Source organism: Bacillus sp. FSL R9-9530, from assembly GCF_038008145.1.
In the GTDB taxonomy this organism is placed as follows: Bacteria; Bacillota; Bacilli; order Bacillales; family Bacillaceae_G; genus Bacillus_A; species Bacillus_A mycoides.
Genome location: NZ_JBBOYO010000001.1, coordinates 5,242,139 through 5,357,481, shown reverse-complemented (window position 1 = coordinate 5,357,481; position 115,343 = coordinate 5,242,139). Strand labels below are relative to the sequence as shown.

Sequence of the window (115,343 nt, the reverse complement as noted above, 5' to 3'; positions counted from 1 at the left end):
AATTTCTAACTTTGCTTCTTCTAGCTTTTCTTTTGTACGCCCTGTAATAACAACACGTGCCCCTTCTTTCGCAAAACGTATCGCCATCCCTTTTCCCATTCCACTTGATCCACCTGTTATAATAACTACCTTCTCTTTCACATACATCCCCTCCAAAAAATGAATACACATTCATTTTATCACTTTATTTGATAGAAATCTTTATATTTTTCAATTTTTCTGATATTTTAACGTAAAGAGGTTTCTTTTCGTTCATTTTTTTCGTAATCTATACTACTTTTTTAGTATTTAAAATATATTTTTAAAAAACTGAAGGGAGGTTCGAGTAACCTGTATATGAAGAAAATTACAAGAAGAAATTTTTTAAAATCTGGAATGCGCACTTGTCTATGTTCATTTATAACCGCAAGCATCGGCTATTATTATGCTAAATATATAGAGCCCTATTTGCTTTCTTTTACGCAACACACACTTAAATCACCACTCATACCAAAAGGTTTTCATGGTATGAAGATCCTTCAATTTAGCGATTTACATCTAGGATACTATTTCTCTCTCCAACATTTATCTCAAATCGTTTCCAAGATTAATGCTGAAAAGCCAGATATTGTCCTTTTTACTGGTGATCTCATTGATGATTACCAAACATATACCGAGGCTTCTTTTGTTGCATCCATTTTAAAGAATATACAGGCACCCTTCGGTAAATTTTCTATTTATGGTAACCACGACCATGGCGGATATGGAACTGAATACTATGATCACATCATGCGCGAATCTGGATTTGAACTTTTGCAAAATAGCGAAAAGCGAATTCGTTTACTGGATAATAGTGAAATTTCTATTTTCGGACTCGATGATATGCTACTGGGTAAACCAAAAATAGCGGAAACTTTACAACATGCAAAACAAAATATTTATACAATTGTTCTCGTTCACGAACCAGATATCGCGCCACAAATCGCTACATATCCAATCAATCTTCAACTTTCTGGTCATAGCCATGGCGGACAAGTACAAATTCCTTTTTTAGGTGCTATTATTACCCCGTCGCTTGCAAAAGAATATATTGAAGGTTTCTATAACATTCAAGGTTTGACTCTCTATGTCAATCGAGGTATTGGAAGAACACGTGTCCCATTCCGCTTTATGTCAAAACCTGAAATTACACTCTTCATCCTACAACATTCGTAACAATTCGCCTATTTCCTTACATATCCTTCCTTGTACTCGCTCATCCACGCTTGGTCCACCATATGATAAAAATGAGTCCAGTAAAGGAGGTTTGTTCATGTATCCATATTATCAACCGATCCCAGTTCGTTCAGCACCTTTTGGCCCAGCAGGCGACTCACGCTTCTTTCCATTTTTCGGTGTTCCATTTCTAGCTGGAATTGCTGGCGGACTGCTAGGCGGAGCATTAGCTTTCGGGCCTAGACCGTTTTATCCGCCTTATCCACCGCCTTTCCCACCACCAGCACCTTTTCCTTGTTACGGAGGGCCTTGTCAACAACCATACTATTATTAATTTAAACCAACCATTCTTCTAATGTTTTTCTCTCAACGAACCGACTCATCACACGCCTATAATAAAAACTATTCTCTCTACTCATCCTTCCATTTTGAGAATATATGAGTAGAGAAAAAAAGTAAAAACCTCTTAAATTCAATAAGAGGTTTTTACTTTTTTCACACTATTCAGCGTCTGTATTTTGATACGCCATCTTAAATAAATTCACTTGGCTATCAATTTCTTCTATACTACTATTAATTATATAATAATAGTCACCATCTTTATTTTGTTCACGTGTTTTCACATTATCAGCTAAAACCAGCTGTAAAATTGCCTTTATTCTCGCTTTCATTTCAATATCTAAAATTGGGAAGGATATTTCTACTCGTTTTTCCATATTTCGCGTCATCAAATCAGCTGAAGATAAATATATTTTTTCATCTCCATTATGATGGAAATAATAAATACGACTATGTTCTAAATATCTTCCAACAACACTAACTACACGAATATTTTCACTTACATTTGGAATCCCAGGTCTTAAACAACATGTCCCTCTAACGATGAGCTCTACCCTTACCCCAGCTTGTGATGCTTCATACATTTTTTTTATTAACGGTTTATCTGTTAACGAATTCATTTTAGCGATAATATATCCATTTCCATATTGTCTATGATAACGGATTTCCTCATCTATTAACTCCATAAACTGCTCTCTTATATCAAACGGGGCAACAGATAAATGATGAAAATGCGGTTTTTTTGTATAACCACTCAAATAATTAAAGAAATTTGTTGCATCTACACCAAAGTCTTTTCGCGATGTAATATATCCAAAATCGGTATACAACTTCGCTGTTGCATCATTATAATTTCCGGTTCCAAGATGTACAAACCTTTCAATTTTTCCGTTTCTTCTTCTTACAACTAACGTAATTTTACTATGCGTTTTCAAGTGACTTACTCCGTAAATAACGTGACATCCGGCCTGTTCCAATTCTTTAGCCCAATGAACATTATTCTCTTCATCAAACCTTGCCTTTAACTCAACCAATACCGTCACTTGTTTTCCTTTTTCAGCTGCTACCTTCAGCGCCTGAATTATTGGAGAATCTCCACTTACACGATATAATGTTTGTTTAATCGCAAGTACATTCGAGTCATCTGCCGCATCACGGACAAAATCAACGACTGGCTGAAACGACTCAAAGGGATGGTGTAATAAAATATCATGTTCTATCGCTTTTTCAAATACATCTTCCTCATCACCTAAATCTTGAGGAGGTTGAGGAATAAGAGCTGGGTATACTAGATGTTCATATAAAGGCGCTAATTTTTTATATAAGGAGAATAAACATGTTAAATCTAACGGTCCATCCATCATGTACACATCTTCATCTTTTACTTCTAACACATCATACAATAACGCTAACACTCTTTCATCAATGTGTTCTTTACCAACTTCTAAACGAACGGCAGCTCCCCACTTACGCTTTTTCAATTCTTTTTCAATTACTTTTAATAAATCGCGTGCACCTTCTTCATGGATCGTTAAATCCGCATTACGTGTAATACGGAAACGAGTAACAGGCGATACGTTATATCCTGTGAATAGTTTATGAGTAAAACCACTAATTACATCTTCTAATAAAATAAATTTATGTTTTTGCCCTTCACTCGGTAAAAATATGAAACGCTCCAGTAATGAAGGCACTTGTACAATTCCTAACTTCGTACGATTTTCTTCCTCAGCCTGTTGCTCATCATATAAAATAGTAGCTAAATTCAAACTTTTATTTAATAACATTGGAAATGGACGATACGCATCAATAGATACAGGGGTTAAAACCGGAAATATTTGTTCATCAAAATACTCCTCGATAAATTCCCTTTGCTCTTTCGTCAAATCATGGAATGTTAAACGCTCAATCCCCTCTAGTTCAAGCGCTGGCAATACATAATTTTTAAACGTTTCATACTGCACAGTCATTAACTCATGCGATTTTATCGCAATCTTATTTAACTGTTTCTTTGGTGTTAAACCTGCTTTATTTTCTGGCTGATTAAATCCCGCACTTACTTGATCTTTCAAACCTGCTACGCGCACCATAAAAAATTCATCTAAATTCGAACTAAAAATACTAATAAACTTTAGTCTTTCTAATAGTGGATTATTTTCATCTTGCGCTTCTTGTAGTACACGTTCATTAAATGCTAGCCAGCTTAATTCACGATTATTATAATACGCTGTATCATTTAAATTTACTAAATTCCCCTTTAGCAATTCCATTCTCTTCACACTTCCCTTTGAAACTTTTTCACTATAATTTAGTTACTTTCATTTTATCAAATTACAATATTCCAAAGTGTTAATTTTCTGTAAAGACATCCGTACAACTTAACGTTTTGATTCAAATGATAAGTGAATATTTGTTTTCAATACTCTTTCTAGCTGCTTTTTTTGTTTTTCAGCTTGTACTTTTTCCGCTAATGCCGATTGCTCACATAAAATTCTAAACGTTAATCCTTCTTTATTTTCTGTTATGGATATCGTATCAACAAGCGATCTTTGTCTTACATTTAAAGCAGCTGAAAATTGTAAAACAGCGCCTAATAGGCGGATTTTTTTTTGTTCGCTTTTATCAAACCAACCTTCAAATGGAGATAAATGTTGTTTAAATAGCATTTTTGATTTATAAGATGCAATAAGCGCTAACCTCACTCGATCTTTATGCATCATGCCGTCAATTGTTTTATTTGCCAATAAATAAAACGTGTGTAAACGACTCGCTTCTTCGTCTATATATTTTCCAATATTAAATACTTTCGCTGCTTGATGGAATGCTTCCCAGTCTTTTATTGAAACAGAAATCAGTCCCATTTCTTCGAGTTGTTTACAAATCAATCTTCCATGTTTAATAAGTTGAATGACAAATTCCATATCCATTTCATATTCGTGTGATAACAAATGTAAGCTTTCTTCAACTACATTCGGATAATATGAAATCCCTAAATCTTTCGTCAACTCTTCATAGAAAACACCTTCTCTTAATCCTTTTTTGCTTAATACAAATGCCGTTGCTTCTATAATATTTACAAGCTTATGAAATACTTCAACCGCTGGAATAATTGTATCAGCTCGATCTTTTGCCAATCCTTCCATTTTCTGAAGTTCGATAAACGATTGTTTTTCCAATGCACCTTTTACATTTTCAATATCTTCTTCTTTCATTTTGTATAAATGTACTCCCGCTATAGGATATTTTGTTAAATTTTGGTGGATTTTCGCTAAGTTTCTCGCACTACCACCAATTGCAATAAGAGGCAATTTCTTATCAATTAACCATGGTAACGTTCGAAATTGACACTCTAAATACTCTCGAATTTCCTCTAATTCATCTTTAGTAGGAATATCACCTTTAATAAATAGATGTTTTAAAGAAAGCGCACCAAAAGGAAAACTATGGTACTCTAAAATCTCTCTATTTTTAATATATGTAACTTCCGTACTTCCGCCACCAATATCTACTGTTATTCCTTCCGAAAACGAAGTAGAATTCATAACTGCTAAATAGCCGTAACGTGCTTCCTCATATTCTGATAATACTCTAAGAGTAAAGTCTGTTTGTCCTTCAACAAGTTTTTTAATCTCCTCTTGATTCTCAGCCTGTCTAATTGTTGCCGTTGCAACACAAAGTACATGATGCAACTGATGAAATTTTGTACTTTCTTGAAATTGAAATAATGTTTGTAACAATACTTCTTTACCTTCTTCATTCAAAACACCATCGATTAAATAATTTCTTAACCGAGCAACCACTTTCGTATTTTCAATTTCTTTATAAAAACCTCCATTTTGCTTTTCATAAATAACTAAACGCATTGTATTAGATCCAATATCTATAATGGCATATTGTAATTTTAATATTTCTTTCAAACTTCTCACTCTTTCATTATCAAATTTCTGAAACATATTCTATCACTATTATACAAAATAGTTGTTTTTTGTAACAATATTGCTTTAATATTGAAAATATATACAATTACTTTTTGCATATAATAAAAACCCATTTTATTTATGCTATAATAAGGAAAAATTGAAAGGAGAGTCAATATGAAACCTTCACAACCACAATCTCCATTGCATAATCAACATTCTATTAATAGACTAGCTCAATCTATTTTCGTTGTGAATCGTCATGCTAAAGCTGCAACTAACCCTAAGTACTTATATTGGTTAAAAAAGGCTGCTTTAGAACGCTTAATTACTGAAAAAAAGGCTATCAAAGAAGGATTACATTTTTCTAGAAATCCACGTTTTAGTCAACAACAATCCGATGTTCTTATACGTTTAGGTGATTATTTTTTCCATATCCCTCCTACGAAAGATGATTTTCGCACCCTACCGCATCTTGGTCACCTTGAATCCTCCTATCGAAATCCGAAAACAACCTTATCTTTAACAATAGCAAAAAAAACACTTCAAGATTATATTGGTCCTGAAGCATTAAAACAGGAAAAAAAATTAAGCGAACCAGTTCCATGGTATAGCCGTACCTATACAAAAAAATAAAACAGTTTGGCCTAATATTAGGCCAAACTGTTTTATTTTTTATCTTCCTTAATTTTAATATTAGCTTGTTTATAGAATGCAACTTTTTCTGTATTATATGATTTCGTATATTCATTAAACTTATCTTTTTCTGTCTCAATATCTTTATATGCTTGGTTTACTACCTTTACTTTCTCGCTAATATCTTTTAATTTTGTACCTTTATCTTGTAGCATTGTATATAATTCTTTTTCTTGCTTTAAAGATTTATTATAGCTATCGTACATCTTTTGGAATGAATCATGTCGTTTCTCATAAGTACTCTTTACTTTATCAGCCTGTTCTTTTAATTTATTATCTTCAATTTTCTTCACATGCTTATCAGCTGACTTCACTTCTTCTTGCGCTTTATTTAACGCCTCTTTTTCTTTAATAAGAACTTTTTCTCGTTCAGCTGTATTTTTCACCGCTTGATCAAGCTTATCCTTAACAGCCTGATTATTATCTTTTCCTTCTTGGACAATTTGATTATATAATACTTGACCCTCTTTCTCTAATGACTCTAATTTTTTCGCATCTTCAAACATTGTTTTTTCTTGCTTGGCAGCATTTTCAAATGCAACATATAGCTCCTCTTCTGGTTTTGGGCCAAAACAACCAGCTAGTAAAGTCATTGATAATGCAGTTACAATTGCTAATTTATTATATTTCAACATCTTTTCCCCCTATTAATAAACGACCATCGTGCCAAAAATCCCATGAAAAACATGTAACTTCGTTAGCTATTTCACGCTCGCATCTTTTTACGAAGATCATCAATAATTATTTATACTGCTTGTACAATTTTCGTACTTAAAATTATGTAATGTCTTAAAACATAAAGGTATTTTCCTTAATCTTACCTACTGCAAGAAACACTATAATGTTTCACCTGATAAAAGATGATCGTTGACCTCTCACGTCTATCATTCCCTTTCTCACTTTCTATCAAATAACCTCTTTGTCCATTTTACATAGTGCAAAGGGGACCTCGCAACTCTTACAAAGATTCTTTTAATTTCTTAAAAAGGAAAAGTGTAGAGCATGTTTTCCTCTACACTTTTAAACTGAAAACATTGTGCAAAATGCATTGACACATCCACACACAATTATATGCTGATTTCATATATTTTTAAAGACTTTTGTTACAAAAAAAAGTTTTCTTGTAACAAAAGACAAAAAAATGTTACAAAAAATCTTTATATCATACTTCTTTAAATCAAAGTTTCATTCATGACTTTGCAAGTTTCTATAATTATACAATTGATTTTGTGCCTTTCTAAACAAATCTTCAAAAGTTTTCCCTTCTATAGGATAACTTGCAGCCCCAAATAATAGTGTGACACTTAATAAATCATTCGCTATTTCATTTTGAATATTTTTGATTAATCTACTTGTTATTGTTGACTTTTCATAGCCATTATCAACAGCTACGATAACATATTTATTTTCATCCCACCTCGTAACTACATCGCCTTTTCGAACTGTCTTTACAATTGTACGTTCTACTCTTCGGACTAGCTCATCTAACTTTTTTTCTTGCACTGTGTCTTTTAATACATCCCATTCTTTTACGGAAAGAATATACACTGTAATATTACGAGAATCTCTTTCTGATAAAGCAGCTACTTTTCCAAAAAAATCAACGACAAAATCGTTATTCGTCATTCCTCCTACTTCAATATTTACACGCGTATTCGTTCTTTTATCGTACCAATGTCCAAAATAATAGCTTAGTATCATTTGCAATATATAAATAATAAAGACGGTTAAAAATGATCTCGAATCTAGCTTAGCAATTACATCCTGAAGTGCAATCCATTCTGTAACCGCAACTGTGTTCCCAAGTAATAATCCACTAATTTTCCCTTTATGTTTCATACTCTCCCCCTTTTATACCAATATATGTTTCTATAACAATAATGTTTTTCTATAAAATAAAAAATGTACATATTTAATGTACATTTCTACTTAAGCTTGTATACCTTTTCTATTTTATTTCATATATATACTATATATCGTTTTTAGGAAGGAGTGACCTATATGCCTCAAAAAGAAAATCTATTAGATATTATGCGCTTACTAGCTGGCTTTTTGTTATCATTAAAATTACTATTTAACTCTTTCGGAATAAACTTCATTACAAACGATCAAATTGACGCTATAGTAAATGTTATTTCATTTCTATTCATTCTATATTTTGGATACAAAAATAACTATATTGGAAAAAAGGGAGTGGAACAAAAGAAATTACTCAAGAAGCACAATCTTCATTAAAGAAGGAACCTTTCACACAGGTTCCTTCTTATCATTTTCTGACAACCACTTCATTTGTTTGTAGCGGTCCATATGATACACCTTTATATTGAAATGTATATGTAGCCTGAAATAATGAATTGGGAGGAGCTTTATCTTTATTTGCTTTTATTTGACAAATTAATTCTACCTTTTCATTCGGTGATAAATTATCGATTCGCCACCTTACAAGCTGAAATAAAAACTCACTTATTCCCTTATCTGCTTTTAAAGAGTTTGGGATATACGCGAAATAATCACGAATCATATGACTTACAACTACTCGCGAAATCATTTCAACGCCTTTATTTTCAACTTCAAGTCGAATAATTAGTATGTCATTAACATCATAGATCATCTCATACGAAAATTTTTCTTTATACATACTACGGATTTGCAATGTGACTGCTACATCGGATGCTTCCGTGTCCTTTTTAGAACCATCAATCCACAAAACCGGCTGTAACGGTATAGAATACCTTCCTTGATCCGAAATTCGTTTCCATATTTTCATAATATATTCACCTCATTCCAGATATATCATCTATACAACTGTATTCTGCCTCTCGATGCAATGAACTACACTTAGAAAAAATATTTAGCTTGTTACAAATCATATTAAATTTTTCTTTTCCTTTTATCCTATTCGACAATATAAAGAAAAAACCATTTTTAATAGGTTGACACAGGTTATACTTTATTAAATATTTTTTTACAATTTCCTTCCTTGACTACATAACAAAATAAATTCTTACTCTCTTTTGGTCAATATAATAAAGTGAAACTTTAATCAGTGGGGGGTTTGTCCATCACCCACTGATTATTAGCTTTTACCAATCGGGCTTTAACGGGCAGTTAAAGCGGCATAAAATAATTTGGCGGTAGAAAACATTTGCCTTTTAGTCAAATTTGACTATAATATAATTTATGATTTCCATCCTTTATATCATGTCAGTGCAATTTTTTATTAAATGAAGAGGAACGATACAAACTGTACATAAAGTTTTTTTATGCATTACACTAAAAAACTTAAGTTAGTTTAATTTTTATTAAAGGAGGGCTACTTTTGGAAGCACAACTATCAAAAAACGATTCAAGTAAAACAAAATTTGTTGTTGCTGGTTTACTACTTGGTATTCTAATGGCAGCAATGGATAACACAATCGTCGCAACTGCGATGGCAACGATTGTCGGAGACTTAGGAGGGTTCGACAAATTCGTTTGGGTCACATCCGCCTACATGGTAGCAACAATGGCCGGAATGCCTATTTTCGGTAAGCTGTCTGATATGTACGGACGGAAACGCTTTTTTATTGGCGGATTAATTCTCTTCTTATTTGGTTCTGCACTTTGCGGGACAGCATCAAGTATTGAACAACTAAGTATTTATAGAGCCATTCAAGGAATTGGTGGCGGCGCTCTTATGCCTATCGCATTTACAATTATGTATGATATATTCCCGCCTGAAAAACGAGGAAAAATGACCGGACTATTTGGTGCTGTTTTCGGGACATCTAGTGTTTTCGGACCTTTATTAGGTGCTTACATTACGGATTATATAAGTTGGCACTGGGTCTTCTATATTAATATTCCGTTAGGACTTATTTCCTTCTTCTTCATTACTAAATACTATAGCGAGTCTCTAGAATATCGAAAACAAAAAATTGACTGGGCTGGTGCTATTACGCTTGTCATTAGTATCGTTTGCTTAATGTTTGCTTTAGAACTTGGTGGTAAAGAATATGCATGGGACTCTAATGTGATTATTGGTTTATTTTCAACTGTTGTTATTCTGCTTATTATTTTCTTCTTCGTAGAAAGAAACGCAACCGAGCCTATTATTTCTTTCCATTTATTTAAAAAACCTTTATTTGCAGCTAGCCAAGGTGTTGCCTTTTTCTATGGCGCAGCTTTTATCATCTGTACAGTTTATATTCCAATCTTCGTTCAAGGTGTTCTCGGTGGTTCAGCCTCAAATGCTGGATTAATTTTGACACCTATGATGGTAGGATCTGTAATCGGAAGTCAAACTGGTGGACAATTAGCTTCACGAACAAGTTATCGTAACATCATGACAGTATCTGGAGTTTTCTTCGTTCTTGGTATTTATTTACTAAGTACTTTAACTATGGAAACACCTCGTACACTCGTAACAATGTTTATGGTGCTTGCTGGACTTGGAGTTGGATTCTCCTTCTCAGTTTTAAGTATGGCATCTATCCACAAACTAGAAATGAGAGATCGCGGTTCTGCTACATCCACGAACTCATTCTTCCGTTCACTTGGAATGACCCTTGGCGTCACGATTTTCGGTACGATTCAAAATCATGTTTTCACTGATAAATTAAAAGCAGTCTTCCCTCCTGAACTAGAAAAAATGGCTCCTAAAGGTGGAGACACAAGCTTTTTATTATCACCAAACGCTACTGAAAAGCTACCTCCTGAAGTACTGAGCGGAATTAAAGAGGCTCTTGCAACATCTATTGCTAATACATTTTTCTGGGCACTTATCCCAGCTACGCTAAGTATAATTTGTATTTTACTTATGGGAAATGAACGTCTTTTAACAGGACCAAAAACAAAGCAAAAACAAAAACAAGTAAGCTAATATAGAAAAACGAAACGGTATATCCCTTTATGAAAGAGGATATACCGTTTATAATATATATAAAGTTTCTATATACAGGAGTTGAGACAGCATGAGCATGAAGTTAGTCATTCTCGGCTTGTTACTCGAAGGAGATAAACATCCCTATGAAGTGCAGCACATAATGAAAGAAAGACAAATGGATTGTTATATTAAATATGCCAAGGGATCGCTATACTACGCCTTCGAGCAATTAGAAAAACAAGGTGCGATTAGCATTACCAATATTGTTAGAGATACGAATAGACCAGATAAAACAATCTTCCATATAACAGAGGAAGGAAAAGCGCTTTTCCACACCTTATTATTAAAACAATTTGAAGCGAAAAACCAAATATATAAACCTATTTATTCAGCGCTCTCTTTCGCTCACTTTAGCGACGAACAAGCTCTAGTTCCTATTTTGAAAAAAAAGAGAGATGATACAATGCTATATTTACATACAATGCAAACGATATACGATCATAATAAACGACTAGTTCCTCGTGCTCAACTATATATTCTACAAAGCGTCATTGAGCATATTAATGTTGAATTACGTTGGCTAAACACGCTCTTACAAGATGCAACTGCAGGTCATCTTTCAGAAATAGGTGTAGATAATGATTAAGTTTTTCTAAAAGAGGTGCCTCCTCTTCTAGAAAAACTTAACACTATAATTATTCCTCGCAACTCAAAACACCCTCATTTTAATAATAAATAAACATTAAAAAAACTTAATTTTCCGAATAAAAAGAAATAAAAAACTTTAGAATTTTCTTATTTTAAAACAGTGGACAAAATTCCGAAAATTGTGTTAGAATTTGTTTCAATATCATATCGCTTGTTAAATTCCTTTCAAAAGGAAAATAGGTACACGAATATTTCACTTCGTGTTTAAAAGGGAAGTTTGGTGAAACTCCAACACGGTCCCGCCACTGTAAATGCTGAGATTTCTTTTTTGTGCCACTGTGAAAACGGGAAGGTGAAAGAAATTATATGAAGCATAAGTCAGGATACCTGCCTATTTTAACAACACTGATAGACTCACGGATGATGATGAGGTGTTAAGAACAAAAAGGAAGGCTTATTTTTCTATGCCTTTATGCTTTTTGTTATAGGTATTTCCGAGTAAACGGAAATGCTTACTTTCAATTAGGGAGGAATTTAAAATGGCAATTCAAACAAGTAACTTAGGTTATCCACGTATCGGACTACAACGAGAGTGGAAAAAAACATTGGAAGCTTTTTGGTCCAATAAAATTGATGAAGAACAATTTTTAACGACAATGAAAGAAATTCGCCTTCAACACGTCAAAGTACAGCAAGAAAAGGGAATTGAATTAATTCCAGTTGGCGATTTTACATATTATGACCACGTTCTGGATACGGCCTACATGTTAGGATTCATCCCGTCACGTTTTTCAGAGTTTACCTCTTACCTTGATGTATATTTTGCAATGGCACGCGGCTCTAAAGATCACGTTGCTTCTGAAATGACAAAATGGTTTAACACAAACTATCATTACATTGTTCCTGAATATGAAGAAGGATTACAAATCTCTTTAAAAGACAATCGCCCTCTTCGTTTATATGAAGAAGCGAAAAAAGAGTTAGGCGTTGATGGAAAACCAGTTATTTTAGGCCCTTATACATTCCTAAAACTAGCAAAAGGTTATAACGAAGAGCAATTTGCCACTATTTTAAAAGAGCTAGTTGCACCTTATGTACAATTATTCTCTGAATTACACGCAGCTGGAGCACAAATTATTCAAGTTGACGAACCAATCTTCGCATCTTTAACAAAAGATGAAATTAATCAAGCGAAAGAACTTTACGAAGCTATTCATAAAGAGGTTCCAAATGCGAATCTTCTTCTACAAACATATTTTGATAGTGTAGAAGAGAACTATGAAGAAATTATTGCATTCCCTGTTTCTGGTATTGGATTAGACTTTGTTCATGGCAAAGAAGGTAATGTAAATGCTATTTCAAAATACGGATTCCCAGCTGATAAAATTTTAGCTATCGGTTGTATAGATGGCCGTAACATTTGGAGAGCTGATCTTGATGATGTACTTTCTTTATTTACAACATTACAAAATCAAATCACAGCAAAAGGTTTAATTGTTCAACCTTCTTGTAGCTTATTGCATACTCCAATTGATAAAACGGAAGAAACGCACTTAACAAGTGAATTATTTGATGCACTTGCATTTGCTAATCAAAAATTAGAAGAACTAGTCCTTATCCATTCTGCTCTTACTAAAGGTGTAGAAAGCATCAGTAGCGATTTAACAACATATCGTAATGCACATCATGCAATCCGCTCATCAGCTGCACGTAATCGTGAAGATGTAAAAGTGGCACGTACATCACTTAAAGAAGATGATTTCTCACGTCCTCTTCCATTTGAAAAACGATATGAACTACAGCAAGTAGCTTTACAATTACCATTGTTACCAACAACAACTATTGGTAGCTTCCCGCAAACATCTGAAGTTCGTCAAACACGTAAACAGTGGCGTAACGGCGATATTACAAATGAACAATATAATCAATTCATTGAAAAAGAAACTGCAAAGTGGATTCGTTACCAAGAAGATATTGGTCTTGATGTACTAGTACATGGTGAATTCGAAAGAACTGACATGGTGGAATATTTTGGAGAAAGACTTGCTGGTTTCTCCTTTACTAAAAACGGATGGGTACAATCATACGGTTCTCGTTGCGTAAAACCACCTGTTATTTATGGTGATGTTGCCTTTATAAGTGGAATGACTATTAAAGAAACTGTATATGCACAAAGCTTAACGGAGAAAGTAGTAAAAGGTATGCTAACTGGACCTGTCACTATTTTAAATTGGTCATTCGTTCGAAATGATATTTCAAGAAAAGAAGTATCATATCAAATTGCATTAGCACTTCGTCATGAAATTGAATTACTTGAATCTTCCGGAATTAGAGTAATCCAAGTCGATGAACCTGCACTTCGTGAAGGTATGCCGTTAAAAGAAAAAGATTGGGATGCATACATTACATGGGCAGTTCAATCATTCCTTTTAGCAACATCTTCTGTAGAAAATGAAACACAAATTCATACTCATATGTGTTATAGTAACTTCGAAGATATTGTAGATGCAATTCGAGCGTTAGACGCAGATGTTATTTCTATCGAAACATCAAGAAGTCATGGAGAATTTATTAATACATTAAAGCATACAACATATGAAAAAGGAATTGGTCTAGGGGTATATGATATTCATAGCCCACGTGTCCCAAGTAAAGATGAAATGTTCACAATCGTAGAACAATCTTTACAAGTATGTGACCCTAAATATTTCTGGATTAATCCAGACTGTGGTTTAAAAACACGAAGAACTGAGGAAGTTATACCTGCTTTAGAGCACATGGTTCAGGCAGCAAAAGACGCTCGTTCTCTCCTAAAAACAAACGCATAATAAAAAAACGTGTTATCCTTTTGAAGGATAACACGTTTTTTTATTCTACACTCTCAAAATAGAAGTCGTATTGTACTTTATACAATTCATCGTCTGATGGCTCTTCAAGAGGAGTCGCCTGCAAGACTATCATATATTCCCCGTTCGGAATAGGAATATGATATTTATTAGAAAGAATACTTGTTATATATACTTCTTCATTCTTCACTGTGAAAGGAACTGATATCGTTCTAACCACTTCTTCTTTCTCAATATGATTTCCACAAGTAACTTCCACTTCACAAGTATAGTCAGAGATTGCTTCAAAAATAATAGCTCCATCCACCTCAGCATAGCCTCTTTCAAAATCTTCAGGAGTCCAATCTACATAAGGCTGCTGACCATCATAGTTCATTATCATTAATTGCGAATATGAAATTGTTAATTCCATAACTATCCCTCTCCTCCACTATGAAATGCATGCCAATTACTATTTCACTTCAAATTTCACACGCGTACCATCTGGATATTTGTCTAGCTTATTCCCTACCCAAGAACCTGCACCGCGGTTATCTGCTGGACTTATATATTCAATATGAGCTCCTTTTCCGCCTTCCTTACACATCGCCATCGGCCATTCATCACGATCATAACCTTTCTTCGTCGGATATGGCGCTAACGATAATTTCCTTCTATCCGCTGCACCATTACGATCAATTGTACACATTTCCGAATGTCCTTCTTTTATAGCATCCGTTATATGTTTCCCGGTCTCTGGATATCGTTCTTTCGGGAACTCTAGAATTTGATCATACGTAGTTGTTTTTTTAGTACTTGTCTCCTCTGGCACAAGTACTTCATATACCGCTACCAAAAGAGAAAGAATTGCAATAATTGAAATGATAATACCTTTAAATTGCTTCATGTGTACCTCCGTGTTCCTACCAATTTCTTTTCCTCAGTTATTATAACAAACTTCTTCTATGTATGTTTTCAGACATTATTTTAGCTCTTCCTCTCCATTCCGCCAAAAACATTCATTTTTCTTCATCTTTTCACTAATGCTGTAGAAAACTAATAACCTTCCGACATTCTTTTTCAAAGGAAGTCCACATAAAAGGTTGAAATGATATATACGATACTTTTTGGGGAGGAACTATCATGGAAGCTATTTATAAAACGAAAGATGTTACAAATAAAACAGGTATCCCAAAACATATAGTCCGAAAATATAGCCAACTCTTAGAGGAACACGGTTATATCATTTCAAAAACAGCTGATGCTCGTATTTATAAATTGGATGATTTAAAACTATTGAAATCTATACATGAAAGAGCTGCTACATTACAAGAAGACATTTCAGAAACAATACCTATTATTTTAAAAGAAAAAGATGCCCCACCTGTACCTGTTATTCAAGATAAACAAGAAGTGCAACCAAAAGAAGATGGGCGTAACTTTGAGGAGTTCATGCTAAAACTTGAAATGCTTGCTCAATTAAATGAAGCAATTATTCATCAAAACTCTACTCTCATTACACAAAATCGTTTAAAAGACGAGAAATTAGATGAACTAATGCAACAAGTTTATGTAAAAGAAGGCTCACAAGAAAAAATGTTACAAGATCTAGTTGTTCACGCCGCTCAAACAGATGCACTCCAAAAAGAAAAAATGGACTTATTAATGAATCATATGTATAAGCGAGAATCCAAACAAGAAGAAAAAATGAATAAACTTGTCAATCAAATTTACAATAAAGATAGCAACCGTGATACACAACTTATGCAAGTTATTCGCGAAATTCAAGAAACAAAAAGATTAGTCGCCGCCTCAAAAGAGCAAAGCTTCTTTCAATCATTTAAAAGTTTATTCGTTCGAACAAAACAAGAAAAAATAAATGAATGAAATTTTGTATCTTTTTCTAATGCACGATAAAATAAAAAGTTACCTTCTATCGGTAACTTTTATTCCTTATATCGTACAGCTGGCAATATAATAATAGCTTCAGTTCCTTTTCCGCTTTCACTTTTATATTCCAATGTGCCATTATGCGCTTGTAAAATACTAAATGTTACCATAAGGCCTAATCCTGTTCCTTTTTCTTTTAAAGAATAATACGGTTGTCCAAGCCTTACTAACTGTTCTTTTGTCATTCCAACACCACTATCTTTAACTCTTATTATTATCAATTCATCTTTTTGAATAGCTGTTACTTTTAAATACCCTTTGTTTCCTTGAATTGCTTCAATACCGTTTTTAACAACATTCATAATAGCTTGCTTCAATTTCGTCTTATCGCCGATAGTATAAAGGCTCTCAGAAATCTCAACTTGCAAATAAACGCCCTGCATCGCTGCAAATGATGACATAAGAGTTGTCATTTCAATTAATTGTGCTGATAAACAAATATGTTCTTTTTTTTCAATTTGGGGCCTTGCTAAATTTAAATAATCTGAAATAATCTGTTCAGCACGATCCAGTTCAGCTAATACGAGACGCATATAATCTTTGTTTTTTACGTCTTCTGTACTCTCTAGCAATTGAATAAACCCTCGTACAACAGTGAGAGGGTTTCGAACTTCATGTGCAACACTTGCAGCTAACTCACTTACAATATTAAGTTTTTCTGATTTTTGCATTTCTGTACGCAATAATGCATTTTCGTTTAAATACTCAGTCAAATACACTTGAAATACCATTGTCATAACCATAATAAGTGATGCAAATATATACCCACTATATAGATTAGATATGTACGGTGTAAAACCTGTTTCTAAAAGGACATTCAACATCCCGACTACTAATGAAACAAGAACATAAAATGATGCAATCATAAAAGCTAATATTAGCTTCTTATCTCTTGAAAAAAGAGACCATTTCTTTGACAAAAATAATGGAATTATCGAAAGAAATATAACTTCTACCATAGGCAACCAACTAAGCCCCTTAAAAATCCATTCATATGCAACATAAATAATCGCAGGGATGAGCCCAACAATCCCACCATATAAAAAACCACTAACAATTGGGACTGGATGAAAATTGTATCCGCAAACGGTACCAAAACAAATAGAGTATGTCATGGAGAGAACGAGTGTAACGCTAGATAAAAACATAATAAAGTAGCGATTAGGCTTCGGAAGCATTCCTTGATAACGATTTAAACGAATCGCTTCATATAAAAATAGTGGTAAAATAATGATGGCAATTTGGATCATTAAATCACGAATCAGCTCCATAGCCTCTCATCCCCTATATGTATTTTGATATGATTATATCATTTTATAAGTCTATTTGTTTCAAAATTTTGATTTTTCTTAACATCTTTGTTAATTATTTGTTAACAACTAATAATAAATGTTACAAATTTCCGAAATGATTGTAAACCCTGTACCAAATTTCCTTCGTGCAGTATACAATGAATACGGATTACAAAGAAAATAAAAAACACTTCACTAGACGGACAACTATCGCAAAATACAGCATATAATCCATACTATCTATGTTTACAAATAAGTGATCATTACTTTAGTAGGAGGAAGATAAATATGGCGGGTACTACGCTTGTTTTAAAAGAAGAAAATTTGGTTGTGCTAGAAAACGTTGAAAAATCAGTATACGAAGAATTGCAACATAAAGCAGGGGACGAAGACTGTACATGTGCTGTAAATGAATCCGTTGTCCATCTTGGCAAAGTATCTTCCGTACTTTGGAACGAAGATGAAATAGATTGGGAATACGGTTATTAAAAAGTCGCTTGCAGCGGCTTTTTTTGTGTTTATGCTTAAGTGAAACTTTAATTAACTCACACAGCTTATACTCTTATAGACATTTGAATCCTCACATAATTTCTTACTTCCACTGAATTTTAAGATACGATTCTTATCTTTCACAAATAGCGGGGGAAATTTTATAAACAAAGCGTAATAGTTGAAAATATGATAAAATGAACTTAATTTTCAAACGGAAGAAAGGGAGATACAATGGAACAATTCATTAATCCTAGAGTGAAGGACATCCAAATTTCTGGAATCCGTCAGTTCTCTAATATGATTCAAAACTATGATAATCTTATCTCTTTAACAATTGGGCAACCCGATTTCCCTACACCTTCTCTAGTAAAAGAAGCAGCTAAACGGGCCATTACAGAAAATTATACAAGCTATACACATAACGCTGGTTTACTAGAATTACGCAAGGCAGCTTGTAACTTTGTAAAGGACAACTACAATTTACATTATTCACCTGAAAACGAAACCATTGTTACAATCGGTGCTAGTGAAGCGATCGATGTTGCATTCCGAACTATTTTAGAACCAGGAACGGAAGTAATTTTACCTGCTCCTATTTACCCTGGTTACGAGCCGATTATTCGACTATGTGGTGCAACTCCTATTTTTATAGATGTTCGTGAAACTGGATTTCGTTTAACAGCTGAAGCTCTGCGAAATGCAATTACAGAACGAACAAGATGCGTCGTTTTACCGTATCCTTCTAATCCAACTGGTGTTACCTTATCAAAAGAAGAATTAGAAGATATTGTATCTATCTTAAAAGATAAAAATATTTTCGTTCTTTCCGATGAAATTTATAGCGAACTTGTATATGAAGACAAACACACATCTATCGCTCATTTCCCAGAAATGCGTGATAAGACTATTGTCATTAACGGCTTATCAAAATCACATTCTATGACTGGTTGGCGTATCGGACTTTTATTTGCTCCAGAATATTTAGCAAAACACATATTAAAAGTTCATCAATACAATGTTACATGTGCTACTTCAATCGCTCAGTATGCTGCAATCGAAGCTTTAACAGCTGCTAAAGATGCACCGAAGATGATGCGCTATCAATACAAAAAACGCCGTGATTACGTGTATAATAGACTCATTCAAATGGGTTTAACGGTTGAGAAGCCAACAGGTGCATTTTATTTATTCCCATATGTTGGACATTTAACATCTTCATCATTTGATTTTGCACTTGATCTTGTAAAAGAAGCTGGGCTAGCCGTTGTTCCTGGAACCGCATTTTCCGAATACGGTGAAGGCTACCTTCGCCTTTCCTATGCTTACAGTATCGAAACTTTAAAAGAAGGCTGTGACCGTTTAGAAGCCTTTCTAAAGAAAAAAGCTAAGAGTTAAACTCTTAGCTTTTTGTTGCATAATGATCACAAGTTTGACGCTTCAATAATTTATGCGGAATAATAATGCATTTTGAAGTAGATTCAGAATGCTCCACCTTATCAACTAAAGCTTTTGCCGCTTCATACCCTAATTGATAAATATTCACATCAACTGTCGAAAGTGGTGGACTAGCAATTTCTGATAATAAAGCATTGTTAAAGCTTACAATCGAAACATCTTTCGGTACAACAAATCCTTTTTTAGAAAGCGCACTTAACACGCCAAGTCCAATTAAATCATCCGTTGCCATAATTGCCGTCGGTGGTTGCTTTAGTCCCATTAATTCCTCAACAGCCTGTTGACCACTCTCTCTTGAAAAATCAAAGTGTAAAATATACTCTTTCGGCAATAGAATATCTGCTAGTTTCAAAGCATCACTCATCCCCGCCAAACGATCTCTCGTTACAAGTAAATCTGATCCACCGCCGATGAATGCGATTTGTTTATGGCCTAATGAAATCAAATATTCCGCTACTTCTCTTGCAGCTGTATAATTGTCATTATCTACATATGTAATTTCATCTTTTCGATCATATGGTTTTCCAATTAAAACAAACGGGAAGTTTTGGTCATGCAAGTATTGAATAATCCGATCGTTCTCTCTTGAATATAAAAGAATAATACCACCGATTTGACGCCCTTGTACCATTTTTACAACACCATTAAAAATTTCATCTTCCGTTTCACCAGTCGACATATAAAGCGCATACCCTTCCACATGTGCAAATGAACTAATTCCTCTTATAACTTCTGGGAAAAATGGATTTTGAAAAGCTTTACTTGCAGAACTCGGCATAACAAGACCAAGTGTCTTCGTCGTTTGGTTCGCAAGATTTCTTGCATTTAAATTTGGATGATATCCTAATTCACTCATTACTTTTCGAACACGGCGCTTTGTCTTTTCACTTATACTTGGATTATCAGCAATTACACGAGAAACAGTTGATGGTGCTACGTTCGCCTTCTTCGCCACATCTTTAATTGTAACTGTCATAAAAATCCCCTCCTTTCACTTCTCTGCCATTTTCATATATTTTATCTTGCACCCGTTGCAAGTCATAGGAGAAGTCATAAACTGTCATTTATTTATTCTATCTTGCAAAACTTATCATATTCTCCCTCTCCATGTATTGTAAGGGATATAGCTCTTTTTTCCTATACTATAATATACTATTTATTTCACTTCTTTTCATATGCGATGTCAAATCTCTTTTCATCTCTCTATAATTTTTTTATAGAGAGATGAAAAGAAAAATGGGACATAATGTCCCATTTCTCATCCTTTCGTACCTCCAGCTGTTAAACCAGAAATAAAGTATTTTTGTAGTGATAAGAATAAAATCGAAATCGGGATTGCAATTAATACGGAACCAGCCGCAAACGTCGTAAATTCATTACCAAATTTCTTCGCTACCATTTCATAGAGTCCAACTGCTAAAGTGTAATTTTCCGGCGTGCGTAAAATAATACTTGCTAAAATGAAATCTGTAAATGGACCGATGAAAGTGAATAATGCTACAACCGCTACGATTGGCTTTGCAAGCGGCATAATGATTTGCCAAAAAATACGGAAGTGTCCTGCTCCATCCATGCGGGCTGACTCATCCAACTCTTTCGGAATCGTATCAAAATACCCTTTCATAAGCCAAGTATTCATTGGAATTGCTCCACCTACATAAATTAAAATTAATGCAAGATGTGTATCAATTAATCCTGTTAACTGTGCTAATACATATAGTGCGATTAACGCTGCAAAGTTCGGAATCATTTGTAGAATTAAAAATGTTAATAAACCATTTTTTCTTCCGACAAAACGATATCTCGAAAATGCATAAGCAGTAAAGCTAATTGCTAACACCGAAAAAATCATCGTCATAACACTAACTTTTAACGTATTTTTATACCAAAGTAAGTAATTACTTGAATCAAGATCAAGTAGCTTACGATAATGATCTAACGTAGCATTTTTTGGAATAATGCTAGAACCAGACAAACTATCTCCTGGATTAAACGATGAACCAATAATCCATAGTAATGGATAGAAAATAATCGCACACATTATGAAGATAACCAAATAACTTAATGAAAGACGTAACATCTTTTGTCGTTTAATATTCATTTACATCATATCCTCTTCTTGGAATGATTTTGTTCTCTTAAATTGCCATAACGCAACTGTAATAACGATTAACGATAAAATCATTGTAAGAGCTGCTGCTTTTCCGTACTGCGCTGAAGTCATCGTTAACTTATAAATCCATGAAATTAAAATATCCGTTCCACCTGCATCTTGCCCCGCTACAGCAGGACCTCCGCCATTAAATAGATAAATGATACTAAAGTTATTAAAGTTAAACGTATATTGTGTAATTAAAATTGGTGCTGTTGCGTATAAAACAAGTGGCAATGTAATTTTACGGAACTGTTGCCAAGCAGTTGCTCCATCTACTGTAGCAGCTTCATATAATTCTCCTGGAATCGATTGCAATATACCTGTTGTCATTGCAAAGACGAATGGGAAACCGAGCCACGTTTGGATCATAATTAAAGCAATCTTCGCCCAAAACGGATCTGTCATCCAAGCAATCTTTTCAATCCCGAATAAAGCTAATACTTGATTATTAATTGCTCCAAATGTTTCATTAAACATACCCGAGAAGACAAGAATAGATACGAATGCTGGAACAGCCCACGGTAAAATGAAAATTGTTCGAATAATTGCCTTACCTTTAATACCAGGCTGATTTACGATAATCGCTAAGAAAATACCAAGTGCAACTTGTAATGTTGTTGCAACAAATGTCCAAATGACAGTCCAAGAAAATACACTTAAAAATGTCTCTCTCCACATTGGTAATGTGAAAATATCAATAAAGTTTTTAAAGCCCACCCAATCTACTAATTTAGCTGGAGGAGAGTGATATAAGTCATAGTTCGTAAATCCAATTAAAATTACAAAAATGATTGGAAATACAACTACAAAGATTAGTAATAGAAATCCTGGTGAAACCATTAAATATGGAAAACCTTGATCTAATAAGTTACGGTATTGCTCTTTTACAGAGTTTAATGGGGTTCCTATATCACGTTTCTTCCCGTTTTGATATGCATCATATAAATTAAATCCATATATTCCGAGTCCAAACACGATGACGATAAGTGCCAAGATCCCTTCCACTAATAGAAAGACAGAATGGTCACGTGGAACTTCTGTACCGAGTGTTACAATTCCCCATAATCCCATATTTAATAAATCAGTAAATGCTACAATAAATGAACCTGTTAATACTAGAAAAATAAGGCCTTTTACAAATTGTTTATTATACATTTGGCCTATGCCTGGAATGATTGATAACATGGTTGCCATTTTCCTATGTTTTGAACCTTTTAAGCCGTTTGCTGGTTCCATAGATGTTTGCATGTTCCTTCCCCCTTTTTTCTGGGAGAGAATTCGTGCCTCTTATAGTAGAGGCACGAATTTCACCTTATTTTTTATTGCTGTGGTTTGCCTCAATATTCCCTTTAATTTGCTTCACTGCATTATCAAGTGCTGCTTTTGGTGCTTCTTTATCTGTAACTACTAACTGAAGCGCGTCTCCAGCTGGTTTCCATACTTCTTGCATTTCTGGAATATTCGGCATTGGAATTCCATTTTCTGATTGAGTTGCAACTGCTTTTGCAGCTTCATTATCTTTAATAATTGGATCTTCCATTACTGATTTTACTGGAGGAATCTCTTTTGTCTTCTCAAATCTAATTTTTGCGTTTTCTTCATTTGTTACCCACTCAGTGAATTTTGTAGCTAAATCATTTTGTTTAGAGAAGCTTGTTACATGCCATCCTTTTACCCCAACAAATGTTTTCATCGGTTGACCATTTGGTAATTTTGGCATTGGAGCAACACCATAATCAATTCCGTTCTTTTCCATCGCTTGGAACGCCCACGGTCCGTTCATAATAGATGCTGCTTTTCCTTCATTGAATAATCCATCAGCAGCAGGTCCACCAGATTCACCGATAATACCTTTCGGGAATAACTTTTCTTTGTACCATTTTTGAAGATATTCAGCACCTTGTACTGCTCCGCTATTATTTAATCCAACATCATTTGCATTTGGCTTTCCGTCTTTCTCACCAAATACATATCCGCCCATACCTGCCATAAACGCGTTAGCAAAGTAGAAGTTATCTCCTAATGTTAAAAATCCGTACTTGCCATCCTTCGTAAAGTCTTTTGAGAAGTTAAATAGCTCGTCCATCGTTTCTGGAGCTTTTTGCATTAATTTTTTATTGTAAATAAAAATTGGTGTTTCAATTGCTTTTGGTAAACCATATAATTTCCCGTTGTATGTTTGTGCCTTTATTGATAAGTCAGTAAATTTACTCTTCACAGCATCATCTGCTTTTACTTCAGAAAGTAAGCCTTCTGTTACTGCATTTCCGATTTGATCGTGTGGCAATGTTACAACATCTGGTCCCGTCCCCGCTGGTCCATCAAGGCGTAACTTCTTCACTTGATCTGTCATTTGCATTTCAACAACTTTTACTTTTACTTTATATTTTTCCTCAAAGCTTTTCACTGCTGGTTCTAAACCAACACCTTTTTTATCATCTTCCCAAACGAGAAGATCATAGTCTTTCTTCGCTTTACTTTCCTCTTTTTTTCCTGAATCTTTCGGTCCACATGCAGATAACATGCCAATTGACAATGCTGAAATCGTTAATAGTGATAATGCTTTCTTCATCCCAAAAACCTCCCTAAATTGTCTATGTACCTCTTTAATTGAAAACGTTTGCATTTAATTGTTTAATAGAAGCGCAAACAATATCTAAATCTATGAAAACGTTTGCGCTATTTGTCTATCATTATACATCCTTTTATTCATTTTGCAAATATTAATTTTCAAAATAATCTTATCACACTCTTTATTCATTGACTTTACATAAAATGAATACTACTCTTATAAGCAATATTAAAGTTATGTGGAAGGCAATCGTTTGCAACATAATCTTTATTATTTCATTTACGGGAACTATATGTATAGAGATATTAAAGGGGGATTTTCTATATGCTCAAAGAAGCGATCTATCATAGGCCAAAAGATAATTATGCATACGCTTACGACGAAAAAACAATTCACATCCGAATACACACAAAAAGAGATGATGTGCACAACGCCGCTCTCATCTACGGGGACCCGTACGAATGGCAGGACGGGAAATGGATTACAGCAAGTACACCGATGAAAAAAACTGGATCTACTGAGTTATTTGATTATTGGTCCGTTTCAATCAAACCAAAATTTAAACGCTTACGTTATGGATTCGAATTAAAAAACGACGTAGAAACTTTTATTTATACAGAACGAGGATTTTTTTCTAATATTCCAAATGACGATGTCGGTAACTTTTTCTGCTTTCCATTTGTTCATGCAAAAGACGTTTTCAGGGCACCATCCTGGATTAAAGACACAGTATGGTATCAAATTTTCCCAGAACGATTCGCTAACGGGGATAACACATTAAATCCAGCAAACACCCTCCCTTGGGGAAGTACCGAACCAACTCCAACTAATTTTTTCGGCGGAGATTTTGCTGGTATTATTCAAAACCTTGATTACCTTGTGAAGCTTGGAATTTCCGGAATATATTTCACTCCTATTTTCAAAGCTCATTCGAATCATAAATATGACACAATTGATTACATGGAAATCGATCCACAATTTGGGACGAAAGAAAATTTCAAAGAACTCGTTCAGGCGTGTCATAAACATGGTATAAAAGTAATGCTCGACGCTGTTTTTAATCATAGCGGGTACTTCTTTGATAAATTTCAAGACGTGCTGGAACAAGGTGAAAATTCCGCCTATAAAGATTGGTTCCATATTCATGAATTTCCAATCATAACCGAGCCACTTCCTAATTATGATACTTTCGCATTTACACCGTATATGCCTAAATTAAATACAGCACACCCAGATGTAAAAGAATATTTACTTGAAGTAGGGCGTTATTGGGTAAGAGAATTCAATATAGACGGTTGGCGCCTTGATGTAGCAAATGAAGTCGATCACAGTTTTTGGAGAGAATTCCGAAGTGAAATAAAAGCATTAAATCCTGAAGTATATATTTTAGGTGAAATTTGGCACGATGCACTCCCATGGCTACAAGGTGACCAATTTGATGCTGTAATGAGCTATCCTGTTACAAACGCTCTACTTTCTTACTTTGCTAACGAATCCATTCATGCAAGTGAATTTATGAAACAAATTACCGATTCTCTACATTCCTACTCTATGAATGTAAATGAAGCGGCATTTCATTTATTAGACAGTCATGACACACCTAGAATTTTAGCAACATGTAACGGGGATAAAAACAAGTTAAAGTTACTCTATGTATTTCACCTTTCTTTCATCGGTTCTCCTTGTATTTATTACGGCGATGAAATCGGTATGGATGGTGGAATGGACCCTGACTGCCGCAAATGTATGATATGGGATGAAAAAGAACAAGATACTCTTTTATTTACACATATACAAACATTAATTTCATTACGGAAACAACATAAAGCATTTGGAGGAAATGGTACTTTTCAATTCATTGAGGCAAATGATGAACATAATTATATTTCTTATACAAAAACATATGAAGATGAAACTATCTTTTTCGTTTTAAATCCTACTAACAGTGAAGTTACAACTTCACTCCCTCTTCATATTACCAGGAAGAAAATAATTAACATTTATACAAACGAAGAATTTTCAGCGGAAGCAAGTGTATTACAAGTTACACTTCCACCGTATGGATTCTCTATTTTAAAATGGTAATAGTAAAAGCCTTATGCCAGGGTGGCATAAGGCTTTTCTTATTTCAATTTAAATACCATTGCTTCATATGGTCGTAATGTAATGTTTTCTATCAATACATTTTCTACATCATAATTGTGTATTAATAACTCTGCTTCACTATAAATAATGTCCTCAGGCAATTCAAATATACATTCATCTGCAGTAAAGTTTGCAATCACCAGAAGCTTTTCTTCTCCATATGTTCTTACATAAGCAAAAATAGAAGGGTTATTTTCTAATATTAAATCATATGTTCCATACACAACTATTTCATTATTTTTACGTAATTCAATCAATTTTTTATAGTAATAAAAAATTGATTCTTCATCTTGGATTGCCTGTTTCACATTAATCTCTTTGTAGTTAGGATTTACCGCAATCCAAGGCTCACCCGTTGTGAATCCAGCATGTTCTCTATCATCCCACTGCATCGGAGTTCTAGCATTATCTCGGCCCTTTATATATATAGACTGCATCACTTTATCTATATCTTCGCCGCGCTCTATAACTTTCTCTTTATACATATTTAGTGTTTCAATATCTCGGTATTCATCAATTGATTCAAATCGAACATTTGTCATTCCGATTTCTTCTCCTTGATAAATATATGGTGTCCCTTTCATCATATGAAGTACTGTCGCTAACATTTTCGCTGATTCAGTATGATAAGCTCCATCATTACCAAAACGAGATACAACGCGAGGCTGGTCATGGTTATTCCAATAAAGGCTATTCCATCCTGTTTGTTCTAATGCTTTTTGCCACTTTGTTAAATTTTGTTTCAAAGTAAGAAGTGAGCATGGTTTTACATCCCATTTCCCACCTTCTCCGGAATCTAAATCCATATGTTCAAATTGGAATACCATTTGTAGTTCTTTTCTAGCTTCCCCTGTATACAATTTAGCCTCTTCTGTCGTTACACCAGGCATTTCCCCAACCGTCATAATGTCATACTGAGACAATACGTCTTCATTCATTTCATGCAAATACTTATGAATGTTCGGACCGTTCATAAAATGTTTATGCCCTGAAACATATCCTTCTTCATCCGTTTCAACAGCTGGTAAGCCATCTTCTTTAGAAATAAAATTAATAACATCCATACGGAACCCATCAATTCCTTTTTCTAACCAAAACTTCATCATGTCATAAACATCTTGTCTTACCTTTTCATTATCCCAGTTTAAATCTGGCTGTTTTTTAGAAAACAGATGTAAATAATATTCATCTGTCATCTCATCATATTGCCATGCAGATCCACTAAATGCTGCTCCCCAGTTATTCGGCTCTTTCCCTTCTTTTCCAGGGCGCCATATATAATAGTCTCTATATTTATTATCTTTCGATTTACATGATTCAATAAACCAATTATGTTCATCTGAAGTATGATTAACAACTAAGTCCATCATAAGTTTCATATTACGTTTATGCATTTCATGTAATAGTTCATCCCAATCTTCCATTGTTCCGAACTCGTTCATAATTTTACAATAATCACTTATATCGTAACCATTATCATCGTTTGGAGATTCATAGACTGGTGATAACCAAATTACATCAATACCTAATTCTTTTAAGTAGTCTAGCTTCGCAAGAATACCACGAAGGTCACCTATACCATCACCATTACTATCCATAAAACTACGAGGATAAATTTGATATACTACACTTTCTTTCCACCATTGTTTTCCCATTATGCTACCCCATTTCATCTATACTATTGATTCTTTTTTCTTTTTTTAAGGCGCAAACGTTTTCATTACTGAATGATAACAGATTCTATCCAAATTTAAAATAGCGCTTACAATATTTATTTTCTTTTTCTAATAAAACATGTGAAACTTATTATATATTCATAGGAATAATGAAAACGTTTTATTTTTTTATAGTGTTTTTATTTCTTTTTTGAATCTATTCGTTTATAATAAATTCAAAGAAAACGTTTGCATAAACTTTCTAGGGGGAAATATCATGGCAGAACTTAAATTAGAAAATATTTATAAAATATATGATAATAACGTAACAGCCGTAACAGATTTTAACTTACACATTCAAGATAAAGAATTTATCGTATTCGTTGGTCCTTCTGGATGCGGAAAATCTACAACACTACGAATGGTAGCTGGGCTTGAAGATATTTCAAAAGGAGAATTTTCAATTGATGGTAAGCTAATGAACGATGTTCCTCCAAAAGATCGAGATATCGCAATGGTCTTCCAAAACTACGCTCTTTATCCACATATGAGTGTGTATGATAATATGGCATTTGGATTAAAACTTCGAAAAATACCGAAAGATGAAATCGACCGTCGAGTGAAACATGCAGCTCAAATTTTAGGACTTGAACAATATTTAGATAGAAAACCGAAAGCTTTATCAGGTGGACAACGTCAACGTGTTGCATTAGGTAGAGCAATTGTTCGAGACGCAAAAGTCTTCTTAATGGATGAACCATTATCAAACTTAGACGCTAAACTACGTGTTGCAATGCGATCAGAAATTTCTAAATTACACCACCGCCTTGGCACAACGACAATTTATGTAACACATGATCAAACTGAGGCAATGACAATGGCTTCACGCCTTGTTGTTATGAAAGACGGCAAAATCCAACAAATTGGAACTCCAAAAGAAGTATATGAAACACCTGAAAATATTTTCGTTGGTGGTTTTATCGGTTCACCCGCAATGAATTTCTTCCGTGGAAAATTAACTGAAACCGATTTCGTTATAGACGGTTCACTAAAGTTTAAAGTATCTGAAGGAAAAATGAAGTTATTACGCGAACAAGGCTATGTAAATAAAGAAATTGTTTTAGGTATTCGTCCAGAAGATATTCATGATGAACTATTATTTTTAGAAGCTTCACAAGCTACTACTTTCACAACGAAAATTGAAGTTGCAGAGTTGTTAGGGGCTGAATCCATTTTATATATGAAACTTGGAAATCAAGATTTTGCAGCACGTGTTGATGCAAGACATACTTTTTCACCTGGTGACCAAATTAAACTTGCTTTTGATATGAATAAAGCACATTTCTTTGATAGCCAAACCGAACAACGTATTCGTTAAAAAATAAAGTTCTATAATAGAACATACAAAAAAACCGTCCACATATATACTGGGGGCGGTTTTCCATTATTATACTAGGGCTTCTATTGTATGAAATGATTGTCCTCTCGTGCTAATAATACCAAAAACAGGTAAATCACTAAGCACCACTTCTTCTTGCTGTTTCATAAAAGATGACGTTAATTGTTTTATCTCTATCCAAACGTCATTAATACAAAGTACATTGGAATCGTTCTCTTGTTGGCGAGAAAAAATAGAATCTATTTTATATAGACCAGCATTTTGAAAAAGCATATCAATACGACTGTATGCCTCCATAGCAAAACTAATAACACGTTGCCAATCTCCTTGTTTCCCCATATCGTAGGATACAAAAAGTGCTTCTCCGCCTAAATCCGTAATTTCCTCGGCTGTTGCTTGTCCACTTTCTTGATCAATGTCCGTCACAATTACTTTTGCGCCTTGCTTAGCCAACAAAAGAGCTGTACTACGTCCAATACCGATGCCACCACCAGTTACAATGGCAACTTTTCCTGCAAGCTTCATTTTCATTACCCCTTCTATATGTCTTACCGTCATTCAGTATACTCCTTTATTAGATTAGTCCGCAAGCAGGAAAAGTTTACTCCACAATTTGTAAGCGATTACTTTTCTGTTTCTTTTTTTTTCTTACTATTATATTGATCGAAGGTTAAACCAATAAAAATAAGAATTCCCCAAAATATTAAGCTACCTCCAGTCATTCCAAATCCCCCTTTGTTATATAACGATATTATTTATATCCATTATATCATTATCTTAATTTTCAATCTATTCAAAACGAAAATAGGATGTTTGAATTAGCTACAGCTTCTTTAAACATCCTTCCGTAATATGGAAGGTACTATATAGGAGATATCCACCCTATATCAATTCCATTTATCTAATTTTATGAAAAAATAAGAGAATGATGAAATTTTTCCCGAAATTAAAAATAAGACTTTTTATATACAAACGATAAAAAGTCTTATTTCATTAGTAGCACGTATAATCTAAATATTAATTATACAAGACTCATCACTTTCGTCTTTGCAATTAAATCATGGAAGCCACAATTATCTTTGCGGAATAACATCATATATACATTGCATATTAATGGAACTCCAAGTAATAATATGCTTGGTAATAATAATACCAAAAATCGTATTATTAATGTTTGTAACGTTAGTTTTTCACTTGTTAACGAGATTATTTTTGTTCTTGTTACCTTTTTACCAAGTGTAGAACCGTTCCAAAGAAAAGGTAACAGAATAAAATTTATAGCCATTAATACGAAAACAAGTGTAAGGTCATATCTATAGTCACCTAAACTTATATTAAAACGATCAAAAATAGCACTATAGTTTCCTGTAATAATAGCTACTACTGCACCGTACGTAACCGAGATTAAAAACATGTCAATAAGGGAAGCACCTATGCGATTCATTACAAGCGCTGGACGATGCATCTTTAACTTCATTTTGTGTCGACTCCTTCATATCCTTCTTTACCCGTTTCATCGTACCACTTCTAAAAAACATTGTAAACTGGCGTTTCGCTTACTTTTCTTGTACAATGTGTTACAACAGCATTATAAAGGAGGTTCCCATATTGAAAAGATGGATAATCCTATTTGCCGCACTCTTATTAACAGGTTGTACAGGCAATACAAACCATTTAACTTATACAATTAACGATGAATATGAACTCATCCATACTTCTGGAGATGCATTTGAACTTTTCCCCTCTCAGGATGCTGTATATGCTACACAATACATCCCTGCAAAAATTACAGAAATTGCTTGGGACGATAAATACATTCTCACAAAGCAAATTGAGGAAAAATCAGATCCAAACAATCCTGACGCAGCAATTACAAATAAAAAAATTGAACATTATTGGATTATCGATGTAAAGCATAATAAACGATTTGGTCCTTATAATGAAAAACAATTTAACGAGCAAAAAGATGCTTTTAAAATTACAGTGCCTTTTCAAAGTGTAGATTCATATGTGAAAGAGCTAAAAAAACAGTCAGCATAACTTTTTATGCTGACTGTTTTTGCTTAAATTATTATAAAGACACTTTATTTAGAGAGTGAAATATTAAAAGTTTGCGGTTCTTTAACAGCTTCATTTGTGTCTCCTGCTGCTAAATCATCTGTCGTAAACTTAATATCCTTTACTTTTTCTTTTCCATCATCAAGTATTAAACCGATAATTCCTTCTCGTGTCTCACCAGGCCTATAATCTTCCCTTGAAACACTCTTTGTACCAACGAGCGTATCTTCATCATATAAAAAGTTTTGAGTCGCTACATTAAAATGTTGTTTGTCATTTATAGCAACATCATTCATAGAGAAAAATTGCATGTTCTTATCTCCACTATTCTCTACCTTATATGTAATTTCAACATACCGAATCGTATCGCTAATCTCTGTTCCACTTAACGATGCATATAATTCAGCATCTTCTTGACTCACTTTATCTCCCAATCTACGCTTTACTTCTTCAGGAGTTAATGCAGTATACACTTTCAATGTATTTTTTGCCTCTTTGCTCATTTGTGATAATGAGATAACTTTAACATCTTGTACGTGAATTTTCATTGGGGCTACTTCAAATGTCTGATTCACAGAATGAATCTGTTTTAATTCAAATGTCCCCCACCCTTTTTCTTTCACTTTTTGTCCTACTTTTTTAAGCTCACGCCCACCATACTCTTTTGTTTCTGGAATAGATTCTTTCTTTTTAGGTTCTGCCTTCTTTTCTTCTTGATGGAAGCAACCACTTAACATAAGAAGAAAACTACATAAAACAAAAATACTTTTCCATGCTTTCATGATTTAATTTCTCCTAACACTATCATTCATTAAAATATATTAGTCCCTTGATTTGTAAACTATAGAAACAATAAGAAGTCCACAAAACGAACTTGTCAGTCCAGATACTATTATACCTCCTATTTGGAAAATATGAAAATAGGGGTCTAATAACGCGTGAACGATAAATATAATGGCCGCCACAACGATAGATGAAGCCCAATATTTCTTTTTTTCCGAAGTTAAACTAGTATCTTGATCAGTTTCCCTCCTATATTTCCATAGTACATATATTAGTAATAGTAGACCAAAACATGTACTCCCATGCTGTAAAAACTTATAAATTGGAATACTATATACTTCTTGCTGTAACAGCGGTATTTTCATAACAAAATAGCCTGTCTTATGAGTAAAAGCATCCCAAACGACATGCGTCACCATACCGAATAAAGCAGAATAGCAAAATACAAAAAAGTCCTTCCAAGTATATAGCCCCCACTTCGCATCTACTACATATTTATAGTAACTAGCAAAAGGCTTAGGTAAATGTGTTATAAACGGTCCTTTTAAAATACGATGATATGCATATGCTAATAAAAAAACGAGTGGTAAATTCAAATAGAAGAAACCAACCCATGTATGGCCAATAACACCGTATGGCCTAAAATATAAAAAATATTCAAAATCAGGTGCCATACTACCCAATATAAGAGCCGTCACCGAAATATAACTAGAATGTTTCTTAGCAAAAGGGAGAACAGCTGCTGGATGTGCGAATGTAAACGGCATATTAATACTCCTCTTCATATTTCCAATAGAATACATACTATCATAACGACATGAATAATCTCTATGCAATATTTATTTTCACATTGGAATATGATAGTTTAAATGTTATAATTCACATAAAATATTCAGAAAATAAGGGGGATCACGTGTCGTTAACACTTGTATTTTCTCTTGTTCTGTCTACCTTGTTTTTAAGTACATACATTGGCTTCTTTATATGGAAGCACTTGAAAATTATAAAATATATGCCTGCCCTCTTTGGTTTTATGAGCGTTCTTTTCATTTTCATATGGAAGAGAATGACTTTCGGCTGGGAAGGTCTCGGTTTTGGCGCACTTCAATATACAGTACTATTAGCAAGTTGTATTACATTAGTATTTGCCGCTTTTTTAGAATCAAAATCCGTTATGAATTGAGGTTTATATATTGATTGACGTACCCTTTTTAAAAAATGTCACATTAAAAAAAGAAAATATCCCTAGCTTTTCCGCATATCCTTACTGTCTACCCGCTATTCGAACTTTGCAATCACTAGCTTTCCACCCAAATGTAACATTCATTATTGGAGAGAATGGGACAGGTAAATCAACATTACTGGAAGCAATTGCAATTGCTTTAGGTTTTAATGCAGAAGGTGGAACGAAGAATTTCCGTTTTAGCACAAACGATTCTCATTCATCTTTACATGAATATCTTCGAATTTCAAAAAGTTTCAATACACCAAACGACGGTTTCTTTCTTCGCGCTGAATCATTTTATAACGTTGCTTCTTATATCGATGAAATAGATGCTATAAAATCTTATGGCGGCGTTTCACTTCACGAACAATCACACGGCGAATCCTTCTTCTCATTATTTATGAATCGTTTTTCAGGACAAGGTTTATACATTTTAGATGAGCCTGAGGCAGCTTTATCCCCAATGAGACAACTTTCAATGCTCATTCGCATGCACGAACTAGCTGAACAAGGTTCACAATTTGTTATCGCAACGCATTCTCCCATTTTAATGGCTTATCCTGAATCTACTATATACTCTTTAACTCAAGAAGGGATTCACGAATCGACATTAGAAGAAACGGAGCATTACCAAACGACGAAACTTTTCTTTGAAAATCGCGATCGATTATTTCATCACTTATTTGAGTCATAAAAAAAGAGGCAGCAATCGCTGCCTCTTTTTTATAATGCTTCTATAAATAAAGCTACTCCAATACCGCCTCCAACGCATAGAGAGGCAATACCTTTCTCTAATCCACGTCTTTTTAATTCGTGAATTAAACTTACCGTAATACGAGCTCCTGTACAACCAATTGGATGTCCAAGTCCTACACCACTACCGTTTACATTCACTTTCTCACGGTCTAACCCTAACTCTTTCTCTACAGCTAAATATTGTGCAGCGAAAGCTTCATTAATTTCAAGTAAATCTGCATCTTCTAATGACCAATCTACTTTTTCTAATCCTTTACGAATTGCTGGTGCTGGTCCAATACCCATAATTTTCGGATCTACTCCCGCTACTGAATATCCAACAATTCGAGCTAACGGTTGTAAGCCTTTTTCTTTTGCTTTTTCTTCGCTCATTAATACTAGAACTGCACTTCCGTCATTAAGACCAGATGAATTTCCTGCAGTTACTGATCCGTCTTTACGGAAAGCTGGTTTTAATCCTGCTAATTTTTCCGCTGTAATATCTGCACGTGGATGTTCATCCTTCGCAAATACAACTTCTTTTCTACGTTCTTTTATTGTAATAGGAACAATTTGATCTTCAAAGTATCCAGACTCCATCGCTTGCAACGCTAATGTATGACTACGAAGCGCAACTTCATCTTGTTCCTCTCTTGTAATTTCATATTGTTCAACTAAATTTTCCGCTGTTTCACCCATCATAATATGGTGAATCGGATCTTCTAAAACTTCCCACACCGTATCACGAATTTCTCCGTGCTGTAGACGTTGTCCCCAGCGGTGTTGTTTTAATGCATAAGGGCTCGAGCTCATTGCTTCTACTCCACCTGCAACAACAATATCACTTACACCTAATTGGATTTGCATTGCAGCAGACATAATTGCTTGCATACCTGAAGAACATTGACGTTGAATTGTATAACCAGTAACTGTGTCAGGAAATCCTGCCGCTAATGCAGCTGTTCTTGCCGTATTTGCTTCATCAGTTCTTTGAATACAATGACCTAAAATTACTTCATCAACTTCATGTGGCTCTACTCCGCCTCTTTTTACAGCTTCCTGAAGTACAGGAACAGCTAATTCTACTGGTGTTATATTTTTTAGTGCTCCTCCGAAAGTTCCAATTGGTGAACGAACTGCAGCTGTAATGACAACATTATGCATTTTGTACTTGCCCCTCTCTTATGTACCCTAGTAAGTTTGTAGGTGAAATTCCATAAGTTGTATGTCTAAAATTATCATACTATAAACATACCAAAAAATCAAAATATTTAATATAATAAAAATAGAAGGAATTAACCTTCTATTCTGTCAATGCGTATAAGAATTTTTGTAATATCTTCTCTGTCGTTTCATTCAATTTTGGTAACTTATCTACTGGAAAATATTGAAGTTCTAACCCTTCATGATCGAGCTTTAATTCTCCGCTTACATGATGTGCCTGATACAGATGAATCACATTAAAAATTTCATCTCCATTTGGATAACGGAAATAAACTTCCTTTCCTGAAAGAACGCCAAGAAATTGCATAATTTTCGCGTTTAGTCCCGTCTCCTCGAATAATTCTCTACGAGCAGTTTCTTCTGTCGTTTCTCCCAGTTCCATTGCCCCACCAGGTACGCCCCAATCATATGTATCTGAACGATATTGAAGCAATACTTCTTGATTATCATTTAATATAATAATTGCTGATCCTACTAAAATAAGTGGTCTCGTACCAACTACTTTGCGTAACTCTTCAATATACCCCAATATGTAAACTCCCCTTTCCTCACCCTTCCTTATCATAACAAAATTCTCTTTCTTTTGTTGCTGTAATTTTCAATAAAAAAGGAAGCTTCCACTTCCTTTTTTTACCGTTATCCTGCTATTTGCGGGCGGTAAGACCCCTACCTCAAAATTCAGCGAAAGTAAAGAAGTTAGGTGGGGATTGGGCTGCCCATAAAAGCCCTATTGGTGAGGGCTGATAATCAGTGGGCGATGAACAAAACCCCCACTGATTAAAGTTTCACTTTATTTCTTAAAGCTTTCGTATTTTACAACTTCAAAAGCTTCTTCAATTTCCTCATTATGATAATGGACATATGTAAAACGCCCTAATTCTACTAACCTAGCTATTTCTTGCAATGCTTTATGCTGATCATATGTTTCTTCAATTGTAATATGTACATAAAACTTCATTAATGGATGTTCATATAAAGGTTCTCCCACCTCTACATATACATCTTCAACCCCTTGCACAACTCTTACATAGCTCGCAAATTGATACAGAGCTTCTCTGTCTGAAACGATTTTTAATGTATACATATATTCTCCCCCTTTTCTTTACTATATCAAAAAGCAGACCATACTACGTTATAGAACTATGAAATTTTTTCGACTTATAGTCTATATATTCGTGTAATAAACAAGGCGTTTATCCATACATAGGACCTTTCCCCCACATATATTATAGAAAGAATTTTTTCATTTGAGGTGTTCCTTATGAATTCATACGTTAATATATGTGTTTGCATTACTCCAGGCGCCGATATTTCTGACGACCGTATTGCAAAAGATTTAGCAGTTGCAGAATCAATTTGGCATCCCATTACATTTAACATTAAAGAAGTAATTGTACTAAACGAGCTTTTCCGTTTTTCTAATCGGGAAATTAGTTATAAAAACTCCATTCAAAGTCAGGAAAAATTATCATCTTTTTTTCAAACTTGTGTTAACGAAGCTCCTGAATGCGACCTTTATATTTGTTATATTGGTAGTGATTATTTCAAAGAAACCGCAGTAATCGCTTGCGCTTACTCTCTAGCGAAACAACAACAACTTACTGGTTACATCGTTTTAACAAACTCAGCTGCTCCAATGAAAAATATATACACCCTCGCTCACGAAATTGGTCATATTTTATTTACAAGACGAATTCATGGAAAACTTACGCACGCAGATCCCCACTCTCCAACCGGTTCTGAACATCACCATTCACCATCGAACCTTATGTACCCTATAGTCCCTAGCCCTAATAACGTTCACATCAATTCATTATTAACAAATGAACAAAAAGCGCTCTCTTTACAAAGTCTCTTATTACAAAGAAAAAAACAGTAACGATCTTGTTACTGTTTAAAGCAATTTATTCCAATTAATAAACGATATACCGGCTGCAAAGGATACAACTATACACCTAAACCGAATCCCTCTAAAAATCAAAATATAGTATTTCTTTGGAAATAATTTTTTGTATATCCAGAGCAGCCACTTTTTTTGAACTACTCGTTTACACTTTTTCTCTCTTCAATTTTTAAAGACCATCTCATTAATCCATATATACTTCCATACATAAGTAATATCTTTGCAATTCCCCAAAACACATTTTTTTCTTCTAATTCTTTAAATATAAACATAATCGCTAAAGGAACAATTAGCACCAAAACACCCATCCAACCAAGGACATACACTTCTCCAACAAAAAGTAATAAAAAGATACTTGCTGCTAATATATATGTTTGCATTGTCGACAATTGCAAAATAGGTGTACCGTACCATTTATCAACAAACATCAATAATACTAATAATAAAATGGGAACCATTACTATTATGTAAATAATCCCGAACTCTACAAATTTATTTTTAAAAGAAGACATTCTAAACGCAACAATGGTTCCAATAATCGTAATGATTAAAACGATAGGATAGCCAATTAACTGTATATTCGTTAGTGTAAATTGCTGATTCGGATTATTAAATAAAATATGAGTTAATATCCAATACCCGCCAATACCAATTATCATGGCAAGAATACTCTTTATACTCCCGCCTTTATCCTTCTCCATTTCTTTCGCTAATTCTTCCGCATATTCTTTTGGTGAATCACCGAATATATCGCTTACCGTCTTTCCCTCTTTCTCACCTTCTATTAAATGAAGTTCTGCATCCTCTATAAAAGCGTCCACATCTTCTTCTTTAATTCCTTTTGTTATTAAATACACTTTCGTATCGATTAAAAACTTTTCTCCTTCTTTAGAAATCTGCATGATAACCCCTCCCTTATTTAACCGTTACTCTTCTATTCGCCTTCATCATAATTTCAAGGAAGATTAAAATAAACAAACTTCCGTATAAACATATAATTTGAAATAACATTGGCACGAGATCTTCTGATGTAAATGTTTTAAACACTAACATAATAGAAAGTGGAATAATTAAATATAAGTTTTTAAACCATCCTTCAAAATACATATTTATCGCTACTGTGATAATAAAAATCCCACCACCTAATATATAACTTTGCACTTGAGTGAATGTAACCATCTTTGTAGGATATAACACATCCAATATCGTAACCGCTCCTAATAAAAACATTGGCGCTATCATGACTAAAAACCACATTGAAAACCATGTTTTTGTAAAGCTTGTTACAAAGGTCATTTTACGAAGTAGAAAATTAGGACCCATTACAGCTACAATCAATGTAAAACTATAGCCAATACATTGAATAAGCGAAATCTGTAAAATCCCATTATTAACTATTAAAATAGAAGCAATAATCCAAAACGAAACGATATTCATAACCGTAAATCCAATTTGCTTCCACGTTTCCTGTCTATCTCTTTCCATCACTTTTACAAGTTCATTGGCATATTCTTTCGGTGAACTTCCGAAAATTTCTTCTACACTTTTTCCGTCACTCTCACCTTCTATTAAATGCAACTCTGCATCTTCTATAAAATTTTCAATATCGCTTTCTTTCACACTCTTTGCCGCTAAAAATAATCTCATTTCTAATAAAAAATTTCGTGCTTCACTTGATAACATTATTTTTTTCTCCCCTTCCCTTCAAGTAGACGCTCTACACTACTTTGCATCGCTTCCCAGCGATCCATAAATTCATCCAGTGCTTCCTCGCCTTTTTCTGTTAATGTATAATATTTTCGCTTTGGACCAGATGGAGATTCCTTCATTACACTTGTTATTAATCCTTCCTTTTGCATTCGTATTAATAACGGATAAATACTTCCCTCACTCGCCATTGTGAAACCATACTTCGCTAATCTTTCACTCATTTCATAACCGTATATTTCACCTTCAGAAATAATAGCAAGTAAGCATCCTTCTAAAATCCCTTTCAGCATTTGACTTGTCGACATATTTCAAATCCTCCCACTATCTTGTTTTACAAGATAGATAAGCGTAAGTATCTTGCTTTACAAAATAGTATAGCAAACGCTACTTTGCAAAACAAGATAGCTAGCAATATTTTTCCAAATGTTTGCAGGAATTTTATTATCACCTCTCTAAATAGAGCAATAAGAGAACTTTTATTATGAAGGAGTGTTTTTCATCATGGTTACAAATCGAGTTGTCTTTTTAACAGGTGCTGCGAGCGGTATTGGTTATGAAATGGGAAGTGCTTTCGCAAAAGAAGGTGCTAAAGTTGTGATTAGTGATCGTCTTGAAGAACGTGCGAAAGACGCTGCTGAACAATTGCAAAAAGAAGGCTATCAAGCCATTGGTTTAAAATGTGACGTTACATCTGAAGAAGAAATTACAGTAGCAATTTCTCAAACAGTTACTCACTTCGGCTCATTAGATGTATTAATTAACAACGCAGGAATGCAACATGTTTCACCGATTGAAGATTTTCCAACTGATAAATTCGAGCTTCTTATTAAAATTATGCAAATCGCTCCATTTATCGCCATCAAACATGCCTTTCCGATTATGAAAAAGCAAAAATATGGTCGTATTATTAATGTTGCTTCGATTAACGGACTTGTTGGATTCGCTGGAAAAGCTGCCTATAATAGTGCGAAACATGGTGTAATTGGATTAACAAAAGTTGCTGCTTTAGAGGGAGCAACTCATGGAATTACTGTAAATGCTCTTTGTCCCGGATATGTTGATACCCCTCTTGTACGAAATCAACTACAAGACTTAGCAACTACGCGAAATGTACCACTTGAAAATGTTTTAGAAGATGTCATTTATCCTCTTGTACCACAGAAACGTTTGCTACAAGTACAAGAAATTGCTGATTATGCTATGTTTTTAGCGAGTGAAAAAGCAAAAGGTATAACTGGTCAAGCTGTCGTTATCGATGGTGGTTATACTGCTCAATAAAGTGAAACTTTAATCAGTGGGGGTTTTGTTCATCCCCACTAATTATTAGCCTTCACCAATCGGGCTTTTACTGCCCATTAATGCGGGATAAAAAATAAAGTTTGCTCTTCGCGAGCAAACTTTATTTTACTTTCTATCGCGAGGATCTTCCTACTTTAGTAATTGTTTAGGCAGCTTCTCAATTGCTACAATCACTCCGTCTAATTTACTTTCAATGCGATGTAGTAAATATAGCGTTACAACAATTGGAAAGCCCACATTACCTATCATCCCGATCCACTCTTCCATCTTTCTCTCCTCCCTTCATTACATAAATAAGAGGAAACGAAGACTTAAGGCATAAAAAACAAGCTATTTTTTATTAGCTTGTTTTTAACTACTCAGCCATACATTTCATTTTTCAGCATATAGATTGCTACCATGAAGATACAAATGGTCCTCCACCTTGCTACCTTTCTTTGTTTTAAAACGTTGCGCGTGGTAGGAACAGGCACTTACCGCTCCTATACATAGCCAGTCCCTCTCGACCATTTAAAAACATGCTTTTCTACCGTTTTTTTATATAGCGACTGAGCAGTTAGCTTATTTTTTCAAATAATGATGTAATTTCTTGCTTATAATCTCCACGTAAAATACCTTTCTCAGTAATAATCCCCGTAATTAATTCATGCGGTGTTACATCAAATGCAGGGTTAAATACAGGCGTTCCAAGTGGCGCCACTTGTTTCCCAAAAATTTTCGTAACTTCTGTTTCATCTCTTTCTTCAATGACAATTTCAGCACCTGTTTGTTTCGTAGTATCAAATGTAGATAACGGTGCTGCAACGTAAAATGGGATACCGAAATACTTTGCTAATATAGCTAAATTTAATGTTCCTATTTTATTAGCAGTATCACCGTTTTCAACGATTCGATCTGCCCCTACGATAATCGCATTAATTTCTTTCGTTCGAATTGCATGTGCTGCAGTATTATCCGTAATAAGCGTTACATCAATGTCTGCTTGTTTCAATTCCCATGTCGTTAAACGACCACCTTGTAAAACCGGCCTCGTTTCACACGCATACGCATGTAAACGCACACCCTTCTCTTTCCCAATATAAAATGGGGCTAATGCTGTTCCATATCTAGCAGTTGCAATACTTCCAGCGTTACAAATTGTTAAAATTTTATCACCGTCTTTAAAACATGTTAAAGCATGTTCTCCAATACTTCGGCACACCATTTCATCCTCTTGCTGAATATGAAGCGCTTCTTCTTCTAATATTTTTTGAGCTTCTTTTATTGCAGTAATCTCTCGAATAGATTCTCTCATACGATCGATTGCCCAAAATAAATTGACTGCTGTCGGGCGTGATGTTCCTAAATAGTTACAATCTCTATTAAACTTCTTCTGAAACTCATAGATATTTATAGCATCGTATTTCTTTGCCGCAAGCGCCAAACCAAACGCAGCTACAATTCCAATTGCAGGCGCTCCTCGTACTTCTAACATAATGATACTTTTCCATACCTCTTCAATATTCGTTAATGTTTTGTATTCAGTGACATGCGGCAACTTTGTTTGATTCAATACTGCAATTGCATCGCCTTTCCAACTTACAGATCTCGGAATAGTAATAATTGTACTCATGCTTTTACGCCTCCAACTGTCTGTTGAAATAATGTTCGAAACAGTTGAATATCAGCACACTTGGCTTCATATTTTATTAGTTCTCTACCTAAGGATAACGCTTGTTTTTTAGCTTGAATTCTATTTTCTTTATTTGCTATCCCATCTAAATCCGCTACATGAGCTAAGCCAATTGTTCTACGAATCAGTTCACATCCGGCAAATCCGACGGCATCAGTAAAGATATTTTGCAAAATAATTGGTAACCATTGTTTTTCTTTCGTATATGCTTCTACACCTTCTCCAATCCATAACTTCGTAAAGTTTTCTACAAAATAACTCCATGTCTTTTCTATATGGAAAAATAGTACACTTCTCTTTTCTTCTTCTCTAGATAAAGCATTTAATAATAGATTTGCAATAAATTGACCGATATCAAATCCAAATGGACCGTACGTTGCAAATTCTGGATCGATCACTTTCGTTTCAGAAGGTGATGAAAAAATACTACCAGTATGTAAATCACCATGAATAAGCGCTTCTTTTCTCGTTAAAAACTTATATTTATATTGTGCTACTTTTAGTTTTAAAGTTTTGTCACTCCAAAGTTCATCAATCACTGACTGTAAATCTGACTCATAATCATTCGTATCATAATGTCCAAATGGATCCGTAAAAACTAAATCTTCTGTAATTTTACTAAGGTCTGGATTTACAAATGTACCTTCTAGTACCCTTTTCTCTTCTGACTGTAAACCGAAATCTGAAGTATAAAACAAAACATGTGCTAGAAAACGACCGATATGCTGGGATAAAAGTGGATATCCTTCTCCATCTATTAATCCTTTTCTTGTAATTGTTAGTCTTGATAAGTCTTCTATTACTGTAACTGCTAACTCTTCATCATGACTGTACACTACCGGAACATACTCTGGCACATACTTCGCAAAAATTTGTAATGCTTTACTTTCAATCGTCGCTCTTTTTATAGACAGTGGCCAGCTCTCACCAACTACTTTCGCATATGGCAGTGCTTGTTTTATTATAATAGACTTCTCTCCATCATCTAATTTGAACACGTAATTTAAATTTCCATCTCCAATTTCATGACAAACTACATTTGCGTTCTTTTCAAAATAACCGTGTTCTTTCGCATATTGTATAGCTGTTGTTTCAGTTAATGAATAATATCCCATCGTCTTCTCCTCCTTTTCATTCAGAGGTTTTTCTAAAATAGAAAAACCCCTTTCCACAAAGAAAGAGGTTTGAAGTTTATCTTCTCCCCTCTTATCTGCCAGAAAGTTTACTTTCTGCTGGAATTAGCACCGTGCCTTTTGGCGTCATAAACGCCCCATTTCACAATGGTATTACGGTCGGTTGCTGGGCTTCATCGGGCCAAATCCCTCCACCTGCTCTTGATAAGAGTTTTATAATTTTTAGAATTTTTAACTTTATGATGAAGACTATACCAAGAATAAAAATCACTTGTCAACATTTTATTTGTATAATTCTGGACGACGATCTGCAAAAACCGGAATTCCTTTACGTACCTCTTTAATTTTCTCGAATTTAAGTTCTCCAAATAAAATTGATTCCTCTTCATTTGCCTCTACCACAACTTCACCCCAAGGATCCACAATTAGAGAATGACCTGCAAACTCATTATTCGGATCCTTTCCTGCTCTATTGCACGCAACAACATAACACTGATTTTCAACTGCTCTCGCCTGTAAAAGCAAACGCCAATGTGCTAAACGTACTAATGGCCATTCTGCTACAACAAATAAAACTTTTGCACCTTTAGCAGTATGAACGCGCATCCACTCTGGAAAACGAATATCATAACAAATTGTACCAGCACACTCTACATCATCTAACTTAAATTCACCTGTTTCATTACCAGCAACTAAATATTTATGTTCATCCATCAGCTGAAATAAATGTACTTTACTATATTCATTGACTAGATTCCCTTCATTGTTTACAACATACATTGTATTTGTAACCCCTTGCTCTGTTTGCTTTGCTATGGAACCACCAACAATATGTACACCATATTGCTTCGACCATTCTTTCAACTTTTCTTTCGTTTCTAATCCATCCGTATCTGCAATTTCAGAAAGTCTCGTTAAATCATATCCTGTTGTCCATAGTTCTGGTAAGACGATAACATCTGGTCTTTCTTTCATCGCTTCACTTATTTTTTTTTTAGCGTTCTCAATATTTTTTTCTACATCTCCAAAGACAATATCCATTTGAATACATGCGACTTTCATTTTTTCAGCCCCATTCTCATTTTTTTCTTTACAAAATACTGGAAAGATTATATCATTTGTCACTAGAATTGTAACAACTTTCAAAAGAGGTGGAAAGTATGAAATTATTTCAACCTTCTGAGATAGTAACATCATTGCCAACACAATTTTTCGCTTCACTTGTTGCAAAAGTTAACAAAGTCGTTGCAGCTGGTCACGATGTTATTAATCTAGGTCAAGGTAATCCAGATCAACCAACACCGCAGCATATCGTTAAAGCTTTACAAGATGCTGCTGAAAAGACCATTCATCATAAATATCCGCCATTTCGCGGACACGAAAGCTTAAAAGAAGCCGTGGCAACATTCTATCAACGTGAATATGATGTAGTAGTAAATCCAAAAACTGAAGTTGCTATTTTGTTTGGCGGAAAGGCTGGATTAGTAGAATTACCAGTTTGTTTTACAAACCCTGGTGATACTATTCTCGTTCCAGATCCAGGCTATCCAGATTATTTATCAGGAGTTGCTTTAGCAAAAGCACAATTTGAAACAATGCCGCTTATTGCAGAAAATAATTTTTTACCGGATTATACAAAAATTGATGACTCTGTTGCGGAGCGAGCAAAGTTAATGTTTTTAAACTATCCAAATAACCCTACCGGTGCTACTGCATCAAAAGATTTTTTTGATGCAACCATTCATTTTGCTAATAAACATAATATATTAGTTGTTCACGATTTTGCTTACGGTGCTATCGGATTCGATGGTCAAAAGCCTGTTAGTTTCTTGCAAGCAGACGGAGCTAAAGATACAGGTATTGAGATTTACACTTTATCGAAAACTTTCAATATGGCTGGATGGCGTATTGCTTTTGCAGTAGGAAATGAAAGTGTCATCGAAACTATTAACCTATTGCAAGATCATATGTATGTTAGTATTTTTGGTGCAGTTCAAGATGCTGCCCGCGAAGCACTATTAGGCTCGCAGTCTTGTGTGGTAGATCTTGTTAATAGTTATGAATCTCGGAGAAATGCTCTTATTTCAGCTTGTCACTCAATTGGTTGGAAAGTAAACATTCCAACAGGATCATTCTTTGCATGGCTTCCTGTTCCAAAAGGATATACATCTGAGCAATTTTCTGACATTTTACTAGAAAAAGCACACGTTGCAGTTGCTCCTGGTGTTGGATTTGGTGAGCACGGCGAAGGGTATGTCCGTGTTGGTCTCTTGCATACGGAAGATAGATTACGAGAAGCAATTAATCGAATTGATAAATTAAATTTTTTCAAAAAGTCATTGACAACATAAAAAATATCTGACAAAATTCAGTTATCTTAAAAATTTAAACATTTCTAAATACTTCTTATCAAGAGCAGGTGGAGGGACGAGCCCGACGAAACCCGGCAACCGATCTACAATTGTAGACACGGTGCTAATTCTCGCAGCATTATGCTGACAGATAAGGAGCTGGTTGTAAAAAAACCTCTCCTTAGCTGAGAGGTTTTTTTATTTAACTAGGAGGGTATAACAATGAGCGGAATTATAGCGACATATTTAATCCACGATGATTCTCACAACTTAGAAAAGAAAGCAGAACAAATTGCAATCGGTTTAACAATTGGTTCATGGACTCATTTACCACACTTATTACAAGAACAATTAAAACAACATAAAGGCAATGTCATTCATATTGAAGCGTTAGACGAACAAGAACATATTAACTCTTACCTTGGCAAAAAAGTATCACGTGGACTCATTAAAATTCATTATCCATCGCTGAACTTTAGCCCTGACTTACCAGCCATTTTGACAACAACATTTGGAAAACTTTCGTTAGATGGAGAAATTAAACTAATTGATTTAACATTCTCAGACGAATTAAAGAAACAGTTCCCTGGACCAAAATTTGGAATTGAAGGCATCCGAAACCTTTTACAAGTTCAAGATCGACCTCTTCTAATGAGTATTTTCAAAGGGATGATAGGACGGAATATTGGATATTTAAAAACTCAACTACGCGATCAGGCAATTGGAGGCGTAGATATTGTAAAAGATGATGAAATTTTATTCGAAAACTCATTAACACCACTTATAAAAAGAATTGAATCTGGTAAAGAAGTTTTACAATCTGTATACGAAACTTACGGGCATAAAACTTTATACGCAGTAAATTTAACAGGTCGAACTTATGATTTAAAAGAAAACGCGAAACGTGCGGTGGTAGCTGGAGCAGACATTCTTTTATTTAATGTATTTTCTTATGGATTAGATGTACTGCAAGCACTTGTAGAAGACGATGAAATTCCAATTCCTATTATGGCACACCCTGCTGTAAGTGGCGCATATTCATCATCGAAACTATACGGTTTCTCTTCTCCATTACTACTTGGAAAATTACTACGTTACGCTGGTGCTGATTTCTCTTTATTCCCATCACCATACGGCAACGTTGCATTAGAAAAAGAGGAAGCTCTTCTCATTACAGCAGCATTAACTGAGGAAGACCACTATTTCAAGAAAAGTTTTTCTGTTCCATCTGCTGGAATTCATCCTGGTTTCGTTCCCTTTATTTTACGAGATTTTGGTAAGGATGTTGTTATTAATGCCGGCGGCGGGATTCATGGGCATCCAAATGGAGCTCAAGGTGGTGGCAAAGCTTTCCGTGCTGCAATTGAAGCTACTTTACAAGGTAAACCACTCCATGAAGTGGATGAAATAAATTTGCATAGCGCACTACAAATATGGGGAAATCCTTCTCATGAGGTGAAATTATGAGTATTCAAGTATTTTGTGATTTCGATGGTACGATTACAAATAACGATAATATCATGTCCATTATGGAAAAATTCGCACCACCAGAAGCAGAGGAAATAAAGCAAAAAATTTTATCGCAAGAACTTTCTATTCAAGAAGGTGTTTCTCAATTATTTCGATTAATACCTATTAATCTACACGATGATATTATTCAGTTTTTACAAGAAACTGCTGAAATCCGTACAGGTTTTCATGAATTCATACAATTCATTAATGAAAATAACATTTCCTTTTACGTTATATCAGGTGGAATGGATTTCTTCGTCTATCCACTCTTACAAGAAATAATCCCTAAAGAACAAATTTATTGTAATGCAACTGACTTTTCAGGAGAATTTGTTGAAGTGAAATGGCCGCACCCTTGTGACGAGCAATGTCAGCATAGTTGTGGTCTCTGTAAATCATCATTAATTCGTAAACTAAGCTCTAAAGATGATTTTCATATTGTGATTGGAGATTCTATTACTGATTTACAAGCAACAAAACAAGCAGATAAAGTATTCGCCCGTGACTTCCTTATTACAAAGTGTGAAGAAAATCGTATTGCTTATACACCGTTTGAAACATTTCACGATGTTCTAGCTGAACTAAAACATTTGTTGGAGGTGAAATTATGAAACAACTTTTTCGTCAATGGTATGACTTAAGTGAAATTAAAAAAGAATTAACAACTCGGAATTGGTTTCCAGCAACTAGTGGAAATATTTCTATAAAAGTCAGTCATGATCCCCTTACTTTTCTTATTACAGCAAGTGGCAAAGATAAAACAAAAACCACTCCAGATGATTTTTTATTAGTAAATCATCAAGGAATTCCCGTTTTAGAAACTGAGTTACGCCCTTCGGCAGAAACAATATTGCATACACATATTTATAACAATACGAACGCCGGGTGCGTACTTCATGTTCATACAACTGATAACAATGTCATCACAAATTTGTATAGTGATGCAGTCACCCTTCAAAATCAAGAGATTATTAAAGCTCTTGATATTTGGGAAGAAGGTGCAACGATTAACATTCCTATTATCGAAAATGATGCTCATATCCCGACGCTTGGAGAGAAATTCCGAAAGCATATACAAGGAGATTCAGGAGCAGTATTAATTCGAAACCATGGCATTACCGTATGGGGCCGTGATAGCTTTGATGCAAAAAAAAGATTAGAAGCTTATGAGTTTTTATTCCAATTTCATATAAAATTATTATCAATTCAAGGAGGCGTTTCTAATGGCGCAAATTCGTATTCATGAGGAAAATACTCGTATTGAAAATGAAGTAGAAGTATCAAACTTTCTACAAGGAGAAGATGTTTTATATGAGAAATGGAATATTTCTAAACTTCCTACTCATTTAAAAGAAAATTACTCCTTAACAGATGAAAACAAAGCTGAAATATTAACGTTGTTTTCAAAAGAAATTGCTGATGTTTCAGAGCGCAGAGGTTATAAAGCATATGATGTGATTTCACTTTCAAATAGCACACCTAACCTTGACGAGTTATTAATTAATTTCCAAAAAGAACACCATCATACTGACGATGAAGTTCGCTTTATTGTCAGCGGTCATGGCATCTTCGCTATTGAAGGAAAAGATGGTCGATTCTTTGACGTTGAACTCGAGCCTGGTGATCTTATATCTGTGCCTGAAAATGCAAGACACTATTTCACCTTACAAGATGATCGCCAAGTTGTAGCTATTCGTATTTTTGTTACAACAGAAGGTTGGGTTCCAATTTATTAAGGTAGCTAGTTGAATAAAAGAACTTGGAACCCCTTTTCCAACCTTTTATTCACTCTACATATATACATCCTCCTATGGAACAGGCTTATTTCATAACATTGAAGTAAGCCTGATTTTTTATTTACTAAAATGATTTGTCCCTTTCGCTTGTTCAAATCAAATATCTCGAATCATAATTCCACTTTATCAAGTACATTCCGGAATATTTTTTGAACATTTATTGAACTTTTTTTGAATTTTTTCTGAAAATTCTGTTTTATGTATGATATACTACAACTAATAAGAAGGAAATGAATATTGCAAACAGAGGGGGATAATCATGAGTTTACTTATCGCACTTATACTAGGAGTTACATGCGGAGCTATTCCTGTCATTTTAGGAGCTATTATGGAAGAATTAGAAGTTGGTGTTTTAGGTTTTGCTGCATCATGTGTAAGCGCTTTATTTTTCGGTTTATATGGTGCTATTCCTGTTTCTATTCTGTGCGCATTTTATATACTACGCCATGCTCGCGCAAAACAGCTCGGCCCTAATCACATTGCCCAAGTTATTCCATTCCCAATTGAACGATGCCGCCGCGCTTCCAGCCTATAAAGTGAAACTTTAATCAGTGGGAGTTTTACTGCACACAAATAGCCGGATAAATTATCCAACTTAAATATTATGCCTGCCTAAATAAATAAAAAGTCCTCAAATGAGGACTTTTTATTTATTTTCTTCTAGAAATTGAAACAATTCTTGCAAATGAAGTGCATCTTCACTGTAGCTAACGGATACATGACATGTCCCTTCAATCTCAGCATGCATATAAAGGACAATTCCATCCCGATCATATTTCAATGCCAAATAAAACTCCATTTCCTCTAACATCTTTTTCGAGCTTCGGATAACATAATGTCCTTTCTCATCTCTTCCATATTCAAAATCTGGTCCAAAATCGTATTTTTGTTTAAAAGCTTCTTTTTGCTTATCATTAATCTGTACACAAGTTGCTCGCTGCACAGCATCAATCATCTCGTCAAACTTTTGGAGATCCATTCCATTTACCCCCTTATATACTTTTTGTATAATACTTGTGTTCCGCTATTCTCTTTTCCATCTGCGATTAGCTCTTCATACAATTCCTTCGCTAGGGTTAAACCCGGTACTGGTAATTGTAATTTTTCAGCTTCATCTAAAGCAATCTTCATATCTTTCATAAAATGCTTTACATAAAAGCCAGGTTCAAAATCTCCTTTTAACATTCGAGGAGCTAAATTACTTAATGACCAGCTACCTGCTGCTCCTGTCGAAATACTCTCTAATACTTTATCTGCATTAAGTCCAGCCTTTTTCGCATATGCTACCGCTTCACATACTCCTATCATGTTAGAAGCAATTGCTATTTGATTGCACATTTTTGTATGTTGTCCACTCCCAGCAGGGCCTTGCAACTGAATATTTGTTCCTAGTTTTTCAAATAGAGGTAAGCAAATATCATATATTCTGTTCTCTCCACCGACCATAATTGCTAGTCTTGCTTCTTTAGCCCCAATGTCCCCGCCAGATACTGGTGCATCTAATGTATATATATTCTTGCTTTTCGCAACTTCATTAATACGTTTTGCCAATGTTGGTGTAGATGTTGTAAAGTCAATTGCTATCGTACCTTCATTTGCATGTTCTAAAATTCCATCAATCCCAAAGTACACTTCTTCTACATCATGAGGATAACCAACCATCGTCATAACAACATCAACTTGCTTTACTAACGCTTTCGGTGTATCACACCAAGTCGCACCCTCTTGCACTAAAGAATCCGCTTTTTCCTTCGTTCTATTATATACATATACTTTATAACCACTTTGCATTAAATGGTTGACCATACTTTTTCCCATTACACCAATACCAATGAAACCTATTGATAAATTTTTATTTTCCATCTTCTCATCCCCTTTGTTCTAATAAATCATTTACCATCTTTCGGAACTCTTTATTAAAATCATCATCCATACTATTTTTCACATTTGAAAATAAAATAACAAAAGTTCCTTTTTCTTTATTAAAATTATTGAAAGTGTTCCAACCAGATAGTACACCATGGTTATGGAAATAATCTGGATATATGTAAAAGCTAAATGCATATTTTCTTTCTTGTGAAGGTGTAAACATCGCTTGTATACTTTGTTCAGAAAGAAGCTTTCCATTTATAATCGCTTCATCTAATTTTTTCATATCCCCTACTGTCGTATACATCTCACCCGATCCATATAACCAGTCCACCCCTAATTTTTGTGCTAGTACAAGCTCTTGATCTTTCTTCACATACCCCTTCGTGAAGTTTTTATCTCCAGGCACCATATTTCCCATACCTGATTCATGCATCTCGGCCTTTGTAAATATATTTTCTTTTACATAGTCTCCTAAAGGCTTTTTCGTTATATTTTCTATAATATAAGCGAGCACCATATAATTATAATCCGTATACTTCCAACCTGTTCCTGGTGGAAACTCTAATTTTTGACTTCCAATCCAAGTTACTAAATTTATACGTGAAGCTACATTAACCTTCCCTTTCCCACTTTCCGGTAAACCAGATGTATGCGTTAATAAGTGATATAACGTGATGTGTTTATCTGCTGGAAATGAAGGAATGTATTTATTTACATTATCTTGGATATTTAACTTCCCTTGTTCTTGTAACTGTAGAATGGATGTAGCAACAACTGTTTTCGTAATAGAACCGATACGATATTTTGTTTGAGGCGTATTTTCTATTTTATTTTGAACATCAGCATATCCATATCCTTTATTCAATATAACATGCTCTTTATCTGTCACCAAAACTGTCCCATTAAATTGCTTTCCTACTAAATACTGATCTAACTTTTGAGATATACTAGCATAATCAATTTTTTGTACTTCTTCTATATTATCCTGTACATCTGACTCAATAGCAGGAGTTACCTTTGTTGTTAATACTGCTTGTTCCTTTGGATCGGGATAGAGAAAATAGTATACTCCGCCGCAAACTACAGCAGACAGTGAAGCCATAACCATTATTTTTTTTATCATATTGTTCCTCCGTAATTACTTCATGTGAACTACCCACCACTTAGTCTCTCTTGCGAGCTTACTTGAAGTGGGAGCTTCTCGGTTAAAATGGTCCCCCATATTCTATTATCAAGTAATAAAAAAAAATCGCAACAATTTGTTGCGAAAAATCACATTTTTTCTTTTCTATATATACATACTTGATTTTTCCCATTTTTTTTCGCTTCATATAACGCAATATCCGCTCTTTGCATTAACTCTTCTCTTGTAATCCCTTGCTCATATAACGCAACTCCAAAACTCGCTGTTAATTTCGAAATTCCAGAGAAATGCTTTGTTTCAATGAAAAATCGCAATGATTCCGCAACTTGAAACGCTTCTTTTTCTACCGTATTTGTCACTAATATTATAAATTCCTCTCCTCCCCATCTTGCAAATACATGTTGATCTTCAACTTTAGATTTCATAAGATCTGCAAGTTGTACTAATGCTAAATCGCCAAAATCATGACCATATGTGTCATTTACTGATTTAAAATTATCTATATCAAACAAAATAAGTGCAACTTTTTCATCATTACGTAATACATTCTCCCACTCTGTCTCCAATATTTGTTGGAATTTCAAGCGATTATATATTTCTGTCAATGAATCTATCATAGCCAATCTTTCTTGCTCTTGATAGATTTCATCTAATTCTGTAATCTCTGTGCATTTTACTATAAATCGCGATAAGTCTTCTGGTAATGGTGTCGCACGTAATAGAAAAGTAAATGCTTCTCCTTCATAATTGTACATTTTAATTCTTCTTCCATTTGATAAAGTATCATCCAGCCATGTTATATCGTGAGTCGTCGAATAATATCCGTTCTCTCTAATAAGATGTTCTGCAAACACTAAATGTTGTTCACGATACGTAAATAAATTATCATGTCCGAAGAATTGTAAAAAATTCGTATTACAATCAACAATCTCATCATCTTCTACTATAAATAATAAATCATTTTGAAAATCAAACATCGTTTGAAGCAATTCTTGTTGTAAACTTACTTGTCGCACTAAAGAAAGCTGATATAAACTCTTATTCACTTCCTCTAGTACTACTTGTGGGGTTACTGGTGCTATAACAATATTACGTATTCCTAACAGTAGTAAATCTGCAAACTGATTGTCTATCTGTTGATCCCAAATGATAATGAATGTGCTCTGTGAATTATATATATTCTTTATATATTTTATTTGAGCAAAATCTGTTACATACATAATTACAATATGTGGTCTAGTTCTATGAAACAATATTTCTCCTTCTTCAAAACTATTTGCTATAAACATACATTTTGGATGGACGTTTTCTATCGTTTGTTGATGTGTACATCCATCTTCTATATAAAGGACATTCAACTGAAGATCTTGTAATACATTTTGGAAAACAGTATTCTCTAATAAAAAATGTAGTATGTTCATCACTAGTCTTCACTCACTTCATATATCTTGTTTTACTGAATTCCTCACAATCATTTTATAAAGAATTGTGAGGAACTCATATTAACAAGCTAATTGAGAATGTTATCTTCGCTTATCTGCTCTGGAAATTCCTTTTTTAGTTTATGATTATATGAATTGTATCGTTTGTATGAATGCCCTGCCTTACTATTTAAAACTTGACAATTAAAATAAAGGTATTATATTCTTAAATTCAATAACTTACAAAATGTAAGTAGAGTATATTACATTTATTTTATATTAAGTTGATATGTAATTTGGAGGATATATAATGACAAACAACGACTTTTTTAACGTTTTATATGAACGCACATCTACACGTGCATTCAACCCTGAAAAAGAAATTTCATCTACAGAGTTACATGAAATTTTAAAAGCAGCTGCGCAAGCACCTTCTGCTTGGAACTTGCAACACTGGAAATTCCTTGTTTTCCAAGGCGAAGATGTACAAAAACGATTACACCCAATTGCTTATAACCAACAACAAATTCTTGATGCTTCTGCCGTAGTCGCTATTTTAGGTGATTTAGAGGCATATAAAAATGTTGAACCTGTTTACGGTCCAATTGTAGAACAAGGATTTATGAAAACAGACGCAAAAGAGCGCTTAGCTAAAAATATTGAATCTGCATATACTCGTGAGCAATACCCACGAGATGCTGCCTTTTCAAATGCTGCTTTAGCAGCAATGCAACTTATGCTTGCTGCTAAAGCAACTGGCTGGGATACTTGCGCTATTGGTGGCTTCAATCCACAGGCATTAATGGAAGAATTCAATGTTTCATCTCGTTACGTACCAATTATGCTTATTACAATTGGTGAATCAACTTTAAAAGGTCACCCTGCACCGCGCATGAGCGTAGAACAAGTAAGTGAATGGGCGAAATAATAAAAGCGAAGGTAATTTCATTACCTTCGCTTTTTTATATTCTGTCACACATCCGTAATATTACAATGTATTATTCGACATCTATACATAGAGAAATTGTAATTTTCACGCTATCACCATAAACAAATATGGCGTTTTGTGTCGAAATTTGTTAAAGCATTGAAATATAACCGTGTATTTTTGTTACAATTGTGATACAATGATAACAAATAGATAACAAGAGAGGGATTTTCATTGAGTTCATACGGAAGCTTTATCGCACTTTTGAGTTACATAGTAACTGTACTACTGCTATATTTTATTGGCGATGCTGCAAACATATCAGTGTTACAATTCCCTAAAGAAGAAGCGTTACAATTAGAAGCAGAAAAACATACTGCACGATCCATTGCACCACTACTCTTAGCTCTTCCTGTATATATCATCGTTTTATATAAAAGTAAAAAAGTGTAAAGGCTACCTAATTCATTCATTTCGGTGGTCTTTACATTTTTTTGTGACATTTCCCCTATTTTAAACATCATTCCATACTAAATACCCATCTAGTCATTTAAAATGAGAAAATCCCCTAGAAAAATTTCCATTATCTGTCCAGTCACTAACTACCGAACTTACATAGATTATAAGTGTGAAGGGGGTGATGAGGATTATGTTTGGATCATTTGGATGCTGTGATAACTTTAGAGACTGTCATCATCGTGAAAGAGAGTGTGACCATCGCGACCATCGCGATCATCGCGAGAAAGAGAAAGAGGTAAAACCACAACAAACAGCTGTATGTAACGTACTTGCTAGCATTTCAGTTGGAACAGAGCTTTCTCTTTTAAGCATTAGAGGTAACGGAACATTCAACAATGTAATTTTTGAAGGTTTCGCTAACGGCGTTGCTCTTTTCTCTGCTTTAGCTCGTAATGACAAAGACAACAAAGATAACAATAACAATAAAGACGATAAGAACAATCAAAATCGTAATACTTTTACTGGTATTTTACGTGTATGCCCAACTGATATCGTTGCAATCGCTATCTAATTCTGTTCCTTATCCTCTATAGTAAGAAAACAAGATTTACTTTTCTCATAGAAAAAACCTGAGACCGATTTCAAATCGACTCAGGTTTTTTTACTATTATATGCTTTTAACTAATTCAACAACTTCTTCAGCAGTTGACATTGTTAATGCTTTTTCTGCTAATGTTTCCATTTCTGCTTTTGACAACTTGCTTAGTTGTGTTCTTGCAGGAAGGATAGATGTTGCACTCATACTGAACTCATCTAAGCCTAATCCTAATAATAATGGGATAGCAAGTGAATCTCCCGCCATCTCACCACACATACCAGCCCATTTGCCCTCTTTATGAGCAGCATCGATAACCATTTTTACAAGACGTAAAATAGATGGGTTATATGGTTGGTATAAGTAAGCTACTTGTTCGTTCATACGGTCTGCAGCCATTGTGTATTGGATTAAGTCATTTGTTCCAATAGAGAAGAAATCAACTTCTTTTGCGAACTGATCAGCTAATACTGCTGAAGCTGGAATTTCAACCATCATACCAACTTCAATAGAATCAGAAACAGTTGTACCCGCTTCTACAAGTTTTGCTTTCTCTTCTAATAAGATTGCTTTCGCTTGACGGAACTCATCAAGAGTTGCAATCATTGGGAACATAATTTTCAAGTTACCGTATACGCTAGCACGAAGTAATGCACGAAGTTGTGTACGGAACACATCTTGCTCATCAAGACATAAGCGAATTGCACGGTATCCTAAGAATGGGTTCATTTCTTTTGGTAAATGTAAGTATGGAAGTTCTTTATCTCCACCGATGTCAAGTGTACGAACAACGACTGGTTGATCTTCTTTTACACCTTCAAGAACTGCTTTATACGCTTCGAACTGCTCTTCTTCTGTTGGAAGATTGTCACGGCCCATGTATAAGAATTCTGTACGGTATAAACCAACGCCTTCTCCGCCATTATCGATAATACCTTGTACATCATTTGGTGTTCCGATATTAGCAACAAGCTCAACGTGATGTCCATCACTTGTTACAGTTGCTTGGTCTTTTAATTTTGCCCATACAACTTTTTGCTCTTCAAATTTCGCTTTCTTTTCTTCAAAAGAACGAAGAGTTTCTTCAGATGGGTTTACAATTACTTCTCCATCTAAACCGTCAATGATTACGATATCGCCGTTTTGGATTTTCTCCATAACAACTTTCGTACCAACAACAGCTGGAATTTCCATAGAACGAGCCATAATTGCAGAGTGAGATGTACGTCCACCGATATCAGTTGTGAAACCTTTTGCATACTTACGGTTTAACTGAGCTGTATCAGATGGTGTTAAATCTTCAGCAATGATGATTACTTCTTCAGAAATTGTACCAGGGTTTGAGAAGTTAATTCCTAGTAAATGTGCAAGAACACGTTTTGTTACGTCGCGAATATCCGCAGCACGTTCTTTCATGTATTCGTTATCCATGTTTTCAAACATAGAAATAAACATTGATGCAACTTCATCCATTGCAAATTCAGCATTTACTTTTTCGCCATTTACTTTATCTTTTACTGGATTCACTAATTCTGGATCATTTAATACTAATAAATGTGCTTCAAAGATAGCAGCTTTATCAGCACCTAGCTCAGCAAAAGCATGGTCCTTAATAGCTTCTAGTTCAGATTTTGCTTTCTCAAGCGCAGCGTCTAAGCGTGCAATTTCAGCAGCTTCGTCTGTAATTGATTTCTTTTCAATGTTAAATTCAGGATTCTCAAGTCTGAAAGCCTTTGCAATAGCAATCCCACTTGATGCAGCGATCCCTTGAATGTTAAGAGTCATTATTCTCCTAATCCTTCGTTTTTCATAGTTTCTTCGATAGCTGCTAGTGCTTGAGCTGCATCATCACCATTTGCAGTGACCTTAATTTCCGCGCCTTGTTGAATTCCTAAAGACATAACACCCATGATTGATTTTAAGTTAACGTTTTTTCCGTTATACTCTAAGTTGATGTCAGAACCAAATTTGCTTGCAGTGTTTACAAGTAGAGTTGCTGGACGAGCATGAATTCCTGAGTCGCTAGTTACTTTAAAGATTTTTTCCATGATAATTTATCTCCTTCAAATACAGTATTTTTTTAGTTGTATAGACGTGAGTACTACATCATCTATTGTATATAATAGGCGATGTTCGGTCAACCACATCGCCTATTATAATTATAAACATTTTGCGTCAAATTCCTACTGAATGTCAATAATAGCGTTTTCGCCCTTCTTAACATTTCCATCTTTTTTCAATTCGACTTGTTGCCCTTGTTGTAAATTCGTAAAGACGATTGGTGTAATAATAGATGGTGCATTTTCTTTTACAAATGCAAGATCTACTTTTAATAATGGTTGTCCTTGTTTCACTTTATCACCTTGTGCTACAAGCGCTTCAAAGCCTTCACCATTTAATTTTACAGTATCAATACCGAAGTGGATTAAAATTTCTTTTCCGCCTTCAGACTGAATACCAATCGCATGTTTTGTAGGGAATACATTTACAATCTCACCATTAACCGGAGAAACTACTGTTCCTTCTGTTGGCTCAATCGCAAATCCATCTCCCATCATTTTCCCTGAGAATACTTGGTCAGGTACTTCTGTAATCGGTAAGATTTTCCCTTCAATTGGTGAAATGATTGTTTCATTTTCATCAACCTGTTGAGGAGCTTCTTCCACTTTTACAGGCGCTTCTTTTTCAACATGAGGTGTACGACCTGACATAATATCATGAATTTGTGATTTTAATGTGTCAGATTTCGGTCCGAAAATAGCTTGAATGTTATTTCCAACTTCAAGTACACCGGCTGCTCCAAGCTCTTTTAAGCGGTCTTTATTTACATTTTTTTGTTCGTTAACTTGAACGCGTAAACGAGTAATACAAGCATCTAACGAAGCAATGTTTTCTTTACCACCAAGTGCTACTAATACTTCACGTGGAAGTTCTCCTGCTTCTGTTTTCCCTGCGCCTTCATTAGCATTCGCTACTTCACGACCAGGTGTTTTTAAGTTCCATTTACGGATTGCGAAACGGAATCCGAAGTAGTAAATCACTGCTAGTACAAGACCAACAATAATTACCCACCACCATGCCGTACGACCTGGTAGTACACCGAATAATATGAAGTCAATTAAACCACCAGAGAATGTCATACCAATTTTAACACCTAAAATTTGCATTGTCATAAATGATAGACCAGCGAATACTGCATGAATTCCAAATAATACTGGTGCTACGAATAAGAATGAAAATTCAAGTGGTTCTGTAATACCTGTTAAGAAAGATGTTAATGCAGCAGATCCTAAAATACCAGCTGCTAATTTTTTATTTTCCGGACGTGCTTCATGGTACATTGCTAAAGCTGCTGCTGGAAGACCGAACATCATGAACGGATACTTACCAGTTGTAAATGTACCTGCTGTTAATTCTACGCCGTCTTTTAACTGTGCCATAAAGATTTTTTGGTCACCACGGATTAATTCGCCAGCTGCATTTGTATACTGACCGAATTCGAACCAGAACGGTGAATAGAAAATATGATGTAATCCAAATGGAATTAATGAACGTTCGATTAAACCGAATATAAATGCTGCTATCGTTCTATTTGCATCAATCATTTGATGTGAGAACGTATTTAAGCCACCCTGAATGTATGGCCAAATGAAGCACATGATAATACCTACCACTAAAGAGAATGTTGCAGTTGCGATTGGTACGAAACGCTTACCTGCAAAGAAACCTAAGTATGATGGTAATTCAATGTTGAAGTATTTATTATAACAATATGCCGCTACTATCCCGACGATAATACCACCAAACACTCCTGTTTGCAGCGTTGGAATTCCTAATACGTTTGCATATGCTGGATCTGAAAATCCAATTTTTACTGGATCTGTTCCAGTGCTTGTTACTTTCACTAGTTTATCTACTTCTAAGAACACACTCATCGTTTTGTTCATAATTAAGTATCCGACGAACGCTGCTAAACCAGCTACTCCGTCTCCACCAGCTAAACCGATCGCTACCCCAACTGCGAATAATAGCGCAAGGTTAGCGAAAATAATATCGCCAGATTGTTCCATAATTTTTGCAACCATTACGAACCAATCTGCTTTTAAAGCAGGGATAACATTTGTTAGTTGTGGATTTTGAAATGCATTACCAAATCCAAGTAAAATACCTGCTGCCGGTAAAATCGCTACTGGAAGCATAAGCGCTTTTCCGACTTTTTGAAGAACACCAAAGATCTTCTTAAACATGGAAACCCTTCCTCTCTTATCTATATTGATACTTTTCGACAAACGCCAAAAAGGCATGAGGAAAAAAAAGATAGAACGATAGCTATACAAAGGGTAGTATGTCCCTTTCTTTAGCTTACATTCCCAACTTTTCTCCACTCATGCCTGATCGAATCAGTAACACGTGTCAAAAATAGGATTACGTATAAGTTCACTATAATTAAAGCAAACGTTTTCGTTATTTACCTTAATGTGTTTGTCGAATTTTGTATAACTTTGCAATAGTTATTATACATAACTATTGTAAGCGATTCAATCATTTTTTTTAACGTTTTCATTTTAGACAAAAATATATGTCTTTTTACACATGTTCTACTTTCACTAATCGTTGTAAATGCATCGTTAAATAAATACTCTCCGCTTCATATACAGGAAGTTGTAATTCTTTCTGCATTACTTTGACTAGTTTCCACGCCAAATTATAACAAACTGGATATTCCAACTTTAATAAATCAGCAAAACTCTGTGCTTCTTCTACTTTTTCTCCTTTTTTCACCCGCTCAATAGCATATTGTAAATGGCGAATAAGGCGTAAATAATGAATGCTTTCTTGGTCTAATGTAATTTGTAGGCTTGTCTCAATTAAAGACACAAGTTGTGCAATAAGACGAGAATTTTGATTAACAGAAGATAAATCAGAGTTTGTAAGCGAGCTGTAAATGTGAAGTGCGATAAAGCCAACTTCCCCTTCTGGCAATGTAATTTGCAAACGAGAATTTAAAAGTTGCACAACGCCTTCAGCAATTTTATATTCCTCTGGATATAGCATTTTCGTTTCAACTAAAAAAGGATTATCTATTGTAAGTCCTTGTTTCAGCCTTTTAATTGCAAAAGAAATATGATCTGTTAAAGCGATATGAATATGTTCATTTAATGGAGACTCCGCTTTTTCTTGAATATATAACATAATATCATTCATCAATTCAATTAGCTTTTCACTCACATGTGGTACTAAAAGTTTGTATTGTTCTCGATCACGTTCATTTTTTAAAACAAACATTTTCTCAATTTGTTCTTGCTCCAACACATCTTCAGCCTTTTTCCCAAATCCGATTCCTTTACCGATCACTACTACTTCCTCGTGTTCAGGATGGCTAGCAATGATGACATTATTATTTAAAACTTTTTTAATTTCTAGATAATTACTCATATAACACCACCCTCGTACTTAAATAGCCTACTTTTATGTTACAGAACATTCTTCTTTTTCGTCAATATAAAACATCTACCATTTAATAAAAATTCATTTTTTAGACATGTTTGTATATGATGCGTATAATGTAAGGGCAACTGTACATAGAAAGGAGATTGCAACATGATTAAAATGTTTGTAAGTGATATTGATGGAACGATGATGCAACACGGAGGTTTTATCGACGAAAAAGATGTTATCGCTTTACGCAGCTTAGCTGAACAAAATGTAATTCTTTGTTTTGCTTCTGGAAGACTTGATAATGAAATTGCAGACCTAATGAGAGCGGTTAATACAAATTTCCATCGCATTAGTGTAAATGGTGTTTTTGTATATACACATGAAAATAAACAGCTATTATCTGCAACTTTCGATTCCAGCATTCTTCCAGATTTGTTAGCTATGACAAATGAAGACCCTTATTTCCGTTATGTAAGTGATGAACATAACTACTACATTGAAGAAAAAACACCGTTTATTCATGAACTTGAACAACAAGTAACGATGACTTCTGTTGAAGAACCTAATCTATTACAGAAAATTGATGATACAATTTTTCCAAATAAAATTTCTATCGGTGGAACGAAGGAAAGCTTACAACTCCTTCAGAACAAAATTGATGAAAAATTTCACGGAAAAGTTAGCACCTTCATTTCAGCAGAACAATGTTTAGATGTAATGCCACCTAATATTAGTAAAGGTTCTGCTATTTCTATTTTATTAAAAGAATTTCAAATACAACCAGAGGAAATTGCTTGCATAGGGGATTCTTATAATGATATTCCAATGTTCTCTTTAACTCCTCACAGTTTTGCTATGTCTCAAGCAGATGACGCAGTAAAAGAGCACGCTCACTATGTAGTAAATACGGTTAAAGATGCTGTTAACCACGTAATTTCTCATAATAAAAATACGACTCACTCCTTATAAGGATGAGTCGTATTTTTATTTCTTTACATGTTGAAAACATCAAAGTTCACTGTACTTCGCAAACTGAAATATATTACTTGTTACGTGCGATGTTCGTAATAAACTTGTAACGATCCCCACGATAAATACATTTCACATACTCTAACGGTAACTCACCTTCTGCATATGACCATTGACGCATTACAAGTACAGGCGCCTTTTTAGGAATATGCAGATGTTCAGCTTCATTATCCGTTGCAATTGAAGCTTCAATTGATTGAGTAGCGCGAACAAGCTTAAAGCCCAGTTTTTTCTCTAAATGTTCATATAAAGATTGTTGTAATATTTCTTCGTTAATATCTTTCACAAGAGTTGGCGACAAATATGTCGTCTCAAATGCAATCGGTTCGTCATCAGCTAAGCGCGTACGTCTCACTTCATAAACCGATTCTCCCTCTTGTATTCTCAGCCGGTCTGCTATTTTAGCAGTAGCTGGAACTAGGCGGAAACTTAATAACTGGCTGCTCGGTTTCATACCACGAGATATCATATCTTCTGTGAATCCCGTCATTCCTTGCAACTTTTGCTCCACTTTCGGAAGTTGGACGAACGTTCCAATCCCACGTTTCCGGTATAAATAACCTTGTTCCACTAAGTTATTAATCGCCTGTCTGATTGTCATACGACTCACTTCGAACTTATCACAAAGTTCATTCTCAGATGGAATTTTATCTCCCGGCTTCCATTCGCCTTCCTCAATTAGCTGTTTCACCCACTCTTGAATCTGATAATAAATCGGAAATGGTGAATACTTGTCGATGTTCATCAGCAATCGCCTCACTGCATAAAGATAGAGCTTCTGGATCTGCGATTACGGTTACATTCGGATGACGTTGTAAAACTGTAGCAGGACACGCCTCACTATATTCACCTTGCAATAATTCTTTAATAGCTTCTGCCTTTTTAGATCCCATAGCAACAAGAAGAATTTGTTTCGCTTTCATAATACTTCCAATTCCCATTGTAATCGCATGAGTCGGCACATCTTCTTCATTTTCAAAGAAGCGAAGGTTTGCTTGGCGTGTAGATTCTGTTAATTCTACAATGTTAGTTGGAGAATTAAATGGTGTTCCTGGCTCATTAAATCCGATGTGACCGTTTTCACCGATTCCAAGAATCTGTAAGTCAACTGGGTTAGCTACTAGAATGCCTTCATAACGCTTGCACTCTTCCTCTAAATCACTTGCCATCCCATTCGGTACATAAGTTTGTTTAAATGGAAGATGATCAAACAACTGTTCTTGCATGAAATAGTGATAGCTGTTTTTATCTTCGTGTGGTAAATTTACGTACTCATCTAAGTTTACAGTGGTTGCATGACTTGTATCAAGTTTATTTTTTCGCATTTCTGCATAAATACCTAATGGAGAGCTTCCTGTAGCCATTCCTAAAGTTGGATTTTCTTTTGATTTTACAACCTCTTTAATTAACTTATAACCTGCTTCTGCTAATTCTTCTGGAGTTTTTACAACTAGAATATTCATCTAATTACTTCCCTTCCTTCATATGAATTCCTAAACGAACCGTATCATATACATGTAATTCTTCAGTCATAACAACAAAGTCTGCATCTTTACCTACCGCTAACGCACCTTTATTATTTAATCCAAATTCTTCTGCTTGGTTAACTGATGTCATTAACACTGCCTCCTCGATTGAACATCCTGTAAATTCAATTACATTTCGGAAAGCTTGATCCATTTTTAAAATACTACCAGCTAACGTTCCATCTTCTAATCGGGCACTGCCATCTTTTACATGTACTGGCTGTCCGCCAAGCTCATATAATCCTTCTTCAAGACCTTTTGCACGCATTGCATCTGTAATGACACTTACTTTTTTCGGTCCTTTTAATTTATATGCTAATTTCACCATATCAGGGTGAATGTGAATACCATCTGTAATTACTTCAACCATTACATCTGGATTTAATAACACATGACCAACAACTCCTGGTTCACGATGATGTAATCCACGCATTTGATTGTATAAATGTGTTGCATGTGTAATTTTTCTATTTTTCAGTTGTGCATCAATTGCATCTGTATGCCCCATTGTGCCAACAACACCTATTTCAGCAAGATACTGTTCAAACTCTAACGCACCTTCTTCTTCCGGTGCATATGTTACCAATTTAATTAGATTACCGCTTGCTTCCTGCCATTGTTTAAATTGCTCGATACTCGCAGGAACAATATGTTCAAGTGGTTGTGCACCCGCACGTTTTTTTGAAACATATGGTCCTTCTAAGTGAATATATTCGAAATGTGCTCCTTTGTCTTTCGCTTCCTTCGCAGCACTTAGCGCCGCTTCAATCGCTTCTGGAGCTTGTGTCATTGTTGTTGGGAAGTAAGTTGTAACTCCTTCTTTTAACATTTCTTTACCAAGAGTTACTAATCCATCGCTATTTGCATCCATCGCATCAATATCGTATCCACCATGAATATGAACATCAATCATACCTGGAATCACAATCTTTCCTGCCACATCTAACACAGTTTCATTTTCTTGTGATACATATTGAGCCATCAAACCAATTTCTTTAACTGTTTCTGTGTAACGAATAAATCCGTTTTCCACTACTTCTTTACCTGTATAAATTTCGGCATTGATGACAACTTGCGTTTTCATTTTCATCGACCCTTTCCCATGAAATACCTACTTATTATTATTACCTTATTCGCCTAATTCCATCTTAATATACACACAAGTAGTTGTCTATACATTCTAATGAAATTTCCTCTTCGTTCAGCGAAAAAAGGAAATTGATTTCTTTTTCATTCTAATATATATTATCCATTTTTACCAAAATGGATAATAACCTCTTATATAATTAGTTACTTAAGTAATGGCATAAGACCGCTTGCCCCCATAGTAATATGTTCACCATCTGTTTCTATTTCCACAGTTCGCTTGTTTGTTCCATATATCATTATACCACGCTGTTTTAATCGTCTTACTACACTCTGATGAGGATGCCCATACGGATTTCTACTCCCGTACGAAAGAATAGCGAATTGTGGATCTACTTTTTTTAAGAATGTTTCACTCGTTGAAGTATACGAGCCATGATGCCCAACTTTTAATACATCTGCATGTACATCAAATTGCTTTAATATTTCATTTTCCGTCCGTATATCAGCATCACCCATTAATAAAAAGTCCGCTTTACCATATCGAATCTTTAACACAATTGAGGACTCGTTATTCTCGTCTTTCGATTTACCATTGTTTAATACTTGTATAGAAACATGTGGATCTAACGGTATGTATTGTCCTTCCTTCACTGAAATGAAAGGTATGCCCCTTTTTTTAATATTATTCCGATACGTATGATAAGTAAATGAACTATATGTTTTTCCACTATCTAATACGAGTGAAACCGGCATTTGTTCTACAATTGGAATAAGCCCCCCTATATGGTCCATATCAGGATGAGTACTTACAATCACATCTAAATGATTAATTCTTTTTTCAATTAGTTTTTGAATAATAACCTCTCCTGCTTCATAAGGGCCCCCATCTATTAACATCGTTTGACCATTTGGCAATGTAATAAGTGTCGCATCACCTTGTCCAACTTTTAAAAAACTCACTTTCATTTTACCAAAATGTTGCCGATGCATATGTATAGAAGACGCAGTATGAATAGACATCATATATCTTTTAGCCGATGCGCTGTTTAACGAAAAACATAATAAAACAGAAACCAACAATAGAATACTCCGTACACCTTTCATAACTCGTCTCCTTTTTTCATTTAGTATGGCACGCTCTGTAATTGATATACAAAAAAAGCTTAGCAAAATGCTAAGCTTTTATTTTGATAATTCCTGTAAAGAACCAAAGAATAAATCTGCTTCATTCATTTGTTCATTTTCTTCCGAAAGAGGTGGTAAATCATCTAATGTTTTCAATCCAAACGTATCTAAAAATTCTTTCGTCGTTCCGTATAAAATAGGGCGCCCTGGTCCTTCCGCTCTTCCCGTTTCTTTTATAAGTAAGTGTGAAACTAACGTTTGTAATGCCTTGTCCGTTTTCACACCTCTAATCTCTTCCATTTCTGTCCTTGTAATCGGTTGACGGTACGCAACGATTGCCAACGTTTCAAGAGCTGCTTGAGAAAGTGAAGCCGCGGTTGGAGTATCTATTAATTTTTGATAGTACGAAGCATGTTCTTTCTTTGTTGCAAAACGATACACTTTTGCATATTGTACAATTTGCAAACCGCGATTCGATCCTTCGCATTCTTTTTGCATTTCCTCTATACTGTTTAGTACTTCTTCCACTTCAACTTCCAGAACTTTAGCTATCTGTTCCGGATAAATCCCTTCGTCACCTGCAACAAATAAAAGCCCTTCAATAATCGCTTTTTGTTCTTTTCTATCCATTTTACGAACTCCTTCCTCCTATTTCCCATAAAAAACACACATAAAAAAACCGAATCACAGTAAATGCGTTCGGTTCAATATTTCTTCTCTCGTTCCAAACGATACATTAAAACCTAACATGAGATAAAATATTTCTATCCCATCTTCACATCAACTCTATACGGATTTATTAGAGCTTGATACGAAAATTTCATCAAAATTATGTTCCTGCTCAATTATGATTTGTTGATTTTTCATTAGCTCAAGAACCGCTAAAAATGTTACAACCATTATTTCACGTTCTTCATCAGCAAACAAATCATAAAAGCTTTGACGACCGCCTCTTACTTCTAACTGTTGTAGAATATCAGTCATTCGCTGTGCAATTGGTATTTCTTGACGAGTAATTCGCGTTGTTACGGGGGTTTTTGCTTTTTTACGACGCATTAGCTTTTGAAATGCCGCTAACATATCATATAACGTAACATCAAGAGGTAAGCTTGTCTCCTCTTCTTGTTGAAATGATGTAAAATCAATTGGCGGACGTGTATATAGCTGTGCTCTTTCTTGTTCTCTTTCTTTTAACTCAGTAGCAACTTGCTTATATTTCTTATATTCAATTAACCTCTCCATCAATTCTTGACGAGGATCATCTATAAAGTCTTCACCGTTATCAGGTACATCTTCTTCTTGTTTCGGTAACAACATTTTACTTTTAATTTGTAATAACGTTGCAGCCATTACTAAATACTCACTGGCAACATCTAATTGTAATTCTTTCATCGTATGGACATAAGATAGATATTGCTCTGTAATTTTCGCTACAGGAATATTATATATATCAATTTCGTAACGATTTATTAAGTGTAACAATAGATCTAAAGGCCCTTCAAAAGCCTCTACTTTAAAATTATACTGCACAAAGCATCCCACCACATTTTTTCTATAACACCATAAGTATAGAGCATACTCATGTTCTATCCAACCTTTTTAAGAAATTTAATTAAAAATAGACCTATGCCCATGTCATAATGCCCACCGCTTCATATGATAACAATGTAGTAAGAACAATGTAGGAGGTCAAAAAACTATGGGTCACGTTGATTGCGGTTTTAGCGGTGGGTTCGCATTACTTGTTGTACTGTTCATTTTACTAATCATTGTAGGAGCAGCTTGCTTCTGCTAATAGGACGCAATAAAGCGACTAGGGATATTTCCCTAGTCGCTTATTGTTAATATTTCTATGATAAACTGTACATATAACCGTTAGACAGGAGCGAATAAAATGTATCCTACCGAGTACGTACAATTTTTAATTCATTTTCACGGAGACTATGATTATTTTGAATGTCATGAAATATTAGAAGAGTATTGGAAATTAAAACCTAGAGGCGAACGCGACAATTACTTAGTCGGTCTCATTCAAATTGCTGTTTCCTTATACCATCACAGACGATCCAACTGGAATGGTGCAGAGAAGATGATAAAAAGCGCAATAGCACTTTTAGAAAAGAACAGTACATCTTTACATCAATTAGGAATAGATCATAAACAACTTATGTTCTTATTAAATGAAAGATTACACTCTATCCACAAAAAGGAAATTTTTGCGCCGTTATTTTTACCCTTATTAGACGTATCGTTAGAAAAACAATGCATACAGTTATGTAAGAAACAAAACCTCTCTTGGAAAGATGTGAACGTCATTCCTGGTGAATACATCATAAGTAAGCACACATTGCGTGATCGAACAGAAGTCATTTCTGAGCGACACGAGCAACTACAAAAAAGAAAGCAGAGATAATAAACTACTTATCCCTGCTTTCATGAATGTATATTTTGTTCAAGCTCTTTACACTTTTTGCAAAAACTTGCTGTTTGCTCATTTCCGCAAATTGTAAACTCAAGAAATTTACTCTTAAGCTCTTGAACCATCTTCGTCCCAATCCCCATATGACGGTGAGACGGATTCACGCTCAAATGCTGAATTTCCAATACCTGATCTTCTTTTTTTATAATCCCCATTATCCCAACAAAATCTTCATTTTGTTTCCACAAATACAATTGCCAATCCTCTTTCGCTTCATATTCTTTCATTGTCAATTGTAATGTTTTCACATCTTTTTCAGTTGGCATAAATGAAAGAAGCCCCATTGCAATTTTTTCATAACTTTTTTTAAAACGAATTAACATAACCCTTATCCCTTCTTACAAAAGTTACAAACTATTTATCCCCTCAATCACTCTTTTCATATCACATTCATTCTACAATATTTTTACCAGAGTGAGAAGGGGCTGAAACAACTTGATAATCATACAAAGCGTTAAGAAGAAAGTCAAATATATGTTTCCACGCTATTTCTTTCTATTACACCGCTCAAAAAAGAGACAATACTATATAGGAACTAAAAGGAAAATCCCTTTCTCATCACATTTCACTTATTAACCATTTTTGAACAAAGTAGTTCTACCAAAAGCAATATGTTAAGAGAAATACATTTATTGAAGCATATAATTCGTACTCCATCCTATGTATTTTGTTAAAAGTTTGTTCTCATGAACAATATAATTTAACGTTAGTAGCCGTCCTATTTGTGTCATATACTTTAAAATATATACCAATCCCTGTTTATAGGAAATAAAAAAAGAGAGCAAAATCGCTCTCTTTTTCTCGTAACTTATTCTTCCCAAACTTTAACTTCTTTCATTGCATCGCCTTGACGCATGTTTAATACCGTTTCAATACCGCTTGTTGCTTTACCGAATACAGTATGTACGCCATCTAAATGCGGTTGTGGCTCATGAACAACAAAAAATTGGCTACCACCTGTATTACGACCAGCATGTGCCATAGAAAGTGATCCAACAAGATGTCTATGAGGATTTCCATCAGTTTCACATGGGATAGAGTAACCTGGGCCACCTGCACCTGTGCCTGTTGGGTCTCCACCTTGGCTTACGAAGCCAGGAATAACGCGGTGGAATGTCACACCATCATAAAATCCTTGCTCTGCTAATTTTTTAAAGTTTTCTACTGTTTTTGGTGCCTCTTCTGGGAAAAATTCTAAATCGATTTTTTCGCCATTTTCCATTAATATGTATCCTAAAGTTTTCATATGTATATGTCTCCTTTCAACTATCTCAGCACTATATTACCATATTCATGACGAGAAACAAAAAGAATCCGACAATCTGCATACTTCTTTTTTGAAATGTGGAAGAAGCTAGGTGACAAATAAGAAAAATATACTATAATAACTGTGTTGCCCGAAAATTTAAGAAAGAGAAAGGGAGCGATTTTTCGTGAAAACGAAATTACTAGCTCTGCTATTAGCTGTAGCCGTATTTATTATGCCAACAGCTTCATTTGCAGACATCATTGAGGGAGAATCAATTGTTACACTAGGAGAAAACTTATCTGAACAACAGAAACAAGATCTTTTGAAAGAAATGAAAGCACCAAAAGATGCACAAATTATTACTGTATCTAATGCGGAAGAACATAAATTTCTAGAGGGCATCGTTCCAAAAGCGCAAATTGGTACGAGAGCAATTTCCTCTTCTATGATTACATACACAAAACCAGGGTCAGGTCTCATTGTACGCTCAAAAAACATTAATTCGATAACAGATGCAATGTACACAAATGCACTTATTACAGCAGGTGTGAAAGATGCAGAGATTCAAATTACTGCACCATTTAAAGTTTCAGGAACTGCTGCTTTAACAGGTTTAATGAAGGCCTATGAAACAACATCAAACAAAGCCATTCCTGAAGAAGTAAAAAAAGTAGCCAATGAAGAAATGGTACAAACAGCCCAGCTTGGTGATAAAATCGGCGAAGAAAAAGCAGTTCAACTTGTTGCAAAAATTAAAGAAGAAATTGCAAAAGAACAGCCCAAAACCACTGAAGATTTACGTTCATTAATTAAAAAAATTGCTGATCAACTTGGCATTACATTAACAGATGAACAGTTGGATAACTTAGTATCGTTATTTGATAAAATGAAAAATCTTAATATCGATTGGAACCAAGTTGGTAGCCAATTAGAAAAAGCAAAAGACCATGTGTCTGCCTTCTTAGGATCTGATGAAGGGCAAAGTTTCCTAGATAAAGTAAAAGATTTCTTCTCTAGTATCATTGATTTCGTTAAATCTTTATTCAAGTAAAAAAGAAGCTCGCCAGTGACGAGCTTCTTTTTTATACAAGTAACGGTAATTTCATAATAGCTTCTTCAACCGAACGGACAACATGATTTGCTTTCTCCTTCACATACGGATGAGCATGATGGAGGGTGAAGGAGTGCGGGGTTACTTCAAACATAGAAATATCATTGAAAGAATCTCCAATACATGCAACTTCATTTGCTTCAATTTGTAAATGTTCCATTAATCGCTTCAGAGCGCTTCCTTTACTTACACCTCTTGGCATAATGTCAACATATCGCTTACCCGATATAAAGACTTCCGCTTCGCTATGAAATGTATCTCTCAACTCTTGATCTAATGCTACAATTTTTTCTTCTTCGCCAAAAACAAATAATTTCGCAGGATGTACAGTCTTCCCAAATTCCTCTTCTAACTCTTCGATTTCAGCAATATGCACTCCCATATACTCTTCAAAAGTATGGTGATGTTCATTCTTCCTTTTTGTATATCGCTGCTCATTTGCACAAACAATATCTGCTAGTCCCTTTTTATGTATATATCGATATATTTCCTGGGCAACCCCATCTTCAAAACTCGATTCATGAAATACTTTTCCATCCGGTAGTATCATTGTCGCTCCATTTAAACTAGTTGTGTAATACGGGAACGAAAACCTTTTTACCGCCTCATCAATTCGGTGAGTAAAACGGCCAGAGGCAAAACAAATATTTGTCCCGTTTTCAGCTAGCCAACAAAGCGCTCGTTCATCTTCTTTTTGCATATCATTCATATTGTAAACGAGTGTATCATCTAAATCACTTACAAATAGTTTAATCATGTCCTCTTCCCCTTCCATACACAATATCTACTCTAATTGTACAAAAAAAATGTTTGATTTTTGTTAAAAAAACAATAAATTTTCAATAAAAAATAAGCGGAGCATAATCCCGCTTATTTTTGTCTTCGCACATTTTGAGGTCTTACAATACTTGGACGAACCTTTAAACTAGACATAGTTGGACGAAGTAAAATTTTCGTTAACGCGCCCCAATCAAACGGTAAAAACGGCCATAAATACGGTGTTTGCAAGCTTTTTATAGATGTTAAAAATAGAATCAATATCGTCATTCCAATGACAAATCCCATTTCATGAAATATGCCTGTTAAAATAATGACAAACAATTTTCCAATCTTATTCCCAAGCCCTAACTCATAACTTGGCGTAGCGTATGCTCCAATCATAGAAACTGCTACGTACAAAATAACTTCTGGTACAAACAAACCTACATCAATTGCAATTTGACCAATTAATATGGCAGAAATTAATCCTGCTGCCGACGACAATGATGTCGGTGTATGAATGGCAGCCATTCTTAAAAATTCGAGTCCGACTTCAGCCATCAAAATTTGTAATAAAATCGGTAAATGCGTCATCTTATTTGGTCCAATGAAAGCAAGACTTTCCGGTAAAAGAGTCGGATCAAAAACAAAAACTAGCCAAAATGGCAGTAAGAATAGCGAAAATATAACACCTAAAAAACGTACCCAACGTAAAAATGTACCTACAGCTGGATTTTGTCTAAACTCTTCTGCATGCTGTAAATGGTGAAAATATGTTGTTGGAGTGATCATAGCACTTGGTGATGTATCAACGAGTACTAACACATGTCCTTCTAACAGATGATTTGCTGCTACATCTGGTCTCTCTGTGTATCGGATAAGCGGGAATGGATTATAACCTTGTTTCACTACAAATTCTTCTACCGTTTTATCCGCCATCGTAATCCCATCTACTTCAATATTATTTAATTCTTGTTTTATAATCTTCACTAAATCCGGATTTGCAACATCTTGTACATATGTAATACAAATATCCGTTTGCGATCTATCCCCTACTCGAATCATTTCATTTCGAAGACGTGGATCGCGTATTCTTCTACGAATTAACGCTGTATTTACAACGATATTTTCAACAAATCCATCCCTTGCACCACGCACTACCTTTTCTGTATCTGGTTCTGTCGGTGTCCGGCCCGGATAACTACGAACATCTATTGCGAACGCTTCAGTTTCACCTTCCACAAATATAACAATGAGTCCTGATAATACTTGGAGCATTACATCATCCATCGTTTTTACTTTACTTACTTGTTGATGAATTAAACGATTCTCTAAAAGCTTTACTGTATCTTCTTCTACATCCCTTATTTCATTTGTATCCACCGCTTCTTCTAAAATAGGGATAATATAATTCGTATCACAAAGTCCATTTACAAATAACACACCAATTTCTTTATTTAAAATTTTAAATTTACGAATACCAACATCGTATGTAACACCAAGTCCAACTGTTTGCTTTAAATAATTTTCATTATCACTTAAAAAAGATGAAATCGGGATATTCACTTTTTTAGGCTTCGTCATAAAAGCCACTCCTTTCCAAAATTAATTGAATCGCTTTTCTAGTAATAGGTGATCCTCTCTCCCATTCATCATTTCCGCACATCTTGCCAATATCACCGACCCCCACTATGACAGGAACATTCAGACCATCTAAACAATAAATCGTATCCCCACTAATCCTGCCAATTTCACCATCTGGGAGTCCAAATTTATCAACGCCATATTCTGTCAAATTCCCATTCCGATCTACACTTACATCTACACGCGCCCATTCCCAATGATGTGTATTAGATGCTACTGCTAAAATACCGAGTACATCAACTTGTTTATGTGTTGCGACATACTTTAACGCCTTTTCACCAGATCCTTCTCCTATAAATCCGCTGTCATCAAACATGACAAATACAGGGTCATATGGCGTTTGCATAATAAGCTCAACAACTTTCTTCCCTGTCAATTTGGTCGGATTACTTTGCGATGCTGAAATACACCTCCCCCCAAATTCCTTTGTTAACAGCTCAATTGTCCGCTTTGCATATTCATCTCCATCTGTGACCAAAACAACCCTTCGTCTCATTTGATTTATCCTTTCGGTTTACATATAAGTGCAACAAAAAATGAAAATAATATCGCTGCTGAAATCCCCGCAGACGTTAAGCTAAACATACCGATTCCAATTCCTAAATATCCATGTTTTTCTGCCGCATGCATTGCCCCGTGCAATAGTGAGTGTCCAAAACTTGTAATAGGGACTGTTGCCCCAGCACCTGCAAATTTTATAAGCTTATCGTACAATCCGAATCCGTCTAAAATAGCTCCGGCGACTACAAAAGTTGCCATTAAATGTGTCGGTGTTAACTTTGCGAAATCTAGCAACACTTGTCCAATTACACAAATAGCTCCTCCTACAAGAAATGCATATATAAAATCCACAATTCACTCTCCTTTAACTCTTTCAAACACAACACCATGCGCAATCGTTGGAATCGTTTCCTTCTGTTGTATCATCATGGGGCTTAATAGAGCTCCAGTTGCAACGACAAAAATTCTTTGTAAATTCCCTTTTTGCATTTCACGCAATAAATGGCCGTATGTTACAACAGCTGAACAAGCACAACCACTGCCCCCTGCAAACACTTCTTCTTGATTTGAATTGTAAATCATTAATCCACAATCATTGTATACATTCCCCAAATCATACCCTTCCTCAAGTAAAAGTTGTTTCGCAATTGGTGTCCCCACAGCCGATAAATCACCAGTAACAATAAGATCATAATCAGCTGCACTTCTTCTCAAATCTTCAAAATGTTGTTGAATTGTATGAGCAGCAGATGGTGCCATCGCTGATCCCATATCTAAAGGATTAGCAATTCCTAAATCTTGCACTTTACCAATTGTTGCTGCTGTTATTTTAATTGCACTCGCCTCATTGCTAATTAATATTGACCCTGCTCCGGTAACAGTTGAGTTTGCTGTCCCTGGCTTTTGTCCTCCGTATTCTGTTGGGGAACGAAATTGTCTTTCAGCCGTCGCATTATGACTACTTACTGTAGCTAAAATACGATTCGCAAATCCACCATCTATAAAAGCTGATCCAATCGCCAAAGTTTCCATTGACGTCGCACAAGCGCTGAACATCCCTAAAAAAGGAATACCATACTCACGAGCAACATAATTTGCTGTCACTGTTTGGTTTAATAAATCTCCCGCTAAAAAGAAATCAATTTGCGATTTTTTTATATTCCCTTTTTGCATCGCTTGTTGAATTGAGTCTGACATTAACCTTCGTTCAGCAAGTTCCCAGTTTTCCTCTCCGCAATGTAAGTCAGAATATGAAATATCAAAATCCTTTCCAAGAGGGCCTTCAGCTTCTTTCGGACCGACAGCAGTACCAGTTGCATTCACGAAGATATCATTTTGAAATACCCACGTTTGTTTTCCTGTCAATCTCATACCCACCCCTCCTTTAAGACATTAAAATTTGAAATGTATATCTTATTAACCCGATAATGTATGCACCGACGACTCCAAATACAATGACACTTCCTGCAAGCTTAAACATGTTAGTAGCGATTCCTAGAACAATCCCTTCACTCCTATGTTCTAGTGCGGCACTCGCCATAGAATTCGCAAATCCAGTAACTGGTACTGCTGATCCCGCTCCAGAAAACTGCCCGATTTTATCATATACACCACACCCTGTTAAAATCGCCGAAAATAAAACAAGCGTTGCAACTGTCGGATTTCCTGCCTCTTGTTCACTAAAGTGAAAATAATGTATATAAAATTTCATCAATATTTCTCCGACTGTACAAATGAGCCCACCTACAAGAAATGCCTTCACACAATTTAGCAAATAGTTTGGCTTTGGATGGTACTCCTTCACTTTATTTATGTAATCATCTTTCAGTTTTCGCCTTGTCATATATATTGCCTCCTACTTTACGAAATAAATCCAGTGAAACAATGAGCCTATTACTTTTCCAAGTACAAGAGCAACGAGTAAAACAACAATTTTCCCCTCTACCCCGACTCGTTTCGCTAAAATAGGTAAAACATTTAATACTTCTGTTAATGCCGCAGCGAGCATTCCAATGAATGTGCCACAAAATATCCCTAATATAACAAGCCAATATTGTGACGTTTGAAATGTAATATTTTTCAAACTACACCAAGCCCCAGTTAAAGTACCCGCAATGACCGCCCACTCAAAATATTGAATATGCTTTCCACTTCTCGTTAATTGAGCTAAACGAGGGATTATACCAAGTACAGCTAAAAACGCGACATATCCGCTACCTACTGCAATCCCTCCAGCTAAGCCAATTAATACAACAAATGCACACTCAATCATCAGCAATCTGTTTCATATTATCCTTGTTTTCATGAACAATTACATATTGATCAAGCGACTGCTGATATTGAAACATCTCAACTTCTAACGGGCTCGGCTCTTCATTAATTCTCTTTTGAAATACATGATTAAAAAATAAGACCATACCTAATCCAAGACCTAGTGAATAAGGAATTTGAAATAAAAGTGGTTGCGCCTTAAATTCTCCAGTAATCATGTAATATAACCGCTGGTGTACTTGTTGCATACTTACATCTTCATGGAAATAAATGATCGCAAGGGCCGCTCCAATGAAAAGTAACAACCATACAAGTCCGAAGAAAACCGGATGCACTTTCTTTTTTTCGTATATAATTTCAACAAGAGTTTGTCCAGAACCCAGTAAATTAATTTGTACATGAGATGCTTTTTGTTGAATAATCTCAATTACTTTCATGACATCAATTACAACATGCGTCTTATCATGTGCTGTTATGTTGTAGACTATCTCATTTTGTAACGACTCAACTACAAAAGAATCTCCGGCAAGTTGAGCAACATCGCTCAGCCTTACTTCATACGTAGGAGACACTTTTAAGCGATTGCGCATTTTAATATAAATTGTTCCTTCCAATTTCCATTCACCCCTTCACTCTTCCTCGTAGTTGTAGTATGGTTATTGGAATTTTTTCTAATACAATTTTTTCATAAAAAAAACATCTGTACCATTTCGGTACAGATGTTTTTAGCTTATGCCTTTTTCTTAAATAAATTTGCAATACTTAATGCAAGTCCTCCCCAAATGACTACCATACCTATAACCATCATCATAATCGCTGATCCACTCATCATGAAACACCTCGGTCCTTCCATTCTTTTTCAAGCTGGACAGAGTCTGAATGTATTTGTGCATTCCATTTTTTCAGACCAATAACTAACGCGACTAGAAGGAATGCTGCCGCTATCGACCAACCATACGTTACAACAAACTCTGTTGGATAACCTCCGTAGTTCTTTTTAATGTTTTGGATTGTACCATCAATTAACATATACCCTAACATAAGTGGAGTAATAACGAGTAAACTCACTCTCCAAAACGTTCCTAACTTTATATCAGATACAAAGTTTGCATGATTTTGATAAACTGGTAAACGGCGCAAGATTAGTCCTATTGTAACTACTTCAACGAGTGCAATTGTAATCAATCCAAAATTGTTAGCGAAGTAATCAACAACATCTAGGAACATAAGTCCACCACGTGTTGCAAAAACAAGAGAAACTAATACTAATAGCGTTCCCATAATTCCAATCGTCTTTTGACGACTCAAGCTGAATTTTTCAGATACAGCGGCAAAGCATACTTCTGCAAGTGAAATGAGTGATGTAATTCCAGCAACAGTTAGAGATAAGAAGAATAATACACCAAATAACGGCGACATCGGTAACTCATTAATAATTTGCGGGAATACTACAAATGCAAGTCCTACACCAGCACTAGCTACTTTATCAACCGGTACCCCCATGTTATTCGCCATAAATCCAAGAGCTGCAAAGACACCAATACCTGCCAATAATTCAAATCCTGAATTTGCAAATCCTGTAATAAAAGCATTATTTGTTGTATCTGAGTTTTTCGGTAAATAACTAGAATACGTAATCATAATTCCGAATGCTAAAGATAAACTAAAGAAAATTTGACCGTAAGCAGCAAGCCATACTTTCCCATCAAAAATACGACTCCAATCTGGTTTAAAAAATGCATCTAGCCCCTGCATCGCACCTTCCATCGTCACTGCACGAACAACGATAATAAGGAACATAACAACTAGTAAAGGAATAAAAATACGGTTAACAACTTCGATTCCTTTTTTAACTCCTTTAAACGCAACACCAAGCACAATAATCCAAACGAGAGCTAACGGAATTAATACTTCTGGTACGAGCCCCCCGAATTGTCCTGGCTTATCTGCAACATGTAAATATTCTTTAAATAAAAATGATTGCGTGTCTTTCCCCCATGCTCCAGTAATTGCAAAGTACGTATACGAAATAGACCAAGCAATGATTACAGCGTAATATGTTGAAACAATAAATGTCACACACATTTGCCACCATCCAATAAATTCAGCACGTCGATGAATACGGAAGAATGTAAGTGGCGCCGAACCACGATGGCGATGCCCAAGAGCAAACTCGAAAGCTAACAATGAAATACCAGTCGTTAATAATGCAAATAAGTACGGTAAAAAGAATGCGCCTCCCCCGTTTTCATACGCTGTATAAGGAAAACGCCATATATTCCCTAGTCCAACAGCGGAACCGATTGCTGCAAAAATAAATCCAGCCCTAGTTCCCCATTGTTGCCTCGTTTCCATGTTTCCTTCCCCCTTTGTGACAAGTTCATACTTGGATTATAGTTTAAATTAACTAAATTATCAATAAATTCTGTAAATTTTTTAGCGATAGTTGGAATCTTCTACTTTTCGTGACAATAAAAAAAAATCGAATAGATAGCTATTCATCTATTCGATCTTTCATCTGTTTTAATATTTTCTTTTCAAGTCTTGAAACTTGTACTTGCGAAATGCCTATGCGCTCCGCTACTTCTGATTGGGTTTGGTCTTTATAATAGCGCAAATACACAATTAGCCTTTCTCGTTCATCCAATTCTCTAATTGCTTCTTTTAAAGCAATTTTATCAAACCATTTCGTTTCCGATTGATCTGCAATTTGATCTAAAATAGTAATTGGATCTCCGTCGTTTTCATACACGGTTTCATGTATCGACGAAGGAGCACGACTCGCTTCTTGCGCCAGAACAACTTCTTCCGGCGTTAGTTCAAGAGCCTGTGCTACCTCATTAATCGTTGGAGCCCTTCCAAATTCTTTCGAAAGCTCGTCTCTCATCTTTCGGACTTTGTTTCCTGTTTCTTTTAAAGATCTACTTACTTTCACTGATCCATCGTCACGTAAAAATCGTTGTATTTCACCGATAATCATTGGAACTGCATATGTTGAAAATTTCACGTCGAAAGATAAATCAAATTTATCTACCGATTTTAAGAGTCCAATACATCCAATTTGAAATAAATCGTCTGGTTCGTATCCTCGATTAAGAAATCGCTGTACAACCGACCATACGAGACGCATATTACTTTGAACGATTGTATCTCTCGCTTGTTGATCTCCATCTTGACTTTTTTGAATTAACGCTTTTAGCTCGTGGTCCTTTAACTGAGGTTTCTTCTTCTCATTTCTGACCTCTATGTCCATTGGCTATTCTCCTTAATTGCATAGAGCGTTACTATTTGATAAGTATTTTGTCAAATGGATTGTTGTCCCGAAAGATTCGTTTGAAATAACTTCTACTTCATCCATAAAATTTTCCATGATAGTAAATCCCATTCCGGAACGCTCTAATTCAGGTTTAGTTGTAAAAAGGGGTTGTCTTGCTTCATCTAAGTTAAAGATACCAATCCCTTCATCTCGAATCGTGAGTTTCACCATCGCTTCTTCCAAAATCACTGAAATATAAACAACACCTTCTGCATTTCCTTCATACCCATGAATAATTGCATTTGTAACCGCTTCTGACACAACTGTTTTAATCTCTGTTAGTTCTTCCATCGTCGGGTCTAATTGCGCAATAAAAGCAGCTACCGTAACACGAGCGAATGATTCATTCTGACTTAACGCTGAAAATTGAAGGTTCATTTCATTTCTCATCTACGCCACCCCCAACGTCGCGAGCGCATGCGCTTCACTTTCTTCTAAACGAACAATTTTGAATAGACCTGACATTTCAAATAAACGTTTAACGGGCGGTGAAATTGCACAGACAACCATCTCTCCACCTAATCCCTTTACATGTTTATATCGGCCTAATATAACGCCTAAACCAGAACTATCCATAAATGTTAAGTTCTCTAGGCTCAAAATAATATGATGAACACCATGTGTCTCAATCATATCTGTGACTTTCGTTCGCAACTCTTCAGCAGTATGATGATCTAACTCGCCCTCTAGCCTCACACATAAGACGTCACGTTTTACTTCTAAATGCATGGAAAGACTCACACGATTTCCTCCTTATGCTCAAACTTTACTCATTAACATAAGATTTTCGTGATATAAAATCAGAATCCTTCCTACTGACAAAAGAAGAACTATTTCGTCATAAAGTGAAACCTTTCAGCAATTATTTCAGTAAATACGAACAGAAAAACATCAAAATTTTCGCCGCTATTTTGATGTTGAAAACATCCCAAAACTTCTTTTAAATAACTCCCACCAGCTCGCTGCCTCAACATCTTCTTTCGCTACAATTGTTTGTTTTAATAAAACATCTTTATCTCTTTTAATAACAAGTGTGCCAAGTGCATCACCTTTTTTAATCGGTGCCTTCACTTTCTTTTCAGCAATCACTTCTTGTTTAACTTTGTCCATATTTTCGCCCTTCTTCATAAGAAGAGACACATTGTCTGACGCAACTAAATCTACTTTTTCTTCCTTACCTTTTCCTACTTGTACAGTCTTAATTTTCTCACCACGTGTATATAATTTCTTTGTCATGTATTGTCCAAATGCATAATCAAGAAGCTTCGTTACTTGATTGTTCCGCTCTTTTGATGTAGGTGCTCCCATTACAACTGAAATAACACGCATACCATTTTTCTCAGCCGATGCCGTTAAACAATATTTCGCTTCTGTCGTAAAGCCTGTTTTCACTCCATCTACTCCAGGATAAAAACGTACTAGCTTATTCGTATTAACAAGCCAAAACTTCTTATCCGTATTTTCACGTAAATAGTCTTCATATTTACCTGTGTATTTTCGAATAAGTGGATACTTCATCAACTCTTTCGCCATAATAGCCATATCATTCGCTGTAGAATAATGATCTTTCGCTGGAAGACCTGTCGGATTTTGAAAATGTGTATTTTTCAATCCTAGATCTTTCGCTTTTTTGTTCATCATATTTACGAAACCTTCTTCTGAACCAGCGATATGCTCAGCTACTGCAACCGATGCATCATTTCCAGATGCAATTGCAATGCCCTTTAACATTTCATTTACAGTCATCTCTTCCCCAGGTTCTAGAAAAATTTGTGATCCGCCCATTGAAGCTGCGTGTTCACTCGCTCTAACTTTATCGTTTAGTTTTAGTTTTCCTTTTTCAACTTGTTCCATAATTAATAGCATTGTCATAATCTTTGTCATACTAGCAGGTGGTAACTTTTCATTTGGATTTTTATCAAACAAAACTTTACCTGTATCTTGCTCAATTACGATCGCTGACGATGCTTGTTCCGCTAACTTCGGCGTGGTTTCTTCTGTTTTTTCCTGCTTCGTTTTCTCAGATTGTGCGAAACTAACTGAAGTACCAGAAAGCAATAACATGAAACAAACAAGTATTCCAAAAACTCGCTTCATGACTAACCCTCCATTCTATATCAAACTTATTTTTTCCAATTTATACATTTTTAATACCATATTTTTCTATTATTTTCAGTTGACAAATAAATTCATTGCCTATATTGTATTAAGTGTATTACACGTAGTAGTACACTTAATACTCATCAGGAAGGAGACATTGCTCTTGCATATTCAACTTGATCCAAGAAGCAACACTCCGATATGGGAACAAATTGTTCAAAATATAAAAGAGCTCGTACTAAAAAATATGTTAGCTCCAAGTGATAAACTTCCTTCTGTACGCGAGCTTGCTTCTTTGCTCGTTATAAATCCAAATACAGTAAGTAAAGCTTATCAAGAATTAGAGCGACAAGGGATTATTGAAACATTACGAGGAAAAGGAACATTTGTAGCCCAATCGATTACCCCAACATTAGACGAAAGGAAAATCGCTATGGTTGAAAAGCAATTTCATCAATTATTACTAGAAGCCTCTTATCTTGGGATTACGAAAGATAAAATTCACGATTGGATAGATTCATACTATAAAGAGATTGGAGGAAATACAGATGTTGAAAGTGACAAACTTGAAGAAAACAATTGATAACCAAACGATTTTAGACGATGTTTCTTTCACATTACAAAAAGGTAGTATCGTCGGATTGCTCGGAAGAAATGGCGCAGGGAAAACAACTTTATTACGAACGATGGTCGGCATTTTAGACCCCGATGAAGGAACTGTTACATATGAGGATACAGATGTTCATATGCATCCTGAAATTAAACAAAAAGTTGTATACGTTCCAGATTCTACTAACATATTAAACGGATATACAGTGAAGGAAATCGTAAAGTTTTATAAAGCGGTTTATACAGCATTTGATGAACAGTATTTTTATGAAATATTAGAACGTTTTAATTTACCAAACAAACGTATTCGTAGTTACTCAAAAGGAATGAAAGCACTGCTTGCGATTATTTTAGCTTTCGCTGCAAAAGCAGAATATGTCATTTTAGATGAACCGACAAACGGACTTGATCCTATCGTTAAAAGACAGATTCTACAATTTCTCGTTGAAGAAGTAGCAGAAAAAGAAATTACAATTTTCATCTCCACTCACCATTTAGATGAAGTTGAAAAAATTGCCGATACAATCATTATTTTAAAAGGACATACAGTAGATTCTATTACATCACTAGATGATGCAAAATCACGATTTGCCAAAATACAAGTTGCTTATGAACGTTCATTACCTCAAAAACTAGAAAACTTAAGCAATATTAAAATATTAAACCAAACAGGAAAAGTATATACAATCTTAATTAAGGAAAATGTGGCTACAACACTGGAGAAGTTTTATAAAGAGCAACCAATACTCATTGAAGAATTATCAATGTCACTTGAAGATGTCTTCGTTACGACACTTGAGGGGGATGGGTATGTTTCATAAGGCGTTGTGGATGTGGAATTGGAAGCGCGGGAAATATGCTGCGTTACTATTTTTCTTTAGTTCACTTTATTTTTTATCTTTCAGATACTATAGGGAAGCTCAACTACAACTTGCTAAATATTATAATTTAAAAGAAAAAGGAACTTTCGATTATCATTACGCATTTGGGTCAAATAATAGTAGTTTTTGGTTAACTATTCTTATTATTTCTTTAGCGTGCCTATTAATAGGATGGGAGCGTAGCAATCAATCTATTACTTTACTTATGGGAATGCCTTTTAAACGAAAAGATGTTTTCTTATCCAAATGGGCTTTCGGTTCATTCTGTATTGTAGGCTCATTCCTTATAAACTGGATTCTTATGTACTTTATTTATAAAACAACCATTCATTTTGATTATCAATCATTTGGGCCGTTTCATCGATACTTTCTCTATGCGATTGTTTCATATGTTGCAGTATATACAGCTGCATTATGTATCGGTGCCTTTACTGGAAGTATTGTTTCGCAAGCCGTTTTTTGTATTCCTTGGTTACTAATGGGTCTTACATTTATTTCATTACTATACAATTTTACAATCAATTCTCTAGATATTACATATAAGAAAGACCGACACTTATATGTAAGTCTTTTCAAAATTAATGAAAAAACAAATATCGTTGCACCGATAAATAATTTTTCTATTAGTTACTACTATAATTCGGAAAGAGATCAGGAAACACCCGATTCATCGCTTTTAAAAGGTCCAGAGTTCCATAGTTATTATTCAGCTAAATCGATGCTAGTTCCTATTTTTTATACAATATTCTATTTACTAATTGGCACATATTTATACAGGCGGTCGCCAATTGAAAACAGTCAAAAGGTATTTATTTCCCAAAAACATTTGCGAATATGGATATGGATAGCGACAATCTATTTTGCATTACTAGGTAGCTATAGATTACCTCTATTTAATTTCTTATTTAATCAGTATACCGGTATGTGTTTCGCCGGAATCATCACTTATTTCGTACTAAAGCGCCTTACAAATTATAAAGTCTTTTAAAGGAGAGATCCTATGTTTCAAAAAGCATTATGGCTAAGGACGTATCAACAGAGTAAATATATGGTCTGGTTATTTTGGTTCGTTAGCTTCTACAATTTGTCATACAAATACTATATGGCAGCTATTGAACAACAACACCTTCTAAAAATGACGAAAGAAGGTGATTATGTATATTATTACCATTTAGATTTATCACTTATGGATCCCGTCATGTTTCAAGGTGGTGCACTTATCATTCTGGCCTGCACTTTAATCGGTTGGGAAAGACACAATAATTCCATTGATTTTCTTTGGTCTATGCCTTTTAAACGTTCACACCTTTTTATGACAAAATGGTTTTTTGGTATTTGTAATATTATAGCAGCTGTCAGCATAAATTGGGGACTATTTGCTATTATGAAAAAAATGACTTTTCATAATAAATACCAAGTATTTTCTCCATTTCATTCTTATTTTATATACATGTTAATTGTATTAATTGCTATTTATACACTTGCCTTATGTATAGGAACAATCACTGGGAATATTATCTCGCAGGGACTTCTCACTGCAGCTATATTCATGTTCCCATTGTTACTTCCATCTCTTATCTCAGGGGTCATTGCTATTCACTCAAATATAGATTTTCATGAAAACAATGGAATTATGCACCGTTTTTTGGAAAATATCCGTATTTCTGGTCCAGTAGAAGATTTTCGTATTAGATTTGATTATAATCCACAAAGTGCCTATACCGATCCTGATGGAGTGCGTCATAATGAACCAGACTTTACAAATATGCCTTCAGCAAAATTATTGATCGCACCTATTACACATATAATTATTTTATTACCACTCGGTATGTATTTATATGTTCGTTCAGTCAATGAGCGGAATGGCAGTTTCTTACTATATCCGAGGCTACAAAAAATAGTTATGAGCTTTATTATTTTCTTTATAGGAATAGTTGGTGGTTTAATCTTAAGAGGAGACAAATCATTACTTAATTTTTATATTGGATTTTTGGGGACAAGTGTAATTAGCTATTTTCTTCTATCCAAACTATTAAGATGGAAGTTCTCTTGGAACACTAAATAAACTCAACATTATCGGAATTTTGCTACAGGAGGGATTACATGTTTCATAAAGCTTTATGGCTCCATCATTACAAGCAAAGTAAGTACATCCTTTTACTCTTTACTTGTAGTAGTTTTTGGTTTTTACCTATTAGCTACTTTAATGATTTACAGGTTCAGCCAAACGAAGATGGCTATTTCAGCTATAGTTTAAATGGGGATACTCTTATCATTCCCTTCATTCCAATTTTCATATTACTTGCCTGTTCATTAATCAGTTGGAAAAGACAAAATCAAACAGATTATCTGTTATTTGCAATGCCATTCTCGAGAAAAGAGCTTTTTCTTTCTAAGTGGCTGTTCGGGACAATCACAATTCTATTCATAATGAGTCTTAATGGCATCTTAACTTATTTCATCCTAAAGATTAATCTTTTTAGCCAATACCAATCTTTTGGGCCAATGGGTACATTATTATGTTATGTTACCATTACATGGATTGCGATTTTTACAATAGCCCTTTTTATCGGAACAATTGCTGGCAATGTTATTTCACATAGTATACTAAGCTTAATTTTCATTATATTACCATATGGAATAAGCGTGTTACTGTTTCATTTTGCTTGGATTCACACAAATGTACCTACAACTGAATTTTTCGTTAAGAAAACGAATTATACATCATATATAGAAAGCATTGAAGTTTTTGCACCTACTAATAATACTTATATATCTTATGAATTTAATCCAAAATTAAAAGAAGTAGACATTAATAATTTAAAAGAATCCGTTAAGGAGCACCATCAATTCCAGCCCGTCTGGAAGCTTATCACTCCGATTCTTTATATTCTCATTCTTTTACCATTAGGCGTATTTTTATATAATCGGACCCCAAATGAAAATAACGGTAAAATATTATTATTCACTAAACTACATGGTTTATTTATACCAGTTGTTACAATATGTTGCGCTCTATTAGGAGGCCGAATAACAGGTGGAAAAAATGATCCGCTATTAAATTATTACGCTGGATTCATAATAATAGGGGTATTTAGCTATGTAATACTTCACTATTTGATAAATAAAAAATTTTTACTTCATACGAAATAACCTCCTTCAAAAGGAGGTTATTTTACATTCTCTCTCCTATCCCCATACACCATCTCTTCTTTCATCCCAAATCCATCACCATTTTTCACAATTTGCTCTGTCGGCGCGACTACACTTTCAGCAATTTTCCATTCGCCGCGCTCTTTCACAAATACTTGCAGAAAATAGTTCATACCATTTAATTGATACGCATTTTCTTTTTTCACATTATAGTGCACCGCAATGTAGTGCACTTGAATATTTTCTTTCCCTGCTTTTGATACGTATTGCGATAATCTTGGAATGTACATTGATGCTTTCTTAAATGGTAATTGCTTCGCTTTAACGAGCGATGAACTTGTTACATTACGCAAAGTGTCCTGATTACGAACATTATCGCTATGATGAAATAATACTGCGTTTTGCATAGAACGAACCCATAATTTCGAATACAAGACGGTATTATCATTCTCAATGTACTTCACTTCTTTTTGCACCACTTGGATAGGGGTATCAGCGTACATGAATGTATGAAAGCAGAAAAAACTTCCAAGTAAAATGGTAAGTGCAGCAATATATTTCATAATCTTTCCTCCGATCTGTTTAATTAAAGTATCGGAGTTTCAAAATATTTTTATTCAAAAGAAAAAGGATAGGAAAGCTCTCGCTTCCTATCCTCATTTATTATAATACGCGGCCAAATAGTTCTAAAACCATTTCTATCTCTTGGTCGCTCCAACCTTTAAATTTCTCTTTATAATATTCTTTACGCACAGCTTCAAGCTTTTCAGTTACTTCTCGTCCGTTTTCAGTAATTTCTAAGTATACGATACGACGGTCCGAATTTGAACGTTTTCTTTCAACAAACCCTTTTCGCACGAGACGATCTGTTACAGCTGTAATATGACTGGAGGTTACGTTTACTTCACTCGCAATTTGCGAAGCCATCTGTGGACTTTTTAAAAATAACGCACGTAATACAGAGAATTCATTATATGGCATATGCTCTGAAAAACGTGTATTAATATCATTTTGTAATAAACGTATCATCTTTCGAAATGATGCAGATAAATCTAAAATCAGTGTTTCTCTATTTTCGTTCACTAGCCTCGTCCCTTTTTTATCATATTTACACATATTATAATCTATAAATACCTATATTGTATATGCTTTCTTCCCTCAACATTCTCATTTATGTAACTTTTTTCATAAGATTTTCTTTTTTGTTCACACATATACATATAAAAAAGGATGGTGAGCATAAATGCAAAGTGGAATGAATCCGTATTTACATAATATCCGTACGACGAATACTGGTAAAGAAGCTACTATTACTGTACAAGGAGAAGGCATTATAAAGGCAAAACCAAATGTTGTCATATTAACACTGGGCATTCGAACAGATAGTAAAAATGTAAAACAGGCGCAAGAAGAAAATGCAGTGCAATCGAAACAATTGCTTGATGCACTCAAACAGCTAGGTATTGCCGATAAAGATATAGAAACCATTTCTTATACAATTACTCCTCAATACGAATATGTAAATGATAAAGCATTACTACAAGGCTACCGTGTGGAGCATTTGTATGAAATTACCGTTTTAAATGTGCAAAAAGCAGGGGAAGTATATGATATAGCCGTTACAAATGGTGCAAACGTAGCAAAAGGATTACGTTTTCGAATATCTCATCCAAATAAATATTATGAGCAAGCTCTCATTCAAGCTCTGCAACAAGCAGTAGACAAAGCTCGCACAATTGCGAGTACTTACAATTTAAATATTAATCCTGTTCCCCTCTCACTCGTTGAAGAATCTGCCCAATTACCACGGGAGATCTCATCATATGCTACTTTGCATGCGCAAGCAGCTCCGCCCATTCAATCAGGAGAACTAGAAATCATTTCATCTATCCGGGCAATTTTTACGTATTTATAAATAAACTCATTTATAAGTAACCGTTATCATTTTCGTTGTTGTAAAAACATGATGTTCTGATATAATAAAGGACGGTGAGCTCTTACATAAGAGATATCACGGGTGGGAGAGGGATATGAAAAAGAAGGTTTAACATGAAAGGAATACTTGAAAGAACATTTAAATTAGACTTACACCAAACATCACCAAAACAAGAAGTTTTAGCTGGAGTCACGTCATTTTTCACAATTGTTTATATTATGATTGTAAATGCGTCAATCTTATCAGATGCCGGCATTCCTCTTGAGGCAGGAATTTTGGCAACTGTTTTTAGTTCATTTGTCGGATGTCTACTCATGGCATTTTGGGCAAATGCACCTGCTATTCTTGTCCCTGGTATGGGTGTAAATGCATTCTTCACGTACACTGCTGTGCATACGCTCGGTTTAACTTGGCAAGAAGCATTGGCAGCTGTTTTTATCGCCGGTATTATTTTTGCAATTGCTGCTTTTACACCGATTGCTCGCGTGCTTTCGGTATCGATTCCAAAGTCATTAAAGGAAGCGATCACTGTCGGCATCGGGTTGTTTTTAGCTTTCATCGGCTTGCAAAAAGGTGGTTTAGTCGTTTCGCATCCTAATACTGCTGTTGCAATGGGAAAATTAAGTAGTCCTGTCGTTCTTGCCACACTACTTACTCTTATTGTCGCACTTGTACTATTTGCGCGTAACGTACGTGGAAGCTTTTTATGGACGATTGCAATTGGAACTGGTATTGCATGGCTGTTTGGTCTTGTTGATACGAGTCAAATGGGAAATAGTTCGTTTTCATTCGCTAATTATGGCGATGTGTTTGGAGCTATGTCATTTGGGAAACTTTCTTCCTTGCCATTTTGGATTGCAACATTCTCCTTAAGCATGGTGCTTATTTTTGAGAACATGGGACTTTTACATGGTTTATTAGAAGATGATCGTAAATTCCCACGTGCTTACCAAGCAAATGCAATTTCAGCAATGACATGTGGTCTATTTGGCACAAGCCCTACCGTTTCAACAGTAGAGAGTGCCGCAGGTATTACTGCAGGCGGGAAGACAGGTCTGACGTCTATCGTTACAGGGTTGTTATTCTTCGCATCACTGTTTGCGCTTCCGTTTGTCAAAATAATTCCTGACAGTGCCATTGCACCAATCTTAATTATTATTGGCGGGCTGATGATTACAAGCATTCAACAAATTCCTCTGAACGACTTTTCAGAAGGATTTCCAGCGTTTTTAATTATCGTTATGATCCCGCTCACATATAGTATCGCTGATGGCATTGCGTTCGGATTTATCGCTTATCCTATCTTGAAAGTTGCACTTGGAAAGCGTAAAGAAGTCGCACCGTCCATGTATATTATTACATGCTTATTCTTAGCCATGTTCGTATTACACGCTATTGGCTAAGAAAAAAACACCGAGGAAATCCTCGGTGTTTTTTTTACTTAAACCAACCTTTTTTATAAAACCAAGCCATCATTCCGCCGCCAATTAATGCCATTAAAATTAAGCAAATAAAATAACTATACTTCCCGCCAAGCTCTGGCATATGTGCGAAGTTCATGCCGTATACCCCTGCAATAAATGTTAACGGCATGAAAATAGTTGAGAAAACAGTTAATGTTTTCATAATATTGTTCATATGGTGGGAATTCAACGAAAAGTAACTATCTCGAATATCTGCTGTTAATTCACGGCTCGCTTCAATCATCTCTGTCAGTTTAAGCAAATGATCATGTATATCTTTAAAATAAATTTCATGATCGCTTATACCGTAAAAACGTGTTGAATTTAATATACGATACAATAAATCACGCATCGGAATAATCGTACGCCTTAGCTTAGATAAATCTGCACGAATATCAAATACTTCTTCTAGCACACTTCCTGCTGTCTCACCCGTTAAATTATCATCAATTGCATTTAAATGGTCTTCGATGTAATAAACAGGTGCGAAATAATCATCTACAATTTGGTCAATAATTGTATGTGCTACATGCAAAGGACTCTTCTTAATACGTTTCTTTTCACCGAGCGTTTTCCATACTCTTTCAATCGCATTGTTATGAGAGAAATGGAAAGAGACTATATATCGATCACTAATAAATAAATCGATTTCATGCGGTTCTAATCCGTCTTCTCCGAATGCATGAAGAACTAAAAAGTTATATCCATCATAAAAATCTACCTTTGGTCTCTGTACATACTCTACACAATCTTCAATTGCAAGGGGATGGAACTTGAAGTGATCTTGTAAAATATATGTATACTCCTCTTTCGTTGGCTTATATAAATCAAGCCAATACCATATGATGTTCTCTTTTTTCGTTTCTTCTAGCGAAACATCATATAAAACTTCATTTTTTTTCGTTATTGCACAAATTCTAATCATAATTTCACCCATTACTATTATAAACAAAAAATAGTAAAAAAAGCCAAGGAGAAATCTCCTCAGCTTTTTTTATCCCGCTATTTGCGGGCAGTAAGACCCCTACCTCAAAATTCAGCGAAAGCAAAGAAGTTAGGTCTGGGTCGGTCTGCTCGTAAATGCCCGATTGGTGAAGGCTAATAATCAGTGGGGATAAAGCCCCCACTGATTAAAGTTTCACTTTATTACTTCGTTACAATACCGTGTACTAAAGTTGGTGCATCTACGTGACCTTTAGCGATTTTCATGTTCTCATAAATTTTCGCTTTTACGTCTTCAACATTTTCGCGGTTTGCGTAAATTGTAACAAGAGAGTCACCTTTTTTCACGCTATCGCCTACTTTTTTGCGAAGCATTAGACCAACTGCTAAATCAATTTCAGACTCTTTCGTTGCACGCCCTGCTCCTAAAAGCATTGCTGCTGTTCCGATTTCATCTGCAACGATTTCCGATACGTAACCGTCTTCTTTCGCTTCCACTTCAATTTTAAATTGTGCTTGTGGCAATTTAGAAGGATCATCAACAACAGATGCATCGCCGCCTTGCGCGGATAAGAACGTTTTAAATGATTCTAGCGCTTTACCATTGTTCATTACTTCAATTAACTTTTCACGTGCATCTTCTAAAGATGAAGCTTGTCCAGCAAGGTACACCATCTGACTTCCAAGTGTTAAACATAACTCTTCTAAATCTTTCGGTCCCTTACCTTGTAATGTATCAATTGCTTCTTGTACTTCTAATGCATTACCAATTGCTTCACCAAGCGGCTGACTCATATCAGAAATAACCGCCATCGTATTACGACCAACGTTATTACCGATGCGTACCATTGCTTCTGCTAAACGCTTTGCATCTTCATCCGTTTTCATAAACGCGCCTGCTCCAGTTTTTACATCAAGAACAATTGCATCTGCACCAGCAGCAATTTTCTTACTCATAATTGAGCTAGCGATAAGAGGAATTGAATTTACTGTTGCAGTTACATCACGAAGCGCATATAACTTTTTATCAGCAGGTGTTAAGTTTCCACTTTGACCAATAACAGCGATTTTATTTTCATTTACAAGACGCATGAATTCATCATTTTCAATTTCCACATGGAATCCTGGTACTGCTTCTAATTTATCAATTGTACCACCCGTATGTCCTAGACCTCGTCCAGACATTTTCGCAACTGGTACACCTAAAGCAGCTACTAATGGACCTAATACAAGTGTCGTTGTATCACCAACTCCACCCGTTGAATGCTTATCTACTTTTACCCCTTCAATGGCTGATAAGTCAATTGTATCACCGCTATTTACCATTGCCATCGTTAAATCTGCACGTTCTTGATCATTCATATCTTGGAAGAAAATTGCCATTGCAAGTGAACTCATTTGATAATCTGGAATACTACCATTTGTGTATCCTTCAACGATAAAGTTAATTTCTTCTGTCGTTAATGCATGTCCATCACGTTTTTTTGCAATTAGGTCCACCATTCTCATTGTGAAGTCACCCCTTCATTTGTTTTACAATTGCTTTTACTAATGCTAAGAAATTAGCTTTAACACGTTCTGTCGTTTCAATTACTTCATCGTGGTGAAGTGGTTGATCTAAAATACCAGCTGCCATATTTGAAATACAAGAAATACCTAGTACTTTCATACCTGCATGACGAGCTACAATTACTTCCGGTACTGTTGACATACCAACTGCATCTCCGCCAAGTGTACGAAGCATACGAATTTCAGCAGGTGTTTCATATACAGGACCTGTCATTCCAACATATACACCTTCTTGTACTTTAATATTTAAATCTGCTGCAACTTGTTTCGCCATTTCGCGAAGTTCTGGCGTATATGATGTAGACATATCAGGGAAACGTACACCCATTTCAGAATCATTTGGTCCGATTAATGGGTTCGTACCCATGAAGTTAATATGGTCTGAAATTAACATAAGATCGCCTGGTTCAAATGATGTATTTACACCACCAGCTGCGTTCGTTACAACAACTGTTTCTACACCTAGTTCTTTCATAACACGAACTGGGAATGTTACTTTTTGCATATCGTATCCTTCGTAGAAATGGAAACGTCCTTGCATTGCTACTACTGTTACACCTTGAAGTGTACCGAATACAAGTTGACCTGCATGTCCTTCTACAGTTGAAACTGGGAATTCAGGGATTTCACTGTATGGTACTGTTACTGCGTTCTCGATTTCATCTGCTAATACACCTAGTCCAGATCCAAGGATTAGTCCTACTTGTGGTGTCTCTTGAAATTTCTCTTTTAAGTATGAAGCTGATTTTGTAATTAGTTCACGATTCATCTGTTTATCCCCCTATTTCTTTAGCTCGTTTAAGAAGCTTGTTCCATGTTCTGGCATTTTAACATTAAAGTTTTCTGCTACAGTTGCACCAATATCAGCAAATGTTTGACGAAGTGATAACTCTTGTCCGCCTTCTTTCATGCTTGGGCTATATGCTAATAACGGTACATATTCACGTGTATGATCAGTACCAGGATGTACTGGATCATTACCATGGTCTGCTGTAATTAATAATAGATCATCTTCTTTTAGTTTTTCGAATACTTCTGGAAGACGTGCGTCATATTCTTGCAATGCTTCTCCGTACCCTTGTGGGTCACGACGATGACCAAATAAGGCATCAAAGTCAACTAAGTTTAAGAAGCTAATACCTGTAAAGTCCATATTTAATGTATCTACAAGCTTGTCCATTCCATCCATATTTGATTTCGTACGAAGTGATTCAGTTACACCTTCTCCATCATAAATGTCAGCAATTTTACCAATAGCAATTACATCATAATCGCTATCTTTAAGTTCATTCATTACTGTGCGACCAAATGGTTTTAACGCATAGTCATGACGATTTGGTGTACGTGTGAAGTTTCCTGGCTCTCCAACGAACGGACGAGCAATAACACGCCCTACCATGTACTTCTCATCTAATGTTAATTCACGTGCGATTTTACAAATTTTATATAGCTCTTCAAGTGGTACTACTTCTTCATGAGCTGCGATCTGTAATACACTATCAGCAGAAGTGTAAACAATTAAAGAACCTGTTTCCATTTGTTCTTGACCAAGCTCAACAAGTACCTCTGTTCCAGAAGCTGGTTTATTACCGATAATTTTACGACCTGTCTTTTCTTCTAATTCATCAAGTAATTCTTTCGGGAATCCTTCAGGAAACACTTGGAATGGTGTATCAATGTAAAGGCCCATGATTTCCCAGTGACCTGTCATTGTATCTTTACCTGTAGATTTCTCTTGCATTTTTGTATAATATCCAAGCGGTTTCTCTACTTTAGAGATTCCTTTCATTTCACGAATATTACCAAGGCCTAATTTCACCATGTTTGGCATGTGTAATCCATTCATATGTTCAGCGATATGACCAATTGTATCAGAACCTAAATCACCAAACTGCTCAGCATCTGGTGCTTCACCGATTCCCACAGAGTCCATTACGACTAGGAAAATACGTTTATATTTATTCATAACTGCAACCTCCTATATGTTCAGTTCTACTTCTTGTAGTATGTTCAAAACGCTATAAAGTGAAACTGTTATCAATGGGAATTATCTTTCGTCCTCATTATTAAACAGTACTGCTTTAAATCATTCTCTAACTTTTTCGTTTTACTTTCAAACGAATAAAAAACATTTCTAGGTTTTTCCAAGTCAGATGTCAGACATCTGATATTGATATCATAACATGTTTACGCTTTCTTTTTAATACATTTTCGTAGAATTACTCATTTTCTTTACCCTTCTATTGTAATCCATTCTGCAAAGAAGTGCTAATCATTTTATAACATATTTCCTAATATAAAAATAAAAAGCAGCTCTAAAGAGCTACTTTTTATTTTACTTCTACTGTTTCTTCTTTATGTTCATGTAGTTCACCTTTTTTAACATGAACTTTCACTTTGTAAGCACCGTTTTCTTTGAAAGTATGTTTCGTTTCATACTCTCCTTTATTTCCTTCTTTCGCCGGAATAAATTCGTGCTTTTCAACACCATCTTTCCAAATCTCAAGTTGTACTTCAGCACCAGTTAACGCTTCTTCTTTTTGCTTCAAATGAACTTTCATTGTTGATTCAGCATTTGCTTTAATATCACCAGCCATAAGATGTATCATCGTATCACTTTTATGATCCCCATGACCTTCTTCTTTTTTCGCATCTTCTACTTTTGCATTTCCTACAGCGACTTTTGTTTCTGGCATAACATGCATTTCACGTGCATTTGTATGAGGAATAATATGATATACTCCATCAGTTTCAAATGTTTTCTCTACTGCATAAACACCTTTTCCTTTATGCTTACCATCTAACATCTCGTGTTTCTCGTCGCCATCTTTCCAAATCTCAAACTTTACATCATCAGCATCCGTTACTCTTTCTTTTCCTTGTGTAACAAGTGCTTGTACTTCTGTTTTTTCACCAGGTTTAATTTCTTTCGGATTCGTTTGAACCGCTACTTTTATAGCTTCCAGTTTCTGTTCTTTTTTCGGTTCTTCTTTGTTTGTATTACAGCCAGCCAATGCTAGCATCGCGATAAATAAAGTCATAATAAGTTTTTTCATCATCATTTCCTCCTTCATACCTTATTTAGTATAGAGGAAATACATTGTAATATTCTAGTCTTCTGCTGAAAACAATGTACGAAATGTTTGTGAAGTTTTTGTGAAGTACTATAGCCTTTTGAATCTATGAAAAAAAGAGCATAGTAACTATGCTCTCGGATGAAACTGTTTATATACATCTTTTAATCTAGCTTTTGAAACATGCGTATAAATTTGCGTCGTTGAAATATCTGCATGTCCAAGCATTTCTTGCACAGCACGTAAGTCTGCCCCATTTTCTAATAGATGCGTAGCAAAAGAGTGACGCAACGTATGCGGTGTAAGCTCTTTTGCAATATTCGCTTCTTTCGCTAGCCGTTTTAAAATTTTCCAAAATCCCTGTCTCGATAATCGATTACCATGATGGTTTAAAAAGAGCGCATCTACTGCTTTTTTACCCATCAATTCTCTTCTTCCTTTTTCAATATACTTTTGAATCGCTTCTGTCGCTAAGCTTCCTAGTGGAATAATTCTTTCTTTGTTCCCTTTCCCGATACAGCGAACAAATCCCATCGTTAAGTGCACATCTTCTAAATTTAATGCAATTAATTCTGAAACACGAAGTCCTGTTGCATACAACAACTCTAACATTGCCTTATCACGAATCCCAAAAGCACTTGCCGTTTTCGGTGTTTGAAGCAATGCTTCCACTTCGTCGATTGATAATACTTTTGGTAATTTCCGTTCCCCTTGTGGCGTTTCAATATGTACCGATGGGTCATGCTCCACTGCTCGTTCACGAAGTAAAAATTGATGAAACGAACGAATCGATGCAATATGACGCGCCAATGTTTTTGAAGATTTCCCGTTTTCTTTTAAATACTGCAAAAAGTTAACAATATGCAAGCGTGTCACTTCATGAAACGTCTTCGTTTGTTCTACATTTTGCAAATACTTCACATAGCTTTTTAAATCGCGTTCATAAGATACAACTGTATTTTTCGCTAAACCTTTTTCAACAATCATATAATGAATAAAATCTTTTAATTGATCTTCCAATCTACACTACTCCCCATTTTCATAGAAAAACATCATTCTATTTACGAAAGCATCCTTTTCCGGCTCCTCATTCCCTGATACTTTTTCTACAGTCTCTTCTTTTGGCTTTTCATAACGATGGTAACTTTCATATTCTTCATTTATCCATAGTATAGCGAAATAAAACAAAATCGTACAACTTGTAAATAATAAAAATACTTTTATCCCATCAAAAGTTAATTTTAAAGCTCGGCGCATTGTAAATTCCTCCAAAATATAAGTTATTACAACATATGCCAAGCTTTCACCAATTTATACCTTATTCAAATAAAAAACCTCTTCCTAGTTAAATAGGAAAAGGTTATTTTTCATCCGTTTCATTTTCTTGACAATTTTTACAAATCCCATGGAATGTTAAACGATGATCTTTCACCTTAAAGCTCCAGTCTCGTTCCACTTTATTCTCCACTTCACCAAGTAAATCTTCTTGTATTTCTTGTACAGCACCGCATTGTGTACAGATTAAATGATGATGGAAACGCTGTGCACCTTCTTGGCGTAAGTCATAACGCGAAACACCGTCTCCAAAGTTAATTTTATCGACAACTTTCAACTCAGACAATAACTCTAAAGTTCGATAAACGGTTGCTAATCCGATCTCTGGCGACTTTTCTTTTACAAGGAGGTATACATCTTCTGCGCTTAAATGATCTTCTTCATTTTCTAGCAGCACACGAACTGTTGCTTCACGTTGTGGTGTCAATTTATAGCTCGCTGCATGTAATTGCTTCTTAATTCGTTCAATTCTTTCTTCCATTCGGTACTACTCCCTCCTCGCCACTCTTACACCATTATATCAGAAGAAGGGCTCCTGTCAAAAGAAAAACAATAAAAACAAATTGATAATTATTCTCAAAAAACATTTATTGTTTGTTAATAGCCTCCACAACTTCTTTCATTAAAACTGGTGATGCATACACTTCGACACTGGAAGCAATAGCTAATACCGCTCCAATCACGAGAAAAAAGCATGTATAGCGAATTAATAACGGTAATAGTGGCTCAGTTATTTTCCGAATAAATTGATGCCTAATCATGCGTAAGGAAAAGCTTGCAGCAATTGTTGTCATTACGAGAAATACAGGAATTATAATTAAATTTTGTGGCAATACAGATACAAATGCTAATAATAGTCCATTCCATCCGTGCTGACTTACTAAAAAACCTACTGTAAATCCAACAACTACCCCTTTTAAAAATAGTAAGATAAAAATGAGTGGCAACCCAATAATTGAAATCCCCAAAATCCAAATAAAGCCGATATATTTTAATTGCGAAAAGTAACTTTCTCGAAACATTTCGCCTGCGACAGCAAATTCTCCTTTAGAAACTTGTCCAAAAAAACGCTGTAAATAAAATGATAAATCTTGCTTTTGGTTTATTTGTAAACTATTCACAAGAATCGCTCCAAATATTACTCCCATCAGTAATAAAACCGCATTAAATATATATAGTGAAGAATTTTCCTGTATGTGAGACATTACACGGTCTTGCCACGTTTTTCGCCACATTTTCCTTCCCTCCGTTCACACTCTTACTAAAAATGTATGAAAGAAAGAAAAAAAGTATGACGAATTAGCATTGAAATTCCGCTCTACTTTGCTAAACTAAAAAGTAGAGAATAGGAGGGATTTCTCTTGAAACCATTATTATTAGATTTTCCAACATTATTTCAAACTGAGCGCTTGCAAGTACGTAAGCCGTTTCCAGGTGATGGAACAGAGGTATATGAAGCAATCCAAGCTTCGCTAGAAGACTTATTACCATGGATGCCAATTACAGCTGAAACAGAAGAACGTGCTGAAGAAATTGTTCGCGAAGCTCACGGACAGTTTTTACTTCGTGAAACACTTGATTTCCACTTATACGATAAAGTATCTGGTACATTCATCGGCGCTATTACGCTCAAGCCTGAAAACTGGGATATTCCAAAGTTTTCACTTCACTTTTGGCTACATAGCGCTTATACAAAGCATGGCTATATGACAGAAGCCATTAAAGGTGCGATTCAATTTGCATTTGATAAACTAGGTGCTAGAAGAATTGAAATTCGTACTGATGCAACAAATATAAACGCATGTAACTTAGCAGAACGTCTAGAATTTATTTTAGAAGGTACAATGGAAAATGATTTCCTAGCACCCGATGGCAGCTTACGCGATGCACGTGTATATGCAAAAATCAACTAAAAACACTCGCCTTAGGCGAGTGTTTATTTTTGTAATTGTAAATATTGTACTGCAAACATCGTCTTAGCATCATGTATGCGAAGGTCTTTCATAAGATCAATCGCTTCTTCTAATGACACTTCCATTAATTCCACAAATTCATCTTCATCTAAAGCTGCTTTATTTTCTTTTTGTTTTAATCCTGTCGCTTTATATACATATAAAATCTCATCTGCAAAACCAGGTGATGTATAGAAAGATGTAATAAGCTCCATATTTTCACATACATATCCTGTTTCTTCTTCTAATTCACGAACTGCTGTTACCTCTGGCTTTTCCCCAGGTTCTAACTTCCCAGCAGGAATTTCCACAATTGCCTTTTCGAGAGCTTTACGATACTGCTCAACGAGTACAATTTTCCCCTCATCAGTAATAGCAATAATAGCAACTGCCCCAGGGTGATTTACGATTTCACGTTTACTCATTTCTCCATTTGGTAATACTACATCATCAACACGAACTTTTATAACCCTACCATCAAAAATCGGTTCAGTTTTTACTGTTCTTTCTGCAAGATTACTCATACTACTTCATCTCCCTGTTCTATTTCCTAATCGTTCTTCATACATTTTACCACATTGAAAGGAGCGTGATAGAAATGAAAGTTTACATTTTACCAAATCGCGTCACTTTAGTCGGCAAAGCATGGCAAATTCGTCATAAGCTAAAACAATATGGAAAAGAGTATACAACTGTACAAGAGTGGATTACAGCAAATAAAAAGTAAACGTTTGTCAACCTCCTTCCCCTTTCGTACAATAAAGGTAAGGAGGTTGACCTATGAAAAAACGTCAATTAGGAAACTCAGATTTATATGTTACGGAAATTGGATTTGGCTGTATGTCTCTCGGTGCATCTGAGGCTGAAGCTATGCGTATTATCGATGAGGCAATCGATTTAGGAATTAATTTTTTTGATACAGCGGACTTATACGATTATGGATTAAATGAAGAATTTGTTGGAAAAGCTCTGAAAGGAATACGCGACCAAATTGTTCTTACAACAAAGGTTGGAAATCGATGGACAGAAGAAAAAAACGGTTGGTCTTGGGATCCTTCTAAAGCTTATATAAAGACCGAAGTAAAAGAGAGTTTACGTAGACTTCAAACAGATTATATTGATTTATATCAACTGCATGGCGGGACGATTGAAGATCCTATAGATGAAACAGTTGAAGCCTTTGAAGAATTAAAAAAAGAAGGGATTATTCGTCATTATGGTATCTCTTCTATACGTCCAAATGTCATTCGTGAGTATGCAAAACGATCAAATATCGTTAGCATATTAATGGAATACAGCCTTTTAAATCGTCGCCCTGAAGAATGGTTCCCGTTTCTTAATGAACAGCAAATTAGCGTTATTGCTCGCGGACCACTTGCAAAAGGGATTTTAACTAACAATAATGCAAGAAAGATAGAAAGAGTAAAAGAAAAAGATTACCTCTCTTATTCTTACGATGAGTTATATTCGACACTCGCGAGTGTAAAAGAAATAACCCAAGAAAGCTCTTTAACAGGAACAGCTATTCAATATTGCTTACATAACGAAACTGTTGCAGCTGTTATACCTGGTGCAAGCTCTATTCAACAATTGCAAGAAAATATACAAGCTAGCCAACAGTTATCTTTAACAAAAGAAGAATATGTACAACTTCAAAAGATTGTTAAGTATGATTCATATGCTTTGCATCGCTAAAATATTGATACCGATAAAAGCAAAAGACTGCCCCCCAACACTAGGCGGCAGTCTTTTTTTATAACGTATCATATTTATCAGGATTCGTTCCTACATGTAAATTACGATTTAACGTATTAATTTGATCCATCTCTTCTTCAGTTAATGAGAAATCAAAAATAGTAAGGTTCTCTTTAATACGAGATGGCGTAACAGATTTAGGAATAGTCACAATCCCACTTTGAATATCCCACCTTAATATAACTTGTGCAGGTGACTTTTCATATTTTTTAGAAATAGCCTGAATAATTGGATGCTGGAATATTTCGCCGCCTCTCATTAAAGGACTCCATGCTTCCATTTGAATTTGCTCACCTTGACAGAAATCACGCAATTCAAATTGCGCTAACATCGGATGAAGTTCCACTTGGTTGACCATCGGCTTCACTTTACAATTTGGTAATAACAGTTCTAAATGATGTTTATGAAAATTAGAAACACCAATCGCGCGCACTTTACCTTCTTCATATAGCTTTTCTAAAGCACGGTACGTATCAACATACTTCCCTCTTATCGGCCAATGGATTAAATATAAATCTACATACTCCATTTGTAATTTCTTTAAACTTTTTTCAAACGCCTCGAGCGTCTCCTCGTACCCTTGATCGTCGTTCCAAACTTTTGTTGTAATAAACAAGTCTTCTCGCGGGATTCCAGATTCACGAACCGCTTCTCCGACACCGCTTTCATTTTCATATACAGTTGCTGTATCAATCGAACGGTATCCAACTTCTAACGCTGTTTTTACTGCTTGTTTAACTTCGTCGCCTTCTTTCGCTTTATAAACGCCTAGACCAATCATCGGCATTTTCACACCATTATGAAGTGTAGTTGTTGGAATATGCACAGTCTTTCTCCCTTTCATTGTTACATTTTTATAAACCACAACTTTATTTCAACAAGATTCATCCAAAAAGTCAAAACATACGTACAGTTTACATAATACTTTTATACACATTTAAAAAAATAAAGTGAACTCAGTCATTCACTTTATTTCCTTTCCATTCTTTCGCTTTTTCATCAACATTACGTATAAATTCATTTTTTCCTTCTGTATACAACGTGCCATCATATGTATATTTTTCAGCTAGTTCTTTCTTTAAAGTCGCATACGCTTCTGCTTCTTCACAATGAGCCATCATATAATCACGAAATGCTAAATGCCTTACTATCTCAGGATTTCCTTTTTCAAATACGTGTAAGTGATACGAGCGTTTTTCCTCAGTCCCATGAATAAAATAACGACGTCTTGAAATACCATTTTCCCCTTTTACGATGTAACCAAGCTCTTTAAAACGTTCATTCCAATGATCTACTCTGTCGATACTCTCTACTTCCATAATCATATCTATAATTGGTTTAGCTGCCAGTCCTGGCACTGACGTACTTCCAATATGATGGACTTTCACCATTTCTGGCATCGCCGATTTTAATCTTTCGGCTTCCATTTGGAATTTCTCACTCCAATGATTTTCATACGGAACGACTACAATTTCCCTCATTCTAACTCCCCTTTTCTTACAAACTCGTCAAAAAAATGATCAGCGGCATTTCACTGACCATCTTTTTATTATTTAAAGTCTTTCCAAGTAAGGCTACTTTCACTTAACAGTTCTTCAAATGATTTATTCTTTTCACGTTCTTTTTGTTCCTTACGCTTTCTTTCTTGTTCTGCTGCCTCTTTTTTCTCTTCTCTCACTTGCAACTCTTTTTTCTTATTCTTTAATTGTTGCATTAACGAATCGTTCAATTGATCACCTAGTGTAAGTGATTCTTTCTCTGGTTGATTCATTTGAGAGTGTCTTTGTGTTTGTGTTTGTCTTTGCTTCTTTTTCTTCATACTATTCACCTTTTACTTTTTTCTCCATTATAGAGGATACACGGCGAAATCGACAATAAAAAAGGTTCCCTACTCTATTATTTATCTTTTGTAAATATGTTAATTTTTCGAAAAAACTAAATTTTTATATGGATATAATCCTAGTAATCTATTAAAATTATGTCGTATGATGTCAGATTATAAAAAAAGGAGAAATTAATTATGTGGAAAAAAATTATTCCTGCTGTTGCTGTTTTAAGTACTATTACTTTTTCAAGCGTATTCGCCGCTCCTCCATCTCAGACTCCTGCCGAACAAAACCGATACATAGACGTACAAATGCTTGGTATTAATGATTTACATGGTCAACTAGATACTGTAAAAAAAATTAACAATAAAGAAGCTGGTGGTGCTGATTACTTAGCTACTTATTTAAAAGAACGCAAAAAACAAAACCCTAATACACTTCTCGTACATGCTGGAGATATCGTCGGAGCTAGCCCACCAGTTTCTGCTTTATTACAGGACGAACCAACTATTGAATTTTTAAATGATTTAAAGTTTGATGTTGGTACAATTGGAAATCATGAATTTGATGAAGGCATTGATGAAATGCGACGTCTCATTTATGGTGGATATCATGAAAAAACAGGGAATTTCAAAGGAGCAAACTTCCCTTATGTCGCTGCAAACTTCTATAATAAATCAACTGGCCGCTTATTTTTACCACCATTTACTGTAAAAATGGTAGATGGAGTTCCTGTAGGATTCATCGGAGTTGTTACAACGGATACACCGAATGTCGTTATGCCAACTATGCTAAAGAATGTACAAATTACTGATGAAGTAGAAGCTATTAATAAATCTACTCAGCAATTAAAGCGTCTCGGTGTTAAATCTATCGTAGTCCTTGCACATGTTGGAGGTACAACTGATGACACTGGTGTAACAAACGGTGACCTTACTCGCATTGCAAATGAAACAGATCCCGAAGTTGATGTTATTTTCGGCGGACATAGTCATACGTACGTAAATGGTACTGTAAATAATAAACTTATCGTGCAAGCGAATTCTTACGGAATGGCTTTTTCGGACGTAGATGTAACAATTGATAGAAAAACAAAAGATATTGTGAAGAAAAAAGCTGAAGTTATTACAACGTACCATGAAGGTGTAGAGCCTGATAAACAAGTAAAACAAAAGTTAGATCAATATAAAGAAAAAATCGCACCTCTTGTAAATGAAGTAGTCGGAAAATCTACAGCACCTATCGACCGTAAACAAAACGATGCTGGTGAATCTACACTTGGAAATTTAGTTGCGGATGCCCAGCGCCAAACTATGCAAACACAAATCGCTCTTATGAATCCTGGTGGAATTCGTAATGATCTAGACGCTGGAGATATTACATGGGGCGAATTATACGGCATTCAGCCTTTCGGAAACCAATTAATTAAAGTAGATCTAACAGGTCAAGATATTCGTGATATATTAAATCAACAATGGCAAAAAGGAGCAACGAGAATGCTTCAAATTTCAGGTATTCAATACACTTGGGATGCAAATAAACCAAATAACGAAAAGGTTACGAATATCCGTTTAACAAATGGTGAAGAATTAGTTCCCTCTAAAACGTATAGCGTAGTTGCAAATGCTTTCCTAGCTTCTGGCGGTGATGGATTCGTATCCTTTAAAAATGGAAAAAATGCTGAAACTGGTCCAAACGATTTTGAAGCATTAGTCGATTATGTAAAACAAGTGACAGAACCAATTCAGCCGATTATTGATGGACGTATTCAAAAAAACAATTAAATACTATTCAAACTAGTGCGTGACACTCGAAAGAAGAAGCTCCTTTTATATGCAAGGAGCTTCTTCTTTTAGAGTCATACGTATTGTCATTCTTCTAGTGCAGTAAAGGATACGCACATAGCCCCTTGTTTCTTCGTAGTATATAGAAAACTATAATGGGAAGATTTGTATGTATTTCTATCAAACAATGACGATACATTGTATCGACGAAACGACAAATCAACAAGTGAAAGAAACATTTCGGAGCGCAGCAGCTGATGAACAAAATCATGCCGTTTGGTTCCTATATTACTTTTCGAAACAAAACAAAAAATGAAATAAAAGAAAGGATACACGCTCTTATATGGAACATAGTATCCTTTCTTTTATTTCTCTGGATACGTTTCATGATTAACATCATACCGTTGCAAAAATTCCTGTAGTGCTTCTTCTACAATTTTAGACTTTTGAATCCCTTTTGATTCCGATATAACATCTAGTCTTGCTAATACTTCTATATTAATCGAAAAGGTTCGTTTCTTTTTCTCTGTGCTCTTACTTATAATTTGAACACTTACTTCTTCTCTTTTTCTTAGCAATTCATAAATGCTTTGTAACTGTTCATAAATTAGTAATTGATAGTCTGTTTTTGCATATTGAAGGGCAGTAGCTTCTTGGATTTGCAAATGACGTGGCTCTTCACCATCACCTATAAAGATACGTTTTTTCTGCTCTCCATCATATTCATATCCAATCACCCTTAATTTCTTTGATAATGTATATGGGCTCATCTCAAGCCGTTTCGCTATAATAGCGATTGATTCGCGTCTATTTAAAGAATCAATAATTTCTCCAATCGTCATATTCTCCCTCCTCTCTTAATCGCCTAAACTTGAAATCAAACCAGTATGTTATGATACAATGATTTTCTAGTAGTATATGCAAAAGAAAGAGCCTGTGCGATTCATACCATTTAAGAAAAGGAGGTTTACATATGCTTTTTCGTAGCCATACCCCTCAGTTTTACAACGAAAAGAAGCAACTAATCCCTAACAGTATCGCTACGATAGAAAGCGTTATGATTAATGACCGGAAACAATCTCTCCTTATACGCGGCCAAAACGTGGACCAGCCTATTTTATTATGCTGTCACGGCGGCCCTGGTATGGCACAAATCGGCTTTATTCGCCATTTTCAAAAAGAGTTAGAAAAGCACTTTATCGTTATTAATTGGGATCAGCGAGGGGCAGGTAAATCCTTTTTATGGCGGGACATCCAAACAAATCTTACGATTGATCAATTTTTTTCAGATGCAAAAAAGGTTATTCAATATCTTCTCAAACGCTTTAATAAGCAAAAACTATTTCTCGCTGGTCATTCTTGGGGAAGTATTATCGGACTACAAATCGCTAATCAATGTCCCGAATATATAGAAGCATACATCGGCATCGGTCAAATCGTACATATGAAGCAAAATGAAGAATTACTATATCAACATTTAATTAGCTCTGCCAAAAAACATGACCATAAAAAGGCATTAGCTTCTCTTTTAAAATTAGGGAAACCACCCTTTTTAGATACGAGACGCCTCATTATTCAAAGAAAGTGGCTTGGTACATTTGGAGGAGCAATCCAAAATGGATCTTCCTTTTCTTTCATACGAAAAGGCTTCTTTTCTCCTGAATATACGCTATTAGATTGGTTCAAATTTCTCGCAGGAAATTTAAAATCCGGAGTTTTATGGGAAGAGATGCTGACAATCGATTTCTTTTCATCTATTTCAAGTTTATCTATTCCTGTTTATTTTTGTTCTGGTCGCTATGATTATCAAACTCCTTATGCACTCGTTCAACAATATTGCGATGTCATTCAAGCTCCTATTAAAAAGATGATTTGGTTTCCAAACTCGGCACATTCTCCAGATTTAGAAGAGCCTGAGTTATTCGCTAAATCTTTACAATCAATTAAACAAGAACTATCTTTTCAACATTAATAACAAAAGGCGCTTTTACATTTCATAGAAAACATTTTATAATGATATGTCGCAAGTATATGTCACTACAAACACTTGCTTGCCTTAACAGAATAAAAATTAGGGAGATTACATTTATTATGAACGCTGTACTCATCGCAGTAGCAGTCATGCTACTGCTTAGTTTGTTACGTGTCCAAGTCATTGTCGCCATTATCGTTGGAGCTTTAACAGGCGGACTTATCGGCGGACTCGGTATTTCAGAAACAATCAGTACTTTTACAGCCGGCCTTGGGAACAGTGCTCCTATCGCATTAAGCTACGCAATGCTCGGTGGATTTGCTATTTCACTTTCAAAAACAGGACTTCCTGATGCAATGATCCAATCAGCTTTAAAATGGATCGGCAACGAACAAGACACGAAAAAACAAGTCTATTCTAAAATACTTATATTATTTATCATTTTAACAATGGCTTGTTTCTCACAAAATATTATCCCTGTTCATATCGCCTTCATCCCAATCTTAATTCCAGCACTTTTAAAAGTATTAAATGAGCTGAGGGTGGATCGTAGGCTTGTAACATGTCTTATTACATTTGGGTTAATTACCCCTTACATGTGGGTTCCAGCAGGGTTCGGAAAAATTTATCATGACGTATTGCAAACAAATGCTGCGCAAAGCGGTCTTACATTTGATGTCGCACTTATTCCAAAAGCGATGACTATTCCAGCAATCGGTATGATTATCGGATTATGTGTAGCGGTTTTCATTACATACCGAAAACCACGTACATATGAAACAGAACAAATTCATTCTGCACAGAATGAAATCGTTCCCTATACGAAAAGAAGCATTACTTTGGGTTTATTATCAATACTCGCTACATTAACTGTGCAATTAGCAACAGAATCAATGATTTTTGGTGCTTTAGCAGGTATTATCGTCTTATCAGTTAGCGGTAGCCTCCCTCTTAAAGAAGCCGATGCTATTTTAACGAGCGGAATGCGTATGATGTCCTTTATCGGATTTGTTATGATTTCTGCCGCTGGATTTGGCGCTGTTCTTCGAAAAACTGGACATGTTGAATCTCTTGTGCAAACGAGTGCACATATAATCGGAAATAATAAACCGCTTGCTGCATTTCTTATGCTCATTATTGGACTTCTCGTTACGATGGGAATTGGCTCTTCCTTTTCAACCATCCCAATCTTAACAACAATTTTCGTACCATTATGCGTCCAGCTCGGATTTAGTCCCATGGCTACAATCGCAATTATCGGTACAGCTGGTGCACTTGGTGATGCAGGTTCTCCAGCATCTGATAGTACACTTGGACCAACGTCCGGTTTAAATGCTGATGGTCAGCACCATCATATATGGGATACATGTGTCCCAACATTTCTACACTATAATATACCGTTACTTATATTCGGCTTTATTGCCGCAATTACACTATAAAAGGTGCGTTTTAAAAACGCACCTTTTACTTTGTTGTTTCTCTCTCAATGCACCTAAATTCTGTTTCCACTTCTTCTTGTCGCACTTGTTTCTTCTTTATTTTTCCTATTAACTGTTGAAAAGCTATTTCCCCATTTTCTTCGATATAACTTCCAATCGTCGTTAATGATGGACTTATCCATTCACCCTCTACACTCCCGTTAAATCCAATGATTTGTAACTTACCTGGTATATGAATATTAAGAGTTTTCGCCGCCCTGATTAGCTCAATAGCGACCTTATCACTTGAAGCTACAACCCCATCTATGTATGGATGCTTTTGTAACAATTCAAGAAACTGTTGATTCGTATACCCTTGTACAATTTCCTCTCGATAAGAAAGTCCTTCTTTCCAAGCAGTATCTAGAAATCCTGCCACATGCTCTTCCATTTCTTCACTCTTTACTCCCTCACCGATATAAGCAAGAAACTGGCAGCCTTTCTCTTTTAATAAAGAAACAGCTTTCTGTCCACTTTCATAATAGCTCATAAGAGATTGTCGTTCTTCAAGCACAGCGAAAGGAAGTGAGATTTCTCCTATACTTCGAAAAACAGATTTCGTCATTATAACGCCTGCAATGTTATTTTGCTCCAACATATCTATGTATCTATTCTTATTTTCTATATTACAAACTATTACTTGATACCCTTCTTTGTATGCTATTTCCTCAACGAAACGGAGCAAAGTGATGTATGATGGATTATGCAAATTATCTACAAGTAATGCAATCACCGTTGAAGGCTGTTTAAATAAAGGCTTTGCTGTAGCATTCGGTCTATAATGTAATTCTTCAATTGCTTTTTTTACTTGTTTGACCGTATCTTCATGGACATATCCTTTTTCGTTAATGACTCTTGAAACGGTTGCGACTGAAACACCGGCCAATTTTGCAACATCACGTATAGTTGCCACATCGTCACCCCTTAATATGGTAATAGATTACAATTTTAAATTAAACCAAAATATAACATTCGTCAAGGTTATTGTTTTATACTTCTGAAAATTGTTACACAATTTCCACTCTACTCAGAAAATATACTCCAGCTGAATTTCATGTGAAATCGCGATATTATCATAACCAATAAACGGAATTTCTTTCTTTATTTTTCGTGCTTCCTTTACCGCATCAATATACAAGTCCGTCATCATGAAGTTACGTTTTTGATAAAAACGAAGTGCGTTCATATTATCATTCGTCGTAATAAGCCACACCTTTTTACATTCGTTCTCTTTTGCCACTCGCAATACACAATCCATCAGTTTTGTACCAAGCCCCTTCCCTTCCTCAAAACTATTTAACGATACAATTTCACACATGTTTTCTATCACTTTATATGTTACAATTCCCACTATTCTGTTATTTCTAAGTGCAATAAAACCAGGTAATTCTTCTAATTGATGTACTCTGCCTCGCGAGACCATCATTGAGCTTCCCCAGTTTTCACACATAAAATCCTGAATTACTTCTTTCATTTCTGGTGTGATTTTTTGTATATGAACCATACACGATTTCTCCCCTTTTCACATCATTGTGATACAATGTTAGTGTATCACATGTAGAGGTATTTGGAGGATGAGGTAAAGTATGAAACGTTTTTTTACAGCATTGTTTACTATACTAGGTGCACTAACTGCGATTGGGATTTTCTTTACAAATAAAGTTATGTACTTGAAGAAAAAAACAGAGGAAGAAGTTTTAGAACGCGAAACGAAAAAGCATTTTCATTTGGACGATTTTAAGGCTATTCAAAAAGAAGAGGTTCACATCCCTTCTCAATTCGGATACGAACTTCACGGATATTACATGCCAGCTGGTCATTCCAATAAATTTATGATTTTTTGCCACGGTGTGACTGTAAATAAAATGAATTCCGTTAAATATGCAAACTTATTTTTAAATAGAGGATATAACGTATTTATTTATGATCATCGCCGTCATGGTAAAACCGGTGGTAAAACAACAAGTTATGGCTATTATGAAAAACATGATTTAAAGTCAGTAGTTGACTGGCTAAAAGATCGTTTCGGAACGAATATTACACTCGGAATTCATGGTGAATCTATGGGCGCTGCAACTCTTCTTCAATATGCAGGATTTGTAGAAGATGGTGCTGATTTTTATATTGCTGATTGTCCTTTCTCTGATTTTTATGGACAGTTACAACATCGTTTGAAAGTTGAGTTTCATTTGCCAAAATGGCCTTTATTACCTTTAGCAAATGCCTTTTTAAAAGTTCGTGATGGCTATACAATTCGTGAAGTTTCACCAATTGATTGTATAAAAAATATTAACAATCCGGTTCTCTTTATTCATAGTAAAGATGATGACTATATTTTATCTGATATGACGAAATCACTTTATGAAGCGAAAGAAAATAATAAACAGCTTTATATTGCAGAACATGGTGCACACGCTTGCTCTTATAATGAAAATAAAGAAGAGTACGAAGATGCCATCGATCAATTTTTAAACACATATGTAAAAGAAACAAAAAACAGGCTTGCATAAGCCTGTTTTTTTACTGCGCTAAAACGTCTGTAACTTGTTCCATATTTTCAGAAATCCACTTTACTGCCTCGTCTAGCGTTGGGAATTCCGTCGTTTGAAAAGTTACCTCATCTTGAAGTAACCAAACATCTTTCGGTTCTTGTCCTACACCTGCGATTGACCAATGAAGTAAACTATATGGATGATTATCATTCAAAAATGATGCCCATGTGCGCTCATTTGCAATATTTTGTAGTGCGTGTAATTTTTTATCCATCTTTCGTCACCTTACTCTAGTCAGTTATACAAACTATTATAACACTCTCTTCTCTCTCAAACAAAGTGCTCTTTTTATATTGTCAAGTACTCTCCCTAATTATATGATGAGAGTAAGCGTTTGGAAAGGAGGGATAACGTTGGCAAAAGTACAAATTAAAGTGAATGATAATGGCTCTTTTCGCGTTACAGGGGACGTGGAATTAGTTGACTCACAAGGGAATGTATTCCCAGCAAAACCAGCATTTTCTTTATGTCGTTGTGGTTTATCAAAAAACATGCCTTATTGCGATGCTTCGCATAAAGGCAAATTCGAGTCTGTTGTTAGAGCACCAGAGGCAGAATAAATATTTAAAGAACATGCACATTTATTTGTGTATGTTTTTTCTTTTGATCAAAGCCTATACAGCCCTTCCCCTTTCCACATTTCTATTACTTTCGTCCCCATTCAAATCGGCATATATTTTCAAACAATTCTTCACATTCGAACATTTTTTACTATGCTTTTTTCTTTTTTGTGCTATAATGTGAGCAAACAACATCCTTCGGGGTCGGGTGAAATTCCCAACCGGCGGTGATGAAGCGATAGCTTCTAAGTCCGTGACCCGTTTTCAACGCGAAAACGGTGGATCTAGTGAAACTCTAGGGCCGACAGTATAGTCTGGATGGGAGAAGGATATGTTTTCTAGTAATTTTATATAGCGAATACACTTTTATTTCAGTATGCATATTTTTAAAGTTTCATTTTGAATCTTTATATATGTTTTATTTTGTATAGTTATGTTTCTATACTGAAATAAAAAGATACGACTAGCGTTGAAAGAATTTGATATTTTGCTAGGTTTTTTCCTTATGCCAAAATATCAGTCATCGTTAGGTTTCTTTCCTATACTTTCGTATTCGAACTATATTTCTAGAAATCACGTCTCCCAAACCCCAAGGATATAAAATCCTTGGGGTTTTTTGATTTTTTCAGGAGAGGTGAAAAGAATGACAGATCAAGAATATATGAGGATTGCCTTGCAGTTAGCACAAGGAACATCGGGACAAACAAGCCCAAATCCTATGGTTGGTGCCGTTGTTGTTAAAGATGGAAAAATTGTTGGAATGGGTGCCCACATGCGTGCTGGTGAAGAACATGCTGAAGTTCATGCTCTTCACATGGCTGGTGAAAGAGCAAAAGACGCTACCGTTTATGTAACACTTGAACCGTGTAGCCATTTTGGAAAAACACCCCCTTGCTGTGAATTACTCATTGAAAAAGGAGTTCAGCGTGTTGTAATTGCTACTCTTGATTGCAATCCACTCGTTTCCGGAAATGGAAAAAGGAGATTAGAAGAAGTTGGAATCGAGGTAACTACTGGTGTTCTTGAGGCGGAAGCCACTTTATTAAATCGATACTTTTTTCACTATATGAAAACGAAACGTCCCTTTGTAACAATAAAAACAGCAATGAGCTTAGATGGAAAAACAGCAACTATAACCGGTGAAAGTAAGTGGATTACAGGCGAAGAAGCACGCGCTGACGTTCACCAATATCGTCATATACATGATGCTATTCTAGTCGGTGTGAATACAGTTCTAACTGATAATCCACACTTAACAACACGAATTCCAAACGGAGGTAAACATCCTATACGCGTTATTTTAGATACCCACTTACGAACGCCGCCATCTTCTCATGTCATAACAGATGGCTTAACTCCGACATGGATTATTGTCGGTAAGGATGTAAACAAAGAGAAAATAGCGTCTTATGAATCTAACAATATAGCTGTATTCCAAATGAAAACACAGCAAATTGAAATACAAGATGTCCTATCCCTGCTCGGTGAGAAACAAATTCTTTCTCTGTTCGTTGAAGGTGGTCAAACGGTGCATGCAAACTTCTTAAAAACAAATAGTTTTAATGAAATCGTGACCTATATAAGCCCGAAATTAATTGGTGGAAAAGATGCACCCACCTTATTTGGCGGAGCTGGTTTTTCGAAGTTACAAGATGCACTTTCCTTAACAATTCAAGAGATGAAACAAATCGGTAATGATATAAAAATTGTTGCAACCTTAAAAAGCGAGGTGACGGAATGTTTACAGGAATCGTAGAAGAGTTAGGAACGATATCAAGCATGACTCAAAGTGGTGAAGCAATGAAGCTAACTATTAGCGCAAAGCAAATTTTATCGGATGTCAAATTAGGTGATAGTATCGCAGTTAACGGCATTTGCTTAACAGTAACTACTTTTACGACTACTTCATTCACTGTCGACGCAATGCCTGAAACAATGAAAGCAACATCACTTCGTATGCTAAAGCCAAGTGCCAAGGTGAATTTAGAACGGGCGATGGCTGCAAACGGACGATTCGGTGGACATTTCGTCACCGGACATATCGATGGCATCGGTACGATTTTAACTAAAAAACAACATTACAATGCCATCTATTACAAAATAGCAATTTCTGATGAATTACTACGCTATTGTTTGCATAAAGGATCCGTTGCTGTTGATGGCACTAGCTTAACAATATTTGATATAGACGAATCTTCAATTACAATTTCACTCATCCCGCACACAGTAAGCGAGTCTATAATCGGAGAAAAAAAAGCCGGGGACATCGTAAACATTGAGTGTGACATGATTGGAAAATATATTGAACGCTTTATTTCAAAGCCAGTAAAAAGAACAGGGTCAATGACCGAAAACTTTTTACAAGAAAACGGATTTCTATAAGGGGGAAGCACAATGTTTCATCGTATTGAAGAAGCTCTAGAAGATTTAAAACAAGGAAAAGTCGTTATCGTATGTGATGATGAAAACCGAGAAAATGAAGGCGATTTTATTGCTTTAGCAGAGTACATTACACCAGAAACGATTAATTTTATGATTACACACGGTCGCGGTCTCGTTTGTGTACCGATTACGGAGGAGTACGCAGAACGTCTACAGTTAGAACCAATGGTATCTCATAATACAGATTCACATCACACTGCGTTTACAGTCAGCATTGATCATGTTTCTACAACAACAGGGATTAGTGCTCATGAACGTGCAACTACGATACAAGAATTGTTAAACCCTGCATCAAAAGGCTCTGATTTCAATCGCCCTGGACATATCTTTCCATTAATTGCGAAAGAAGGCGGTGTACTGCGCCGTGCTGGTCATACAGAAGCCGCTGTCGATTTAGCCAAACTTTGCGGAGCAGAACCAGCTGGAGTCATTTGCGAAATTATAAATGAGGACGGTACGATGGCACGTGTACCTGATTTACTAGAGTGCGCAAGACAATTTGATATAAAAATGATTACAATAGAAGATTTAATTGCTTATCGCCGCCATCACGAAACACTTGTGACAAGAGAAGTGGAAATTACATTACCTACAGATTTCGGTACTTTCCATGCAATTGGCTATTCTAACTCATTAGATATGAAAGAACATATCGCGCTCGTAAAAGGTGATATTTCAACAGGCGAACCTGTACTTGTACGCGTTCATTCAGAATGCTTAACAGGAGATGTATTTGGTTCGTGCCGCTGTGATTGCGGACCACAGCTACATGCTGCACTTGCTCAAATTGAGCGTGAAGGAAAAGGTGTTCTTCTCTATATGAGACAAGAAGGACGAGGAATTGGCCTTCTGAATAAGCTTCGCGCTTATAAGTTACAAGAAGAAGGGTTAGATACTGTAGAAGCAAATGAAAAACTTGGGTTCCCAGCTGATCTTCGTGATTACGGTATTGGCGCTCAAATTTTAAAAGATTTAGGCTTACAAAGTTTACGATTATTAACGAATAATCCACGAAAAATTGCTGGCTTACAAGGTTACGATTTAGAAGTAACCGAGCGTGTACCGTTGCAAATGCCAACAAAAAAAGAAAATAAAACGTATTTACAAACGAAAGCAAGCAAATTAGGACATTTACTAAACTTATAATTAAGGGAGAGATACATTATGGTATTCGAAGGTCATTTAGTTGGTACAGGATTAAAAGTTGGGGTTGTTGTTGGACGTTTTAATGAGTTTATTACAAGTAAGTTACTTGGCGGAGCTTTAGATGGATTAAAGCGTCACGGTGTAGAAGAGAATGATATTGATGTTGCATGGGTTCCTGGTGCATTTGAAATTCCTTTAATCGCTAAAAAGATGGCCAATAGCGGAAAATATGATGCCGTTATTACATTAGGTACAGTAATTCGCGGTGCTACAACACATTACGATTACGTTTGTAATGAAGTAGCAAAAGGTGTTGCGTCTTTATCACTACAAACGGACATTCCAGTTATTTTCGGTGTATTAACGACAGAAACAATTGAACAAGCGATTGAACGTGCGGGTACAAAAGCTGGTAATAAAGGATATGAATCGGCAGTTGCTGCGATCGAAATGGCTCATTTATCAAAACAATGGGCTTAAAAAAGAGGCTACGGCCTCTTTTTTTATTTTCTCACCTTTTTTCGTACATCTTCTATTAATTCATCCATCGTTTTTCCTTCTGTTTTTATACGAAGAGCTTGTGCTGTTCTCCACACATTTTCTCTCTTTTCCGCTTCTTCTATAATAGAAATTTCCTTCCTCACTTCTTTTAAATCTTTTCCTTCTGTTTCAAGCCCAAAATGTTCAGCTTTCGTTCGAAAATGCTGTTCAATTCTTTGTTGCATTTCTTTTTGTTCAGGATTTTCAGCCGCCTTAACTGGATCAGCACTTATCGCTTTTATTAAAATCAGACAGGTCATAATAGTTAATATGTATTTGTACATGTAAAATCCTCCAACCCGATATAAATTACATTTTTACTATGTACAATTAGGGCTTGGAAAATTCGTCCACAAAATTATTTTTCTCGTCCAAAAGTGACTACTATCAAGCGTTAATGGACTTTTATTACATTTTATTTACAAAAAAAAGCAACCCCTTTAAAGAGTTTGCTTTTCATCTATCTTATAGCGCACATTCTTCAATCTCAAATCCTAAATCTTCAATCATACCCCAGTCCGCAGTCGGCTCTTGTCCAGCTGTTGTTAAATAGTCCCCGACAAAGATAGAGTTTGCTGCAAATAAACCAAGTGGCTGTACAGAACGTAAATTAAGTTCTCGACCACCTGAAATACGAATTTCTTTTGTTGGATTTACAAAACGCATCATCGCCAGCACTTTTAAACATTCTACAGGTGTTAATTCTTTTTGTCCTTCAAGCGGAGTACCCTTTACAGCAACAAGGAAATTACATGGAATAGAATCCGCATCTAAACGTTGTAATTCAAATGCAATTTCAGCGCGCTGTTCAATCGTTTCTCCCATTCCGAAAATTGCTCCAGAGCATGGAGAAATACCGGCTTGCTTCGCTTTTTGGACTGTATCAACACGATCGTCATACGTATGCGTTGAACAAATGCTATCATAATTGTTGGCATGCGTATTTAAATTGTGATTATAACGATGCACACCAGCTTCTGCTAACTGACCTGCTTGATCTTCATTTAAAAATCCTAAACAACAGCAAATTTTTAAATCTGTCGTTTCACGAATTTCCTTAACTGCTCCAATAACGTGATTTACTTCTTTATTCGTCGGACGACGACCAGATGCAACAATACAATATGTACCTGCTTTACGACGAATTGCTTCGTGCGCTCCTTCAACAATTTTCTCTTGTGTTAACCATGCATACTTATCAATCGGTGCTTCTGAAATAATAGACTGTGAACAATACCCGCAATCTTCAGGACATAATCCAGATTTCGTATTTATAATCATGTTCAACTTTACTTTCTTACCAAAATGATGATGGCGA

130 protein-coding genes, 1 pseudogene and 4 riboswitches (2 of these 135 running past the window's edge) are annotated in these 115,343 nt (G+C 35.3%); of the genes and pseudogenes, 50 read left to right on the top strand and 81 right to left on the bottom strand.

The genetic code is table 11. The features are described from left to right. On the bottom strand, positions 1–141 hold the beginning of the coding sequence (fadH, locus tag MKX66_RS27355; RefSeq protein ID WP_002142976.1) for a 2,4-dienoyl-CoA reductase. Its footprint begins 624 nt before the window's first position; 141 of the gene's 765 nt are visible here — the first part of the coding sequence; its start codon is at positions 139–141; the stop codon falls past the left edge of the window. A 195-nt stretch (positions 142–336) separates the two neighbouring features. On the opposite strand from fadH, the gene MKX66_RS27350 reads away from it, so the two are divergent. Continuing rightward, the gene (locus MKX66_RS27350) at positions 337–1,194 is read left to right on the top strand and encodes a metallophosphoesterase (protein WP_215590129.1); all 858 of its coding nucleotides are present in this window, start codon (positions 337–339) and stop codon (positions 1,192–1,194) included. A gap of 97 nt (positions 1,195–1,291) precedes the next feature. Then, positions 1,292–1,528 (top strand): hypothetical protein, encoded by a 237-nt coding sequence (locus MKX66_RS27345; protein ID WP_002014830.1) that lies wholly within the window; start codon positions 1,292–1,294, stop codon positions 1,526–1,528. A 166-nt stretch (positions 1,529–1,694) separates the two neighbouring features. On the opposite strand, the gene MKX66_RS27340 is transcribed toward MKX66_RS27345, so the two are convergent. Both MKX66_RS27340 and MKX66_RS27335 read right to left on the bottom strand, forming a co-directional pair. After that, positions 1,695–3,803 (bottom strand): polyphosphate kinase, encoded by a 2,109-nt coding sequence (locus MKX66_RS27340; RefSeq protein ID WP_002014829.1) that lies wholly within the window; start codon positions 3,801–3,803, stop codon positions 1,695–1,697. 108 nt (positions 3,804–3,911) lie between these two features. Further along, a complete protein-coding gene (locus tag MKX66_RS27335) occupies positions 3,912–5,486 on the bottom strand; it encodes a Ppx/GppA family phosphatase (RefSeq protein ID WP_341087502.1) in 1,575 nt (524 codons plus the stop codon). A 141-nt stretch (positions 5,487–5,627) separates the two neighbouring features. On the opposite strand from MKX66_RS27335, the gene MKX66_RS27330 reads away from it, so the two are divergent. Continuing rightward, positions 5,628–6,086: a YkyB family protein gene (locus MKX66_RS27330; RefSeq protein ID WP_215590130.1), complete on the top strand. Its 459-nt coding sequence runs from the start codon at positions 5,628–5,630 to the stop codon at positions 6,084–6,086. Positions 6,087–6,118: 32 nt separating this feature from the next. Here MKX66_RS27330 and MKX66_RS27325 read toward each other — a convergent pair whose 3' ends face one another. Both MKX66_RS27325 and MKX66_RS27320 read right to left on the bottom strand, forming a co-directional pair. Further along, positions 6,119–6,781, bottom strand: a complete 663-nt coding sequence (locus MKX66_RS27325) for a YkyA family protein (protein WP_002014826.1) — start codon at positions 6,779–6,781, stop codon at positions 6,119–6,121. Positions 6,782–7,331: 550 nt separating this feature from the next. Further along, the gene (locus MKX66_RS27320) at positions 7,332–7,985 is read right to left on the bottom strand and encodes a diguanylate cyclase domain-containing protein (RefSeq protein WP_215590131.1); all 654 of its coding nucleotides are present in this window, start codon (positions 7,983–7,985) and stop codon (positions 7,332–7,334) included. A 162-nt stretch (positions 7,986–8,147) separates the two neighbouring features. Between MKX66_RS27320 and MKX66_RS27315 the strand changes: the two genes are divergently transcribed. After that, the gene (locus tag MKX66_RS27315) at positions 8,148–8,381 is read left to right on the top strand and encodes a phage holin (RefSeq protein WP_002014824.1); all 234 of its coding nucleotides are present in this window, start codon (positions 8,148–8,150) and stop codon (positions 8,379–8,381) included. A 31-nt stretch (positions 8,382–8,412) separates the two neighbouring features. Here the strand turns inward: MKX66_RS27315 and MKX66_RS27310 are convergent, their stop codons facing one another. Next, on the bottom strand, positions 8,413–8,913 hold the full coding sequence (locus tag MKX66_RS27310; RefSeq protein WP_002033821.1) for a hypothetical protein: 501 nt from the start codon (positions 8,911–8,913) through the stop codon (positions 8,413–8,415). A gap of 552 nt (positions 8,914–9,465) precedes the next feature. Here MKX66_RS27310 and MKX66_RS27305 point away from each other — a divergent pair. From MKX66_RS27305 to metE, 3 genes are all read left to right on the top strand, one after another. Then, the gene (locus MKX66_RS27305; RefSeq protein ID WP_002014821.1) at positions 9,466–11,007 is read left to right on the top strand and encodes an MDR family MFS transporter; all 1,542 of its coding nucleotides are present in this window, start codon (positions 9,466–9,468) and stop codon (positions 11,005–11,007) included. Positions 11,008–11,098: 91 nt separating this feature from the next. Further along, the gene (locus tag MKX66_RS27300; protein WP_341087499.1) at positions 11,099–11,656 is read left to right on the top strand and encodes a PadR family transcriptional regulator; all 558 of its coding nucleotides are present in this window, start codon (positions 11,099–11,101) and stop codon (positions 11,654–11,656) included. 223 nt (positions 11,657–11,879) lie between these two features. After that, a riboswitch (cobalamin riboswitch) is annotated at positions 11,880–12,067 on the top strand. 130 nt (positions 12,068–12,197) lie between these two features. Next, entirely contained in the window at positions 12,198–14,486 is a 2,289-nt protein-coding gene (gene metE, locus MKX66_RS27295) for a 5-methyltetrahydropteroyltriglutamate--homocysteine S-methyltransferase (protein WP_002014819.1), read from the top strand. Between the two features lie 40 nt (positions 14,487–14,526). Here metE and comJ read toward each other — a convergent pair whose 3' ends face one another. Beyond that, the gene (gene comJ / locus MKX66_RS27290; RefSeq protein WP_002088359.1) at positions 14,527–14,916 is read right to left on the bottom strand and encodes a competence protein ComJ; all 390 of its coding nucleotides are present in this window, start codon (positions 14,914–14,916) and stop codon (positions 14,527–14,529) included. Between the two features lie 39 nt (positions 14,917–14,955). Further along, a complete protein-coding gene (gene nucA / locus MKX66_RS27285; RefSeq protein WP_002014817.1) occupies positions 14,956–15,390 on the bottom strand; it encodes a DNA-entry nuclease in 435 nt (144 codons plus the stop codon). Positions 15,391–15,626: 236 nt separating this feature from the next. Here nucA and MKX66_RS27280 point away from each other — a divergent pair, with 236 nt between their 5' ends. Further along, the gene (locus MKX66_RS27280) at positions 15,627–16,370 is read left to right on the top strand and encodes a DUF3967 domain-containing protein (RefSeq protein ID WP_002033817.1); all 744 of its coding nucleotides are present in this window, start codon (positions 15,627–15,629) and stop codon (positions 16,368–16,370) included. Between the two features lie 59 nt (positions 16,371–16,429). Here MKX66_RS27280 and MKX66_RS27275 read toward each other — a convergent pair whose 3' ends face one another. Then, entirely contained in the window at positions 16,430–17,704 is a 1,275-nt protein-coding gene (locus MKX66_RS27275) for a sensor histidine kinase (RefSeq protein WP_002014814.1), read from the bottom strand. A gap of 309 nt (positions 17,705–18,013) precedes the next feature. On the opposite strand from MKX66_RS27275, the gene MKX66_RS27270 reads away from it, so the two are divergent. Further along, complete coding sequence (locus MKX66_RS27270; RefSeq protein ID WP_000929276.1) at positions 18,014–18,214, top strand: hypothetical protein; 201 nt, start codon at positions 18,014–18,016, stop codon at positions 18,212–18,214. Positions 18,215–18,448: 234 nt separating this feature from the next. Next, entirely contained in the window at positions 18,449–19,612 is a 1,164-nt protein-coding gene (locus MKX66_RS27265; RefSeq protein ID WP_002142986.1) for an aminotransferase A, read from the top strand. 4 nt (positions 19,613–19,616) lie between these two features. Here MKX66_RS27265 and malR read toward each other — a convergent pair whose 3' ends face one another. The 4 genes from malR to MKX66_RS27245 form a co-directional block, all read right to left on the bottom strand. After that, a complete protein-coding gene (gene malR / locus MKX66_RS27260; RefSeq protein WP_002014809.1) occupies positions 19,617–20,648 on the bottom strand; it encodes a maltose operon transcriptional repressor MalR in 1,032 nt (343 codons plus the stop codon). A 282-nt stretch (positions 20,649–20,930) separates the two neighbouring features. Continuing rightward, positions 20,931–21,773, bottom strand: a complete 843-nt coding sequence (malD, locus tag MKX66_RS27255; protein ID WP_002088365.1) for a maltosaccharide ABC transporter permease MalD — start codon at positions 21,771–21,773, stop codon at positions 20,931–20,933. Next, positions 21,774–23,075, bottom strand: a complete 1,302-nt coding sequence (gene malC / locus MKX66_RS27250) for a maltosaccharide ABC transporter permease MalC (RefSeq protein ID WP_002033812.1) — start codon at positions 23,073–23,075, stop codon at positions 21,774–21,776. Between the two features lie 64 nt (positions 23,076–23,139). Further along, the gene (locus MKX66_RS27245; protein ID WP_326996578.1) at positions 23,140–24,399 is read right to left on the bottom strand and encodes an extracellular solute-binding protein; all 1,260 of its coding nucleotides are present in this window, start codon (positions 24,397–24,399) and stop codon (positions 23,140–23,142) included. 324 nt (positions 24,400–24,723) lie between these two features. On the opposite strand from MKX66_RS27245, the gene MKX66_RS27240 reads away from it, so the two are divergent. Beyond that, positions 24,724–26,484, top strand: a complete 1,761-nt coding sequence (locus MKX66_RS27240) for an alpha-glycosidase (RefSeq protein ID WP_215590133.1) — start codon at positions 24,724–24,726, stop codon at positions 26,482–26,484. Positions 26,485–26,522: 38 nt separating this feature from the next. Here MKX66_RS27240 and malL read toward each other — a convergent pair whose 3' ends face one another. Then, the gene (gene malL / locus MKX66_RS27235) at positions 26,523–28,199 is read right to left on the bottom strand and encodes an oligo-1,6-glucosidase (RefSeq protein ID WP_326996579.1); all 1,677 of its coding nucleotides are present in this window, start codon (positions 28,197–28,199) and stop codon (positions 26,523–26,525) included. A gap of 277 nt (positions 28,200–28,476) precedes the next feature. On the opposite strand from malL, the gene MKX66_RS27230 reads away from it, so the two are divergent. Further along, positions 28,477–29,577 carry an ABC transporter ATP-binding protein gene (locus MKX66_RS27230; protein ID WP_215590134.1) on the top strand — a complete coding sequence of 367 codons (1,101 nt, stop codon included), beginning with the start codon at positions 28,477–28,479 and terminating at the stop codon, positions 29,575–29,577. A gap of 69 nt (positions 29,578–29,646) precedes the next feature. On the opposite strand, the gene MKX66_RS27225 is transcribed toward MKX66_RS27230, so the two are convergent. From MKX66_RS27225 to MKX66_RS27215, 3 genes are all read right to left on the bottom strand, one after another. Further along, complete coding sequence (locus MKX66_RS27225; protein WP_002033807.1) at positions 29,647–30,156, bottom strand: SDR family NAD(P)-dependent oxidoreductase; 510 nt, start codon at positions 30,154–30,156, stop codon at positions 29,647–29,649. Positions 30,157–30,221: 65 nt separating this feature from the next. After that, entirely contained in the window at positions 30,222–30,320 is a 99-nt protein-coding gene (locus tag MKX66_RS27220) for a hypothetical protein (RefSeq protein WP_002142992.1), read from the bottom strand. A gap of 299 nt (positions 30,321–30,619) precedes the next feature. Continuing rightward, positions 30,620–31,075: an RDD family protein gene (locus MKX66_RS27215; RefSeq protein ID WP_002033806.1), complete on the bottom strand. Its 456-nt coding sequence runs from the start codon at positions 31,073–31,075 to the stop codon at positions 30,620–30,622. Positions 31,076–31,206: 131 nt separating this feature from the next. Here MKX66_RS27215 and MKX66_RS27210 point away from each other — a divergent pair, with 131 nt between their 5' ends. Continuing rightward, the gene (locus MKX66_RS27210; RefSeq protein WP_215590135.1) at positions 31,207–31,638 is read left to right on the top strand and encodes a DUF3997 domain-containing protein; all 432 of its coding nucleotides are present in this window, start codon (positions 31,207–31,209) and stop codon (positions 31,636–31,638) included. Between the two features lie 44 nt (positions 31,639–31,682). On the opposite strand, the gene MKX66_RS27205 is transcribed toward MKX66_RS27210, so the two are convergent. Then, positions 31,683–32,441 carry a hypothetical protein gene (locus MKX66_RS27205; RefSeq protein WP_215591315.1) on the bottom strand — a complete coding sequence of 253 codons (759 nt, stop codon included), beginning with the start codon at positions 32,439–32,441 and terminating at the stop codon, positions 31,683–31,685. Positions 32,442–32,477: 36 nt separating this feature from the next. Beyond that, complete coding sequence (locus tag MKX66_RS27200; RefSeq protein WP_326996580.1) at positions 32,478–33,206, bottom strand: DUF4184 family protein; 729 nt, start codon at positions 33,204–33,206, stop codon at positions 32,478–32,480. A gap of 146 nt (positions 33,207–33,352) precedes the next feature. On the opposite strand from MKX66_RS27200, the gene MKX66_RS27195 reads away from it, so the two are divergent. Next, positions 33,353–33,622, top strand: a complete 270-nt coding sequence (locus MKX66_RS27195) for a hypothetical protein (protein WP_016100683.1) — start codon at positions 33,353–33,355, stop codon at positions 33,620–33,622. Positions 33,623–33,632: 10 nt separating this feature from the next. Beyond that, complete coding sequence (locus MKX66_RS27190) at positions 33,633–34,358, top strand: AAA family ATPase (protein ID WP_002165131.1); 726 nt, start codon at positions 33,633–33,635, stop codon at positions 34,356–34,358. Positions 34,359–34,387: 29 nt separating this feature from the next. On the opposite strand, the gene MKX66_RS27185 is transcribed toward MKX66_RS27190, so the two are convergent. The 3 genes from MKX66_RS27185 to MKX66_RS27175 all read right to left on the bottom strand — a co-directional run bounded on the left by MKX66_RS27185 (position 34,388) and on the right by MKX66_RS27175 (position 36,707). Further along, positions 34,388–35,563 carry an acetyl-CoA C-acetyltransferase gene (locus tag MKX66_RS27185; RefSeq protein ID WP_326996581.1) on the bottom strand — a complete coding sequence of 392 codons (1,176 nt, stop codon included), beginning with the start codon at positions 35,561–35,563 and terminating at the stop codon, positions 34,388–34,390. Positions 35,564–35,702: 139 nt separating this feature from the next. Continuing rightward, the gene (locus MKX66_RS27180; protein WP_012261633.1) at positions 35,703–36,152 is read right to left on the bottom strand and encodes an NUDIX hydrolase; all 450 of its coding nucleotides are present in this window, start codon (positions 36,150–36,152) and stop codon (positions 35,703–35,705) included. A gap of 261 nt (positions 36,153–36,413) precedes the next feature. Beyond that, positions 36,414–36,707, bottom strand: coding sequence for a DUF3928 family protein (locus MKX66_RS27175; RefSeq protein ID WP_002088390.1), 294 nt, complete (start codon positions 36,705–36,707; stop codon positions 36,414–36,416). Between the two features lie 177 nt (positions 36,708–36,884). Here MKX66_RS27175 and MKX66_RS27170 point away from each other — a divergent pair, with 177 nt between their 5' ends. Beyond that, positions 36,885–37,502, top strand: coding sequence for an ImmA/IrrE family metallo-endopeptidase (locus tag MKX66_RS27170; protein WP_326996582.1), 618 nt, complete (start codon positions 36,885–36,887; stop codon positions 37,500–37,502). A gap of 15 nt (positions 37,503–37,517) precedes the next feature. On the opposite strand, the pseudogene MKX66_RS27165 reads toward MKX66_RS27170, so the two are convergent. The 4 genes and pseudogenes from MKX66_RS27165 to MKX66_RS27150 form a co-directional block, all read right to left on the bottom strand. Further along, positions 37,518–37,655: pseudogene (locus MKX66_RS27165) on the bottom strand (DNA-binding protein); the annotation flags it as partial. A gap of 8 nt (positions 37,656–37,663) precedes the next feature. Next, a complete protein-coding gene (locus tag MKX66_RS27160) occupies positions 37,664–38,428 on the bottom strand; it encodes a DUF1129 domain-containing protein (RefSeq protein ID WP_002143001.1) in 765 nt (254 codons plus the stop codon). Between the two features lie 13 nt (positions 38,429–38,441). Continuing rightward, positions 38,442–39,209: a DUF1129 domain-containing protein gene (locus MKX66_RS27155; protein ID WP_215590140.1), complete on the bottom strand. Its 768-nt coding sequence runs from the start codon at positions 39,207–39,209 to the stop codon at positions 38,442–38,444. After that, on the bottom strand, positions 39,209–39,541 hold the full coding sequence (locus tag MKX66_RS27150) for a PadR family transcriptional regulator (protein WP_002014879.1): 333 nt from the start codon (positions 39,539–39,541) through the stop codon (positions 39,209–39,211). The genes MKX66_RS27155 and MKX66_RS27150 overlap by 1 nt, the downstream gene beginning before the upstream one ends. 196 nt (positions 39,542–39,737) lie before the next feature. On the opposite strand from MKX66_RS27150, the gene MKX66_RS27145 reads away from it, so the two are divergent. Continuing rightward, positions 39,738–40,514 (top strand): 3-hydroxybutyrate dehydrogenase, encoded by a 777-nt coding sequence (locus tag MKX66_RS27145; RefSeq protein WP_341087492.1) that lies wholly within the window; start codon positions 39,738–39,740, stop codon positions 40,512–40,514. A gap of 150 nt (positions 40,515–40,664) precedes the next feature. Here the strand turns inward: MKX66_RS27145 and MKX66_RS27140 are convergent, their stop codons facing one another. From MKX66_RS27140 to MKX66_RS27125, 4 genes are all read right to left on the bottom strand, one after another. Further along, on the bottom strand, positions 40,665–40,802 hold the full coding sequence (locus MKX66_RS27140) for a YvrJ family protein (RefSeq protein ID WP_002014881.1): 138 nt from the start codon (positions 40,800–40,802) through the stop codon (positions 40,665–40,667). 289 nt (positions 40,803–41,091) lie between these two features. Further along, the gene (mtnA, locus tag MKX66_RS27135) at positions 41,092–42,147 is read right to left on the bottom strand and encodes an S-methyl-5-thioribose-1-phosphate isomerase (RefSeq protein ID WP_341087491.1); all 1,056 of its coding nucleotides are present in this window, start codon (positions 42,145–42,147) and stop codon (positions 41,092–41,094) included. Beyond that, positions 42,144–43,322 (bottom strand): S-methyl-5-thioribose kinase, encoded by a 1,179-nt coding sequence (gene mtnK, locus MKX66_RS27130; protein ID WP_215590141.1) that lies wholly within the window; start codon positions 43,320–43,322, stop codon positions 42,144–42,146. The genes mtnA and mtnK overlap by 4 nt, the downstream gene beginning before the upstream one ends. An 88-nt stretch (positions 43,323–43,410) precedes the next feature. Next, a riboswitch (SAM riboswitch) is annotated at positions 43,411–43,551 on the bottom strand. A 71-nt stretch (positions 43,552–43,622) separates the two neighbouring features. After that, positions 43,623–44,486 carry a carbon-nitrogen family hydrolase gene (locus MKX66_RS27125; protein WP_002131202.1) on the bottom strand — a complete coding sequence of 288 codons (864 nt, stop codon included), beginning with the start codon at positions 44,484–44,486 and terminating at the stop codon, positions 43,623–43,625. A 14-nt stretch (positions 44,487–44,500) separates the two neighbouring features. Between MKX66_RS27125 and MKX66_RS27120 the strand changes: the two genes are divergently transcribed. The 6 genes from MKX66_RS27120 to MKX66_RS27095 all read left to right on the top strand — a co-directional run bounded on the left by MKX66_RS27120 (position 44,501) and on the right by MKX66_RS27095 (position 49,534). After that, positions 44,501–45,691, top strand: coding sequence for a pyridoxal phosphate-dependent aminotransferase (locus tag MKX66_RS27120; RefSeq protein WP_002128923.1), 1,191 nt, complete (start codon positions 44,501–44,503; stop codon positions 45,689–45,691). A 52-nt stretch (positions 45,692–45,743) separates the two neighbouring features. Further along, a riboswitch (SAM riboswitch) is annotated at positions 45,744–45,849 on the top strand. A gap of 64 nt (positions 45,850–45,913) precedes the next feature. Then, on the top strand, positions 45,914–47,158 hold the full coding sequence (gene mtnW / locus MKX66_RS27115) for a 2,3-diketo-5-methylthiopentyl-1-phosphate enolase (RefSeq protein WP_002143008.1): 1,245 nt from the start codon (positions 45,914–45,916) through the stop codon (positions 47,156–47,158). Continuing rightward, positions 47,155–47,814, top strand: coding sequence for a 2-hydroxy-3-keto-5-methylthiopentenyl-1-phosphate phosphatase (locus MKX66_RS27110; protein ID WP_002128925.1), 660 nt, complete (start codon positions 47,155–47,157; stop codon positions 47,812–47,814). The genes mtnW and MKX66_RS27110 overlap by 4 nt, the downstream gene beginning before the upstream one ends. Beyond that, positions 47,811–48,449: a methylthioribulose 1-phosphate dehydratase gene (locus tag MKX66_RS27105; protein WP_012261637.1), complete on the top strand. Its 639-nt coding sequence runs from the start codon at positions 47,811–47,813 to the stop codon at positions 48,447–48,449. The genes MKX66_RS27110 and MKX66_RS27105 overlap by 4 nt, the downstream gene beginning before the upstream one ends. After that, complete coding sequence (locus MKX66_RS27100; RefSeq protein ID WP_002111583.1) at positions 48,427–48,939, top strand: 1,2-dihydroxy-3-keto-5-methylthiopentene dioxygenase; 513 nt, start codon at positions 48,427–48,429, stop codon at positions 48,937–48,939. Before MKX66_RS27105 ends, MKX66_RS27100 begins: the two co-directional genes overlap by 23 nt. A 319-nt stretch (positions 48,940–49,258) precedes the next feature. Beyond that, positions 49,259–49,534: a hypothetical protein gene (locus tag MKX66_RS27095; protein ID WP_002033923.1), complete on the top strand. Its 276-nt coding sequence runs from the start codon at positions 49,259–49,261 to the stop codon at positions 49,532–49,534. 111 nt (positions 49,535–49,645) lie between these two features. On the opposite strand, the gene MKX66_RS27090 is transcribed toward MKX66_RS27095, so the two are convergent. From MKX66_RS27090 to MKX66_RS27075, 4 genes are all read right to left on the bottom strand, one after another. Next, complete coding sequence (locus MKX66_RS27090) at positions 49,646–49,978, bottom strand: DUF3909 family protein (RefSeq protein WP_002014892.1); 333 nt, start codon at positions 49,976–49,978, stop codon at positions 49,646–49,648. Positions 49,979–49,983: 5 nt separating this feature from the next. After that, positions 49,984–50,862, bottom strand: coding sequence for an NAD(P)-dependent oxidoreductase (locus MKX66_RS27085; protein WP_002033921.1), 879 nt, complete (start codon positions 50,860–50,862; stop codon positions 49,984–49,986). Positions 50,863–50,866: 4 nt separating this feature from the next. Next, positions 50,867–51,994 (bottom strand): serine hydrolase domain-containing protein, encoded by a 1,128-nt coding sequence (locus MKX66_RS27080; RefSeq protein WP_002143010.1) that lies wholly within the window; start codon positions 51,992–51,994, stop codon positions 50,867–50,869. A 149-nt stretch (positions 51,995–52,143) separates the two neighbouring features. Continuing rightward, the gene (locus tag MKX66_RS27075; protein WP_002033919.1) at positions 52,144–53,436 is read right to left on the bottom strand and encodes a GGDEF domain-containing protein; all 1,293 of its coding nucleotides are present in this window, start codon (positions 53,434–53,436) and stop codon (positions 52,144–52,146) included. A gap of 310 nt (positions 53,437–53,746) precedes the next feature. On the opposite strand from MKX66_RS27075, the gene MKX66_RS27070 reads away from it, so the two are divergent. The 3 genes from MKX66_RS27070 (at position 53,747) to MKX66_RS27060 (ending at position 55,394) form a co-directional block, all read left to right on the top strand. After that, the gene (locus MKX66_RS27070; RefSeq protein ID WP_341087486.1) at positions 53,747–54,364 is read left to right on the top strand and encodes a nitroreductase family protein; all 618 of its coding nucleotides are present in this window, start codon (positions 53,747–53,749) and stop codon (positions 54,362–54,364) included. A 234-nt stretch (positions 54,365–54,598) separates the two neighbouring features. Then, a complete protein-coding gene (locus MKX66_RS27065) occupies positions 54,599–54,817 on the top strand; it encodes a hypothetical protein (RefSeq protein ID WP_002088422.1) in 219 nt (72 codons plus the stop codon). A gap of 196 nt (positions 54,818–55,013) precedes the next feature. Further along, on the top strand, positions 55,014–55,394 hold the full coding sequence (locus MKX66_RS27060) for a DUF3915 domain-containing protein (RefSeq protein ID WP_341087483.1): 381 nt from the start codon (positions 55,014–55,016) through the stop codon (positions 55,392–55,394). A 96-nt stretch (positions 55,395–55,490) separates the two neighbouring features. On the opposite strand, the gene ptsP is transcribed toward MKX66_RS27060, so the two are convergent. The 4 genes from ptsP to glcT all read right to left on the bottom strand — a co-directional run bounded on the left by ptsP (position 55,491) and on the right by glcT (position 60,854). Beyond that, on the bottom strand, positions 55,491–57,203 hold the full coding sequence (gene ptsP / locus MKX66_RS27055; protein ID WP_002128938.1) for a phosphoenolpyruvate--protein phosphotransferase: 1,713 nt from the start codon (positions 57,201–57,203) through the stop codon (positions 55,491–55,493). Further along, on the bottom strand, positions 57,203–57,466 hold the full coding sequence (gene ptsH, locus MKX66_RS27050) for a phosphocarrier protein HPr (protein WP_002033915.1): 264 nt from the start codon (positions 57,464–57,466) through the stop codon (positions 57,203–57,205). The genes ptsP and ptsH overlap by 1 nt, the downstream gene beginning before the upstream one ends. Before the next feature lie 135 nt (positions 57,467–57,601). After that, positions 57,602–59,665: a PTS glucose transporter subunit IIABC gene (ptsG, locus tag MKX66_RS27045; protein ID WP_341087482.1), complete on the bottom strand. Its 2,064-nt coding sequence runs from the start codon at positions 59,663–59,665 to the stop codon at positions 57,602–57,604. 340 nt (positions 59,666–60,005) lie between these two features. Next, positions 60,006–60,854 (bottom strand): glucose PTS transporter transcription antiterminator GlcT, encoded by an 849-nt coding sequence (gene glcT / locus MKX66_RS27040; RefSeq protein ID WP_002143016.1) that lies wholly within the window; start codon positions 60,852–60,854, stop codon positions 60,006–60,008. Between the two features lie 165 nt (positions 60,855–61,019). Here glcT and MKX66_RS27035 point away from each other — a divergent pair, with 165 nt between their 5' ends. After that, on the top strand, positions 61,020–61,826 hold the full coding sequence (locus MKX66_RS27035) for a Cof-type HAD-IIB family hydrolase (protein WP_016100674.1): 807 nt from the start codon (positions 61,020–61,022) through the stop codon (positions 61,824–61,826). 73 nt (positions 61,827–61,899) lie between these two features. Here MKX66_RS27035 and phnF read toward each other — a convergent pair whose 3' ends face one another. The 6 genes from phnF to MKX66_RS27005 all read right to left on the bottom strand — a co-directional run bounded on the left by phnF (position 61,900) and on the right by MKX66_RS27005 (position 67,156). Beyond that, on the bottom strand, positions 61,900–62,631 hold the full coding sequence (phnF, locus tag MKX66_RS27030; protein WP_012261644.1) for a phosphonate metabolism transcriptional regulator PhnF: 732 nt from the start codon (positions 62,629–62,631) through the stop codon (positions 61,900–61,902). Beyond that, positions 62,561–63,349, bottom strand: a complete 789-nt coding sequence (gene nagB, locus MKX66_RS27025; RefSeq protein WP_002033913.1) for a glucosamine-6-phosphate deaminase — start codon at positions 63,347–63,349, stop codon at positions 62,561–62,563. Before nagB ends, phnF begins: the two co-directional genes overlap by 71 nt. Before the next feature lie 4 nt (positions 63,350–63,353). Then, the gene (nagA, locus tag MKX66_RS27020) at positions 63,354–64,496 is read right to left on the bottom strand and encodes an N-acetylglucosamine-6-phosphate deacetylase (RefSeq protein ID WP_215591316.1); all 1,143 of its coding nucleotides are present in this window, start codon (positions 64,494–64,496) and stop codon (positions 63,354–63,356) included. A 206-nt stretch (positions 64,497–64,702) separates the two neighbouring features. Further along, positions 64,703–65,605 (bottom strand): ComEC/Rec2 family competence protein, encoded by a 903-nt coding sequence (locus MKX66_RS27015; RefSeq protein WP_215590145.1) that lies wholly within the window; start codon positions 65,603–65,605, stop codon positions 64,703–64,705. Positions 65,606–65,683: 78 nt separating this feature from the next. Next, positions 65,684–66,256, bottom strand: coding sequence for an SMC-Scp complex subunit ScpB (scpB, locus tag MKX66_RS27010; RefSeq protein WP_012261645.1), 573 nt, complete (start codon positions 66,254–66,256; stop codon positions 65,684–65,686). Positions 66,257–66,412: 156 nt separating this feature from the next. Beyond that, positions 66,413–67,156 carry a segregation/condensation protein A gene (locus MKX66_RS27005; protein WP_002143025.1) on the bottom strand — a complete coding sequence of 248 codons (744 nt, stop codon included), beginning with the start codon at positions 67,154–67,156 and terminating at the stop codon, positions 66,413–66,415. Between the two features lie 169 nt (positions 67,157–67,325). Here MKX66_RS27005 and MKX66_RS27000 point away from each other — a divergent pair, with 169 nt between their 5' ends. Continuing rightward, positions 67,326–67,421, top strand: coding sequence for a YjcZ family sporulation protein (locus MKX66_RS27000; protein ID WP_000510194.1), 96 nt, complete (start codon positions 67,326–67,328; stop codon positions 67,419–67,421). Between the two features lie 99 nt (positions 67,422–67,520). Next, positions 67,521–68,039 (top strand): DUF309 domain-containing protein, encoded by a 519-nt coding sequence (locus MKX66_RS26995; protein ID WP_012261646.1) that lies wholly within the window; start codon positions 67,521–67,523, stop codon positions 68,037–68,039. 20 nt (positions 68,040–68,059) lie between these two features. Here MKX66_RS26995 and ribT read toward each other — a convergent pair whose 3' ends face one another. Together ribT and MKX66_RS26985 are read right to left on the bottom strand one after the other, a co-directional pair. Further along, the gene (ribT, locus tag MKX66_RS26990) at positions 68,060–68,428 is read right to left on the bottom strand and encodes a GNAT family N-acetyltransferase RibT (protein WP_000908403.1); all 369 of its coding nucleotides are present in this window, start codon (positions 68,426–68,428) and stop codon (positions 68,060–68,062) included. A 485-nt stretch (positions 68,429–68,913) separates the two neighbouring features. Further along, positions 68,914–69,351: a peptidylprolyl isomerase gene (locus MKX66_RS26985; protein ID WP_002190570.1), complete on the bottom strand. Its 438-nt coding sequence runs from the start codon at positions 69,349–69,351 to the stop codon at positions 68,914–68,916. 187 nt (positions 69,352–69,538) lie between these two features. Between MKX66_RS26985 and MKX66_RS26980 the strand changes: the two genes are divergently transcribed. Next, positions 69,539–70,405, top strand: a complete 867-nt coding sequence (locus MKX66_RS26980; RefSeq protein ID WP_002143030.1) for a DUF1002 domain-containing protein — start codon at positions 69,539–69,541, stop codon at positions 70,403–70,405. Between the two features lie 31 nt (positions 70,406–70,436). On the opposite strand, the gene MKX66_RS26975 is transcribed toward MKX66_RS26980, so the two are convergent. From MKX66_RS26975 to dacF, 14 genes are all read right to left on the bottom strand, one after another. Continuing rightward, entirely contained in the window at positions 70,437–71,240 is an 804-nt protein-coding gene (locus tag MKX66_RS26975) for a Cof-type HAD-IIB family hydrolase (RefSeq protein WP_002067045.1), read from the bottom strand. A gap of 95 nt (positions 71,241–71,335) precedes the next feature. Further along, positions 71,336–72,808 carry a spore germination protein SpoVAF gene (gene spoVAF, locus MKX66_RS26970; protein WP_002143032.1) on the bottom strand — a complete coding sequence of 491 codons (1,473 nt, stop codon included), beginning with the start codon at positions 72,806–72,808 and terminating at the stop codon, positions 71,336–71,338. After that, positions 72,795–73,364, bottom strand: coding sequence for a stage V sporulation protein AE (locus MKX66_RS26965; protein WP_002088445.1), 570 nt, complete (start codon positions 73,362–73,364; stop codon positions 72,795–72,797). The genes spoVAF and MKX66_RS26965 overlap by 14 nt, the downstream gene beginning before the upstream one ends. Before the next feature lie 5 nt (positions 73,365–73,369). Next, positions 73,370–73,720, bottom strand: a complete 351-nt coding sequence (gene spoVAE, locus MKX66_RS26960) for a stage V sporulation protein AE (RefSeq protein ID WP_002143033.1) — start codon at positions 73,718–73,720, stop codon at positions 73,370–73,372. A gap of 3 nt (positions 73,721–73,723) precedes the next feature. Continuing rightward, the gene (gene spoVAD, locus MKX66_RS26955; RefSeq protein WP_215590147.1) at positions 73,724–74,740 is read right to left on the bottom strand and encodes a stage V sporulation protein AD; all 1,017 of its coding nucleotides are present in this window, start codon (positions 74,738–74,740) and stop codon (positions 73,724–73,726) included. 13 nt (positions 74,741–74,753) lie between these two features. Then, positions 74,754–75,212, bottom strand: coding sequence for a stage V sporulation protein AC (spoVAC, locus tag MKX66_RS26950; protein WP_088040088.1), 459 nt, complete (start codon positions 75,210–75,212; stop codon positions 74,754–74,756). A 12-nt stretch (positions 75,213–75,224) separates the two neighbouring features. Next, on the bottom strand, positions 75,225–75,641 hold the full coding sequence (spoVAB, locus tag MKX66_RS26945; protein ID WP_012261650.1) for a stage V sporulation protein SpoVAB: 417 nt from the start codon (positions 75,639–75,641) through the stop codon (positions 75,225–75,227). Continuing rightward, positions 75,634–76,254 carry a stage V sporulation protein AA gene (locus MKX66_RS26940; RefSeq protein ID WP_012261651.1) on the bottom strand — a complete coding sequence of 207 codons (621 nt, stop codon included), beginning with the start codon at positions 76,252–76,254 and terminating at the stop codon, positions 75,634–75,636. The genes spoVAB and MKX66_RS26940 overlap by 8 nt, the downstream gene beginning before the upstream one ends. Positions 76,255–76,370: 116 nt before the next feature. Further along, a complete protein-coding gene (locus MKX66_RS26935; RefSeq protein WP_000016829.1) occupies positions 76,371–76,469 on the bottom strand; it encodes a methionine/alanine import family NSS transporter small subunit in 99 nt (32 codons plus the stop codon). Continuing rightward, entirely contained in the window at positions 76,469–77,995 is a 1,527-nt protein-coding gene (locus MKX66_RS26930; protein WP_002143036.1) for a sodium-dependent transporter, read from the bottom strand. The genes MKX66_RS26935 and MKX66_RS26930 overlap by 1 nt, the downstream gene beginning before the upstream one ends. A 139-nt stretch (positions 77,996–78,134) precedes the next feature. After that, positions 78,135–78,893 carry an RNA polymerase sporulation sigma factor SigF gene (gene sigF / locus MKX66_RS26925; protein ID WP_002014922.1) on the bottom strand — a complete coding sequence of 253 codons (759 nt, stop codon included), beginning with the start codon at positions 78,891–78,893 and terminating at the stop codon, positions 78,135–78,137. A gap of 12 nt (positions 78,894–78,905) precedes the next feature. Continuing rightward, the gene (spoIIAB, locus tag MKX66_RS26920; protein WP_001243400.1) at positions 78,906–79,346 is read right to left on the bottom strand and encodes an anti-sigma F factor; all 441 of its coding nucleotides are present in this window, start codon (positions 79,344–79,346) and stop codon (positions 78,906–78,908) included. After that, the gene (gene spoIIAA, locus MKX66_RS26915) at positions 79,347–79,697 is read right to left on the bottom strand and encodes an anti-sigma F factor antagonist (protein WP_002128957.1); all 351 of its coding nucleotides are present in this window, start codon (positions 79,695–79,697) and stop codon (positions 79,347–79,349) included. A 165-nt stretch (positions 79,698–79,862) separates the two neighbouring features. Further along, positions 79,863–81,053 (bottom strand): serine-type D-Ala-D-Ala carboxypeptidase DacF, encoded by a 1,191-nt coding sequence (dacF, locus tag MKX66_RS26910; RefSeq protein WP_002088461.1) that lies wholly within the window; start codon positions 81,051–81,053, stop codon positions 79,863–79,865. A gap of 166 nt (positions 81,054–81,219) precedes the next feature. Here dacF and MKX66_RS26905 point away from each other — a divergent pair, with 166 nt between their 5' ends. The 5 genes from MKX66_RS26905 to MKX66_RS26885 are packed head-to-tail and all read left to right on the top strand — an operon-like array spanning position 81,220 to position 85,699. Next, positions 81,220–81,639, top strand: a complete 420-nt coding sequence (locus MKX66_RS26905; RefSeq protein WP_002033900.1) for a GntR family transcriptional regulator — start codon at positions 81,220–81,222, stop codon at positions 81,637–81,639. Then, on the top strand, positions 81,605–82,486 hold the full coding sequence (locus tag MKX66_RS26900; RefSeq protein WP_341087476.1) for an ABC transporter ATP-binding protein: 882 nt from the start codon (positions 81,605–81,607) through the stop codon (positions 82,484–82,486). The genes MKX66_RS26905 and MKX66_RS26900 overlap by 35 nt, the downstream gene beginning before the upstream one ends. Further along, positions 82,476–83,534, top strand: a complete 1,059-nt coding sequence (locus MKX66_RS26895; RefSeq protein WP_326996588.1) for an ABC transporter permease subunit — start codon at positions 82,476–82,478, stop codon at positions 83,532–83,534. Before MKX66_RS26900 ends, MKX66_RS26895 begins: the two co-directional genes overlap by 11 nt. A 12-nt stretch (positions 83,535–83,546) precedes the next feature. After that, positions 83,547–84,611 carry an ABC transporter permease subunit gene (locus MKX66_RS26890; protein ID WP_326996589.1) on the top strand — a complete coding sequence of 355 codons (1,065 nt, stop codon included), beginning with the start codon at positions 83,547–83,549 and terminating at the stop codon, positions 84,609–84,611. Positions 84,612–84,649: 38 nt separating this feature from the next. After that, positions 84,650–85,699, top strand: a complete 1,050-nt coding sequence (locus tag MKX66_RS26885; RefSeq protein WP_326996590.1) for an ABC transporter permease — start codon at positions 84,650–84,652, stop codon at positions 85,697–85,699. 17 nt (positions 85,700–85,716) lie between these two features. Here the strand turns inward: MKX66_RS26885 and MKX66_RS26880 are convergent, their stop codons facing one another. Together MKX66_RS26880 and MKX66_RS26875 are read right to left on the bottom strand one after the other, a co-directional pair. After that, on the bottom strand, positions 85,717–86,262 hold the full coding sequence (locus MKX66_RS26880; RefSeq protein ID WP_002033896.1) for a hypothetical protein: 546 nt from the start codon (positions 86,260–86,262) through the stop codon (positions 85,717–85,719). Positions 86,263–86,362: 100 nt separating this feature from the next. Beyond that, positions 86,363–86,782 carry a MarR family winged helix-turn-helix transcriptional regulator gene (locus MKX66_RS26875; protein WP_002088468.1) on the bottom strand — a complete coding sequence of 140 codons (420 nt, stop codon included), beginning with the start codon at positions 86,780–86,782 and terminating at the stop codon, positions 86,363–86,365. A 160-nt stretch (positions 86,783–86,942) separates the two neighbouring features. Here MKX66_RS26875 and MKX66_RS26870 point away from each other — a divergent pair, with 160 nt between their 5' ends. After that, on the top strand, positions 86,943–87,614 hold the full coding sequence (locus tag MKX66_RS26870; RefSeq protein ID WP_002033894.1) for an SIMPL domain-containing protein: 672 nt from the start codon (positions 86,943–86,945) through the stop codon (positions 87,612–87,614). A gap of 134 nt (positions 87,615–87,748) precedes the next feature. After that, positions 87,749–89,038 carry an NCS2 family permease gene (locus tag MKX66_RS26865; protein WP_002033892.1) on the top strand — a complete coding sequence of 430 codons (1,290 nt, stop codon included), beginning with the start codon at positions 87,749–87,751 and terminating at the stop codon, positions 89,036–89,038. Between the two features lie 34 nt (positions 89,039–89,072). On the opposite strand, the gene corA is transcribed toward MKX66_RS26865, so the two are convergent. The 9 genes from corA to spoIIM all read right to left on the bottom strand — a co-directional run bounded on the left by corA (position 89,073) and on the right by spoIIM (position 97,253). Beyond that, a complete protein-coding gene (gene corA / locus MKX66_RS26860) occupies positions 89,073–90,035 on the bottom strand; it encodes a magnesium/cobalt transporter CorA (protein ID WP_002067031.1) in 963 nt (320 codons plus the stop codon). 209 nt (positions 90,036–90,244) lie between these two features. Continuing rightward, entirely contained in the window at positions 90,245–91,549 is a 1,305-nt protein-coding gene (locus MKX66_RS26855) for a pyrimidine-nucleoside phosphorylase (protein ID WP_044442729.1), read from the bottom strand. A 7-nt stretch (positions 91,550–91,556) separates the two neighbouring features. Then, a complete protein-coding gene (locus tag MKX66_RS26850; RefSeq protein WP_001078443.1) occupies positions 91,557–92,378 on the bottom strand; it encodes a purine-nucleoside phosphorylase in 822 nt (273 codons plus the stop codon). Positions 92,379–92,390: 12 nt separating this feature from the next. Then, positions 92,391–93,575, bottom strand: coding sequence for a phosphopentomutase (gene deoB, locus MKX66_RS26845; RefSeq protein WP_002014935.1), 1,185 nt, complete (start codon positions 93,573–93,575; stop codon positions 92,391–92,393). 364 nt (positions 93,576–93,939) lie between these two features. After that, positions 93,940–94,668, bottom strand: a complete 729-nt coding sequence (locus tag MKX66_RS26840) for a FixH family protein (RefSeq protein WP_002088470.1) — start codon at positions 94,666–94,668, stop codon at positions 93,940–93,942. A 144-nt stretch (positions 94,669–94,812) separates the two neighbouring features. Next, on the bottom strand, positions 94,813–95,703 hold the full coding sequence (xerD, locus tag MKX66_RS26835; RefSeq protein ID WP_002143042.1) for a site-specific tyrosine recombinase XerD: 891 nt from the start codon (positions 95,701–95,703) through the stop codon (positions 94,813–94,815). Positions 95,704–95,709: 6 nt separating this feature from the next. Further along, positions 95,710–95,940, bottom strand: coding sequence for a YqzK family protein (locus MKX66_RS26830; protein WP_215590150.1), 231 nt, complete (start codon positions 95,938–95,940; stop codon positions 95,710–95,712). Between the two features lie 103 nt (positions 95,941–96,043). Further along, on the bottom strand, positions 96,044–96,499 hold the full coding sequence (fur, locus tag MKX66_RS26825) for a ferric iron uptake transcriptional regulator (protein ID WP_000392654.1): 456 nt from the start codon (positions 96,497–96,499) through the stop codon (positions 96,044–96,046). Between the two features lie 106 nt (positions 96,500–96,605). Next, a complete protein-coding gene (spoIIM, locus tag MKX66_RS26820) occupies positions 96,606–97,253 on the bottom strand; it encodes a stage II sporulation protein M (RefSeq protein ID WP_002014939.1) in 648 nt (215 codons plus the stop codon). A 126-nt stretch (positions 97,254–97,379) separates the two neighbouring features. Between spoIIM and MKX66_RS26815 the strand changes: the two genes are divergently transcribed. Beyond that, positions 97,380–97,931 carry a GNAT family N-acetyltransferase gene (locus tag MKX66_RS26815; protein ID WP_002033881.1) on the top strand — a complete coding sequence of 184 codons (552 nt, stop codon included), beginning with the start codon at positions 97,380–97,382 and terminating at the stop codon, positions 97,929–97,931. A 23-nt stretch (positions 97,932–97,954) separates the two neighbouring features. Here MKX66_RS26815 and MKX66_RS26810 read toward each other — a convergent pair whose 3' ends face one another. Then, entirely contained in the window at positions 97,955–98,494 is a 540-nt protein-coding gene (locus MKX66_RS26810) for an NUDIX domain-containing protein (RefSeq protein ID WP_002014941.1), read from the bottom strand. Positions 98,495–98,568: 74 nt separating this feature from the next. Here MKX66_RS26810 and mciZ point away from each other — a divergent pair, with 74 nt between their 5' ends. Together mciZ and MKX66_RS26800 are read left to right on the top strand one after the other, a co-directional pair. Continuing rightward, on the top strand, positions 98,569–98,697 hold the full coding sequence (gene mciZ, locus MKX66_RS26805; RefSeq protein ID WP_000870295.1) for a Z-ring formation inhibitor MciZ: 129 nt from the start codon (positions 98,569–98,571) through the stop codon (positions 98,695–98,697). Between the two features lie 53 nt (positions 98,698–98,750). Further along, positions 98,751–99,665 (top strand): aldo/keto reductase, encoded by a 915-nt coding sequence (locus MKX66_RS26800; RefSeq protein ID WP_341087471.1) that lies wholly within the window; start codon positions 98,751–98,753, stop codon positions 99,663–99,665. A 58-nt stretch (positions 99,666–99,723) separates the two neighbouring features. Here MKX66_RS26800 and MKX66_RS26795 read toward each other — a convergent pair whose 3' ends face one another. The 3 genes from MKX66_RS26795 to MKX66_RS26785 all read right to left on the bottom strand — a co-directional run bounded on the left by MKX66_RS26795 (position 99,724) and on the right by MKX66_RS26785 (position 101,544). Then, positions 99,724–100,551, bottom strand: coding sequence for an aldo/keto reductase (locus MKX66_RS26795; protein ID WP_326996591.1), 828 nt, complete (start codon positions 100,549–100,551; stop codon positions 99,724–99,726). 130 nt (positions 100,552–100,681) lie between these two features. Then, positions 100,682–101,206, bottom strand: a complete 525-nt coding sequence (locus MKX66_RS26790; RefSeq protein WP_002143048.1) for a GrpB family protein — start codon at positions 101,204–101,206, stop codon at positions 100,682–100,684. Positions 101,207–101,274: 68 nt separating this feature from the next. Continuing rightward, positions 101,275–101,544 (bottom strand): YqkE family protein, encoded by a 270-nt coding sequence (locus tag MKX66_RS26785; protein ID WP_002033875.1) that lies wholly within the window; start codon positions 101,542–101,544, stop codon positions 101,275–101,277. A 201-nt stretch (positions 101,545–101,745) separates the two neighbouring features. Here MKX66_RS26785 and MKX66_RS26780 point away from each other — a divergent pair, with 201 nt between their 5' ends. Both MKX66_RS26780 and MKX66_RS26775 read left to right on the top strand, forming a co-directional pair. Next, a complete protein-coding gene (locus tag MKX66_RS26780; protein WP_016100659.1) occupies positions 101,746–103,335 on the top strand; it encodes a bifunctional metallophosphatase/5'-nucleotidase in 1,590 nt (529 codons plus the stop codon). 169 nt (positions 103,336–103,504) lie between these two features. Then, a complete protein-coding gene (locus MKX66_RS26775) occupies positions 103,505–103,651 on the top strand; it encodes a hypothetical protein (protein WP_002033873.1) in 147 nt (48 codons plus the stop codon). A gap of 49 nt (positions 103,652–103,700) precedes the next feature. Here the strand turns inward: MKX66_RS26775 and MKX66_RS26770 are convergent, their stop codons facing one another. Then, positions 103,701–104,177: a ribbon-helix-helix domain-containing protein gene (locus MKX66_RS26770; RefSeq protein WP_002014948.1), complete on the bottom strand. Its 477-nt coding sequence runs from the start codon at positions 104,175–104,177 to the stop codon at positions 103,701–103,703. Between the two features lie 131 nt (positions 104,178–104,308). Here MKX66_RS26770 and MKX66_RS26765 point away from each other — a divergent pair, with 131 nt between their 5' ends. Further along, positions 104,309–105,307 (top strand): alpha/beta fold hydrolase, encoded by a 999-nt coding sequence (locus MKX66_RS26765; protein ID WP_215590151.1) that lies wholly within the window; start codon positions 104,309–104,311, stop codon positions 105,305–105,307. Between the two features lie 119 nt (positions 105,308–105,426). Next, on the top strand, positions 105,427–106,746 hold the full coding sequence (locus tag MKX66_RS26760; RefSeq protein ID WP_002014950.1) for a Na+/H+ antiporter family protein: 1,320 nt from the start codon (positions 105,427–105,429) through the stop codon (positions 106,744–106,746). A gap of 25 nt (positions 106,747–106,771) precedes the next feature. Here the strand turns inward: MKX66_RS26760 and MKX66_RS26755 are convergent, their stop codons facing one another. After that, positions 106,772–107,698, bottom strand: coding sequence for a LacI family DNA-binding transcriptional regulator (locus MKX66_RS26755; RefSeq protein WP_002143052.1), 927 nt, complete (start codon positions 107,696–107,698; stop codon positions 106,772–106,774). A gap of 114 nt (positions 107,699–107,812) precedes the next feature. After that, positions 107,813–108,289, bottom strand: coding sequence for a GNAT family N-acetyltransferase (locus MKX66_RS26750; protein WP_215590152.1), 477 nt, complete (start codon positions 108,287–108,289; stop codon positions 107,813–107,815). An 82-nt stretch (positions 108,290–108,371) separates the two neighbouring features. On the opposite strand from MKX66_RS26750, the gene MKX66_RS26745 reads away from it, so the two are divergent. Next, a complete protein-coding gene (locus MKX66_RS26745; protein ID WP_002033868.1) occupies positions 108,372–109,295 on the top strand; it encodes an alpha/beta hydrolase in 924 nt (307 codons plus the stop codon). Positions 109,296–109,305: 10 nt separating this feature from the next. Here MKX66_RS26745 and MKX66_RS26740 read toward each other — a convergent pair whose 3' ends face one another. Further along, entirely contained in the window at positions 109,306–109,551 is a 246-nt protein-coding gene (locus tag MKX66_RS26740) for a DUF2552 family protein (protein ID WP_002033867.1), read from the bottom strand. 139 nt (positions 109,552–109,690) lie between these two features. On the opposite strand from MKX66_RS26740, the gene MKX66_RS26735 reads away from it, so the two are divergent. From MKX66_RS26735 to ribH, 5 genes are all read left to right on the top strand, one after another. Then, positions 109,691–109,897, top strand: coding sequence for a CDGSH iron-sulfur domain-containing protein (locus MKX66_RS26735; RefSeq protein ID WP_001151582.1), 207 nt, complete (start codon positions 109,691–109,693; stop codon positions 109,895–109,897). A 190-nt stretch (positions 109,898–110,087) separates the two neighbouring features. Then, a riboswitch (FMN riboswitch) is annotated at positions 110,088–110,231 on the top strand. A gap of 309 nt (positions 110,232–110,540) precedes the next feature. Continuing rightward, complete coding sequence (gene ribD, locus MKX66_RS26730; protein WP_012261664.1) at positions 110,541–111,653, top strand: bifunctional diaminohydroxyphosphoribosylaminopyrimidine deaminase/5-amino-6-(5-phosphoribosylamino)uracil reductase RibD; 1,113 nt, start codon at positions 110,541–110,543, stop codon at positions 111,651–111,653. Beyond that, positions 111,635–112,279, top strand: coding sequence for a riboflavin synthase (gene ribE, locus MKX66_RS26725; protein ID WP_016100654.1), 645 nt, complete (start codon positions 111,635–111,637; stop codon positions 112,277–112,279). The genes ribD and ribE overlap by 19 nt, the downstream gene beginning before the upstream one ends. A gap of 12 nt (positions 112,280–112,291) precedes the next feature. After that, a complete protein-coding gene (ribBA, locus tag MKX66_RS26720; protein WP_341087470.1) occupies positions 112,292–113,485 on the top strand; it encodes a bifunctional 3,4-dihydroxy-2-butanone 4-phosphate synthase/GTP cyclohydrolase II in 1,194 nt (397 codons plus the stop codon). 18 nt (positions 113,486–113,503) lie between these two features. Continuing rightward, on the top strand, positions 113,504–113,965 hold the full coding sequence (gene ribH, locus MKX66_RS26715) for a 6,7-dimethyl-8-ribityllumazine synthase (RefSeq protein WP_000230892.1): 462 nt from the start codon (positions 113,504–113,506) through the stop codon (positions 113,963–113,965). 23 nt (positions 113,966–113,988) lie between these two features. Here the strand turns inward: ribH and MKX66_RS26710 are convergent, their stop codons facing one another. Beyond that, complete coding sequence (locus MKX66_RS26710) at positions 113,989–114,309, bottom strand: hypothetical protein (protein ID WP_002088493.1); 321 nt, start codon at positions 114,307–114,309, stop codon at positions 113,989–113,991. 181 nt (positions 114,310–114,490) lie between these two features. Next, positions 114,491–115,343, bottom strand: partial view of a biotin synthase gene (gene bioB, locus MKX66_RS26705; protein ID WP_002014986.1) — the 3' portion only. It continues 146 nt past the right edge of the window; only the last 853 of its 999 coding nucleotides appear in the window; the start codon falls outside the window, past its right edge; the stop codon is at positions 114,491–114,493.

Bases quoted from the DNA above. Each gene is read 5' to 3' on its own strand.
- MKX66_RS27350 (WP_215590129.1), top strand. From the start codon at position 337: ATGAAGAAAATTACAAGAAGAAATTTTTTAAAATCTGGAATGCGCACT.
- MKX66_RS27345 (WP_002014830.1), top strand. From the start codon at position 1,292: ATGTATCCATATTATCAACCGATCCCAGTTCGTTCAGCACCTTTTGGC.
- MKX66_RS27340 (WP_002014829.1), bottom strand. From the start codon at position 3,803: ATGGAATTGCTAAAGGGGAATTTAGTAAATTTAAATGATACAGCGTAT.
- MKX66_RS27335 (WP_341087502.1), bottom strand. From the start codon at position 5,486: ATGTTTCAGAAATTTGATAATGAAAGAGTGAGAAGTTTGAAAGAAATA.
- MKX66_RS27330 (WP_215590130.1), top strand. From the start codon at position 5,628: ATGAAACCTTCACAACCACAATCTCCATTGCATAATCAACATTCTATT.
- MKX66_RS27325 (WP_002014826.1), bottom strand. From the start codon at position 6,781: ATGTTGAAATATAATAAATTAGCAATTGTAACTGCATTATCAATGACT.
- MKX66_RS27320 (WP_215590131.1), bottom strand. From the start codon at position 7,985: ATGAAACATAAAGGGAAAATTAGTGGATTATTACTTGGGAACACAGTT.
- MKX66_RS27315 (WP_002014824.1), top strand. From the start codon at position 8,148: ATGCCTCAAAAAGAAAATCTATTAGATATTATGCGCTTACTAGCTGGC.
- MKX66_RS27310 (WP_002033821.1), bottom strand. From the start codon at position 8,913: ATGAAAATATGGAAACGAATTTCGGATCAAGGAAGGTATTCTATACCG.
- MKX66_RS27300 (WP_341087499.1), top strand. From the start codon at position 11,099: ATGAGCATGAAGTTAGTCATTCTCGGCTTGTTACTCGAAGGAGATAAA.
- metE (WP_002014819.1), top strand. From the start codon at position 12,198: ATGGCAATTCAAACAAGTAACTTAGGTTATCCACGTATCGGACTACAA.
- comJ (WP_002088359.1), bottom strand. From the start codon at position 14,916: ATGGAATTAACAATTTCATATTCGCAATTAATGATAATGAACTATGAT.
- nucA (WP_002014817.1), bottom strand. From the start codon at position 15,390: ATGAAGCAATTTAAAGGTATTATCATTTCAATTATTGCAATTCTTTCT.
- MKX66_RS27280 (WP_002033817.1), top strand. From the start codon at position 15,627: ATGGAAGCTATTTATAAAACGAAAGATGTTACAAATAAAACAGGTATC.
- MKX66_RS27275 (WP_002014814.1), bottom strand. From the start codon at position 17,704: ATGGAGCTGATTCGTGATTTAATGATCCAAATTGCCATCATTATTTTA.
- MKX66_RS27270 (WP_000929276.1), top strand. From the start codon at position 18,014: ATGGCGGGTACTACGCTTGTTTTAAAAGAAGAAAATTTGGTTGTGCTA.
- MKX66_RS27265 (WP_002142986.1), top strand. From the start codon at position 18,449: ATGGAACAATTCATTAATCCTAGAGTGAAGGACATCCAAATTTCTGGA.
- malR (WP_002014809.1), bottom strand. From the start codon at position 20,648: ATGACAGTTACAATTAAAGATGTGGCGAAGAAGGCGAACGTAGCACCA.
- malD (WP_002088365.1), bottom strand. From the start codon at position 21,773: ATGAATATTAAACGACAAAAGATGTTACGTCTTTCATTAAGTTATTTG.
- malC (WP_002033812.1), bottom strand. From the start codon at position 23,075: ATGCAAACATCTATGGAACCAGCAAACGGCTTAAAAGGTTCAAAACAT.
- MKX66_RS27245 (WP_326996578.1), bottom strand. From the start codon at position 24,399: ATGAAGAAAGCATTATCACTATTAACGATTTCAGCATTGTCAATTGGC.
- MKX66_RS27240 (WP_215590133.1), top strand. From the start codon at position 24,724: ATGCTCAAAGAAGCGATCTATCATAGGCCAAAAGATAATTATGCATAC.
- malL (WP_326996579.1), bottom strand. From the start codon at position 28,199: ATGGGAAAACAATGGTGGAAAGAAAGTGTAGTATATCAAATTTATCCT.
- MKX66_RS27230 (WP_215590134.1), top strand. From the start codon at position 28,477: ATGGCAGAACTTAAATTAGAAAATATTTATAAAATATATGATAATAAC.
- MKX66_RS27225 (WP_002033807.1), bottom strand. From the start codon at position 30,156: ATGACGGTAAGACATATAGAAGGGGTAATGAAAATGAAGCTTGCAGGA.
- MKX66_RS27220 (WP_002142992.1), bottom strand. From the start codon at position 30,320: ATGACTGGAGGTAGCTTAATATTTTGGGGAATTCTTATTTTTATTGGT.
- MKX66_RS27215 (WP_002033806.1), bottom strand. From the start codon at position 31,075: ATGAAGTTAAAGATGCATCGTCCAGCGCTTGTAATGAATCGCATAGGT.
- MKX66_RS27200 (WP_326996580.1), bottom strand. From the start codon at position 33,206: ATGCCGTTTACATTCGCACATCCAGCAGCTGTTCTCCCTTTTGCTAAG.
- MKX66_RS27185 (WP_326996581.1), bottom strand. From the start codon at position 35,563: ATGCATAATGTTGTCATTACAGCTGCAGTTCGTTCACCAATTGGAACT.
- MKX66_RS27175 (WP_002088390.1), bottom strand. From the start codon at position 36,707: ATGTATACATTAAAAATCGTTTCAGACAGAGAAGCTCTGTATCAATTT.
- MKX66_RS27170 (WP_326996582.1), top strand. From the start codon at position 36,885: ATGAATTCATACGTTAATATATGTGTTTGCATTACTCCAGGCGCCGAT.
- MKX66_RS27160 (WP_002143001.1), bottom strand. From the start codon at position 38,428: ATGCAGATTTCTAAAGAAGGAGAAAAGTTTTTAATCGATACGAAAGTG.
- MKX66_RS27155 (WP_215590140.1), bottom strand. From the start codon at position 39,209: ATGTTATCAAGTGAAGCACGAAATTTTTTATTAGAAATGAGATTATTT.
- MKX66_RS27150 (WP_002014879.1), bottom strand. From the start codon at position 39,541: ATGTCGACAAGTCAAATGCTGAAAGGGATTTTAGAAGGATGCTTACTT.
- MKX66_RS27145 (WP_341087492.1), top strand. From the start codon at position 39,738: ATGGTTACAAATCGAGTTGTCTTTTTAACAGGTGCTGCGAGCGGTATT.
- MKX66_RS27140 (WP_002014881.1), bottom strand. From the start codon at position 40,802: ATGGAAGAGTGGATCGGGATGATAGGTAATGTGGGCTTTCCAATTGTT.
- mtnA (WP_341087491.1), bottom strand. From the start codon at position 42,147: ATGAGTACAATTATTACTATTCCGAGATCTGTAAGTTGGAAAGGCGAT.
- mtnK (WP_215590141.1), bottom strand. From the start codon at position 43,322: ATGGGATATTATTCATTAACTGAAACAACAGCTATACAATATGCGAAA.
- MKX66_RS27120 (WP_002128923.1), top strand. From the start codon at position 44,501: ATGAAATTATTTCAACCTTCTGAGATAGTAACATCATTGCCAACACAA.
- mtnW (WP_002143008.1), top strand. From the start codon at position 45,914: ATGAGCGGAATTATAGCGACATATTTAATCCACGATGATTCTCACAAC.
- MKX66_RS27110 (WP_002128925.1), top strand. From the start codon at position 47,155: ATGAGTATTCAAGTATTTTGTGATTTCGATGGTACGATTACAAATAAC.
- MKX66_RS27105 (WP_012261637.1), top strand. From the start codon at position 47,811: ATGAAACAACTTTTTCGTCAATGGTATGACTTAAGTGAAATTAAAAAA.
- MKX66_RS27100 (WP_002111583.1), top strand. From the start codon at position 48,427: ATGGCGCAAATTCGTATTCATGAGGAAAATACTCGTATTGAAAATGAA.
- MKX66_RS27095 (WP_002033923.1), top strand. From the start codon at position 49,259: ATGAGTTTACTTATCGCACTTATACTAGGAGTTACATGCGGAGCTATT.
- MKX66_RS27090 (WP_002014892.1), bottom strand. From the start codon at position 49,978: ATGGATCTCCAAAAGTTTGACGAGATGATTGATGCTGTGCAGCGAGCA.
- MKX66_RS27085 (WP_002033921.1), bottom strand. From the start codon at position 50,862: ATGGAAAATAAAAATTTATCAATAGGTTTCATTGGTATTGGTGTAATG.
- MKX66_RS27080 (WP_002143010.1), bottom strand. From the start codon at position 51,994: ATGATAAAAAAAATAATGGTTATGGCTTCACTGTCTGCTGTAGTTTGC.
- MKX66_RS27075 (WP_002033919.1), bottom strand. From the start codon at position 53,436: ATGAACATACTACATTTTTTATTAGAGAATACTGTTTTCCAAAATGTA.
- MKX66_RS27070 (WP_341087486.1), top strand. From the start codon at position 53,747: ATGACAAACAACGACTTTTTTAACGTTTTATATGAACGCACATCTACA.
- MKX66_RS27060 (WP_341087483.1), top strand. From the start codon at position 55,014: ATGTTTGGATCATTTGGATGCTGTGATAACTTTAGAGACTGTCATCAT.
- ptsP (WP_002128938.1), bottom strand. From the start codon at position 57,203: ATGACTCTTAACATTCAAGGGATCGCTGCATCAAGTGGGATTGCTATT.
- ptsH (WP_002033915.1), bottom strand. From the start codon at position 57,466: ATGGAAAAAATCTTTAAAGTAACTAGCGACTCAGGAATTCATGCTCGT.
- ptsG (WP_341087482.1), bottom strand. From the start codon at position 59,665: ATGTTTAAGAAGATCTTTGGTGTTCTTCAAAAAGTCGGAAAAGCGCTT.
- glcT (WP_002143016.1), bottom strand. From the start codon at position 60,854: ATGAGTAATTATCTAGAAATTAAAAAAGTTTTAAATAATAATGTCATC.
- MKX66_RS27035 (WP_016100674.1), top strand. From the start codon at position 61,020: ATGATTAAAATGTTTGTAAGTGATATTGATGGAACGATGATGCAACAC.
- phnF (WP_012261644.1), bottom strand. From the start codon at position 62,631: ATGAACATCGACAAGTATTCACCATTTCCGATTTATTATCAGATTCAA.
- nagB (WP_002033913.1), bottom strand. From the start codon at position 63,349: ATGAATATTCTAGTTGTAAAAACTCCAGAAGAATTAGCAGAAGCAGGT.
- nagA (WP_215591316.1), bottom strand. From the start codon at position 64,496: ATGAAAACGCAAGTTGTCATCAATGCCGAAATTTATACAGGTAAAGAA.
- MKX66_RS27015 (WP_215590145.1), bottom strand. From the start codon at position 65,605: ATGAAAGGTGTACGGAGTATTCTATTGTTGGTTTCTGTTTTATTATGT.
- scpB (WP_012261645.1), bottom strand. From the start codon at position 66,256: ATGGATAGAAAAGAACAAAAAGCGATTATTGAAGGGCTTTTATTTGTT.
- MKX66_RS27000 (WP_000510194.1), top strand. From the start codon at position 67,326: ATGGGTCACGTTGATTGCGGTTTTAGCGGTGGGTTCGCATTACTTGTT.
- MKX66_RS26995 (WP_012261646.1), top strand. From the start codon at position 67,521: ATGTATCCTACCGAGTACGTACAATTTTTAATTCATTTTCACGGAGAC.
- ribT (WP_000908403.1), bottom strand. From the start codon at position 68,428: ATGTTAATTCGTTTTAAAAAAAGTTATGAAAAAATTGCAATGGGGCTT.
- MKX66_RS26985 (WP_002190570.1), bottom strand. From the start codon at position 69,351: ATGAAAACTTTAGGATACATATTAATGGAAAATGGCGAAAAAATCGAT.
- MKX66_RS26975 (WP_002067045.1), bottom strand. From the start codon at position 71,240: ATGGAAGGGGAAGAGGACATGATTAAACTATTTGTAAGTGATTTAGAT.
- spoVAF (WP_002143032.1), bottom strand. From the start codon at position 72,808: ATGACGAAGCCTAAAAAAGTGAATATCCCGATTTCATCTTTTTTAAGT.
- MKX66_RS26965 (WP_002088445.1), bottom strand. From the start codon at position 73,364: ATGAGACGAAGGGTTGTTTTGGTCACAGATGGAGATGAATATGCAAAG.
- spoVAD (WP_215590147.1), bottom strand. From the start codon at position 74,740: ATGAGATTGACAGGAAAACAAACGTGGGTATTTCAAAATGATATCTTC.
- spoVAC (WP_088040088.1), bottom strand. From the start codon at position 75,212: ATGACAAGGCGAAAACTGAAAGATGATTACATAAATAAAGTGAAGGAG.
- spoVAB (WP_012261650.1), bottom strand. From the start codon at position 75,641: ATGATTGAGTGTGCATTTGTTGTATTAATTGGCTTAGCTGGAGGGATT.
- MKX66_RS26935 (WP_000016829.1), bottom strand. From the start codon at position 76,469: ATGAGTGGATCAGCGATTATGATGATGGTTATAGGTATGGTAGTCATT.
- MKX66_RS26930 (WP_002143036.1), bottom strand. From the start codon at position 77,995: ATGGAAACGAGGCAACAATGGGGAACTAGGGCTGGATTTATTTTTGCA.
- sigF (WP_002014922.1), bottom strand. From the start codon at position 78,893: ATGGACATAGAGGTCAGAAATGAGAAGAAGAAACCTCAGTTAAAGGAC.
- spoIIAB (WP_001243400.1), bottom strand. From the start codon at position 79,346: ATGAGAAATGAAATGAACCTTCAATTTTCAGCGTTAAGTCAGAATGAA.
- dacF (WP_002088461.1), bottom strand. From the start codon at position 81,053: ATGAAGCGAGTTTTTGGAATACTTGTTTGTTTCATGTTATTGCTTTCT.
- MKX66_RS26900 (WP_341087476.1), top strand. From the start codon at position 81,605: ATGTTGAAAGTGACAAACTTGAAGAAAACAATTGATAACCAAACGATT.
- MKX66_RS26895 (WP_326996588.1), top strand. From the start codon at position 82,476: ATGTTTCATAAGGCGTTGTGGATGTGGAATTGGAAGCGCGGGAAATAT.
- MKX66_RS26890 (WP_326996589.1), top strand. From the start codon at position 83,547: ATGTTTCAAAAAGCATTATGGCTAAGGACGTATCAACAGAGTAAATAT.
- MKX66_RS26885 (WP_326996590.1), top strand. From the start codon at position 84,650: ATGTTTCATAAAGCTTTATGGCTCCATCATTACAAGCAAAGTAAGTAC.
- MKX66_RS26880 (WP_002033896.1), bottom strand. From the start codon at position 86,262: ATGAAATATATTGCTGCACTTACCATTTTACTTGGAAGTTTTTTCTGC.
- MKX66_RS26870 (WP_002033894.1), top strand. From the start codon at position 86,943: ATGCAAAGTGGAATGAATCCGTATTTACATAATATCCGTACGACGAAT.
- MKX66_RS26865 (WP_002033892.1), top strand. From the start codon at position 87,749: ATGAAAGGAATACTTGAAAGAACATTTAAATTAGACTTACACCAAACA.
- corA (WP_002067031.1), bottom strand. From the start codon at position 90,035: ATGGGTGAAATTATGATTAGAATTTGTGCAATAACGAAAAAAAATGAA.
- MKX66_RS26855 (WP_044442729.1), bottom strand. From the start codon at position 91,549: ATGAGAATGGTGGACCTAATTGCAAAAAAACGTGATGGACATGCATTA.
- MKX66_RS26850 (WP_001078443.1), bottom strand. From the start codon at position 92,378: ATGAATCGTGAACTAATTACAAAATCAGCTTCATACTTAAAAGAGAAA.
- deoB (WP_002014935.1), bottom strand. From the start codon at position 93,575: ATGAATAAATATAAACGTATTTTCCTAGTCGTAATGGACTCTGTGGGA.
- MKX66_RS26840 (WP_002088470.1), bottom strand. From the start codon at position 94,668: ATGATGAAAAAACTTATTATGACTTTATTTATCGCGATGCTAGCATTG.
- MKX66_RS26830 (WP_215590150.1), bottom strand. From the start codon at position 95,940: ATGCGCCGAGCTTTAAAATTAACTTTTGATGGGATAAAAGTATTTTTA.
- fur (WP_000392654.1), bottom strand. From the start codon at position 96,499: ATGGAAGAAAGAATTGAACGAATTAAGAAGCAATTACATGCAGCGAGC.
- spoIIM (WP_002014939.1), bottom strand. From the start codon at position 97,253: ATGTGGCGAAAAACGTGGCAAGACCGTGTAATGTCTCACATACAGGAA.
- MKX66_RS26810 (WP_002014941.1), bottom strand. From the start codon at position 98,494: ATGAGTAATCTTGCAGAAAGAACAGTAAAAACTGAACCGATTTTTGAT.
- mciZ (WP_000870295.1), top strand. From the start codon at position 98,569: ATGAAAGTTTACATTTTACCAAATCGCGTCACTTTAGTCGGCAAAGCA.
- MKX66_RS26800 (WP_341087471.1), top strand. From the start codon at position 98,751: ATGAAAAAACGTCAATTAGGAAACTCAGATTTATATGTTACGGAAATT.
- MKX66_RS26790 (WP_002143048.1), bottom strand. From the start codon at position 101,206: ATGAGGGAAATTGTAGTCGTTCCGTATGAAAATCATTGGAGTGAGAAA.
- MKX66_RS26785 (WP_002033875.1), bottom strand. From the start codon at position 101,544: ATGAAGAAAAAGAAGCAAAGACAAACACAAACACAAAGACACTCTCAA.
- MKX66_RS26780 (WP_016100659.1), top strand. From the start codon at position 101,746: ATGTGGAAAAAAATTATTCCTGCTGTTGCTGTTTTAAGTACTATTACT.
- MKX66_RS26775 (WP_002033873.1), top strand. From the start codon at position 103,505: ATGTATTTCTATCAAACAATGACGATACATTGTATCGACGAAACGACA.
- MKX66_RS26770 (WP_002014948.1), bottom strand. From the start codon at position 104,177: ATGACGATTGGAGAAATTATTGATTCTTTAAATAGACGCGAATCAATC.
- MKX66_RS26765 (WP_215590151.1), top strand. From the start codon at position 104,309: ATGCTTTTTCGTAGCCATACCCCTCAGTTTTACAACGAAAAGAAGCAA.
- MKX66_RS26760 (WP_002014950.1), top strand. From the start codon at position 105,427: ATGAACGCTGTACTCATCGCAGTAGCAGTCATGCTACTGCTTAGTTTG.
- MKX66_RS26750 (WP_215590152.1), bottom strand. From the start codon at position 108,289: ATGGTTCATATACAAAAAATCACACCAGAAATGAAAGAAGTAATTCAG.
- MKX66_RS26745 (WP_002033868.1), top strand. From the start codon at position 108,372: ATGAAACGTTTTTTTACAGCATTGTTTACTATACTAGGTGCACTAACT.
- MKX66_RS26740 (WP_002033867.1), bottom strand. From the start codon at position 109,551: ATGGATAAAAAATTACACGCACTACAAAATATTGCAAATGAGCGCACA.
- ribD (WP_012261664.1), top strand. From the start codon at position 110,541: ATGACAGATCAAGAATATATGAGGATTGCCTTGCAGTTAGCACAAGGA.
- ribE (WP_016100654.1), top strand. From the start codon at position 111,635: ATGTTTACAGGAATCGTAGAAGAGTTAGGAACGATATCAAGCATGACT.
- ribBA (WP_341087470.1), top strand. From the start codon at position 112,292: ATGTTTCATCGTATTGAAGAAGCTCTAGAAGATTTAAAACAAGGAAAA.
- ribH (WP_000230892.1), top strand. From the start codon at position 113,504: ATGGTATTCGAAGGTCATTTAGTTGGTACAGGATTAAAAGTTGGGGTT.
- MKX66_RS26710 (WP_002088493.1), bottom strand. From the start codon at position 114,309: ATGTACAAATACATATTAACTATTATGACCTGTCTGATTTTAATAAAA.